Annotated in this window: 108 protein-coding genes and 1 tRNA gene (2 of these 109 running past the window's edge); 48 read left to right on the top strand and 61 right to left on the bottom strand. The window is 62.1% G+C overall.

The features are described from left to right. Positions 1-1,056 carry the 3' portion of a lytic murein transglycosylase gene (locus tag D460_RS0105665; protein WP_018897546.1) on the top strand. 234 nt of this gene lie to the left of the window's left edge, so only the last 1,056 of its 1,290 coding nucleotides appear in the window; its start codon lies off the left edge, out of view; the stop codon is at positions 1,054-1,056. A 523-nt stretch (positions 1,057-1,579) separates the two neighbouring features. Here the strand turns inward: D460_RS0105665 and metF are convergent. The 5 genes from metF to D460_RS0105640 form a co-directional block, all read right to left on the bottom strand. Further along, the gene (gene metF / locus D460_RS0105660) at positions 1,580-2,479 is read right to left on the bottom strand and encodes a methylenetetrahydrofolate reductase [NAD(P)H] (protein ID WP_018897545.1); all 900 of its coding nucleotides are present in this window, start codon (positions 2,477-2,479) and stop codon (positions 1,580-1,582) included. Between the two features lies 1 nt (position 2,480). Further along, positions 2,481-3,506 carry a metalloregulator ArsR/SmtB family transcription factor gene (locus tag D460_RS0105655; protein WP_026282821.1) on the bottom strand — a complete coding sequence of 342 codons (1,026 nt, stop codon included), beginning with the start codon at positions 3,504-3,506 and terminating at the stop codon, positions 2,481-2,483. Between the two features lie 168 nt (positions 3,507-3,674). Next, positions 3,675-5,324: an energy-dependent translational throttle protein EttA gene (gene ettA / locus D460_RS0105650; protein ID WP_018897543.1), complete on the bottom strand. Its 1,650-nt coding sequence runs from the start codon at positions 5,322-5,324 to the stop codon at positions 3,675-3,677. 134 nt (positions 5,325-5,458) lie between these two features. Then, on the bottom strand, positions 5,459-7,267 hold the full coding sequence (locus D460_RS0105645) for a hypothetical protein (RefSeq protein ID WP_155947677.1): 1,809 nt from the start codon (positions 7,265-7,267) through the stop codon (positions 5,459-5,461). Positions 7,268-7,341: 74 nt separating this feature from the next. Then, entirely contained in the window at positions 7,342-8,076 is a 735-nt protein-coding gene (locus D460_RS0105640; protein ID WP_018897541.1) for a hypothetical protein, read from the bottom strand. A gap of 154 nt (positions 8,077-8,230) precedes the next feature. Between D460_RS0105640 and D460_RS0105635 the strand changes: the two genes are divergently transcribed. The 4 genes from D460_RS0105635 to D460_RS0105620 are packed head-to-tail and all read left to right on the top strand — an operon-like array spanning position 8,231 to position 13,035. After that, positions 8,231-9,169 (top strand): alpha/beta hydrolase, encoded by a 939-nt coding sequence (locus D460_RS0105635; protein WP_018897540.1) that lies wholly within the window; start codon positions 8,231-8,233, stop codon positions 9,167-9,169. 36 nt (positions 9,170-9,205) lie between these two features. Then, a complete protein-coding gene (locus tag D460_RS0105630) occupies positions 9,206-10,165 on the top strand; it encodes a DMT family transporter (protein ID WP_018897539.1) in 960 nt (319 codons plus the stop codon). Positions 10,166-10,183: 18 nt separating this feature from the next. After that, a complete protein-coding gene (locus D460_RS0105625; RefSeq protein WP_018897538.1) occupies positions 10,184-11,380 on the top strand; it encodes a CaiB/BaiF CoA-transferase family protein in 1,197 nt (398 codons plus the stop codon). Beyond that, a complete protein-coding gene (locus D460_RS0105620) occupies positions 11,377-13,035 on the top strand; it encodes a thiamine pyrophosphate-binding protein (RefSeq protein ID WP_018897537.1) in 1,659 nt (552 codons plus the stop codon). The genes D460_RS0105625 and D460_RS0105620 overlap by 4 nt, the downstream gene beginning before the upstream one ends. Before the next feature lie 45 nt (positions 13,036-13,080). Here D460_RS0105620 and D460_RS0105615 read toward each other — a convergent pair whose 3' ends face one another. The 3 genes from D460_RS0105615 to D460_RS0105605 form a co-directional block, all read right to left on the bottom strand. Then, positions 13,081-13,422 (bottom strand): RidA family protein, encoded by a 342-nt coding sequence (locus D460_RS0105615; RefSeq protein WP_018897536.1) that lies wholly within the window; start codon positions 13,420-13,422, stop codon positions 13,081-13,083. A 76-nt stretch (positions 13,423-13,498) separates the two neighbouring features. After that, positions 13,499-13,837 (bottom strand): TIGR01244 family sulfur transferase, encoded by a 339-nt coding sequence (locus tag D460_RS0105610; RefSeq protein WP_018897535.1) that lies wholly within the window; start codon positions 13,835-13,837, stop codon positions 13,499-13,501. 96 nt (positions 13,838-13,933) lie between these two features. Next, on the bottom strand, positions 13,934-14,773 hold the full coding sequence (locus D460_RS0105605; protein ID WP_018897534.1) for a DUF4432 family protein: 840 nt from the start codon (positions 14,771-14,773) through the stop codon (positions 13,934-13,936). 242 nt (positions 14,774-15,015) lie between these two features. Here D460_RS0105605 and D460_RS0105600 point away from each other — a divergent pair, with 242 nt between their 5' ends. Beyond that, the gene (locus D460_RS0105600; RefSeq protein ID WP_018897533.1) at positions 15,016-16,386 is read left to right on the top strand and encodes a L,D-transpeptidase; all 1,371 of its coding nucleotides are present in this window, start codon (positions 15,016-15,018) and stop codon (positions 16,384-16,386) included. Positions 16,387-16,393: 7 nt separating this feature from the next. Here D460_RS0105600 and D460_RS0105595 read toward each other — a convergent pair whose 3' ends face one another. The 9 genes from D460_RS0105595 to D460_RS0105555 all read right to left on the bottom strand — a co-directional run bounded on the left by D460_RS0105595 (position 16,394) and on the right by D460_RS0105555 (position 26,148). Beyond that, entirely contained in the window at positions 16,394-17,497 is a 1,104-nt protein-coding gene (locus tag D460_RS0105595) for a helix-turn-helix transcriptional regulator (protein WP_018897532.1), read from the bottom strand. Positions 17,498-17,712: 215 nt separating this feature from the next. Then, positions 17,713-18,426 (bottom strand): ParA family protein, encoded by a 714-nt coding sequence (locus D460_RS0105590; RefSeq protein ID WP_018897531.1) that lies wholly within the window; start codon positions 18,424-18,426, stop codon positions 17,713-17,715. A gap of 241 nt (positions 18,427-18,667) precedes the next feature. Further along, entirely contained in the window at positions 18,668-19,819 is a 1,152-nt protein-coding gene (locus D460_RS0105585) for an iron-containing alcohol dehydrogenase (RefSeq protein WP_018897530.1), read from the bottom strand. Further along, on the bottom strand, positions 19,816-21,201 hold the full coding sequence (locus tag D460_RS0105580; protein ID WP_018897529.1) for an aldehyde dehydrogenase family protein: 1,386 nt from the start codon (positions 21,199-21,201) through the stop codon (positions 19,816-19,818). Before D460_RS0105580 ends, D460_RS0105585 begins: the two co-directional genes overlap by 4 nt. Positions 21,202-21,217: 16 nt before the next feature. Next, entirely contained in the window at positions 21,218-21,634 is a 417-nt protein-coding gene (locus tag D460_RS0105575; protein WP_018897528.1) for a type II toxin-antitoxin system VapC family toxin, read from the bottom strand. Next, on the bottom strand, positions 21,627-22,109 hold the full coding sequence (locus D460_RS0105570) for a helix-turn-helix transcriptional regulator (protein WP_018897527.1): 483 nt from the start codon (positions 22,107-22,109) through the stop codon (positions 21,627-21,629). The genes D460_RS0105575 and D460_RS0105570 overlap by 8 nt, the downstream gene beginning before the upstream one ends. Before the next feature lie 79 nt (positions 22,110-22,188). Further along, the gene (locus D460_RS0105565) at positions 22,189-23,556 is read right to left on the bottom strand and encodes a glutamine synthetase family protein (RefSeq protein ID WP_018897526.1); all 1,368 of its coding nucleotides are present in this window, start codon (positions 23,554-23,556) and stop codon (positions 22,189-22,191) included. Positions 23,557-23,703: 147 nt separating this feature from the next. Continuing rightward, positions 23,704-25,251, bottom strand: a complete 1,548-nt coding sequence (locus D460_RS0105560; protein WP_018897525.1) for an amino acid permease — start codon at positions 25,249-25,251, stop codon at positions 23,704-23,706. A 126-nt stretch (positions 25,252-25,377) separates the two neighbouring features. After that, on the bottom strand, positions 25,378-26,148 hold the full coding sequence (locus D460_RS0105555; RefSeq protein WP_026282820.1) for an N-formylglutamate amidohydrolase: 771 nt from the start codon (positions 26,146-26,148) through the stop codon (positions 25,378-25,380). Between the two features lie 179 nt (positions 26,149-26,327). Between D460_RS0105555 and D460_RS0105550 the strand changes: the two genes are divergently transcribed. The 9 genes from D460_RS0105550 to D460_RS0105510 all read left to right on the top strand — a co-directional run bounded on the left by D460_RS0105550 (position 26,328) and on the right by D460_RS0105510 (position 34,158). Continuing rightward, positions 26,328-27,200, top strand: a complete 873-nt coding sequence (locus tag D460_RS0105550) for a MurR/RpiR family transcriptional regulator (protein ID WP_018897523.1) — start codon at positions 26,328-26,330, stop codon at positions 27,198-27,200. A 179-nt stretch (positions 27,201-27,379) separates the two neighbouring features. Further along, complete coding sequence (locus D460_RS0105545; protein ID WP_026282819.1) at positions 27,380-28,483, top strand: ABC transporter substrate-binding protein; 1,104 nt, start codon at positions 27,380-27,382, stop codon at positions 28,481-28,483. Between the two features lie 77 nt (positions 28,484-28,560). Next, positions 28,561-29,457, top strand: coding sequence for an ABC transporter permease subunit (locus D460_RS0105540; RefSeq protein ID WP_018897521.1), 897 nt, complete (start codon positions 28,561-28,563; stop codon positions 29,455-29,457). Then, positions 29,454-30,242 (top strand): ABC transporter permease, encoded by a 789-nt coding sequence (locus D460_RS0105535; RefSeq protein ID WP_018897520.1) that lies wholly within the window; start codon positions 29,454-29,456, stop codon positions 30,240-30,242. The genes D460_RS0105540 and D460_RS0105535 overlap by 4 nt, the downstream gene beginning before the upstream one ends. Positions 30,243-30,253: 11 nt before the next feature. After that, positions 30,254-31,315, top strand: a complete 1,062-nt coding sequence (locus D460_RS0105530) for an ABC transporter ATP-binding protein (protein WP_018897519.1) — start codon at positions 30,254-30,256, stop codon at positions 31,313-31,315. Then, a complete protein-coding gene (locus tag D460_RS37060) occupies positions 31,312-31,434 on the top strand; it encodes a hypothetical protein (RefSeq protein ID WP_280741326.1) in 123 nt (40 codons plus the stop codon). Before D460_RS0105530 ends, D460_RS37060 begins: the two co-directional genes overlap by 4 nt. Positions 31,435-31,495: 61 nt before the next feature. Continuing rightward, the gene (locus D460_RS0105520) at positions 31,496-32,839 is read left to right on the top strand and encodes an MFS transporter (RefSeq protein WP_026282818.1); all 1,344 of its coding nucleotides are present in this window, start codon (positions 31,496-31,498) and stop codon (positions 32,837-32,839) included. A gap of 69 nt (positions 32,840-32,908) precedes the next feature. Next, positions 32,909-33,214, top strand: coding sequence for an NIPSNAP family protein (locus tag D460_RS0105515; RefSeq protein WP_018897517.1), 306 nt, complete (start codon positions 32,909-32,911; stop codon positions 33,212-33,214). Positions 33,215-33,288: 74 nt separating this feature from the next. Continuing rightward, positions 33,289-34,158, top strand: coding sequence for a hypothetical protein (locus tag D460_RS0105510; RefSeq protein WP_018897516.1), 870 nt, complete (start codon positions 33,289-33,291; stop codon positions 34,156-34,158). A gap of 106 nt (positions 34,159-34,264) precedes the next feature. Here D460_RS0105510 and metH read toward each other — a convergent pair whose 3' ends face one another. Beyond that, entirely contained in the window at positions 34,265-38,038 is a 3,774-nt protein-coding gene (metH, locus tag D460_RS0105505; protein ID WP_018897515.1) for a methionine synthase, read from the bottom strand. A gap of 173 nt (positions 38,039-38,211) precedes the next feature. Here metH and D460_RS0105500 point away from each other — a divergent pair, with 173 nt between their 5' ends. Further along, positions 38,212-39,471, top strand: coding sequence for an AGE family epimerase/isomerase (locus D460_RS0105500; RefSeq protein ID WP_018897514.1), 1,260 nt, complete (start codon positions 38,212-38,214; stop codon positions 39,469-39,471). Positions 39,472-39,513: 42 nt separating this feature from the next. Here the strand turns inward: D460_RS0105500 and D460_RS0105495 are convergent, their stop codons facing one another. Next, entirely contained in the window at positions 39,514-40,092 is a 579-nt protein-coding gene (locus D460_RS0105495) for a hypothetical protein (RefSeq protein ID WP_026282817.1), read from the bottom strand. 164 nt (positions 40,093-40,256) lie between these two features. Between D460_RS0105495 and D460_RS0105490 the strand changes: the two genes are divergently transcribed. After that, the gene (locus D460_RS0105490; RefSeq protein WP_018897512.1) at positions 40,257-40,526 is read left to right on the top strand and encodes an antibiotic biosynthesis monooxygenase; all 270 of its coding nucleotides are present in this window, start codon (positions 40,257-40,259) and stop codon (positions 40,524-40,526) included. An 87-nt stretch (positions 40,527-40,613) separates the two neighbouring features. Here the strand turns inward: D460_RS0105490 and D460_RS0105485 are convergent, their stop codons facing one another. Next, positions 40,614-41,603, bottom strand: coding sequence for an MBL fold metallo-hydrolase (locus tag D460_RS0105485; RefSeq protein ID WP_018897511.1), 990 nt, complete (start codon positions 41,601-41,603; stop codon positions 40,614-40,616). Positions 41,604-41,734: 131 nt separating this feature from the next. Between D460_RS0105485 and D460_RS0105480 the strand changes: the two genes are divergently transcribed. After that, the gene (locus D460_RS0105480; RefSeq protein ID WP_018897510.1) at positions 41,735-42,580 is read left to right on the top strand and encodes a LysR family transcriptional regulator; all 846 of its coding nucleotides are present in this window, start codon (positions 41,735-41,737) and stop codon (positions 42,578-42,580) included. Positions 42,581-42,588: 8 nt separating this feature from the next. Here the strand turns inward: D460_RS0105480 and D460_RS0105475 are convergent, their stop codons facing one another. From D460_RS0105475 to D460_RS0105450, 6 genes are all read right to left on the bottom strand, one after another. Further along, complete coding sequence (locus D460_RS0105475; protein ID WP_018897509.1) at positions 42,589-43,080, bottom strand: heme-degrading domain-containing protein; 492 nt, start codon at positions 43,078-43,080, stop codon at positions 42,589-42,591. Between the two features lie 109 nt (positions 43,081-43,189). After that, positions 43,190-43,930 carry an aspartate/glutamate racemase family protein gene (locus D460_RS0105470; RefSeq protein WP_018897508.1) on the bottom strand — a complete coding sequence of 247 codons (741 nt, stop codon included), beginning with the start codon at positions 43,928-43,930 and terminating at the stop codon, positions 43,190-43,192. A 4-nt stretch (positions 43,931-43,934) separates the two neighbouring features. Continuing rightward, positions 43,935-44,756 carry an ABC transporter permease gene (locus D460_RS0105465; protein WP_018897507.1) on the bottom strand — a complete coding sequence of 274 codons (822 nt, stop codon included), beginning with the start codon at positions 44,754-44,756 and terminating at the stop codon, positions 43,935-43,937. A gap of 1 nt (position 44,757) precedes the next feature. Next, positions 44,758-45,672, bottom strand: a complete 915-nt coding sequence (locus D460_RS0105460) for an ABC transporter permease (protein WP_018897506.1) — start codon at positions 45,670-45,672, stop codon at positions 44,758-44,760. 244 nt (positions 45,673-45,916) lie between these two features. Further along, on the bottom strand, positions 45,917-47,224 hold the full coding sequence (locus D460_RS0105455; protein WP_018897505.1) for a PotD/PotF family extracellular solute-binding protein: 1,308 nt from the start codon (positions 47,222-47,224) through the stop codon (positions 45,917-45,919). A 34-nt stretch (positions 47,225-47,258) separates the two neighbouring features. After that, the gene (locus tag D460_RS0105450) at positions 47,259-48,347 is read right to left on the bottom strand and encodes an ABC transporter ATP-binding protein (RefSeq protein ID WP_018897504.1); all 1,089 of its coding nucleotides are present in this window, start codon (positions 48,345-48,347) and stop codon (positions 47,259-47,261) included. Positions 48,348-48,614: 267 nt separating this feature from the next. Here D460_RS0105450 and D460_RS0105445 point away from each other — a divergent pair, with 267 nt between their 5' ends. Beyond that, positions 48,615-49,328, top strand: a complete 714-nt coding sequence (locus D460_RS0105445) for a GntR family transcriptional regulator (protein ID WP_018897503.1) — start codon at positions 48,615-48,617, stop codon at positions 49,326-49,328. A gap of 370 nt (positions 49,329-49,698) precedes the next feature. Here the strand turns inward: D460_RS0105445 and D460_RS0105440 are convergent, their stop codons facing one another. Both D460_RS0105440 and D460_RS0105435 read right to left on the bottom strand, forming a co-directional pair. Next, complete coding sequence (locus D460_RS0105440; RefSeq protein ID WP_018897502.1) at positions 49,699-50,082, bottom strand: hypothetical protein; 384 nt, start codon at positions 50,080-50,082, stop codon at positions 49,699-49,701. A gap of 250 nt (positions 50,083-50,332) precedes the next feature. After that, entirely contained in the window at positions 50,333-51,076 is a 744-nt protein-coding gene (locus D460_RS0105435; RefSeq protein ID WP_018897501.1) for an SIMPL domain-containing protein, read from the bottom strand. A gap of 152 nt (positions 51,077-51,228) precedes the next feature. Here D460_RS0105435 and D460_RS0105430 point away from each other — a divergent pair. Continuing rightward, positions 51,229-51,304, top strand: a tRNA-Ile gene (locus tag D460_RS0105430). A gap of 91 nt (positions 51,305-51,395) precedes the next feature. Here D460_RS0105430 and D460_RS0105425 read toward each other — a convergent pair. After that, positions 51,396-52,439, bottom strand: a complete 1,044-nt coding sequence (locus tag D460_RS0105425) for a hypothetical protein (protein ID WP_018897500.1) — start codon at positions 52,437-52,439, stop codon at positions 51,396-51,398. 304 nt (positions 52,440-52,743) lie between these two features. Next, entirely contained in the window at positions 52,744-53,664 is a 921-nt protein-coding gene (locus tag D460_RS0105420; RefSeq protein ID WP_026282816.1) for an MYG1 family protein, read from the bottom strand. Between the two features lie 684 nt (positions 53,665-54,348). Here D460_RS0105420 and D460_RS0105410 point away from each other — a divergent pair. Next, positions 54,349-55,152 (top strand): Ku protein, encoded by an 804-nt coding sequence (locus tag D460_RS0105410; protein ID WP_018897497.1) that lies wholly within the window; start codon positions 54,349-54,351, stop codon positions 55,150-55,152. 24 nt (positions 55,153-55,176) lie between these two features. Here D460_RS0105410 and ligD read toward each other — a convergent pair whose 3' ends face one another. The 3 genes from ligD to D460_RS0105395 are packed head-to-tail and all read right to left on the bottom strand — an operon-like array spanning position 55,177 to position 58,837. Continuing rightward, positions 55,177-57,708, bottom strand: coding sequence for a DNA ligase D (gene ligD, locus D460_RS0105405; protein WP_018897496.1), 2,532 nt, complete (start codon positions 57,706-57,708; stop codon positions 55,177-55,179). A gap of 2 nt (positions 57,709-57,710) precedes the next feature. Further along, entirely contained in the window at positions 57,711-58,568 is an 858-nt protein-coding gene (locus D460_RS0105400; RefSeq protein WP_018897495.1) for a Ku protein, read from the bottom strand. Positions 58,569-58,570: 2 nt separating this feature from the next. Further along, positions 58,571-58,837 (bottom strand): hypothetical protein, encoded by a 267-nt coding sequence (locus D460_RS0105395; RefSeq protein WP_018897494.1) that lies wholly within the window; start codon positions 58,835-58,837, stop codon positions 58,571-58,573. 230 nt (positions 58,838-59,067) lie between these two features. Here D460_RS0105395 and D460_RS0105390 point away from each other — a divergent pair, with 230 nt between their 5' ends. The 3 genes from D460_RS0105390 to D460_RS0105380 all read left to right on the top strand — a co-directional run bounded on the left by D460_RS0105390 (position 59,068) and on the right by D460_RS0105380 (position 62,344). Beyond that, positions 59,068-60,027: a helix-turn-helix domain-containing protein gene (locus tag D460_RS0105390; RefSeq protein WP_018897493.1), complete on the top strand. Its 960-nt coding sequence runs from the start codon at positions 59,068-59,070 to the stop codon at positions 60,025-60,027. A gap of 147 nt (positions 60,028-60,174) precedes the next feature. After that, on the top strand, positions 60,175-61,683 hold the full coding sequence (adh, locus tag D460_RS0105385; protein WP_018897492.1) for an aldehyde dehydrogenase: 1,509 nt from the start codon (positions 60,175-60,177) through the stop codon (positions 61,681-61,683). A gap of 271 nt (positions 61,684-61,954) precedes the next feature. Next, positions 61,955-62,344, top strand: a complete 390-nt coding sequence (locus D460_RS0105380; RefSeq protein ID WP_018897491.1) for a DUF779 domain-containing protein — start codon at positions 61,955-61,957, stop codon at positions 62,342-62,344. Here the strand turns inward: D460_RS0105380 and D460_RS0105375 are convergent. Together D460_RS0105375 and D460_RS0105370 are read right to left on the bottom strand one after the other, a co-directional pair. Further along, positions 62,341-62,706: a hypothetical protein gene (locus tag D460_RS0105375; RefSeq protein WP_018897490.1), complete on the bottom strand. Its 366-nt coding sequence runs from the start codon at positions 62,704-62,706 to the stop codon at positions 62,341-62,343. The genes D460_RS0105380 and D460_RS0105375 overlap by 4 nt on opposite strands. Before the next feature lie 359 nt (positions 62,707-63,065). After that, positions 63,066-64,082, bottom strand: a complete 1,017-nt coding sequence (locus D460_RS0105370; RefSeq protein ID WP_018897489.1) for a substrate-binding domain-containing protein — start codon at positions 64,080-64,082, stop codon at positions 63,066-63,068. Between the two features lie 317 nt (positions 64,083-64,399). On the opposite strand from D460_RS0105370, the gene D460_RS0105365 reads away from it, so the two are divergent. The 7 genes from D460_RS0105365 (at position 64,400) to D460_RS34445 (ending at position 71,673) form a co-directional block, all read left to right on the top strand. After that, a complete protein-coding gene (locus D460_RS0105365; RefSeq protein WP_018897488.1) occupies positions 64,400-65,665 on the top strand; it encodes an ABC transporter substrate-binding protein in 1,266 nt (421 codons plus the stop codon). An 84-nt stretch (positions 65,666-65,749) separates the two neighbouring features. Further along, a complete protein-coding gene (locus tag D460_RS0105360) occupies positions 65,750-66,736 on the top strand; it encodes a sugar ABC transporter permease (protein WP_018897487.1) in 987 nt (328 codons plus the stop codon). Further along, positions 66,736-67,566: a carbohydrate ABC transporter permease gene (locus tag D460_RS0105355; RefSeq protein ID WP_018897486.1), complete on the top strand. Its 831-nt coding sequence runs from the start codon at positions 66,736-66,738 to the stop codon at positions 67,564-67,566. Before D460_RS0105360 ends, D460_RS0105355 begins: the two co-directional genes overlap by 1 nt. Before the next feature lie 12 nt (positions 67,567-67,578). Continuing rightward, a complete protein-coding gene (locus D460_RS0105350) occupies positions 67,579-68,607 on the top strand; it encodes an ATP-binding cassette domain-containing protein (RefSeq protein ID WP_018897485.1) in 1,029 nt (342 codons plus the stop codon). Between the two features lie 74 nt (positions 68,608-68,681). Continuing rightward, complete coding sequence (locus D460_RS0105345) at positions 68,682-69,467, top strand: trehalose utilization protein ThuA (protein ID WP_018897484.1); 786 nt, start codon at positions 68,682-68,684, stop codon at positions 69,465-69,467. Positions 69,468-69,477: 10 nt separating this feature from the next. Continuing rightward, the gene (locus D460_RS0105340; RefSeq protein ID WP_018897483.1) at positions 69,478-70,584 is read left to right on the top strand and encodes a Gfo/Idh/MocA family oxidoreductase; all 1,107 of its coding nucleotides are present in this window, start codon (positions 69,478-69,480) and stop codon (positions 70,582-70,584) included. A gap of 285 nt (positions 70,585-70,869) precedes the next feature. Beyond that, positions 70,870-71,673, top strand: a complete 804-nt coding sequence (locus D460_RS34445) for a class I SAM-dependent methyltransferase (RefSeq protein WP_018897482.1) — start codon at positions 70,870-70,872, stop codon at positions 71,671-71,673. Positions 71,674-71,744: 71 nt separating this feature from the next. On the opposite strand, the gene D460_RS0105330 is transcribed toward D460_RS34445, so the two are convergent. Next, the gene (locus D460_RS0105330; protein WP_018897481.1) at positions 71,745-72,005 is read right to left on the bottom strand and encodes a hypothetical protein; all 261 of its coding nucleotides are present in this window, start codon (positions 72,003-72,005) and stop codon (positions 71,745-71,747) included. Positions 72,006-72,146: 141 nt separating this feature from the next. Further along, positions 72,147-73,055 (bottom strand): DUF1003 domain-containing protein, encoded by a 909-nt coding sequence (locus D460_RS0105325; protein WP_018897480.1) that lies wholly within the window; start codon positions 73,053-73,055, stop codon positions 72,147-72,149. A 202-nt stretch (positions 73,056-73,257) separates the two neighbouring features. Here D460_RS0105325 and D460_RS0105320 point away from each other — a divergent pair, with 202 nt between their 5' ends. After that, positions 73,258-74,973, top strand: coding sequence for a diguanylate cyclase (locus tag D460_RS0105320; protein WP_026282815.1), 1,716 nt, complete (start codon positions 73,258-73,260; stop codon positions 74,971-74,973). Positions 74,974-74,991: 18 nt separating this feature from the next. Here D460_RS0105320 and D460_RS0105315 read toward each other — a convergent pair whose 3' ends face one another. From D460_RS0105315 to D460_RS0105305, 3 genes are all read right to left on the bottom strand, one after another. Beyond that, complete coding sequence (locus tag D460_RS0105315) at positions 74,992-75,330, bottom strand: hypothetical protein (protein ID WP_018897478.1); 339 nt, start codon at positions 75,328-75,330, stop codon at positions 74,992-74,994. Between the two features lie 315 nt (positions 75,331-75,645). After that, a complete protein-coding gene (locus D460_RS0105310) occupies positions 75,646-76,809 on the bottom strand; it encodes an aminotransferase (protein ID WP_018897477.1) in 1,164 nt (387 codons plus the stop codon). Between the two features lie 93 nt (positions 76,810-76,902). Beyond that, positions 76,903-77,619, bottom strand: coding sequence for a Crp/Fnr family transcriptional regulator (locus D460_RS0105305; protein WP_026282814.1), 717 nt, complete (start codon positions 77,617-77,619; stop codon positions 76,903-76,905). 118 nt (positions 77,620-77,737) lie between these two features. Here D460_RS0105305 and hemN point away from each other — a divergent pair, with 118 nt between their 5' ends. From hemN to cydX, 7 genes are all read left to right on the top strand, one after another. Further along, positions 77,738-79,081, top strand: a complete 1,344-nt coding sequence (hemN, locus tag D460_RS0105300; protein WP_018897475.1) for an oxygen-independent coproporphyrinogen III oxidase — start codon at positions 77,738-77,740, stop codon at positions 79,079-79,081. A 146-nt stretch (positions 79,082-79,227) separates the two neighbouring features. Next, on the top strand, positions 79,228-79,806 hold the full coding sequence (locus D460_RS0105295; RefSeq protein WP_018897474.1) for a GbsR/MarR family transcriptional regulator: 579 nt from the start codon (positions 79,228-79,230) through the stop codon (positions 79,804-79,806). 4 nt (positions 79,807-79,810) lie between these two features. Further along, on the top strand, positions 79,811-81,499 hold the full coding sequence (gene cydD / locus D460_RS0105290) for a thiol reductant ABC exporter subunit CydD (protein WP_018897473.1): 1,689 nt from the start codon (positions 79,811-79,813) through the stop codon (positions 81,497-81,499). Further along, positions 81,496-83,187 carry a thiol reductant ABC exporter subunit CydC gene (gene cydC, locus D460_RS0105285; protein WP_018897472.1) on the top strand — a complete coding sequence of 564 codons (1,692 nt, stop codon included), beginning with the start codon at positions 81,496-81,498 and terminating at the stop codon, positions 83,185-83,187. Before cydD ends, cydC begins: the two co-directional genes overlap by 4 nt. 74 nt (positions 83,188-83,261) lie before the next feature. Continuing rightward, positions 83,262-84,842, top strand: coding sequence for a cytochrome ubiquinol oxidase subunit I (locus D460_RS0105280; protein ID WP_018897471.1), 1,581 nt, complete (start codon positions 83,262-83,264; stop codon positions 84,840-84,842). A 6-nt stretch (positions 84,843-84,848) separates the two neighbouring features. After that, positions 84,849-86,003, top strand: coding sequence for a cytochrome d ubiquinol oxidase subunit II (cydB, locus tag D460_RS0105275; protein WP_026282813.1), 1,155 nt, complete (start codon positions 84,849-84,851; stop codon positions 86,001-86,003). Positions 86,004-86,015: 12 nt separating this feature from the next. Next, a complete protein-coding gene (cydX, locus tag D460_RS34930; RefSeq protein WP_018897469.1) occupies positions 86,016-86,126 on the top strand; it encodes a cytochrome bd-I oxidase subunit CydX in 111 nt (36 codons plus the stop codon). A gap of 72 nt (positions 86,127-86,198) precedes the next feature. Here the strand turns inward: cydX and D460_RS0105265 are convergent, their stop codons facing one another. Both D460_RS0105265 and D460_RS35850 read right to left on the bottom strand, forming a co-directional pair. Then, positions 86,199-86,687 (bottom strand): GAF domain-containing protein, encoded by a 489-nt coding sequence (locus tag D460_RS0105265; RefSeq protein ID WP_018897468.1) that lies wholly within the window; start codon positions 86,685-86,687, stop codon positions 86,199-86,201. Between the two features lie 13 nt (positions 86,688-86,700). Beyond that, positions 86,701-87,045: a hypothetical protein gene (locus tag D460_RS35850; RefSeq protein ID WP_155947675.1), complete on the bottom strand. Its 345-nt coding sequence runs from the start codon at positions 87,043-87,045 to the stop codon at positions 86,701-86,703. A gap of 27 nt (positions 87,046-87,072) precedes the next feature. Here D460_RS35850 and D460_RS0105260 point away from each other — a divergent pair, with 27 nt between their 5' ends. Then, positions 87,073-87,333, top strand: a complete 261-nt coding sequence (locus D460_RS0105260; RefSeq protein WP_026282812.1) for a hypothetical protein — start codon at positions 87,073-87,075, stop codon at positions 87,331-87,333. A 193-nt stretch (positions 87,334-87,526) separates the two neighbouring features. Beyond that, the gene (locus tag D460_RS0105255) at positions 87,527-88,483 is read left to right on the top strand and encodes a DMT family transporter (protein ID WP_018897466.1); all 957 of its coding nucleotides are present in this window, start codon (positions 87,527-87,529) and stop codon (positions 88,481-88,483) included. A 107-nt stretch (positions 88,484-88,590) separates the two neighbouring features. Here the strand turns inward: D460_RS0105255 and D460_RS0105250 are convergent, their stop codons facing one another. The 5 genes from D460_RS0105250 to D460_RS0105230 all read right to left on the bottom strand — a co-directional run bounded on the left by D460_RS0105250 (position 88,591) and on the right by D460_RS0105230 (position 91,519). Then, positions 88,591-88,989 (bottom strand): hypothetical protein, encoded by a 399-nt coding sequence (locus D460_RS0105250; RefSeq protein ID WP_026282811.1) that lies wholly within the window; start codon positions 88,987-88,989, stop codon positions 88,591-88,593. A 167-nt stretch (positions 88,990-89,156) separates the two neighbouring features. Next, positions 89,157-89,471, bottom strand: coding sequence for a hypothetical protein (locus D460_RS0105245; RefSeq protein ID WP_026282810.1), 315 nt, complete (start codon positions 89,469-89,471; stop codon positions 89,157-89,159). Between the two features lie 101 nt (positions 89,472-89,572). Next, a complete protein-coding gene (locus tag D460_RS0105240) occupies positions 89,573-89,995 on the bottom strand; it encodes a secondary thiamine-phosphate synthase enzyme YjbQ (RefSeq protein ID WP_018897463.1) in 423 nt (140 codons plus the stop codon). Positions 89,996-90,075: 80 nt separating this feature from the next. Then, the gene (locus D460_RS0105235) at positions 90,076-90,429 is read right to left on the bottom strand and encodes a DUF1428 family protein (protein ID WP_018897462.1); all 354 of its coding nucleotides are present in this window, start codon (positions 90,427-90,429) and stop codon (positions 90,076-90,078) included. A gap of 124 nt (positions 90,430-90,553) precedes the next feature. After that, positions 90,554-91,519 carry a LysR substrate-binding domain-containing protein gene (locus D460_RS0105230; RefSeq protein ID WP_018897461.1) on the bottom strand — a complete coding sequence of 322 codons (966 nt, stop codon included), beginning with the start codon at positions 91,517-91,519 and terminating at the stop codon, positions 90,554-90,556. 515 nt (positions 91,520-92,034) lie between these two features. Between D460_RS0105230 and D460_RS0105225 the strand changes: the two genes are divergently transcribed. Beyond that, complete coding sequence (locus D460_RS0105225) at positions 92,035-93,054, top strand: porin (protein ID WP_018897460.1); 1,020 nt, start codon at positions 92,035-92,037, stop codon at positions 93,052-93,054. A gap of 194 nt (positions 93,055-93,248) precedes the next feature. Here D460_RS0105225 and D460_RS0105220 read toward each other — a convergent pair whose 3' ends face one another. From D460_RS0105220 to D460_RS0105205, 4 genes are all read right to left on the bottom strand, one after another. Further along, positions 93,249-93,629: a DUF427 domain-containing protein gene (locus tag D460_RS0105220; RefSeq protein ID WP_018897459.1), complete on the bottom strand. Its 381-nt coding sequence runs from the start codon at positions 93,627-93,629 to the stop codon at positions 93,249-93,251. 122 nt (positions 93,630-93,751) lie between these two features. After that, positions 93,752-94,525 (bottom strand): APH(3') family aminoglycoside O-phosphotransferase, encoded by a 774-nt coding sequence (locus D460_RS0105215; RefSeq protein WP_026282809.1) that lies wholly within the window; start codon positions 94,523-94,525, stop codon positions 93,752-93,754. 46 nt (positions 94,526-94,571) lie between these two features. Then, positions 94,572-94,733, bottom strand: coding sequence for a hypothetical protein (locus D460_RS36340; RefSeq protein WP_018897457.1), 162 nt, complete (start codon positions 94,731-94,733; stop codon positions 94,572-94,574). Between the two features lie 173 nt (positions 94,734-94,906). Further along, positions 94,907-95,800: a LysR family transcriptional regulator gene (locus D460_RS0105205; protein WP_018897456.1), complete on the bottom strand. Its 894-nt coding sequence runs from the start codon at positions 95,798-95,800 to the stop codon at positions 94,907-94,909. 106 nt (positions 95,801-95,906) lie between these two features. On the opposite strand from D460_RS0105205, the gene blaOXA reads away from it, so the two are divergent. Next, positions 95,907-96,719: a class D beta-lactamase gene (blaOXA, locus tag D460_RS0105200; RefSeq protein ID WP_018897455.1), complete on the top strand. Its 813-nt coding sequence runs from the start codon at positions 95,907-95,909 to the stop codon at positions 96,717-96,719. Positions 96,720-96,767: 48 nt separating this feature from the next. Here the strand turns inward: blaOXA and D460_RS0105195 are convergent, their stop codons facing one another. The 5 genes from D460_RS0105195 to D460_RS0105165 form a co-directional block, all read right to left on the bottom strand. After that, the gene (locus D460_RS0105195) at positions 96,768-98,063 is read right to left on the bottom strand and encodes a DUF930 domain-containing protein (protein ID WP_026282808.1); all 1,296 of its coding nucleotides are present in this window, start codon (positions 98,061-98,063) and stop codon (positions 96,768-96,770) included. A gap of 191 nt (positions 98,064-98,254) precedes the next feature. Then, positions 98,255-100,309 (bottom strand): RNA polymerase sigma factor RpoD, encoded by a 2,055-nt coding sequence (gene rpoD / locus D460_RS0105190; RefSeq protein WP_018897453.1) that lies wholly within the window; start codon positions 100,307-100,309, stop codon positions 98,255-98,257. Positions 100,310-100,784: 475 nt separating this feature from the next. Then, a complete protein-coding gene (locus D460_RS0105175; protein WP_018897451.1) occupies positions 100,785-101,132 on the bottom strand; it encodes a GFA family protein in 348 nt (115 codons plus the stop codon). A 15-nt stretch (positions 101,133-101,147) separates the two neighbouring features. Beyond that, on the bottom strand, positions 101,148-102,182 hold the full coding sequence (tdh, locus tag D460_RS0105170) for an L-threonine 3-dehydrogenase (RefSeq protein WP_018897450.1): 1,035 nt from the start codon (positions 102,180-102,182) through the stop codon (positions 101,148-101,150). A gap of 65 nt (positions 102,183-102,247) precedes the next feature. After that, a complete protein-coding gene (locus D460_RS0105165; RefSeq protein ID WP_018897449.1) occupies positions 102,248-103,435 on the bottom strand; it encodes a glycine C-acetyltransferase in 1,188 nt (395 codons plus the stop codon). A 176-nt stretch (positions 103,436-103,611) separates the two neighbouring features. On the opposite strand from D460_RS0105165, the gene D460_RS0105160 reads away from it, so the two are divergent. Both D460_RS0105160 and D460_RS0105155 read left to right on the top strand, forming a co-directional pair. Further along, the gene (locus D460_RS0105160) at positions 103,612-103,854 is read left to right on the top strand and encodes a type II toxin-antitoxin system VapB family antitoxin (RefSeq protein ID WP_018897448.1); all 243 of its coding nucleotides are present in this window, start codon (positions 103,612-103,614) and stop codon (positions 103,852-103,854) included. A gap of 2 nt (positions 103,855-103,856) precedes the next feature. Beyond that, positions 103,857-104,288 (top strand): type II toxin-antitoxin system VapC family toxin, encoded by a 432-nt coding sequence (locus D460_RS0105155; RefSeq protein ID WP_026282807.1) that lies wholly within the window; start codon positions 103,857-103,859, stop codon positions 104,286-104,288. A gap of 4 nt (positions 104,289-104,292) precedes the next feature. Here D460_RS0105155 and recQ read toward each other — a convergent pair whose 3' ends face one another. Beyond that, positions 104,293-106,149, bottom strand: a complete 1,857-nt coding sequence (gene recQ, locus D460_RS0105150; protein ID WP_018897446.1) for a DNA helicase RecQ — start codon at positions 106,147-106,149, stop codon at positions 104,293-104,295. Continuing rightward, positions 106,149-108,152, bottom strand: a complete 2,004-nt coding sequence (gene dnaG / locus D460_RS0105145) for a DNA primase (RefSeq protein ID WP_018897445.1) — start codon at positions 108,150-108,152, stop codon at positions 106,149-106,151. Before dnaG ends, recQ begins: the two co-directional genes overlap by 1 nt. Positions 108,153-108,804: 652 nt before the next feature. On the opposite strand from dnaG, the gene D460_RS0105140 reads away from it, so the two are divergent. Continuing rightward, a complete protein-coding gene (locus D460_RS0105140) occupies positions 108,805-109,683 on the top strand; it encodes a hypothetical protein (protein WP_026282806.1) in 879 nt (292 codons plus the stop codon). A 19-nt stretch (positions 109,684-109,702) separates the two neighbouring features. Here D460_RS0105140 and D460_RS0105135 read toward each other — a convergent pair whose 3' ends face one another. Then, positions 109,703-110,155 carry a GatB/YqeY domain-containing protein gene (locus D460_RS0105135; RefSeq protein ID WP_026282805.1) on the bottom strand — a complete coding sequence of 151 codons (453 nt, stop codon included), beginning with the start codon at positions 110,153-110,155 and terminating at the stop codon, positions 109,703-109,705. Positions 110,156-110,428: 273 nt separating this feature from the next. Here D460_RS0105135 and carA point away from each other — a divergent pair, with 273 nt between their 5' ends. Beyond that, positions 110,429-111,634: a glutamine-hydrolyzing carbamoyl-phosphate synthase small subunit gene (gene carA / locus D460_RS0105130; RefSeq protein ID WP_026282804.1), complete on the top strand. Its 1,206-nt coding sequence runs from the start codon at positions 110,429-110,431 to the stop codon at positions 111,632-111,634. Between the two features lie 156 nt (positions 111,635-111,790). Then, positions 111,791-112,846 carry an acyltransferase gene (locus tag D460_RS32595; RefSeq protein ID WP_018897441.1) on the top strand — a complete coding sequence of 352 codons (1,056 nt, stop codon included), beginning with the start codon at positions 111,791-111,793 and terminating at the stop codon, positions 112,844-112,846. Here the strand turns inward: D460_RS32595 and D460_RS0105120 are convergent. Together D460_RS0105120 and D460_RS0105115 are read right to left on the bottom strand one after the other, a co-directional pair. Then, the gene (locus D460_RS0105120; protein WP_018897440.1) at positions 112,843-114,231 is read right to left on the bottom strand and encodes an MATE family efflux transporter; all 1,389 of its coding nucleotides are present in this window, start codon (positions 114,229-114,231) and stop codon (positions 112,843-112,845) included. The genes D460_RS32595 and D460_RS0105120 overlap by 4 nt on opposite strands. A gap of 139 nt (positions 114,232-114,370) precedes the next feature. After that, positions 114,371-114,787, bottom strand: partial view of a tetracycline resistance MFS efflux pump gene (locus D460_RS0105115; RefSeq protein WP_018897439.1) — the 3' end only. 831 nt of this gene lie beyond the right edge of the window; only the last 417 of its 1,248 coding nucleotides appear in the window; its start codon lies off the right edge, out of view — the gene reads right to left on this strand; it ends in the stop codon at positions 114,371-114,373.

Below are 114,787 nucleotides of genomic sequence, written 5' to 3'. Positions count from 1 at the left end.
GCCGGCGCTTCCGCCGAAGCAGCCGACAAGGCGCTTGCCGGTGCCCAGATCGACCCGAAGGTGCTGAGCCGCGACCGCGCCCAGGGCGTGTTCAAGCAGACCTTCCTCGAATTCTCGCAGCGCACCGTCAGCCAGGCCCGCCTCGACATTGGCCGCCAGAAGATGAAGCAGTTCGCCGACGTCTTTTCCCGCGCCGAACAGGAATACGGCGTGCCTCCTGGTGTCATCACCGCCTTCTGGGCGATGGAAACCGATTTCGGCGCCGTACAGGGCGATTTCAACACCCGCAACGCGCTCGTGACGCTCGCTCATGATTGCCGCCGTCCGGAGCTCTTCCGCCCGCAGCTGATCGCGCTGATCGAGATGGTCCAGCATGGCGACCTCGACCCCGAGACCAACACCGGCGCCTGGGCGGGCGAAATCGGCCAGGTGCAGATGCTGCCGCGCGATATCATCGCCTACGGCATGGACGGCGACGGCGACGGGCATGTGCGCCTGAAGCAGAGCGGCCCGGACGCCATCCTGACCGCTGCCAAGTTCATCCAGCACCTCGGCTTCCAGAAGGGCCAGCCCTGGCTGCAGGAAGTCACCATCCCGCAGGACCTGCCCTTCGAAAAGTCGGGCCTCGGCGGCACGATGACGGCGGGTGAATGGTTCGCGCTCGGCGTCAAGCCGCGCAACGGCGACGTAAGCTTCGGCACGCTGCGCGGCGATCTCGTCCTGCCGCAGGGCCGCCTCGGACCGGCCTTCATCGCCTATCCGAACTTCGGCATCTATCTCGAATGGAACAAGTCCTTCATCTACACGACCTCGGCCGCCTATTTCGCGACCCGCCTCTCCGGCGCCGAGCCCTATCTGAAGGGCACGCCTGAGCAGGGCCTGACCAACGACCAGATGAAGGAACTGCAGACCAAGCTCGACACGATGGGCCACGATGTCGGCGCCATCGACGGCATCCTCGGCTCCGGCACCCGCGTCGCCATCCAGAAGCAGCAGCAGCGGCTCGGCATGCCGGCCGACGGCTGGGCGACGCCCGCCCTCCTCAACGCGCTCTGAGCGCCCGCGAAAAAGCTGAAAACGACGACAACAGCCGGGCCAAGCGCCCGGCTTTTTCGTTTTCCGTTTTCGTGAGCGTTTTCAGCGGCCTGTACCGCGCCTGCAATCCGCCACAGGCGTAAATGGCGGGTCGCCCTTTTTTACGCTCCGTTAAAATGTGTGAATATTTTTCCGACCGATTTTGTCGTGAAGATTCAGGCAAGTAGCTTTTGTCACCGGTGAGGGATGTGACATTTTCGCCGCATCGCAGCAAAAAAAGCGCTTTCCAACTGCCACAGTCCCGACATATTATCAGCTCGTTAACGCGAGGAGACAGACATGGGACTGACACGATCCTTGAATGTCCTTTTGATCGGTGCGGCGTTTCTTTTCGTGCTGTCGATGCTTTTCATCTGACACAGGATGCCGCTTCAAACGGACTATGCCGACACTCCTAGATAGCGCAGAGTTCATGAAACAGAAAAAGCGCAGGCCATCGCGGTCTGCGCTTTTTCAGTTCTATTGCCTGCGAACGTCGCCCTGATCAGGCGGCAGCACCGGCGCTCTTGGCGGCATTGCGCTTGAAGCCGAGGTTCGTCAGAACCGCCGAGACCAGCGGAGAGCGGTTCATCGTATAGAGATGGAAATCCGAGATACCGCGACGGGCGAGATCCTCTATCTGCTCGGCGGCGACATCGGCCGCGACCTTGGCGCGCTCTTCCGGCTTGTCGTCATACCCCTCGAAGCGCTCGTCTAGAAACGCCGGAATGACCGTGCCGCAGGCGCCGGCAAAGCGCTTCAGCTGCGTGAGGTTCATGATCGGCATGATGCCGGGAACGACGGGAATGGTGATCCCGGCCGCACGCACCTTCTCCAGGTAGCGCTCGAAATTGTCGTTGTCGAAGAAGAACTGCGTCAGCGCCCGGTTGGCGCCGTTATCGGCCTTGCGCTTCAGCATGTCGATATCGGCGGCGACATCGCGGCTTTCAGGATGCTTTTCCGGATAGGCCGAGACGGAAATCTCGAAATCGCCAAGCTCGCGCAGGCCGGCGACCAGCTCGGAGGCGTTGGCGTAGCCACCCGGATGCGGCGTGTAGGGCGCGCCGACGCCATCGGGCGTATCGCCACGCAGCGCCACGAAGTGCTTCACGCCAGCCTTGCGGAAGCTATCGACGACGCTGTGCGTCTCTTCCTTGGTGGCGCCCACGCAGGTGAGGTGCGAGGCGGTGGCAAGCGGCGTGGAGCTGATGAACCGCGACACGGTCGCCAGCGTCGGCGCCTTGGTCGTGCCGCCGGCACCGTAGGTCACCGACACGAAGTCGGGGTTCCAGTCCTGCAACTCGCTGACCGTCTTCCAGAGCTGGCCCTCGGCCTCTTCCGACTTCGGCGGAAAGAACTCGAACGAGATGCCGATCCTGTTGCGCGCGTCGTGGTTCAAAGCCATGTCAGTCTCTCCCGGCAAATGTGGGTGCGGCGTGATCGCTCTCGGCGGAGGCCATCAGGCGCCTGGGGTCGCGCGCGAGCCAGATGGTGACCGTAAGTCCCTGCCCGCTCTCGTGCCCCGGATGAAGATCGACGACCTGCTCGATATCGAGCCCCGCCTTGCGCAGCCAGTCGGTCATCGACTGGTGCGAGAAGCCGAGACGCACATGCGCGTGGTCGTCACGAAGATATTCCAGCGTGTGAGGCGCCAGATCGATGATGACGAGCCGTCCGCCCGGGCGCAGCATGCGCGCCGCTTCCCCGATGGCGATTTCCGGCTGGTCGAAGAAGTGCAGCACCTGATGGATCGTGACCAGATCGAAATCCTGCGCCTCGAAAGGCAGGTTCAGGATATCGGCATGGCGTACCGAGGCCTTGGTGATGCCCGTCCGGTCGAGATTGGCGCGGGCGACGCTCAGCATGTCGCGGCTGGCATCGACGCCGATCGCGCGGCGGTAGAGCCCCGAGAGAAGCTCCAGGATGCGGCCGGTGCCGGTGCCGAGATCGAGCAGCGAATCGATCGGCTGGCTGCCGAGCAGCCGGATAACGGCGGCATCGACCTCCTCGTCGGCCGCGTGCAGGCGGCGAAGCTCGTCCCACTCGGCGGCGTTGCGGCTGAAATAGGCCTGCGCCCGCTCCGAGCGCTGGCGCTTCACGGCATCGAGCCGTTCGCCGTCGCGCAGGATGACAGGATCGTTGTCGGAGGCATGCGCCAGAAGATTGCGCACGAAGCTCGCTGCCTTCCCTTCCTGCCGCAGCCGGAAATAGGCCCAGGCGCCTTCCTGGTAGCGATCGATGAGATCGGCTTCGCCAAGCAGCTTGAGATGGCGCGAGATACGCGGTTGGGATTGTCCGAGAATTTCGGTAAGATCGGTCACGGTCACGTCGCCGGCGGCCAGCAGCGCCAGAAGACGCAGGCGCGTCGGCTCGCCCGCCGCCCGCAGCACGTCCACCAACGCATCTAAACCTAGCCTGACGGGTTCACCCATATCCGATCCAATCAACATATAAAGATATCTTTATGTGAAATGATTTGGTCGTGCAAGCGGGATTTCGATCGGTTCACGAAATTCCCTGCGCAAATCGCGACATCTCTCCTCACAAAAAAGCCCCGGCGAACCGGGGCTTTTTCTATAGTTGCTCTTCCGAGCGAAGACTTATCGCGTCAGGCGCTTGTAGGCCTGGCTGCCCGGGTTCAGCGCGTCGGGACCGAGGCGGCGAACCTTGTCTTCTTCGTAGTCCTCGAAGTTGCCTTCGAACCATTCGACATGGCCGTCGCCTTCAAAGGCGAGGATGTGCGTCGCCAGGCGGTCGAGGAACATGCGATCGTGGCTGATGATGATGGCGCAGCCGGCGAAGGCTTCGAGCGCGCTTTCAAGCGCACCGAGCGTTTCCGTATCGAGGTCGTTGGTCGGTTCGTCGAGGAGGAGAACGTTGCCGCCGGCCTTCAGCATCTTGGCGAGGTGAACGCGGTTGCGCTGACCACCCGAGAGATTGCCGACCTTCTGCTGCTGATCGCCGCCCTTGAAGTTGAAGGCGCCGCAATAGGCGCGCGAGTTCATGTCGAACTTGCCGAGCTTGATGACTTCGGCACCGCCCGAGATTTCTTCCCAGACGGTCTTGTTGCCGTCGAGCGCATCGCGGCTCTGGTCGACATAACCGAGATGAACGGTGTCACCGATGCGGATCGAGCCGGCATCCGGCTTTTCCTGGCCGGTGATCATCTTGAACAGCGTCGACTTGCCGGCGCCGTTGGGGCCGATGATGCCGACGATACCGCCAGGCGGCAGCTTGATCGACAGATCGTTGATCAGCGTGCGGCCTTCGAAGCCCTTGTTGATGCCTTCGAGCTCGATGACCACCTGGCCGAGACGCTCGGAAACCGGGATGATGATCTGCGCATCGCCGGGCCGGATGTTTTCGGCGGCATCGACCAGCTGTTCGTAGGCCTTGATACGAGCCTTCGACTTGGCCTGACGGGCCTTCGGGCTGGAAGCGATCCACTCCTGTTCACGCGACAGCGCCTTCTGGCGGCCGGCTTCTTCGCGGGCTTCCTGCTGCATGCGCTTGGCCTTCGCCTGCAGGTAAGCGGAGTAGTTGCCTTCGTAAGGAATGCCGCGGCCGCGGTCGAGCTCGAGAATCCAGCCCGTGACGTTATCGAGGAAGTAGCGATCGTGGGTAATCATCATCACGGCGCCAGGATAGTCGCGCAGGTGCTTTTCAAGCCAGGCGATCGTCTCGGCGTCGAGGTGGTTGGTCGGTTCGTCGAGGAGGAGCAGGTCCGGCTGCGACAGCAGCAGGCGGCAGAGCGCGATACGGCGACGCTCACCACCCGAAAGCAGCGTGACGTCGGCGTCCTTCGGCGGGCAGCGCAGCGCTTCCATCGCCATCTCGACCTGCTGTTCGAGGTCCCAGAGGTTCTGGCTGTCGATGATGTCCTGGAGCTTGGCGCCTTCATCGGCGGTCTCATCGGAATAGTTCATCATCAGTTCGTTGTAGCGGTCGAGCACGGCCTGCTTGTCGGCCACGCCTTCCATGACGTTTTCGAAGGCGTTCTTGGCCGGATCGAGATGCGGCTCCTGCTCGAGGTAACCGACGGTCGCACCTTCGGCGAGCCAGGCTTCACCGGTGAATTCCTTGTCCTGGCCGGCGATAATGCGCAGCACCGTCGACTTACCGGCGCCGTTCGGGCCGAGGATACCGATCTTGGCATCCGGGTAGAACGACAGGTTGACGTTTTCGAGGATCTTCTTGGCGCCGTAGGACTTGTTCAGTCCCGACATGTGGTAGATGAACTGACGTGCCATCGGTAATTCTGCTCCGGGGGAAATTGGTTTGCCGCTATGTAGGCGAATTGGCGCCCGGGGGCAACGCGCCAGCGGCAAAATCCACCCGCTTTGTCGCAGATCACCCGCAGTTTGCGGCTGAAAGTCAGCCCACTCTACCGCAGCGCGGCATGATCGATCCGGAAAAGCTGGAAATCGCTGCGTGTGGGCGGATTGACCCGTTCCAGCCCCGGCCAGCCATCCCCACGCGCCAATGCGGCGTAAAGCGGCGCCTGCGCCGGATCGGCTTCGAGAGGAAAGCGGCAGACGGCGACATAATCGAAAGGCGCCAGCGCCTCACGGCGCAGCTGCGGATCCGGGGTCATGAATGCCTCGAACATCCGCTTCATGCCGGGCGACGCACGATGAAACGGCATGGCGCCGACCGAGAAGCCCGTCGGCGCCGCCATGATGAGCGGCAGCGCGACCCCCTGCGGCACGGCCACTCGTCCGGGTGGGACGGCGCCAAGCACGGAGAAATCCTGCCCCGCGCATTCGCTCGCCGTCATGTAGTCGACCTCGTCGAATGTGTGCTCGGACGACCGGAGCAGTACGAGGGACAAGCAAAGCGCTACGGCAATAGCAGCAGCGGCGGCTCCGCAAAGCCGGTAAGCCCTGTCGAAAGCCGGTGATTTCATCGTCATCGTCGCAATGACGGCGGGCAGGAAGACCGGCATCAGCGCGATCGGAAAGCGAATGTTGCGGGTCACGAAGACGGTCAGGATCAGCGCGCCCAGCGCCATGAGATAGGCAATGGCCGGTCCAAACGACCGCTCCCGCATTCTGAATCGGACAAGCGGCGCGACAAAGGCGGCAATGGCGGCCGTCAATGCAAGGAGCACCAACAGATCACGTCGGTCGTTTTCATAGAAGTACAGGATGCTCTTCTCTTGCCAGATCCGGTCGAACCACAGCTCGCGCGAGAGCGGATCGATGATGCCGTATGGTCCCGACATGCAGGATGGAAAGAAGAACGCGGCGGCGATCAGCAGAGCGCCAGCCGGAATTGCCAGCGCCAGCAGCCGCTGAAGCGGACCGGAGCGATCGCGCTGGATCGCTGCGCATGCACCAAGAATGGCGGCAAATCCACACAGCAGAAAGATATAGGGAGCCGAGAAGGCATCGCATTGCGTCGAAACCGCGCCAGCGGGGCCGATGAACGCCATGGCGGACACAAGCGTCACGCTCGCCATCGAAACGGATGAAGCAACGAGGACGGTGCGAACTCCGGCGACGTTGCAAATGTAGCAGAGAACGAGCCCGCCATAGGCGATGACGACGAACGGCAGGCATTCCAGGCCGATCACCGTCGAGATCGCCGCTCCCGCACCGATCATCAGCCCGCCTGCCCGATCCCATCGCACGAGCCCCGCGACTATCATCAGAAGGGCAACGATCTGCACGTTATGGTGATCGATGCGACCGGGCGAAAACTCGGCCACGCCTATGCTCATCAGCACAGTCGCGATCATGAGCGACAGCGTGAGCGCCGTCTCACTCAGCACGAACTCCGCAAGCAGGCGGCGTGCGGTCGCCGCAACCAGCAGGCAGCAGAGCGACAGCATCATCGGCGGCCAGACGTGGAAGGCAACGGAAAGCCCATGCGCGGTCGGCATGAAGGGCTGCAGCAACCAGGCAATCGCCACGTAAGGAAGATCGACCAGCCGGGACCATGGCGAGACGTAGATCGCCGGCATCGAGATGAAGGGCAGCGAAAGATCGAACCAATGCCCCTGCGGGGACATCAGGTGACGGATCTGAAGTTCCCGCAACTGATCGTCGATATCGCCAACGAACAGTATGCCATCGGCGGCATCGAACAACACCATCGCGAGCGCGGTCGCATAGACGACCAGAAACATTCGCCACAGTCGCATATCGCTTGCGGCGGCCTGATCGCTTTCAGATGCAACTATGTCGGACATCGGTCGTCACTCGAGCTGTTGGTCACCGCCAGCCCAGGACGATAGACGTCAAAAATTGAGATTATCCTACGACTTCAAAAACCAGCCGCGTCGACGATCCCCTCGTTGCAGCCGAAGGCTGTCCGACCCGCGCCCTGGATGAGATCGCCGAGATCCTTGCCTTTGCGATCCGTCGCATCGGCGGAGAGACCAATCGTCAGTTCGCTGATCACGCGGCTGTTGCCGGCGCGGCGGCAGCTCATCTTTACCCGGTCGCCGGCGCCCGGGCCGAAGCTCTTGTCGAAGGCCGCCTTGATCGCGTCTCCAGTTAGTGACTTGCCGATATTGGCGGCGAACAGTTCCTGGACGGCGGATCCGTTCAGGTCCTCGATCAGCCTTACGGCATCGGCGAAGTAGGCGTCGGCGCTCATGCCCGTGCAGGTGCCGTGCTTGATCCATTCATGCCGCTCGAGCGCCGATTGGGTGCCTGGCATGACCTTGTCGAGCGATGCCTTCGTCTCGGCCGAGAGTTTTACCTCCGGCAGGTCTCTCCAGTCGCCGCCCTTGTCTGCGGAGCGATCAGCATCGGAAACGCCGCAATAATCCTTGCGCATCGGCCAGAGCCCGTGCAGCGAGAAGTTCTTGGCGTCGTAGCGGTCGCTGCCCTGGCTGGCGCATTCGGCCTTGCGCTGGTTGGTCTGGCAGAAGGCCGGTTGCCAGCTGGCCGCGAGAATGAAGCGCGTGCGCCCGCCGCCCTCCTGCGCAAAGGCCGGGACGGCCATGATCGACAACAGGAACAATGCGATGACGCGAAAACCGAGATTGCCCATACCCATCCCCACAAAGAACAATTCATGAACATGAAAGCACGCGACGCATCGGCAGGCAAGCGGCAAAACGCGCCAAGCGAAAATCTCCGGCACAACCTATCCCGCCTGTTGCATTTGGCGGATGTTCTGGTCTTCTCCCGCCACGGAGGAAATCATGTTCTCAGAAACCCGGCGCCTCGACCATGCAGGCGCTTCACTGGCCTATCACTATCAGCAGCCCGAAGGCACTGAGCGCGGCATCCTGCTGATCAGCCACGGATTGGCCGAGCACTCGAAACGCTACCAGCGCTTCGCGGAGATGATGGCCGCACGCGGCTATCACGTCTACGCCCACGACCATCGCGGTCACGGCGAGACCACGGCGCCGGACGCGCCGATCGGTCGCTTCGCAAGGCGTAATGGCGCGAGCCTTGTCATCGACGATATCGAGGCGATCCGCGACGAAGCGGCGACCGAGCATCCGGGCCTGCCGATCATCCTCTTCGGCCACTCCATGGGCGGGCTGATCGCGCTCAACGCGGCCGTCACCTATCCGCGAAAATTCGACGCTGTCGCTGTCTGGAACTCGAACTTCAATCCCGGCATCGCCGGACGCGCCGCGCAGGCGATCCTTTTGATCGAGCGCGCGCTGAAAGGCTCCGACGTCCCGAGCGACCTGCTGCCGAGGCTCACCTTCGGCACCTGGGCGAAATCGGTCGCCAACCGCCGCACGGATTTCGACTGGCTGTCGCGCGACCCCGCTGAAGTCGACAAGTATGTCGCCGATCCGCTCTGCGGCTTCGGTGCCTCCGTCTCGCTCTGGCTCGACCTCTTCGAACTGACCTTCCGGGCGCCGCAAAAAGAACATCTCGCCCGCCTGCCGACCGAGACGCCGATCCACTTGGTCGGTGGCGGCCAGGATCCAGCGACGGAGAATGGAAAAGCCATCCTCTGGCTGTCAAACCATTTGAAAACGCATGGTTTCTCCCGTATTAGCACTGAGATATATCAGGATATGCGCCACGAGACCTTGAACGAGATCGGCGCCGACGCCGCCATATCGGCATTCGCCGATTGGTGCGATCAGGCAACCGCGCGTCCCGTGGGCGGCTGATCCCGCTCCTCTACCCCAAAATCAGAGAATTCCGTCATGAGCAGCAACGCGGCAACCGGCACCAGCAACACCCCATCGGAAGTGATGTTGGGACTGGTCCTGATGTTCGTCTCGGTGCTGCTGTCGCCCATCATCGACATTTTCTCCAAGCTTGCCATCACCACGGTCCCCTCAGCCCAGATCACCGCGGCGCGCTTCGGCGTGCAGGCGCTCTGCATGCTGCCCATCGTGCTCTGGCGTCACAACCTCACCGACATCACCTGGAAGCAGAGCTTCTTCCACGCCATCCGCGGCGCCATCATCACCGTCTCGATGATCTCCTTCGTCACCACGCTGAAATACATGGCGGTTGCCGATGCCATCGCCATCTTCTTCGTCGAGCCGATCATCCTGACGATCCTGAGCAGCATCTTCCTCAAGGAAAAGATCGGCTGGCGCCGCTACACCGCCTGCGGCGTCGGCTTCTTCGGGGCAATCCTCATCATCCAGCCGAGCTTCCAGGAAGTCGGTTATGTCGCACTGCTGCCTGTCGTCAGTGCAATCTGCATCGCCATCTCCGCGATGATGAACCGGGCGCTGGCGCAGCGCGAGGATCCCTGGGTCATGCAGTTCCACATGGGCCTCTGGGGCCTGCTCATCTGCGCCATCCTGCTCTATCTCGGCCAGGGCAGCGGCTCCGACGTGCTCGACCCTGTAATCCCCGACACCCGCGCCTGGCTCTATCTGCTGGGCGTCGGCGTCTCCGCCGCGATCGCCGGCATCTTCGGCGTCTATGCCTATCGCTCGGCGCCGGCCTCGACGCTGGCACCGCTGCAATATTTCGAGATCGTCTCCGCCACGGCCTTCGCCTGGCTGGTGTTCGGCGATTTCCCGGATGCGCTGAAATGGCTGGGCATATTCATCATCATGGGCTCCGGCTTCTACATCATCTGGCGCGAGCGGCGCTTTGCATCGAAGCCCGTATCCGATACATCTGAGGAGACGCGGGCACCCTGATCTGATCGTGGGAGGAACATGACGGAGACCCAGCCTAACAAAGCGCCGCTCGCAGGCATTCGTGTCATTGAGCTCGCGCGTGTCCTGGCTGGCCCCTGGGCCGGCCAGATGCTGGCCGATCTTGGCGCCGATGTGATCAAGGTCGAGAACCCCGATGGTGGCGACGATACGAGGCACTGGGGTCCCCCCTTCGTCGAGGGTGCCGATGGCGAGAACCTTTCGGCCGCCTACTACCACGCCGCCAATCGCGGCAAGCGCTCGATAACGGCCGATCTCCGCAGCGAGGAAGGCCAGGCGCTGGTCCGCCGGCTGGTCGCCACCGCCGATGTCGTCATCGAGAACTTCAAGCTCGGCGGCCTCGTCAAATACGGGCTGGACTACGAGAGCCTGCGCAAGATCAATCCCAAGCTCGTCTATTGCTCGATAACAGGCTTCGGCCAGACAGGCCCATATGCCGGCCTCGCAGGCTACGATTACATCGTCCAGGGCATGTCGGGCTTCATGTCGATAACAGGCGAACCCGATGGACAGCCGATGAAGGCGGGCGTCGCCATCGCCGATATCTTCACCGGCACCTACGCGGTCTCGGCGATCGAGGCAGCCCTCATCCACGCGCTGAAGACGGGCGAAGGCCAGCTGGTCGACATGGCGCTGCTCGATGTCCAGTCGGCGGTGCTCGCCAACCAGAACATGAACTACCTCGTATCCGGCCGCCCGCCGACGCGCCTCGGCAACGCCCATCCCAACATCTCGCCCTACGAGGTCGTCCCCACATCAGACGGCTACCTCATCCTCGCCATCGGCAACGACGGCCAGTTCCGCCGCCTATGCACCATCCTCGGCCTCGAAGGGGTCGCCGGCGACGAACGCTTCGCCACCAACAAGGCCCGCGTCGCCAATCGCGACGAAGTGAGACGCTTGGTCTCGACCGAAACGCTGAAGTGGGCGAAGGCAGATCTTCTTGCCGCCTGCGAGGCGAACGCCGTCCCCTCGGGCGCGATCAACACTATCGAGGACATGTTCAACGATCCGCAGATCGTCGCGCGCGGCCTGCGCATCGATCTCGAGGATAGCGCCGGCACTGTCATTCCGGGTGTCCGGACACCCGTCGTCCTGTCGCGGACGCCGCTCAGTTATGAAAGGCCCAGTCCACGACTGGGAGAGCACCAGGAGGAGGTGCTGGCCGAACTCATCCAATGGGAGGGGAACAAATGAAAAGGACAGGCGGAGAACTGATCGTCGAGGCATTGAAGGCAAATGGGGTGAAACGCCTCTCCTGCGTTCCCGGCGAGAGTTTCCTCGCCGTCCTCGACGCGCTTTACGATAGCGACATCGAGGTCATCGTCTGCCGCCAGGAGGGTGGCGCCGCGATGATGGCCGACACGTGGGGCCGCCTCACCGGCGAACCCGGCATCTGCATGGTCACCCGCGGCCCCGGCGCCACCAACGCGACCGCGGGCCTGCACATCGCCAGGCAGGATTCCATCCCGATGATCCTCTTCATCGGCCAGGTCCAGCGCGATGCCCGCGAGCGTGAGGCCTTCCAAGAGGTCGAGTTTCGCCGCGCGCTGACCGAATACGCCAAGTGGGTGGGCGAAATCGACGACGCGGCCCGCATCCCCGAATTCGTCACCCGTGCCTTCGCGCTCGCCACCTCCGGCCGTCCCGGCCCCGTCGTATTGTCACTGCCCGAGGACATGTTGCGCGACACGGTCGAGGCGCCCCGCGCCAGGCGCTACGCCCGCGTCGAAGCCCATCCCGGCCGCAGCCAGGTCGACGACTTCTATCTGCGCCTGCTGAAGGCTGAGCGCCCCATGGTCATCCTCGGCGGCTCGCGCTGGGATGCCGATGCGGTAGCCGACTTCAAGACCTTCGCCGAGCGCTTCAGTCTCCCCGTCGGCTGCTCCTTCCGCCGCCAGATGCTGTTCGATCATCTGCATCCCGGCTATGCCGGCGATATCGGCGTCGGCATCAATCCCGAGCTGGCGCGGGAGATCAAGGAGAGCGATCTGCTGATCCTGCTCGGCGGCCGCATGTCGGAAATGCCGTCTTCCGGCTATACGCTGATCGACATCCCCTACCCACAGCAACAACTCGTCCACATCCACCCCGACCAGTCCGAACTCGGCCGTGTCTATCGCCCGGATCTCGCCATCGCAGCCAGCCCACAGGACTTCGTTGCAGCCCTTGCCGACCTCGAGGCGCCCACGCAGGCGCGATGGGCGGACCGCACCGAGCGCATGCATCAAGCCTATCTCGCCTGGTCTACACCGCGCCAGACTGGACCCGGCGACGTCCACATGGGCCCGATCATGGCATGGATCGAAGAGAACACGCGGCCCGACGCCATCTTCACCAACGGCGCCGGCAATTATGCGACATGGCAGCACCGCTACCACCGCTTCCGGCAGTTCAACACGCAGGCGGCCCCGACGTCAGGCTCCATGGGCTACAGCGTCCCCTCAGCAGTCGCCGCCAAGGCGCTGTTTCCGGATCGCGAAGTGATCTGCTTTGCCGGCGACGGCTGCTTCCTCATGCACGGCCAGGAATTCGCCACCGCCATCCGCTACAAGCTGCCCTTCATCACGCTTCTGATCAACAACGGCATGTACGGCACGATCCGCATGCATCAGGAGCGCGAATATCCCGGACGTGTCAGCGGCACCGGCCTCACCAATCCCGATTTCGCAGCCCTTGCCCGCGCCTATGGCGGCCATGGCGAGACGGTGGAAAAGACCGAGGACTTCGCCCCCGCCTTCGAGCGCGCTCGCGAAAGCGGCCTGCCCGCGATCATCGATATCAAGCTCGACCCCGAGGCGATCACACCGACACGCACGCTCTCGGAAATCGCGCAAACAAAAAGCCGGTGAACAGACGAACTGTTCACCGGCTCTCAAGTCGCAATGGAAACGATCTTAGATCGCAGCCGTGACGATGAACTCGACCTTGTACTTCGGAGCGGCCAGCTTGGCTTCGCTGGTGGCGCGAGCCGGCGTGTTGGCCGGGTCGACCCAGGCTTCCCAGGCAGCGTTCATTTCAGCGAAGTCCGAGATGTCGGAGAGGTAGATCAGCGTCTGCAGGATCTTCGACTTGTCGGAGCCGGCAGCGGCCAGCAGGCGATCGACTTCAGCAAGCGCGTCCTTGCACTGGTCGGTCACGGTTGCGCCTTCGCCAACCTGGCCGGCGAGGTAAACGGTGTTGCCGTGGATGACCGCGCCGCTCATGCGGGCGCCAACGTCGATACGCTTGATGCTCATGGTATTCTCCTTGTCATGATATGAAAGAGGCGCCGCACCTAAGCGCAGCGCCGGACTTTACAGCCCGCGCCCTTAATCAGGTGCGGATGTGATGGGTTTTCTGGTAGATCGCCGTCGAGCGGGCGCCGGAGCGGCAATAGCCGAGCATCGGGCGCGGGAATTCGTCGAGCGCATCGACCATGCCGGCGACAGCCTCTTCCGTCACGCCCATCGGGCCGACGGGAACGTGAGCGATCTCGAGACCCAGCTCCTTGGCTCGCGCCGCGATATCGGCGAACGGGGTCTGGTCCATGCTTTCCTGGTCCGGACGATGGCAGACGATGGACTTGAAGCCCATGGCCTTGATCTCGTCGAGCTCATCGACCGTGATCTGGCCGGAAACCGAATATTCGTCGTCGATCTGGCGGATGTCCATCGCAAATACTCCTGAAATTATGGGCTGAATGACTACGCCGCCCGATCAAAGCCGTCAACCGCACAACACGGTTGAATCGGCCTGTTGAATTGCCTGTCAAACGAAAGCAAAGCTGAGCCCGTACTCGCGGCTTTCGCCGGGCTTGAGCATGTTGAATTCACCGGCTTCCTGAAGCTCCGCGCGCTGCACCCAGCGATGCGAGACCGGCTCGATGCCGAGCACATCGGCCGGCGCCGTCTGGTTGCGCCAGACCTGCAGATGCGGCAGCGTATCGGCCTTCACCCGCACCCGCAGCGTCTTGCCTGATATTGCAGCCATCGGCCCGAGACGCACTTCCGCCAGGCCATCGCGCGTCGCCGGCGCTTCCACGCAGAAGATATCGCCGCCATCCTTGCCGAAACGCCAGGGGAAGCCGCCATTCTCAAGCATCGCGCCTTCGAGCCGCGTGCGCTCGTCGAACCATTTGCCGCCGATGTTCATATGATACATCAGAAACGTCGGCACGGTCTGGTCGCTGGTGTTGATCACCTTGTCATTCAGATGCGCCTCGCCGGTCTTGCCGTCGATAAACCAGTGGCGCTCGATCCGGGCAGGCAACCCCTCGACGGTGACGATATCGATATCGGCGCGGCATTCCGCATTGCCGTTTTCGAACTTTGTCCAGAGCACCTTGGCGGCATGACCGGCGGCCGAGCCGTGCAGCGGAAAGACCTTGTTGTCGGAGCGGCCGGGGATCGGTTCGCGATGGCGGATGTGGTCGGGCCCGCAGGTAAACAGGAAACCCTGAACCGAATGCGATATGCGCGCATCGCCGTCATCGGGAACGGCCTCCTTCGGCGCGATATCGATGCCCTCGACCATGCAGCCGCCAATATCCATCAGCGACGTCTCGTCGAGCATCAGCTTCGGCCCCGTCGCGGCTGCGAATTCCATCATGATCTCGTCTCCCCCTCAAAATGAACTTCCGTAGGGTTAGGCGGCACCCGCTGTTTCGTCAATCCAAGGTGCCGCCACCGCCAACGAGATTTTGATTGGAACCAGCTGGCCCTCTCAAATGTTTATGAGTAAAGGGAAATTTATTGGTTTTTTCATTTTTTGTTCAGCACGATTTCATAAATTCCACACTAGCGTCAAAATTCGCGGGTGTGTGTCGCCAAGTCACTGAAGGATACGAAGACGTGAATCGCTTTCTGAAATCGGCATTATCTGGGACCGTTATCGTGCTGGCCTTGTCGGCAGCGGTTCAAGACGCGTCGGCGCAACAATATCGCCGCCAGGGCAGCGTCGTCTTCGTCACGCCGAACGGCGAGATCCTCGATTACATGCCGGAAGGCAGCGGCTACACGCGCGATCGCAGCGGCAACCGTGTGCTGGTCGATGGCTACGGCAACATCATCGCCACCGAAGCGCGTTCGCGCGGCTACTATCCGCCGCCACCATCGCGCCGGGTCTACGGCCGAGAGGTCTACAACAACGATCCTTACTACAGCGAAGACCAGTACGGCGACACGCGCTATTCCGAGCGCGGCGCGGTTACCGGCGCCATCCCGCGCGATGCGTCAATCGATCGCCAGCAGCTGGATCAGCCCTATCCGCAAAATCCGCAGAACGATGGCGACTACGCATCGATCGATCCAGACCAGCAGCAGCCGCAGGTCACCCAGCCGACCCGTCCGGCCGATCCCGTCATCACGCTGAAGAACAAGTCGAAATCCGAGATCGTCGCCCTGCAGGTCTTCCTCGACCGCGCTGGCGTTTCGCCTGGCGCCATCGATGGCCACATGGGCGCCAACGTCACCAAGGCGGTCTATGCCTACGAGCAGATGACCGGTGAGACGCTCGATCCGAACAACACGGATGCGATCCTCGAGCAGCTGCGCATGTCCGGCGGCCTGCCTGTCGTCAGCTACACCATCACGCCCGCGGACGCGGCCGGCCCTTATGTCGCCGAGATCCCCGAGGACTACGCCCACAAGTCGCAGATGACCTCGCTTGCCTTCACCTCGGTAACCGAGGCTTTGGCTGAACGTTTCCACATGGACGAAGGCTTCCTGAAGGAACTGAACGCCGGCGCCGACTTCACCGTCCCCGGCACCATCATCAAGGTCGTCAACCCCGGCGAAGTGAAGACCGGCAGCGTCGCGCGCATCATTGCCGACAAGGGCAAGAAGCAGGTCTTCGCCTATGACGCCTCCGGCAACCTGATCTCCGCCTACCCGGCCTCGATCGGCTCCACCGACACCCCCTCGCCTTCGGGCACGGTGACGGTCGAGCGCGTCGCCTTCAATCCCGGCTATACCTACAATCCGAAGATCAACTTCCAGCAAGGCGCCAACGACAAGATCCTCAACATCCCGCCGGGCCCGAATGGCCCTGTCGGCACCGTGTGGATGGCGCTGTCTAAGCCGACCTATGGCATTCACGGCACGCCGGAGCCCTCGAAGATCGGCCGCACCCAGAGCCACGGCTGTATCCGCCTGACCAACTGGGACGCCACCGAACTCGCCAAGATGGTCAAGCCCGGCGTCACCGTCGAGTTCGTCGACTGATTGATGGCTAGTTGTTGCGGCGCGCCTGCTCGCTGAAATAGACGAGCCGCAACAATTCAGACTGCGAATTGACCCCTGTCTTCGCAAACACCGACTTCAGCTGACTGCGGATCGTCTCGCGCGACCGATTGCTCTCGATGGCGATATCGGTGATCGAGGATCCGTGCAGCAGCCCCTGCATGATCTTGATCTCCGCCCTGGTCAGACCGAACTTGCCTCCAAGCCCCGGCACATCCATCGCTACGGGCTTGGCTGATGGCTCGATGATGATCGCGATGCTCGGCGCATCGAAGAACTGGATGCGCGCACTCTTCTGCAGACGGACGAGGGTAAGCTTGACGCCGTTCACATCAAGCACCTGCTGCCGCTCGCCGTCACGCCATTGCGACAGCAATCGGCCGAGGCACGCATTGGCGTCGGCATCGGCAAGCCAGACCTTTCCCTGCAGGTCCAGCCGAACGGACCGCCCCTCGGTCAGTGCCTGCTCACCGACCGTGCTGGCCGACAGCAGCTTGCCGCCGTCCCCAACCAATAGAACGCCGACGCCGATCGCGTCGAACAGTCGGCCACCGAGCTCATCGGCGCTCTTCTCGCCCTTTCCAGCCTCGAAATAGCGCACCGCCCGGTGCAGATGCGGCGCAAGCCGGGTGAACGTATCGGCGTAAACCCTGTTGTCCTCAGGCCCGCCGTTTGCGATCGAACTGGAGATGTTGAACATCCGGCCGTCTCGCTTCACCAGCGCCATGCCGATGGCGGTCTCGCCGCATTGTTTCCAGAAGTCGTTGTAGAACTCCGTCTTCACGAACGCTTCGCGCGGCAGCAACTCTTCGGACAGGAAGCCGCGCCACATCGGCATCACGCTCATGGCCGGCGCCCAGGGATTTATGCTCGCGAAATGATCGGAATAACTTTCGACCCATTCGTCGCTGAAACCCTTGTCGATATGAGACGCGCCCTCCGCCCGCATCGGGTCGTGGTAGAACAACGTTGTCTTGCCGCCGGGAACGATCTCGTTCCATCGGCCAAGAAACATGTCCCAGGTGGCGTCGCCGAAAATTACACCGTAGATGGTGTCGACCAGACTGTCATAGGTATCTTCAGCGACGATCATTGTTCCCCCGGCAAGCGCCCGCATCGCAGGCGAGGATACCAGTGTAAAGCTTCTGGAAACAACGAAAATTACCCTTTTCGGGTGATACCCACCCGAGGGAAAAGCAGGCAGTGATGCAGAGATACATGGTCGCGTCGAAACGAGGAGACCGACCTTGCATCAATGAAAATGCGCCCCAGCGGACCGGGGCGCATTTTCAATCACAGAATGAATGATCAGGCAGCCGAACGGATCAGCGGGCCGGTCATGCGCGCCGCGGCCGGCAGTCTCACCGGCAGCTTGCGCATGATCTCCTCGGCAAAACAGAGCGCGTTTTCGCGCGCCTTGTCGAGGTTGCTGGCCCGGGCCGGATCGAGCGTATGCAGCGTGCCGCCGCAATCGAAGATATCGCGGAAGGCCGAACGCTCGATGATCGCGGTATCGAGCACCGGCACTTGCCGCTGGTTGAGCAGCGTCTTCACGATGGCGAGCGCCCGTGTCGTCACCATCGAGTTGACGCGCGTCAGCACCACGGAGTGACCGATGCGGATACCCGCCTTCTCGTCGAGATACTGCAGTAGTTCCAGAACCTGAGCTCCGCCGCGCGCATCCATGGCGCAGCCCTGGATCGGGATCAGCACGTGGTCGGAGAGACCGATCGCCGTGGCCAGCATCGGATTGCGGGCGCCCGGCAGGTCGATGATGAAGTAATCGGTATTGTGCTTGTTTTCGGAGATATGCTGCGGCAGCGACGCCGAGGTCACGAAATCGATCACGGAGACGTTCGGCACGTGGCCGGAGATTTCATGCCAGCGGGAAATCCAGTGCTGCGGATCGGCATCAAGGATGGTGACCCGGTAGCCCTTGCGGGCAAGCTCGGTGGCCAGCAACAGAACAGCGGTGGTCTTCCCGGCGCCGCCCTTGGTGTTTGCAAATGTGATGACTGCCATGTTCGTTCCTCGGGGGAAATGTCGCGAGCCGGGATCGCTCTGTTGCGCACATCGGGATGCATCGTGCGGTTACTGCATCCTTTCCAAACATGGTTAACAATATCTAAACAAGGCATCCGAAATCGCGGCCTGCATTTCTTGCGGCAGCTTTCTCCAGTTCGCCTGAACGCCCTGCGCCACAACGAAAAAGACCCGGAAAGTGCAGTGCTTTCCGGGCCAAATCTCAGGTCCGCATTTTGTATCAGAAGCAGTCCTTGAACAGCGCCTTGGTGTTCTCGAGCGTCATCGCGACAGGGTTTCCGCCCGCGCTCGGATCCTCGATCGCCATCGCCGAGAGTTCATCGATTCGATCCGGCTTGATTCCCATCGCCGAAAGGCTCTCGGGAACGCCGAGTTCGGAGCGCAGCTTCAGCACGTAATCGTAGAACCCATCGAAGCCGCCGGAGATGCCGAGATAGGCGGCAGCGCGTGCGATCTTGTCTTCGATGACGGCGCGGTTGAAGCGCAGCACGGCCGGCATCACGACCGCATTGGTCATGCCGTGGTGCGTGTTGTAAACGGCGCCGATCGGATGCGACAGCGCATGGATGGCGCCGAGCCCCTTTTGGAACGCAACCGCGCCCATGGCGGCGGCCGACATCATGTTGGCGCGGGCTTCGAGATCCGTGCCTTCCTTATAGGCGCGCGGCAGGAACTCCTTGACCAGCCGCATTCCCTCAAGCGCGATGCCGGCGGACATCGGGTGGTAGAAGGGCGAGGAATAGGCTTCCAGGCAGTGCGCGAAGGCATCCATGCCGGTGCCGGCGGTGATGATCTTCGGCATACCAACAGTCAATTCCGGATCGGCGATGACGACGCCGGGCAGGAACTTCGGATGGAAGATGATCTTCTTCACATGCGTTTCGGAATTGGTGATGACGCTGGCGCGGCCAACCTCCGAGCCGGTGCCGGCGGTGGTTGGCACCGCCACGATCGGCGCAATGCCTTCGACCGAAGCGCGCGTCCACCAGTCGCCGATATCCTCGAAATCCCACACGGGGCGCGTCTGGCCGGCCATGAAGGCCACGCACTTGCCGAGATCGAGGCCCGATCCGCCGCCGAAGGCGATGACGCCGTCATGGCCGCCATCCTTGAACGCCTTGACGCCGGCCGCAAGGTTCTTCTCGTTCGGGTTCGGATCGACATCGGCGAAGATCGCCCGGCCAAGCCCGGCTGCTTCGAGAATGTCGAGCGCATTCGTTGTGATCGCCATCGACGCCAGGCCGCGATCGGTGATCAGCAACGGCTTCTTCATGCCGAGGCTCTTGGCGGCGTCTGCCAGTTCCTTGATCCGGCCGCGGCCGAGCTTGAATGACGTCGGGTAGCTCCAGTTGGCTGTGATATGCGCGCTCATGCTGTCACTTTCTTCAGATGGTAGGATTTCGGACGCGTCAGGTTCTGGAAGCCGATGATCGACAGCGACCCGCCGCGACCGGTTTCCTTGACGCCGGTCCAGCACAATGCCGGATCGAGATAGTCGGCGCGGTTCATGAACACGGTGCCGGTTTCGATCTCGCGGCCAAGCCGCCCTGCCCGCTCGGCATCCTTGGTCCAGAGCGAGGCCGTCAGGCCGTACTGGCTATCGTTCATCAACGCCAGCGCCTCGTCGTCGCTCTTCACCTTCATGATGCCGACGGCGGGACCGAAGGTCTCCTCGCGCATGAAGGCCATGGAGTGATCGACATTGACGAGAATCTGCGGCGCGAGATAGGCGCCGCCATCATCGGCTGGGAACAGCTTGGGATCGACCAGAGCCTTGGCGCCCTTCCCGACCGCATCGGCGATCTGCTCGCGCACGACCTTGGCGAAACGCTTGTTCGCCATCGGACCGAGCGACGTCTCGGGATCAAGGGGATTGCCGAGCTTGTAGTTCGACACCCATGCGACCGACTTCTCGACGAAGCTGTCATAGAGCGATTCATGCACATAGATGCGCTCGATCCCGCAGCAGCACTGCCCGGAATTATAGGTCGCGCCATCCATCAGCGTATCGACGGCCGCATCGAGATCGGCGTCTTCCATGACGTAACCCGGATCCTTGCCGCCGAGCTCAAGGCCAAGCCCGGTGAAGGTGCCTGCCGCCGCCCGCTCCATCGAGCGTCCGCCTTCGACCGAACCGGTGAAGTTCACGAAATTGAAGCTTCCGGCGGCAATCAGCGCCGAAGTCGTCTCATGGTCGAGAACGATATTCTGGAACACATCCTCTGGAACGCCGGCTTCGACAAAGGCCTGCACCAGCCGCTCGCCGACGAGAAGCGTCTGCGACGCGTGTTTCAAGACAACCGTATTGCCCGCCATCAGCGCCGGCGCGATCGTATTGATCGCCGTCATGTAGGGATAATTCCACGGCGCCACGACGAAGACGACGCCATGCGCCTCGCGCTCGATGCGGCGCTCGAACTTGTCGCTTTCTTCCACGACCAGCGGCGCCAGCGCATCGGCCGCGATCGAGGCGACGTAGTTGGAGCGCTCGTTGAAGCCCTTGTACTCGCCGCCATAGCGGATCGGCCGGCCCATCTGCCAGGCGAGCTCGGGAACGACGACGTCGGACATCTCGTTCAGCCGCGCAGCACCTTTCAGCACCAGCTGGACACGATCTTCCAGCGGCCGCCGCGCCCAGGCCTTCTGCGCCTTGCGCGCCCGCGCCACGACCTCCTTGGCCGCCTCAAGCGGCAGCGCCGGACGCTCGGCGTAAACCGATCCATCGATCGGCGATATGCATTGAATTACAGTCATTTCCAAACTCCAGTCATTAACAGGCCAGCGTGCGGACATGCCCCGCGACGCCATAGGAAAGGATCGCGCGGTCGCGCGTGATGATGGTCAGGTCTTTCTCCCGCGCCGTGGCGATGAGGATGCGGTCGATAGGGTCTTTGTGAGCGAGTTGCGGCAAGGAACAGGACGCCATGAAGATATTCGCGGTCACCGGTTGTTCGTCAACATCAGCTTCGAGCCTGAAGTCGTGATACCACCTCTGCGCGGTCTTCGTTTCGCTAATGCGCCCTCGTGCCAAAAGCATCGCCATCTCCCAAGCCGTCACAGCCGAAACGAAAACCGGTCTCCCGGCAGCCTTTGCACCCGCGAGCGCGGTCAGCGCTCCTTCCGCCAGGGGCTCTCTCTTCGCCATCCAGATCGCGGCGCAGGTATCGAGCAGAAAAGCGCTATTCATTGTAAAGCTTCTCGCCCCACTCCTCGTCCCAATCCATCGGCGCGGTCAGATCGACCCCCGGCATGATGGTCAGCGTTCCCTTCATGCATCCCCAAGCCGGGTGCACTTCGATCAGCGTCCCATCCTCCAGCTCCATCCAGCGCTTGCCATCCTTGTAGATGACGTCGTCCTCCGTAAACATCTTGACGGGCGGCTCGTCGGGCAAAACCGGTGCGGTGCCGCCGCCCTCATAGCCCGCCTGCTTCTTCTCGGCGAAACCGGCGGCATCGCCACGGCGATGCGCTGCCACCTCCTCCAGCGGCACGGCCAGATAGTCCGCGATCTGGTCCTGCTCGTCGGCGCTCATCTTCCGCTCGCCGCTCAGCATGCGCGACACCGCACTCGGATCAAGCCCCATGAACCGGGCCATGTCTCGAAGCGAAGCATCGCGCTGTGAGAGCTTTTCGTAGAACCATGCGCTGTCGATCACACCCATGTCGATCTCCTCTGGAAACGCCGGAGCACATTAGCACAATGCGACCAACGCAACAATCAGAGCGAGTGTTGCGATTATCTCATGCTCGCTCGAAACCGCGCGCCACCTCCCAGTCCGTGATCCTGCGATCATACTCCTCCTGCTCCCACTCCGCCGCGCGCGTGTAGTGATCGATGACATCGTCGCCGAAAGCATTGCGCAGCATCTTGGACTTTGTCATGGCCGTGGTTGCGGCCCGGAGCGTACGTGGGATCTCGCGCACCTTTCGCGCACCATAGGCGTCGCCGACGAAGGGCGCTTCCAGCTCCATCTTGTTCTCGATCCCGTCGATCCCCGCGGCCAGCAGTGCGGCGAAAGCGAGATAGGGGTTGAGGTCGGAGCCGCCGACGCGGCATTCGATGCGGATCGCCTTGGTGCCGTCACCGCACAGGCGATAGCCGGCCGTGCGGTTGTCCTTGCTCCAGATCGCCTTGGTCGGCGCGAATGTGCCGGCCATGAAGCGCTTGTAGGAGTTGATGTAGGGCGCCAGGAAATAGGTGATCTCGCTGGCATGCGCGAGTAGGCCGGCAATGTAGTTTTCCATCAGCGGCGACATCCCGTACTTGCCCTTGTCGTCGGCAAACAGCGGCGTCTTGCCATCAGCACTCCACAGCGACTGGTGGATATGCGAGGAGCTGCCGGCGGCGTTGTAGTGCCACTTGGCGAGGAAGGTGATCGCCTTGCCCTTGGCCCAGGCGATTTCCTTGCAGCCGTTCTTGATGATCGAGTGACGATCGGCCATGGCGAGCGCATCGGCGTAGCGCACATTGATCTCCTCCTGGCCGGCCGAAGCCTCGCCCTTGGAGTTCTCGACGGGAATGCCGGCGCCCTGCAGCCCGGTGCGGATCGCCCGCATCACCTCTTCCTCCTTGGTGGTCTGGAAGATGTGGTAGTCCTCGTTATAGGCGCTGGCGAGCTTGAGATTGCGATAGCCGGATGCCTGCGCGGATTCGTAGGTCTGGTCGAACAGGAAGAACTCGAGCTCCGAGGCCATGAAGGCCTTCATGCCCATGTCTTCCAGCCGCTTGACCTGCTTCTTCAGGATCGCGCGCGGCGAATGCGGCACTTCCTCATGGGTGTGGTGATCGAGCAGGTCGCAGAGCACAAGTGCTGTCCCCTCGAGCCAGGGAATGCGCCGGAGCGTCGAGAGATCCGGCTTCATCGTGTAGTCGCCGTAGCCCTTTTCCCAGCTGGTCGCCTTGTAGCCGGAGACCGTCTCCATCTCCATGTCGGTGGCAACGAGATAGTTGCAGCTATGTGTTTCCTTCCAGGCGCTTTCGACGAAGTATTCGGCCTGGAAACGCTTGCCCATAAGCCGCCCCTGCATGTCGACCTGGCATGCCAGCACGGTATCGATGCGTCCGTCGGCAACGTCCTGCTTCAGATCGTCGAGAGTATAGATGCTCATATGGACCTCCCCATAAATTTAAACTGAAATCGGGCCAACGAAACGGCATGCTCCGTGCGGCGATGCCGCGCCGGACTGCGCAGTCTAATGTCGGTCAACCGCAATGCAGGGCCGCCGGACGCGGCCCCGCTGTCTTGGAAGAATATGTCAGCCTTCGCCGACAGCCTTTTCGGCAGCCGCGATCTCGGCCTGGCGGCGCGCGACCTCCTCGCCGATCGGCGGGCCCTTGAAGCGGCGGCTCTCGAAGCCGAACCACACGATTGCGGTCAGCACCAGGAAGCCGACAGTCACATAGAGCGCCGGGCCGTTCGGCGGCTGCACGCCGAGAACGAAGATCAGGATCATCGCCAGGATCGTCAGCACCGAGAACAGCTTGTACATGCCCTCGCCGATGTTCCACGGACCCATCTTGTCCCACTTCGAAGTCCCCCAGGCGAAGAGGCCGAGCGTGATCGGGATCGCGAAGGAGAAGAACAGGAAGATGACCGTGCACGAGACGACGATCGTGTAAACCGGCGTGTCACCGATCGAAACGAGCGACGAGCCCCAGACGAAGAGAACCGAGAGGATCGATCCGGTCCAGATGGCCGAGACCGGCGTGCGGTACTTCGGGCTGACCTTGGCGAGCGCCTTGGAGGCCGGCAGGCCACCGTCGCGCGAGAAGGCGAAGATCATGCGCGAGACGGAGGTGACGGTCGCAAGGCCGCACAGCCACTGGCACACGAGGATCGCGAAGTAGAGGATATCCTTGACGGTCGAATTGACCTGCGTGTCCATCGCCCAGAAGAACACGTTCCAGCCCTGCTTGGCGGCGTCATCCATGTTCGGCAGCATCAGCACGAAGGAGCAAAGCATGATGTAGCCGAACAGCGCCGACCAGAGCACGGAGGAGACCATACCGCGCGGAACGGAATGGGCGGCCTTGACCGTTTCTTCCGAAGTATGCGCCGAGGCGTCATAGCCGGTGATCGTGTAGATCGGTAGCAGCAGGCCGAGCAGGAAGACCCAGGTGCCCGACGTTGCCGGCCAGACATTGCCGCCCGCTTCGCCGGAGTAGTTGGCGAAGGTGAACAGGCGGCCGATCTCGTAGGACGGCGCGAAGTACAGGCACACGGCCGACAGCGCGATCGCCGATGCGAAGATCAGGTAGCCCGAGAAGTCGGTGAGCTTGGCGGTCAGGCCGATACCCATGTGGTTCACGAGCGCCTGCGCGCCGGTGATGATCACGAGGAACAGGATGCGCACCGTGGTCGTATCGGTTAGGCCGAAATAGGTCGTGCCGAACGAGCCCATGAAGAAGTAATAGGTGCCGACGTTGATGGCGCCGAGAACCGTGACGAGGCCGAGCAGGTTGAACCATGCCGTCAGCCAGCCGGTGAAGCGGTTGCCGAGGATCGAACCCCAGTGATAGAGGCCGCCGGCCGTCGGATAGGCCGAGCTGATCTGCGCCATGGCGACGGCGAACACCAGCGAAACGAAGCAACCGATCGGCCAGCCGATGCCGATCGCGGCACCGCCCGCGCCGGCCGTTGCCTGCGCCAGCGAATTGATACCACCGGAAAGAATGCAAATAATCGAGAATGAAACGGCAAAATTCGAAAACGAGCTCATGCGCCGTTCGAGTTCCTGGGCATAGCCCATGGAATGCAGGATGTGCACATCCTGCTTCTTGTCGAGTTCCGAATAATCGGACATGACGTCCCCCTGTTTAGCCATCAACCGCGGAATTGCGGCTGATTATCCAGTGCCAAAGTGCCCGCGACGTGTTCGCCTGCGGGCGGATCGCAGTTAGACTGCTCCCTGGGGTCTTATCTTTCGTCGTCAGGCGTCCAGACTCTGCTGGAGCAGCCTTGTCAGATAGCTGGCCATGACCCCTTGGCCAGCCGGGTCTGCGATGAGGTCGTTGCGGACCTCGATCATTACATTGCGCAATCCGTTCGACAGCCCGTGCAGGATCAGCGTATGCGTCACGCCGTCCGAGGGGCCATAAGGCTCGTTGCGCTCAACTCTATAGTGCGTCGTCTCACCCGCAGCGGCAAGCATCGCATCCGCCAGCCGGCTGTCCTCGTCGTGCAGCACGCCCACCTCGACCGCGCGCGTCTTTCCGTGAAAGACAGGCGTAAAGCTGTGGACGGTGACGATAACGGTCTCATGCCCCCGCGCCTTGCGTTCACGAATGAGTGCGCGAATGGCGTCATGAAACGGGATGTACAGGGCCTCGGTGCGCGCAATCTTTTCTTCCGCGCTCAGGCCTGCATTTCCCGGGATGTCATAGACCTCGCTTTTCTCAGGCATGGCGCCGGCCGATTCCGGCGGCCTGTTGCAGTCGTAAATCAGGCGTGAAAAACGCTGGTGAACCAACGTGGCATCGAGCGCCTCGGACATGCCCCTGGCGACCGCAAGAGCGCCGGGATCCCAGGCAATGTGACTGTTGAGCGCCTCCTCGGAAAGGCCAAGCGTTCCGAAGCTGGCAGGTAGAACCCGCGATGCATGTTCGCAGACGATAAGCACCGGGCTGGTGCCGTCTGGCCTTTCGACCGCGACGCACTCCCCTTCCCCTTTGCCGAGCACTTCCAACCGAGCAAGCACCACAGTCGCTCCACCACAACTGTTAATAAAATACTTATAAGAAAAGAATTCTTCAGCTTTCCACAAGTGTCAAGCGCACACTGAAAAAATCTTTTCATGACAGTGGTTGACATGGATTGTGACAGCGTTGTTAACTTTGAGTGGGAAAGTGGCACAAGACCAATCCCGGGGAGCAAGATCGCGTGACCGTTGCGTCGAAGACAGTTTCAGACGTAATCCACTCGCATTTTGGCGTGCTCACGCGCGCCGAAAAGCAGCTGGCTGAAAGTCTGTTGGACAACTACCCGGTCTCAGGACTGGGGAGCATCACGACGATTGCCGAAAACGCCGGCGTATCGACCCCGACTGTTGTCCGCATGGTCCAGAAGCTCGGCTACAAGGGCTATCCCGACTTCCAGGCGCATCTGCATCAGGAGGTCGAGGCGACGATCTCCAATCCGATCGCCAAGCATGACCGCTGGGCGTCCAACGCGCCGGGAACCCATATTCTCAACCGCTTCGCCGATGCCATCATCGACAATCTGCGCCAGACGCTGACCGGTCTCGATACCGCGACCTTCGACAGCGTCGCGACCCTTTTGTCGGACCGCAAGCGCAACCTCTATTTCGTCGGCGGCCGCATCACCGGCGCTCTGGCCGAATATTTCTTCACGCATATGCAGGTCATTCGCCCCAATACGGCGCTTCTCTCGGCCAATTCGAGCAGCTGGCCGCAATATGTCCTGAACATGAACCCCGGCGACCTGCTGATCATCTTCGACATCAGGCGCTACGAGCAGGAGCTCGTCAGCCTCGCCACTGCCGCCAAGAACAGCGGCGCCGAGATCATCATCTTCACCGACCAATGGGCCTCCCCCGCGACCAAGCTGGCACGCCATACGTTTCGCGTGCAGATCGAGGCGCCGTCGGCATGGGACAGTTCCGTCGTCACCCTTTTCATCGTCGAGGCGCTTATAGAGGCGGTTCAGAACTCGACATGGGACGAGACGAAGGAGCGCATGAAAACGCTGGAAGGCCTTTTCGAACAGACGCGGCTCTTCCGCAAACTTGGTTAGGAGGGACAATTACGACAGCGAAGATGTAACGGGCAGAAAACAAGGACGTGTCGCAATCGAAACATCCTCGCCAAACGCCCGCGATACAAAGAAAAAATAGCGTCATCCAACTGTCACACAAGCTTCACGTAACGTCAGTAACAGCATCGTCGGACACTGAAACCCGAAGGAGAACAACAGTGATCTCTAATCTTTCTCGACTGCTCTCGCTCTCTACAGCAATTGTTGTGGCTTCAACCGCAATTGCTGCCGCAGAGCCAAGCGCTGAACTCATCGCCGCCGCCAAGAAGGAAGGCACGCTGACCACGATCGCTCTCCCGCACGACTGGTGCGGCTATGGCGACGTCATTGCCGGCTTCAAGGCGAAGTATGGTCTGGAAGTGAACGAACTGAACCCGGACGCTGGTTCGGGCGACGAAATCGAAGCCATCAAGGCCAACAAGGGCAACACCGGCCCGCAGGCTCCTGACGTCATCGACGTCGGCCTCTCCTTCGGCCCGACTGCAAAGGCTGACGGCCTGATCCAGGCTTACAAGGTTTCGACCTGGGATTCGATCCCTGATAGCGCCAAGGATGCTGACGGCTTCTGGTACGGCGATTACTACGGCGTTCTCTCCTTCGTCGTGAACACCGACATCGTCAAGAACGTCCCGAAGGACTGGGCCGACCTGAAGAAGTCGGACTACGCCAACAGCGTTGCTCTCGCCGGTGACCCGCGCGCTTCCAACCAGGCTGTCCAGGCTGTTTACGCTGCCGGCATCGCTGCTGGTGAAAAGGACGCGACCAAGGCTGGTGAAGCCGGTCTCGCCTTCTTCGGCGAACTCAACAAGGCAGGCAACCTCGTTCCGGTCATCGGCAAGTCCGCTTCGCTGGCACAGGGCTCGACCCCGATCGTCATCGCATGGGACTACAACGGCCTGTCCTGGCGCGATACGCTCAAGGGCAACCCGCCGGTTGAAGTCGTCGTTCCGGCATCGGGCGTCAACGCCGGCGTTTACGTCCAGGCGATCTCCGCTTTTGCTCCGCACCCGAACGCTGCCAAGCTCTGGATGGAATACCTCTATTCGGACGAAGGTCAGCTCGGCTGGCTGAAGGGCTATTGCCACCCGATCCGCTTCAACGATCTGGCCAAGAACAAGAAGATCCCGCAGGAACTTCTCGACAAGCTGCCGCCGGCAGCGGCCTATGAAAAGGCTGTCTTCCCGACGCTCGACGAGCAGGCTGCTGGCAAGACCGCCATCACCGGCAAGTGGGACAGCGTCGTCGGCGCCAACGTCCAGTAATATTGCATGAAACCGGCCTCCCCGCCTTATCGCGGGGAGGCTTTTGCCCCTCCGACGCCGCAAGAAGAGCTTTTTCAATGAGCACTGTTTCGACGACGCCCGTGGTGAGCACGGCCCCGCTGATCACCAAGGACCGCGTGATCGACTGGCTGGGCATTACTCCCTTCATTATTTTCGCCCTGCTTTTTCTCATTATTCCCACGCTCTACCTTGTGGTCGGTGCCTTTTTGACGCCCGAAGGTAATTTCACGCTGAAGAACATCGGTGATCTCTTCACCCCGTCGATCCTCAGCGCCTACTGGATCAGTATCCGCGTCTCGGTCGCCTCGGCACTCGGTGGCGCGCTGATCGGCTTCTTCCTCGCCTGGGCTGTCGTGCTCGGCGGCCTGCCCACCTCGGTGCGCTCGACGCTGTTGACCTTCTCCGGCGTCGCTTCCAATTTCGCGGGCATCCCGCTCGCCTTCTCGTTCCTGGCAACCCTTGGCCGCACCGGCCTCGTGACGGTTTTCCTGAGGGACTGGTTCGGCTTCAACCTCTACGGCACCGGCTTCAACCTGCTCTCTTTCTTCGGCCTCACGATCACTTACATGTACTTCCAGATCCCGCTGATGGTGCTGATCCTGACGCCGGCGCTCGACGGCATGAAGAAGGAATGGCGCGAAGCAGCAGAAATCCTCGGCGCCAGCAATGTCCAGTATTGGACCAAGGTCGCCCTGCCGATCCTCTGGCCGAGCCTTCTCGGCACCACGCTGCTGCTCTTCGCAAACGCCTTCGGCGCGATCGCGACGGCCTATGCGCTGACCGGTTCCTCGCTCAACATCGTCCCGATCCTGCTCTATGCGCAGATCCGCGGCGACGTCCTTCACAATGCGAACCTCGGCTATGCGATCGCGCTCGGCATGATCGTCATCACCGGCGTGTCCAACATCCTCTATCTCATGCTGCGCATGCGCGCTGAACGGTGGCAGAAATGAAGGCTCAAAAACTCGGCGCCTGGATCGCCATCGCCATCGGCGCGACCTATTTCATCGTGCCTCTGCTCGGAACCATCGAGTTCTCGCTGCGCATGCGCCGCGATGCCTATAGTTTCGATGCCTACCTCTCGGTCTTCTCCGATGAGCGCTTCCGCGCGACCTTCGGCTATTCGATGATGATGGCGCTTCTGACCATCGTCTTCGGCATGCTCTTGATCGTGCCGACCGCCTATTGGGTACGCCTGCGCATGCCGCAGATGCGCCAGGTGGTCGAGTTCATCACCCTGCTGCCGCTGGTCATCCCGGCCATCGTCATCGTCTTCGGTTATTTGAGGATGTACAACTCCTCCTCCTACCTGCCGATGACCGGCTCGACGACCGGCACCAACATCCTGCTCGTCTTCTCCTACATCACGCTGTCGCTGCCCTACATGTACCGCTCCGTCGATACCGCCATGCGCGCCATCGACGTCAGAACGCTGACCGAAGCCGCCCAGAGCCTCGGCGCCAGCTGGTGGACGATCATGTTCAAGTGCATCTTCCCGAACGTGATGAGCGGCATCCTCTCCGGCGCCTTCATCACACTGGCAATCGTCATGGGCGAGTTCACCTTCGCGGCACTGCTGAGCCGCCCGGCCTTCGGCCCCTACCTGCAGCTGGTCGGCGCCAACAGGGCCTACGAGCCCTCGGCGCTCGCCGTGATCGCATTCTCCATCACCTGGCTCAGCATGGGCCTGCTCAATCTCGTCTCGCGCATCGGCAGATCCCGTCCGGCCAAGGCTTAAGGTATTTCGACATGTCATTTCTCTCGCTGACCAACATTCAGAAATCCTTCGGCCAGGTTCAGGTCGTGAAGAACTTCAACATGAACATCGAGAAGGGAGAATTCGTCTCCTTCCTCGGCCCGTCGGGCTGCGGCAAGACCACGGTCCTGCGCATGATCGCCGGCTTCGAGAACCCCACCGGCGGCAATCTCAGCATCGCCGGCAAGGACATCGCGCCGCTGAAGCCCAACCAGCGCAACATCGGCATGGTGTTCCAGGCCTACGCGCTCTTCCCGAACATGACGGTGCATGACAACGTCGCCTTCGGCCTGAAGATCGCCGGCAAGCCGAAGGCCGAGATCGACGCCCGCGTCAAGGAGATGCTGGCGCTGATCCACCTCGGCCACCTCGCCGACCGCTACCCCTACCAGATGTCGGGCGGCCAGCAGCAGCGCGTCGCGCTCGCCCGCGCCCTTGCCGCCAAGCCACAGGTGCTGCTGCTCGACGAGCCGCTGTCGGCCCTCGACGCCAAGATCCGCGTCTCGCTGCGCGAGGAAATCCGCCAGATCCAGCAGTCGCTGGGCATCACCACCATCTTCGTCACCCACGACCAGGAAGAGGCGCTGTCGATCTCCGACCGCATCGTCGTCATGAACGGCGGCCGCGCCGACCAGATCGGCACCCCCTTCGAGATCTACAACACGCCGGCCACGCGCTTCGTCGCATCCTTCGTCGGCACGTTGAACATCATCGAGGCCAAGGTCGTCGACCCCTCGGTCAACCGCATCCAGATCGGCGACCAGGGCGTGACGCTCCGCGAAAACATCTCCACCTACAAGGCCGGCGACACCGTCTCGCTGGCACTGCGCCCGGAAGCCGGATCGCTCGCCGAAAGCACACCGAGCGACACCAAGCTCACCGGCGAAGTCGTCTCCGCCCACTTCCTCGGCTCCGTCATCCGCACCCGCATGAACGTCGGCGGCAACGTCATCTCCTTCGACATGTTCAACAGCCCCGGCGTCAAGCCGCCGGCCACCGGCGAAACGGTGACCCTGCGCTTCATGGCGGCGGATCTGCTGGTTATCCGGGATTGATCACCGGACTTTCCAATCTCGAAGGCGTCGCCAATGGCGGCGCCTTTTCCATTTGCGGCTTTGCCACAGCGGGCGCGCCGACGCCGCAACATGACGCGAAAACACCAGAAAACGCTTGAAATCCCCATCCCATTGCGCGACGACGGCACAACCGAAGTCATACCGCAAGAAGCCCGCATCATGTCCCCCACCACGACGCCCGCAGCCGCCCCTCGCCGCCTCACCGCCCAGGATTTCAAGACGCTCGGCCTCTCCGCCCTCGGCGGCGCGCTGGAGTTCTATGATTTCATCATCTTCGTCTTCTTCGCTGGTGTGATCGGCCACCTGTTCTTCCCGCCCGACATGCCCGACTGGCTGGTAACCATCCAGACCTTCGGCATCTTCGCCGCCGGCTATCTGGTGCGCCCGATCGGCGGCATCATCCTGGCCCATTTCGGCGACATGTTCGGCCGCAAGCGCGTCTTCGCCTTCTCGATCATGTTGATGGCGCTGTCGACGCTCGGCATGGCCGCGATGCCGACCTATGCCACGATCGGCATCGCGGCACCGATCCTTCTGATCCTGATGCGCGTCCTGCAGGGTGCGGCCATCGGTGGCGAGGTGCCCGGCGCCTGGACCTTTGTCGCCGAACACGTCCCCTTCCGCCGCGTCGGCTTTGCCTGCGGCTTCCTCTGCTCGGGCCTGACGCTCGGCATCCTGCTCGGCTCCTTCATCGCCACCATCATCAACTCCGCCTTCACGCCTGAGGATGTCGCGGCCTACGCCTGGCGCATTCCCTTCTTCCTCGGCGGCATCTTCGGCCTCGTCGCCGTCTATCTTCGCCGCTGGCTGCAGGAAACGCCGATCTTCGCCGAAATGAAACAGAGCCGCTCGCTGATGCGCGAACTGCCGCTAAAGGCCGTGCTGCGCGATTATCCGCGCGGCGTCATCATCTCGATGCTGCTCACCTGGATTCTCTCGGCCGGCATCGTCGTCACCACGCTGATGACCGCGACCTTCCTGCAGAAACTCTACGGCTACAGCGCGCAGCAATCGCTGGCCGCCACCAGCTTCGGCACGCTGTTCCTGATCTTCGGCACGGCGGCCGCGGGTGCGATCGTCGATCGCGTCGGCTCCGGCCGCTTCTTCATCGTCGCCAGCATCTTCTTCGGCGCCGCGACCTTCGCCTTCTACACCTACGCCGCGACATCGCTGACCGTGCTCTTCGTGCTCTATGCGATCATGGGCCTCTCCGTTGGCCTCGTCGGCGCGGTGCCCTACGTGATGGTCCGCGCCTTCCCGGCCCGCGTCCGCTTCACCGGCCTCTCCTTCTCCTACAACGTCTCCTACGCCATCTTCGGCGGCCTGACGCCGCTGGCGGTTGCCTCGCTACTGCCGCTGAACCCGATGGCGCATGCCTATTACCTGCTGTTCATCGCAGCCCTTGCCTTCGCGCTCGGCGTCTACCTGCTCGTCAAGGGCGACACGGTGGAGGCCGATGTCGGCATCGAGGAACTCAACCAGCGGCTTGCCGCCGGCGCCTGAGGACAGCACATTAAGCCAATAGCGGGCCGGCAGGCATTTCAGCCGGCTCGATCAACGAGAGATATTTCAATGATTACCTGCCATCTGCGTTATGTCATCGATCCCTACAAGCTCGCCGAATTCGAGGAATACGCCAGGCTTTGGATCCCCATCGTCAACCGCATGGGCGGCAACCATCACGGCTATTTCCTGCCCTCCGAAGGCGCCAACAACATCGCGGTCGCCTTGTTCTCCTTCCCGAGCCTTGCCGCATACGAAGACTACCGCACGCGCATGGCCGTCGATCCCGAGTGCCAGGCGGCATTCGATCTGGACAAGCGCAACCGCAGCATCATCAGCTATGAGCGCAGCTTCATGCGCCCGGTTCTCGGCTGACCGAGACGTCACCACATCCGCGACGGCCGACCTGCTCGGCCTTCCATTCCAACATGACGAGGAACTGAAGAACGATGCCGGCACCTCAGATCAAGATCCTCGACGCGCTCTCCGTACCGGGAAACCCGGCCAAGCCGAACGACGACCGCTTCGGCTATAACGAGGCCTGCGCCTTCGTGATCGATGGCGCAACCGGCCTTGGCGATCGCCAATACATGGACGCATCAGGCAGCGACGCCGCCTGGGTCGCGGCACGCTTCGCGGATGGTTTCAGGCAGCAGATCACGCGTGAGACGCCGGTCTCGGATGTCGCGCGCGCCGTCTCGCAGGAGGCCAGGGCAACATTCCTTGGCGGCAACCCCGACGCCCCACGCTACGCCTGGCCGCTCTCGGCCTTCTCGATGATCCACGCCACCGACGATCGCCTGACCTTCTATGGCCTCGGCGATTCCTGCGTCTTCCTCTTGCAGGAAGACGGATCGGTAAGCTTTCACATGGCCCTTCCCGACGCCTATGCCAGGGAGCAGGCCCATGCGAAAAGCCATATCGCCCGCACCGGCGGCATCACCAAGGATGGCGGCGCGCTCGGCAATACGGAGACGCTGGCGGCTCTGCGCCGTCACCGTGAAAGCCAGAACACCGCGGGCGGCATCTGGACGCTGGGCCTCGTGCCGGAATCGGCCGATCATCTCGTGTCGGAAGAATTGAAGATCAAGGGCCGCGCCCACGCCATCATCTGCAGCGATGGCTTCGCCGACCTTGTCGTGCTCTACGAAGCCTATGACACCGCAAGCCTGGTGCGCGCGGCACTCGACAAGGGCCTCGCCCCGATGATCGAGGAACTCCGGCGCTTCGAACGCGAGACCGATCCCGAGGGACTGCGCTATCCACGCTTCAAGCAGAGCGACGACACGACCGCGATCCTGGTCGAACTCACCGCCTGACATCGGACCGACGAAACGACAATTTCCGATTCAGGATCAGGCCCTTGGCCGATGATCCTGAATCATTTTCTCCGGCAATTGAATCAGTTCCTGAAGACGCGCCCGATCAGGCCGCATCTTCCACGTCTTCGCGCGGCTTCGAAGGCACGTAGTTGAGCACCGGCCCGAGCCAGCGCTCGACCTCGGAGATCTCCATGCCCTTGCGGCCGGCATAATCCTCGACCTGATCCCGCTCCACCTTGGCAACGCCGAAGTAGTAGGCGTCGGGATGGCCGATATAGATGCCCGACACGGACGAACCCGGCCACATGGCGTAGCTCTCGGTGAGCTTCACGCCGGCGGCGTTTTCGGCATCGAGAAGCGCGAACAGCGTCTTCTTCTCGGTGTGATCGGGCTGCGCCGGGTAGCCGGGCGCCGGGCGGATACCGGCATATTCCTCGGTGATCAGCTGATCCTTGCTGAACGCCTCTCCCTTGGCATAGCCCCAATATTCGCGGCGAACCTCTTCGTGCATCCGCTCGGCGAAGGCTTCCGCGAAGCGGTCGGCCAACGCCTTGACGAGGATCGACGAATAGTCGTCGTTGGCGCGTTCGAAGCGCTCGGCGATCGCCACTTCCTCGATACCGGCGGTGACGACGAAGCCGCCGACATAATCCTGCACACCGCTGTCGACAGGCGCCACGAAGTCCGACAGCGCCACATTCGGCCGCCCATCGCGCTTCGAAAGCTGCTGACGCAGCGTGTAGAAGGTCGCGAGGTCTTCCTTGCGGCTGTCATCCTTGAACAGGCGGATATCGTCGCCGACGGTGCCGGCCGGCCAGAAGCCGATGACGGCGCGCGGACGGAACCACTTCTCGTCGATGATCTTCTTCAGCATCCCCTGCGCATCCGCCCAGAGCGCGCGCGCCGCCTCGCCCTGCTTCTCATCCTCGAGAATGGAGGGATAGCGACCCTTCAGCTCCCACGTCTGGAAGAACGGCGTCCAGTCGATGTATTCGGCGAGCGTCGCCAGATCGTAATCCTCGAACACCTTGGTGCCCAGGAAGCTCGGCTTGGCGGGCGCGTAAGCGGCCCAATCGACCTTCTGCGCGTTCTCGCGAGCACGAGACAATGGCAGGCGGACCTTCTCGGCCTCGCTGCGGGCGTGAGCCGCGGCGACCTTCGCGTATTCGGCGCGGATATCGGTGATGTAGCCATCGCGGTTCTCGGGCGAGAGCAGCGACGAGACCACGCCGACCGCGCGGCTGGCGTCGGTCACATAGACGGTCTGGCCCTTGCTATAGCCGGGATGGATCTTCACGGCCGTGTGGACACGGCTGGTCGTGGCGCCGCCGATCAGGAGCGGCAGGTCCAGACCCTGGCGCTCCATTTCGGCCGCCACATGCACCATCTCGTCGAGCGACGGCGTGATCAGGCCCGACAGGCCGATGACATCGACCTTTTCGGCCACCGCCGTCTCCAGAATCTTCGTCGCCGGCACCATGACGCCGAGGTCGATGATCTCGTAATTGTTGCAGGCGAGCACGACGCCGACGATGTTCTTTCCGATATCGTGGACGTCGCCCTTCACGGTCGCCATCAGGATCTTGCCGGCCGACTTGCGGTCGTCGCCGCCGTTCAGCCGCTTCTCCTCTTCCATGTACGGAAGGAGCACGGCCACGGCCTGCTTCATCACGCGCGCCGACTTGACGACCTGCGGCAGGAACATCTTGCCCGAGCCGAACAGATCGCCAACCACGTTCATGCCGGCCATCAGCGGACCTTCGATGACGTGAAGCGGACGAGCCGCGGCAAGGCGCGCCTCCTCAGTATCGGCATCGATATATTCGGTAATGCCGTTGACCAAAGCGTGCTCGAGACGCTTCTCGACCGACCATTCGCGCCAGGAGAGGTCCTGCACGCGTCCCTCGCGGGCGGCACCGCCACGGAACTTCTCGGCCACTTCGAGCAGCCGCTCGGTCGCGTCGTTGCGGCGGTTCAGCACCACGTCCTCGCAGGCCTCGCGCAGCTCCGCGTCGATCTGGTCGTAGACCGCGAGCTGGCCGGCGTTCACGATGCCCATGTCCATGCCCGCCTGGATGGCGTGGTAGAGGAACACGGCGTGCATCGCCTCGCGCACCGGCTCGTTGCCGCGGAACGAGAAGGACAGGTTCGAAACACCGCCCGAAATATGCACCAGCGGCATCGTCTTGCGGATCGTGCGCGTCGCCTCGATGAAATCGACGCCGTAATTGTTATGCTCTTCGATGCCTGTCGCGACAGCAAAGACGTTCGGGTCGAAGATGATGTCTTCGGGCGGGAAACCGGCCTTTTCGGTCAACAGCTTATAGGCACGCGTGCAGATCTCGACCTTGCGGTCATAGGTATCCGCCTGGCCAGTCTCGTCGAACGCCATGACGACGACAGCCGCGCCATAGGCATGCAGCAACCTCGCCTGCGCGAGGAAGTTCTCCTCGCCCTCTTTCAGCGAGATCGAGTTGACGATCGGCTTGCCCTGAACCCGCTTCAGGCCGGATTCGATGATCGAGAACTTAGAGCTGTCGATCATGACGGGCACGCGAGCGATATCCGGCTCGGCGGCGATCAGGTTCAGGAACTCGACCATCGCCTTTTCAGAATCGATCAGGCCTTCGTCCATGTTGATGTCGATGATCTGCGCGCCGTTCTCCACCTGATCGCGCGCGACATCGAGCGCCGCGGTGTAATCGGCATTGGTGATCAGCTTGCGGAAGCGAGCCGAACCGGTGACGTTGGTGCGCTCGCCGACGTTGACGAAGGGGATGTCCTTGGTGAGCTCGAAAGGCTCGAGGCCCGACAGCGACATGAACGGACGGTGCTCGGGGATCGGACGCGGCTTGTACTTGGCGACAACCTCGGCGATCGCCTTGATATGCTCCGGCGTCGAGCCGCAGCAGCCGCCGACCATGTTGACGAGACCCTCGCGGGCGAACTCGTCGATCTGCGCCGCCATCAGTTCGGGTGTCTCGTCATACTGGCCGAACTCGTTGGGCAGGCCCGCATTCGGATAGGCGCAGATGAAGGTATCGGCAACACCAGACAGCTCCTGCAGGTGCGGACGCATGGCGTTGGCGCCGAGCGCGCAGTTGAGGCCGATCGTGAACGGGTTGGCGTGGCGCACCGAGTTCCAGAAGGCCGACGGCGTCTGGCCCGACAGCGTGCGGCCGGAGAGGTCGGTGATCGTACCCGAGATCATCACAGGAAGGCGGATGCCCTTGGCCTCGAAGCGCTCCTCGCAGGCGAAGATCGCAGCCTTGGCGTTCAGCGTGTCGAAGATCGTCTCGATCAGGATGATATCGGCGCCACCATCGATCAGGCCGTCGATCTGCTCGGCATAGGCGATGCGCAGGTCGTCGAAGGTGACGGCGCGGAAGCCTGGATTGTTGACGTCAGGCGAGATCGAGGCCGTGCGGTTGGTCGGGCCGATGGCGCCGGCCACGAAACGGCGGCGGCCATCCTCGCGCTCGGCGCGGATGCAGGCGCGGCGAACGACTTCGGCACCCTCCTTGTTCAGCGCATAGACCTCGCCTTCCATCGCGTAATCCGCCTGCGCGATGCGGGTCGAGGAGAAGGTGTTGGTCTCGAGAATATCGGCGCCGGCCTTGGCGTATTTGTAATGGATTTCCTCGATCGCATCCGGCTGCGAGAGGATGAGAAGGTCGTTGTTGCCCTTCTGGTGGCAGGCGCAGCCGATGAAGCGATCGCCGCGGAAATGATCCTCGTCGAAACCCAGCCCCTGGATCTGCGTGCCCATGGCGCCGTCAAGGACGAGAATGCGTTCGCTGGCGGCTTTCCTGAGCGCTGCAAACACTTCACTGCCGTCGCGCTTTTCCCCTTCGGGGCCAAACAGATTGTTGAACACGGGCGGACTCCTTGACGTCATTATAAAGACAAGCCGCCCAAATCACATAAAGATATCTTTATGTCAATATATCAGCGACAATTTCGCCATTGCCGGCGCACGGCGGATGACAGACTCGAACGCCCCCTATATAGGCAATTTCAAAGCATTGTGTATGAAATCGGAGGAGTATCATGGCACCTGCAATCGGCGACGCCGCGCTCGGCAACTGGACCACACGTACATACCACCGCGACTGGCTCGTCGCCCAGGCGAACGGCCTGTTCGATTTCTTCCAGCATGATTCCATCAATCCCAAGGGCGGCTTCTACGATCTCGACGATACCGGCAAGCCGCTCGATGCCGAGGGCCAGGTGCGCGGCATCCACATCGCCGCCCGCGCCGTCCATTGCTTCTCGATCGGCACCCTGCTTGGCCGCCCCGGCGCCTCCGATGTCGTCGATCACGGCATGCAGTACATCTGGAACCACCATAGGGACCAGAAGAACGGCGGCTATTTTTGGTCGCTGAACAATGACGGCCCCGTCGACACCAACAAGCAGGGCTACGGCCACGCCTTCGTGCTGCTCGCCGCCTCCTCCGCCAAGACCATCGGCCACCCGCTCGCCGACGGCATGTTGGCCGATATCACCGATGTCCTGAACACCCGCTTCTGGGAAGAAAAGCACGGCGCTATCGCCGAGGAATTCACCGCCGACTGGCAGCCGCTCGACTGCGGCACCTATCGCGGCCAGAACTCCAACATGCACCTGACCGAAGCCCTGATGGCCGCCTTCGAGGCAACAGGAAACCGCGATTACCTCACCAAGGCCGAAAGCATCGCCGACCTCGTGATCCGTCGCGCCGCCGGCTCCGTCGACTGGCGCGTCGCCGAGCACTTCGACACAGAGTGGAAGCTCGACAAGAACTACTATCATCCGGACGAGATGTTCCGCCCCGCGGGCACCACGCCCGGCCACTCGCTGGAATGGGCGCGCCTGCTGCTGCAGCTCTGGGCGCTCGGCGGCAAGAAGCTGGAATGGCTGCCTGATGCCGCCAAGGGCCTGTTCTCGCAGGCAATGGCGCTCGGCTGGGACGACGAGAACGGCAGCTTCTTCTACACACTCGACTGGGAGGACCGCCCGGACAAGCGCCAGAAGATGTGGTGGCCGGCTTGCGAGGGTGCGGCCGCTGCCCACTATCTCAACGAACACCTGCCGAGCGACTACCACGAAGAGAGCTACCGCAAGATCTGGAACGTCATCGAGCGCCGCTTCATCGACCACAAAAACGGCGGCTGGCATGAAGAACTGACGGAAGACATGGTCCCCGCCCACACCATCTTCCCCGGCAAGGGCGACATCTACCACGCCCTGCAAGCCTGCCTCATCCCCCTCTTCCCGGCGACCGGCAGCCTGACCAAGGTCATCCCCGAAGCTGGCGGCAAGATCTGACAGTGAAAAAAGGCGGCGCCGCATCCATGGCGCCGTCTTCATTCATGACGAAGGAATGCGGGGCTCCTCGACCAGATAGAACTCCGGGACCGGCGTGACATCGGAAACGAAGAAGCCAAACCTCGATTGCTCGCCGGGATCGAGATGCCCCTCATCGAAATTCAGCCGGTCGAAGCTCTCGAAGCGGCTTTCGAAATGCATGAAACGGCTGGACGAGATCAGCGACGGATTGGGATCGGCCTGCCCGAAGGATAGCCCGTCATAGAAATCGCTGGGCTTGCCGCGAATTTCCTGAAGCTCGAAGCCAAAGCCGATCCACGCCAGCCCGCTCCGGTTCACCGCCACCACGCGCAGATGAAACGAGCCGGGCACCGTCGTCTTCAGGTCGGAGGGTTTGGCGAAGCGGATCGCTAGCGTCACCGGCGCAAGGCTGTCGAACGCCTCGCGGATCTCGATCGGATCCTCCCGCGTACCAGCGCCTGATATGGACAGGATGCGGAAGCCGCCAAGTTCGTCGGAGAACGAGTAGCTTCCCGCATACCACCGCCCATCATCGGCCGGCCCGGCGCTGATCAGCGCCAGGGAGAGCAACGCCGCGAGAATGCGCAAACGACGCGTCATCGATCCTGTTCCCTGATCGAGATGTGCCAGCATACATGCAATTTCAGCGGTGTGCGATGCGCAATGCCCTTGAGCCGATTTCCACGCGCGCGAACCCCTCATCGGTGGTACGCTGACGCCTGGGCATCCCAACGAAACATGTGAATGCAACGCAGGAGCGGAACATGACGACAGTGTTCGTACGGCATGAGGTTTCGGACTATACGGCCTGGCGCAAGGTGTATGACGGCTTCCGCTCGGTGCAGGCGGCAAACGGCGTGATAGCAGAGACGGTCTACCAATCCGCCGACAACCCCAACGACATCACCGTCACCCACGAATTCGCGACATCAGAGGCCGCAAAGGCCTTCATGCAACTCGAGGGGCTCCGCTCGGCCATGCGCACCGGCGGCATCCTCGGCGCCCCGACCGTCTGGGTCGTGGAGAAGGCGTAGAACCGTTTCCTGCGCGAGATACCTTCCGCGCGCAGGGAGTTTCACCTGACATGGCCGGCGTGCAGCCCCACCGGCCAATCGCCTAGATCAGAGATCGAACTGCCAGCGCGACTGTTCGAACGCATAGGCTTTCCCGCGGGTCACGACATGGCCGACCGCCGGGAAGGCCAGGTGCATGCCCGAAACGCCGATCCGGTCGGTCGCCGCCATATCCAGCATCGTCTTGCGCGCCTTGCCGGCAAGGTCAGGGTCGACGTCGAAGCCGACGCCCCATTCCGGCCGTGCGAACTGCAGATGCGGGAAGTGAACGATATCGGCCCAGATCAGGTGCTCCTGATTTCCATCCGACAGATGCAGCCCGCTATGGCCGGGCGTATGGCCGAACAGCTCGAGCACCCGGACGCCGCTGACGATCTCCTGGTCGTTGCGGTCAAAGAGCGTCGTCCGCTTGGCATAGGCCGCAGCCGACGTCCTGAACAGATCGAACCAGCCCTTCTGGAAATCCGGCGCCTTCGACTGTGCCGCGTCGTCGGTCCAGTAGGCATGCTCGCGCGCGTGGACGAAGAGCTCGGCATTGGGGAAAGCGGCCTTCCCCTCCTTCGTCAGCATGCCGGCAATATGGTCGGGATGACCGTGAGTCAGCACCAGCGCATCGATCTCCGATGGCGCAATGCCGGCAGCGGTAAGGTTCTCCCAGATCTTGCCGGTGTGCAGTCCCGGCCCGGGGCCAAAGCCGGTATCGACGAGAAGACGCTTCGATGGCGTGTCGATGACGAAGGTGTTGACGATGCAAGGCAGGTCGCCTGTGGGCAGAAAAGCCTCGCGCGCCAGCGCATCGGCCGCTTCGGGCGTAGCGCCTGGGACGATGGCGAGCGGCAGCGTGCTGTAGCCATCCGCGATCGCCGTCACGGTAATGGCGCCGACCGTCCAGCGGTAGACGCCGGGCACCTGGCCGGGCGCCTTGGATGTGTGCTGGGCCTGAGCGGCGGATGCGGGCACGGTGGCGCCCAGCGCTGCGGCGCCGGCGGTGGTGACGGCAACGGCGGATAGAAAGTCTCGACGGGAAGTATGGGTCAAATCGCACCTCTAGGCGTTGAATTCGTCGCGACTATCGCACCGATCAAAAATATGCGTAATTCGACAAATCAGTGCATCACCCGTTCAAATTTGTTAGCCTACAGTCCGCTGACAGCCCCCGGAGCCTCCTCATGGATTGGAATGACGTCCGCATCTTTCTTGCGATCACGCGGACCGGCACGCTTGGCGCCGCCGCCCGATCGCTCAAGCTCAGCCATCCCACGATCGGCCGGCGGCTGCAGGCGCTCGAGGATGCGCTGGGCCAGAAGCTCTTCCTGCGCACCAATGAAGGCTTGCTGCTGACCGACGAGGGAAAATCGATCCTGCCGCTGGCGGAGCAGATCGAGGAAAACGCGTTGACCATGGCGCGCCGGCTTGCCGGTAAGGACCAGCCGCTCGACGGCACCCTGAAGATTTCCTCCTCCGACTGGCTCGGCACATGGATCCTGCCGCCAGTCCTCGAAGCCTTCGCCAGCGCCCACCCGATGGTTGGAGTCGAACTCTTGACGGAAACGAGACTCTTCAGCCTGACGCACCGGGAAGCAGATCTCGCCTTCCGCGTCGTGCCATTCGACGAACCCGATGTCGTCCAGCGCCGCATCGCGACACAGCACTTCTCCGTCTATGGCGCCGAGGGCAGCGACCTCCTGGGAAATGATGGCGAGATCACCGGCATCATCGAGGATCCCTCCGCGCAGACCACTGCGCAGCAAAGCTGGCTGAGGCAGAGGTTGCCAAACGCCAACGTGGTGCTTCGCTCCAACAGCCGCACCATCCAGGCAACCATGTGCGCCCGCGGCATCGGTGTCGCCGTTCTGCCGCAAGCGATCGGCGATGCGATGCCGGGGCTGCGCCGGATCAATCTCGGCGAAGCTCCGCCCAGCCGGCAGCTATGGATGGGATACCACCGAGACCTGCGCACGCTCGGGCGTCTCAGGGCTTTCGTCGATCTCGCGATCGCGCACCTGGCCGATTGACCGTCCGATTAGGCCAGACGCAGCGCGTCCAGATCCTTGGCCAGCATCAGTGCCAGCGCCTCGACGACGAGATTGTGGTCGTCGCGCTGCGGCAGGCCGGAGACGGTCACCGAGCCGATGCAGCCCGTGCCCTTGACGTTGATCGGGAAGCTGCCGCCGTGCGGCGCGTAGTCGGCGTCCGACAGGCCGTTATCCGCAACCGTCTTCCCCTTGGCCTTCAGGTCGAGGCCGATGGCATAGCTGCTGCGGAAATAGCGCAGCACCAGATTGCGCTTGCGGCGCACCCATTGGACGTTGTCGGGCGTCACGCCGGGAAGTGCCACATAGAAGACCGGCATCGAATGCAGGTTGATATCGATCGCGATACCCAGGCCACGCTCCGAACCCAGCTCCTGCAGCAGCTTGCCCAGTTGCCACGCGGTCGACAGATCGAAACTGTCGAAGCTCAGCACCTTTTCCTGTTCGGCAATGCGCGCAAGGTCGTCGTCCGGCATGGTCATGTCTACTTCCTCTCCTTAAATGCTTTTTGCTGAGCATCGTCAGGAGAGCGAAAAAGTAAAGCGGAATCGTGGTGATACGCTGTGTGAGGCGGCGGTTTAAGGACAGGCCTCAGCCCGCTGCCTGCATCGGTGCGAAACGGCTCATCTCGCCGAGAAACGGCTTGGCAAGCGGCGCCGCATAGGAGCCGCGCTTGCTGGTCGAGAGGCCCAGCGACACCAGCGCCTCGGCTTGCTTGACCGCCGCCGCCACGCCATCGACGACGGGCACGCCGTAGATCTCCTGCAGCTCTCGCGCCAGATCGGTCATCCCCGCACAGCCGAGCACGATAGCCTCGGCGCCATCCTCCTCAAGCGCCCGCTCGATCTCGGCCCGCAGCTTGCCGATCGCGCCCGACGCCTCGTCCTCAAGCTCCAGCACCGGAATGTCAGAAGCGCGGACCTTCGCCCGGTCGCCCATGCCATAGCGGCGCACGAGATTGTCGATCAGCACCCGCGAGCGCTCCAGCGTCGTCACCACGGTGAAGCGCTGCGCCAGAAAGCCGGCGGTGGCGACGGCGGATTCGCAAAGCCCGAGCACCGGCACGTCGGCGAAACTGCGGGCCGCCTCCAGCCCCGTATCATCGAAGCAGGCGATGACGGCCGCGTCATAGGTCCCTGCCCGCTCCTTCAGTTCCGTCAGCAGGCCGGGAATGGCGAGCGCCCCATCATAATGCCCCTCGATCGATACCGGCCCCATTCGCGAGGTGGCGGCGATGATCTCGGTGCCGGTGGCGGCAACGAGCCGTGCGGCGGTCGCTGCCTTCTCGGTCATGCTTGATGTCGTGTTCGGATTGACGATCAGAATGCGCATGAGATCAGCTTGTCTTTGCCTGGCGTCCGCGCAGCATCATCATGATGCCGAGCGCGACGAGAATGATGGTGAAGGAAAACAGCGTCGTCACCGTACCGAGCGCGTAGAGCACCGGCGTCGTCACGTTGGTCGTCATCCCGTAGATCTCCAGCGGCAGCGTGTTGTAGCTGCCTGATGTCATCAGTGTGCGGGCGAATTCGTCATAGGAGAGCGTGAAGCCGAACAGGCCGACGCCGATCAGGCTGGGCGCGATCATCGGCAGCACGACATGCAAGAAGGTCTGCCACGACGTCGCCCCGAGATCGCGTGCCGCCTCTTCGTAAGCAGGCGAGAAGCGGTTGAAGACGGCGAACATGATCAGCACGCCGAAGGGCAGCGTCCATGTCAAATGGGCGCCGAAGGCCGACGAATACCATGCCGGCTTCAAGCCGCCCTGCTGGAACACCACGCCGATGCCGAGCGAGATGATGATCGACGGCACCACGAGGCTGGCGACCGTCGCGTAAAACAGCAAGGTGGCGCCACGGAAGCGGCGGCGGAAGGCAAGGCCCGCGAGCAGCGACACCACGACGGTGACGACCATGACCATCAGGCCGAGCGAGAAGGACCGGCGGAACGAGGCTCCGAAGTCACCCACCGCCTGCTTTTCGAACAGGTTGAAGAACCAGTGGACCGAGACGCCATTGAGCGGGAACGTCAGGCCGCCATCCGGCCCCTGGAAGGAGAGGATGAGGATCGCCGACAGCGGGCCGTAGAGGAACAGCACGAAGACGATGAAGAAGGCGGCGAGGACGTAGAATTCGAGGGTGCGCTTTTCGTGGCTCATCTCAAAGCTCCTTGCGGATATCGACGACGCGCAGGATGGCGGCGACCATCATCAGCACGACGATCAGAAGCACGACGGCATTGGCGGCGGCGGCCGGATACTGCAGCAGCGACATCTGGTTCTTCATCATCAGCGCCACCGAGGCGCTCTGCCCGCCGGACATGACCTGCACCGTCGAGAAGTCGGCCATGACCAGCGTGACGACGAAGATCGAGCCGATGGCGATGCCGGGCTTGGCGAGCGGAATGACGACATTCCAGAGGATCTGCCAGCCGCTGGCGCCGGCATCGCGCGCGGCCTCGAACAGCGAGCGATCGATGCGCATCAGCGTATTGAAGATCGGCGTCACCATGAACAGCGTGTAGAGGTGCACCATGGCAAGCACCACGGCGAAATCGGAATAAAGCAGCCACTCGATCGGCTGTGGGATGATCCCCATCTCGATCAGCGCCGAATTGACCAGGCCGTTGCGGCCGAGCACCGGGATCCAGGATATCATGCGGATGATGTTCGAGGTCATGAACGGCACGGTGCAGACCAGAAACAGGATCATCTGCGTCGACGTGCGGCGGATGTGGAAGGCAAGGAAATAGGCGACCCAGAAACCGATGAAGACGGTGAGCGCCCAGACGATGACGGTGAATTTCAGCGTGTTCAGATAGGTCTTCCACGTGACCCACGAGCCGAGCGTCTCGGCGTAGTTCATCGTCAGGAAATCGGGATAGAGACCTGCGAAGTCGTAATCCCAGAAGCTGACCACCGCGATCATCAAAATCGGCAGGATGAAGAAAAAGCCGAGGATCAGGATGAGCGGCGTCGCCTGGAGATAGGAGGCCGCCCATGGCGCCAGCCGAAAGCCCGGGCTGCGCACCCGCTCGGTCGTCTCGTTTGTCTCTGCTGAAGCGATCGTCGCCATCACTGATCCCTTTTCCAGTTGGCATTGCGTTGCGTGGTGCCCCCCTCTGCCCTGCCGGGCATCTCTCCCACAGGTGGGGAGATTGGCTGGGCGCAACCGCTCGCTCCACGCTCGTTGCTTGGGTGGGGAGCAGGCCACGAGCCGATCTCCCTCCTTGTGGGGGAGATGGCAGGCAGGACAGAGGGGGGGTAACCCACGGCAGAACCTCCCCTCCCGCAACGGAAGGGGAGATCCCAGATCGCCTTTAAGCCGCGATGAACTCGTTCCAGCGGCGAACCATGTAGCGGTCCTCGTCCATGACGGAGTTCCAGCACGCGACGTGGCCCATGCGCTCTTCGAACGAACCGCCGTCGCGAACCGCACCGGCCTTCTCCATGACCTTGCCCTCTGGCGACAGGATATCGCCCTTGGCGGCCTTGCCTTCGATCCAGTAGCCCCACTCGTCCTCGGTCATGAAGCCCTTGGCGGTGTCCATGCAGGCCGAGTAGTAGCCCTGGCGGTTGAGGTAGCCGCCGACCCAGCCCGAGGTGTACCAATTGATGTACTCATAGGCCGCATCGAGCTCGGCACCCTTGAGGTGAGAGGCAAGGCCGAGACCGCCGCCCCACGAACGGTAGCCTTCCTTGAGCGGCTGATACTTGCAGGCGATGCCCTTGGAGCGGACGGCGGCGACAGCCGGCGACCACATGGACTGGATCACGACTTCGCCCGATGCCATCAGGTTGACCGACTCGTCGAACGATTTCCAGAAGGCGCGGAACTGGCCGTCCTGCTTGGCCTTGATCAGGAATTCGATCGTCTTGTCGATCTCTTCCTTGGTCATGTTGCCCTTGTCGGCGTATTTGATGTTGCCGAGCGCTTCCATGATCATCGCGGCATCCATGATGCCGATCGACGGGATGTTGAGGATCGAGGTCTTGCCCTTGAACTTCGGGTCCATGATATCGGCCCAGCTGCCGATCTCGCGGCCGACGAGGTCGGGGCGGATGCCGAGCGTATCGGCATTGTAGATCGTCGGCATCATGGTGAAGAGTTCGGTCTCGCCCTTGGCAAACGTCTTGGCATCCGCGCTCTCGACATAACCGACCGTGTGCGGCGCGGTGCCCTGCGCGATCACGCTATCCGGCTTCAGCTTGCCGTTCTTGAAGAGCGGAACGACCTTGTCGTAGTACTTCAGCTTCTTCACATCCATCGGCTGGATGACGCCGGTCGGATAGACCTTCTTCAGGATCCAGTATTCGATGTCGGCGATGTCGTAGCTATCGGGCTGCGTCACAGCGCGCTGGGCGGCGGCGTCGGAATCGGTCGCCGTCATCTCGAGCGTGATGCCGAGGTCCTTCTTGCACTGCTCGGCAATGGCGTTGATGTTGGAGACGCCGGTGCCGAACTGGCGAAGCGTGATGTTGGACTGCGCCCAGATGGTCGGGAAACCGGTGATGAGACCGGAGCCTGCGGCCGCACCAAGGGCGGCGGCACCCGTCTTCAGCAGGCCACGGCGCGACACGCCCTTGTCGAGCAGACCCTTCTTGGTGGTTTTCGTTGTATCAGTCATGTCAGTTCCCTCTGGTTTTTGTGGTAATTGAGATTCATGCCGAAACGCGGCCAAGGAGAACGGCGTCCTCTAGGGCCCAACTCAGGGACACCGCATCGCCGACCGATGCGGGGTTGGCGAAATAATCGCCGTCGGACGCAATGACGGTGAAGTCATCGCTGCCCGCGCCGACCACGGTGATCTTCACCGAGGCGCCGCGATATTCGATATTGGAGACGATGCCGTTGAAGCCGAGCGTCTTGTCGGTGGCGCTGGCGAGACGCACCCGGTCGGTGCGGATGCCAATGTCGATGACCTCGCCGACCTCCCTGCCCGCGCCGCGCACCGTGAAGCTCTGCCCCTCCGGAACCTCGAGCGTGATCACGCCGTCCTTGGCGGATGTCACGCGGCCGGTCAGAACGTTGTGATCGCCCATGAAGCGCGCCACGAAGGCGGTCGCCGGCTCCTCGAACACCTTGCGTGGGGTGGCGGCCTGCTCGATCTTGCCGTCGTTCATGATGACGATGATATCGGCGAGCGCCATCGCCTCTTCCTGGCTGTGCGTCACATGCACGAAGGTGATGCCGAGCGTCTTCTGCAGCTTCTTGAGCTCGGCGCGCATGCGGATTTTCAGGAACGGATCGAGCGCCGACAGCGGCTCGTCGAGCAACAGCGCCTCGGGATCGGTAATCAGCGCGCGCGCAAGCGCCACGCGCTGCTGCTGGCCGCCGGAAAGCTGCGCCGGACGCCTGTTGGCATAGGCCTCCATCTGCATCAGCTTCAGCATCTCCAGCGCCTTGGCGCGCCGCTCCTCCTTCTCGACGCCCTTCATCTTCAGGCTGAAGGCGACGTTGTCGATCAGGTCGAGATGCGGGAACAGCGCGTAGGATTGGAACATCATCGCCGTGCCGCGCTTGGCCGGAGGGAAATCGGTGACGACGGTATTGCCGAGGCGGATATCGCCCGACGAAATGCTCTCGTGCCCGGCAATCATCCGAAGCGTCGACGTCTTGCCGCAGCCAGATGGCCCCAGGAAGCAGCAATAGGAACCAGCCGGTATCTTAAGGCTGATTGCGTGCACGGCGGTAGTGGCGCCATACACCTTCGAAACGGATGCTATATCGATCTCTGCCGCTTTCGACATCGTGTCTTCCCCTGTTCGAGGAATACGATGCATTCGCCGTGCCAGTTTCTGCTGCAACGCATCAAGTCATTACGAATATTAAATTTTCCCGGAAAAATACAAATGACTAAAATTCAAGCCTCGGATATGTTTGCACATGAAATAGGCTTTCGTCTGCAATTTGCGCAAATAATCGTATACAATTTGACCGCTGCATTGCTCGCAAATTCCGTTTAACTTTTCGGCTGAATATGGCTATCATCGGCCGATCACAGGACATCCCGCTTCATGAACTCCGCAGCCAACGCGCTTCTGACGACCGACGAGCCCGCCGAAACCGGCGCGCAGCAGATCCGCGATGCCATTCGCGACGCGATCGTCGAACGTCGCCTGTCGCCGGGAACCAAGCTGTCGGAAAGCGATGTCGGCAATCTCTTCAACGTCAGCCGCACGCTGGCGCGCGCGGCCCTGCAGGCGCTCTCCTATGAGGGGCTTGTCAGCGTCGAGAAAAACCGCGGCGCCTTCGTGGCCTACCCCTCGCCCGATGAGGCCCGCCAGATCTTCGCCGCCCGCCGGCTGATCGAGCCCGGCATCCTGCGCGAGGCGGCGGCCAGGATTACGACGTCGGAAATTCAGCACCTGCGGCAACTGCTGCTCGAAGAAAGCCGCCTGATAAGCGAGCGCGGCCAGACGGCCCGTCGCGCCGAGATCAAGGCATCCGGCGACTTTCACCTGACACTCGCCGCCATTTCCGGCAATACGATCATGCAGCGCTTCATGGAAGAACTCGTCGCCCGCTCCTCGCTTGTCATCGCGCTCTACGGCCAGTCGACCATATCCAGCTGCGGCCACAACGAGCATGGCGACATCGTGTCGGCCATCGAAGCCAAGGATCTCGACCACGCCTGCCATCTCATGCTGCATCACATCGCGCATATCGAGGCCGACCTCGATCTGCGCGAGCGCAAGGGACAGGGACTGAAGGAAGCGTTCGACCTCTAGAGCCTTTCCTGGTTAGCTTGAAGCATTCTGCCGGAGCAGGTTTTCGTCAGGACAAAGGCGATTGGCGAAGGGCATACCACTAGGTACGGTCGAGCCGATCGCCTTTGATCCTGGCGGAAAGATGCCCGGCCCCTGCGGGGTTGGCTGAAACGGGCCGCCTGATCGCCCGGCCGGCTTGGCCGTATGCGTTGGCTACGACGCGCGCCTGCCGGACGACCATCCGACTCCGTTTGAGCCAACAGAATGTTTCAATCTAACCAGGAAAGGCTCTAGGTCGCGTATGGCGCATCAGTGAAGCGCCAAAAGAGCCCCAATTCTTCAGGACTCAAGTGCGAGACGCGGCCGCCGAAGCGACCGCGGCATCGAAAAATCAACCGCGCGAGCGGCGTTCGTCCGGAACGGCGGCAACGGCCACGATATCGGGCGTTCCCGTCGCATGCAGGCGCTTGCGCACCAGCACGCCCATGACGCGAGCGGCGGTCGAAAACGTCATCTGGTCCAGCGGGCCTTCGCCCTCCCAGGGTTTCGTCAGTCGCTCGGTAACGGCGCCGACGATATTCATCGGCACGATGTCGTCGCATTGGCGCATGGCCTCGAAGACGCTGCTGATCGGAACGACCCGGCCTCCGAACGTGACGATCGGTTCGGTCAGTTCCGCATCCCACTCTTCAAACGCATAAAGAGCGTCGCGAAAGAGCTCTTGAAGGGTGAACGGGGCGTGCCCATTGTGAAGTGGCGGCAAGGCATTCGACATGTCTGTCTCCTCTTTGCAGGGATAAAGCCAATTCCTCCTCATCGGTCCGCATTAACGCCGAAAGCAGAACTCAAGTTCCCGGCCGGACCGAATAACACGATCGATGTTATCGTGTAATATACGCGTGATAAAGCGCTTTTCTGCCGCAGCCTCGCCACAGCTGTGTCCACAAAAAGATAAGCCGTTGATATCCAAGCGAATATCAACGGCAATCTTTTGGTAACTTAGATTAACGAAGGGGCGGATCGCGCTACTGGGCGATCGCGAATGTAACGTTCACCTGGATGTTATAGCTGCTTTCACCGCCCTGGATCGGCACGGCTGAATCGGCCTCCGACTTCATCATAGCCGCCCGCATGACCGGCATCGGCTGCGGCCGCGGACCGTTTTCGTTGATCTCGATGACATTGCCGAGCTTGACGCCGGCGGCGGACGCAAGCGTCTTCGCCCGCGCGATGGCATCGGCCACCGCATTCTTGCGCGCCTCTTCGACGGCGCTGTCGGGCTTGTCGTTGGTGAACTGGATATCGCCGCCCTGATTGACGCCAAGCGTCACCGACTGATCGATGATCCCACCGAGCTTCGAGAGATCGCGCACCCGCACCGTCAGCGCATTGGAAACCTGGTAACCGATGAGCTCCGGCGGCAGCTGCTGGCCGTCGGTCCCCTGCGGATATCGATATTGCGGCTGCACGGAAAAGCCCGAGGTCTGCAGATCGCGCTCGGCAATGCCGGCCTTCTTCAGCGCCGCGAGCACGTCGCTCATCGCCTTGTTGTTATTGTCGAGCGCCTCGCGCGCGGTCTTCTCTTGCTTGACGACGGAGAAGGTCAGAACCGCCATATCCGGCGCCATCGTCGCCCGCCCCTCGCCGATCACGGTAATGACCGCCTGACGCGGCGCATCGGCCGCGAATGCCGGCATGGAGGCTGCGGCAAGCACCGGCAGGCTGAGAAAGAGACCGGCGGCAAAGCTTTTGGTATTTGGAAATGGCATTGTTTCACTCCCCGATTGTGACTTACCGATCCCTCTTGCCGTTTGATTGTGAAGCTATTGCGGCAATGACTTGTGACCGCTCTGAAATTGCGTTAGACGCAACGAGCACCGGCGAACCATTGCGCCGCTGCAAGGCGCCATAGCGGCCGCCAGGGCCTGTAGCTCAATGGTTAGAGCCGGCGGCTCATAACCGCTTGGTTGGGGGTTCGAGTCCCTCCGGGCCCACCATTTTTATTTATTGTCAATAGATTGACTGACACCCTAGCAACCAAGCTCCAGCCGTCCGCAAAAATCCGCGGCTCCGACGCCGGCCTCCTCCCTACCCCCGCATGATCGGCTTGCCATAGCTTCTCAGGAACTCCGCGCATGTCAGATCATCATAATAGGCGCGGTTCACGGTCGCCACGTCCACGCCGCCCATCGAAACTAGCACATCCGTCTCGATGATCTTCTTGTTGGGAGCGGCGATTCCCAAGGTCGTTCCGAAAACGGTTCTAAGCCCAGCCTCCTTGACGGTCATCAGCTGCATGTTCATTTCGCCGTAGGAGAAGCCCAGATAGACGACGACTTCGGCCTCTGCGATTTGCCGGTGCAGTCGGTCCATCATGTCGTCATCGTCGACCCGTTCGGTAAAGGTCCGGATCTGCTCTGCCAGATGCGGCAGGTCGGCTCCGTGAAAATCATGGCCGAAATCCATCATCGAGGATGTCGAGGCCGGTTGCCAGGGAAGCCTGCCGACCTGTCCGTAGGGATGCTCGATCTGCAGGGATTGCGCGATGATCCCCTCCGCCTCGGACAAGGGAATGCGATAGTAGTTGCTGATGGCATGGGCGAGATAGTGCTCGATGCACCGGTCGTAGTTGAAGGTGATGAAGGACACGTTCTTGAAAATGCCGGCGAGCTTCTCTCTTTGCACGCCTTCATGAAGCATCTGGAAAAAGACGCTGAACCATGTGTGCTTGATCGGTTCGAAGCTGAACGCCTCGTTCTTCGATCCGTCGGCCTTCAGAAGACAGCTCGCCTCCGCCTCCAGAATGCTGGCGGCGATGCCCAGCTTGCCCATCTGAACCACCAGACGATCACTCGAGTGCGTATGAAGATAGTTGTCGATCGAGATCGCCTGCGACATCGCGCCCGAAATGGCTCTTCCGGCTGCATAGTGCGGGTTGGAATCCGCCCCATCTCCCACAATCGTTTTCACCGCCGCCGATATGCGCTTGTCGCCTTTGGACATCGTCCAGCCGTCGTCAAACCGGATGTCGAGTTTCCTGGCGATGTTGACCATCAAGTCCGTACCGACGGGAAAGTTCACTTCCCGGCTGGCGCCCGCACCGACGATGAAAACTGTTCGACGTGTGAACATTCAGAGCTTCTCCCACAATGCGGTAAGAACTGATGAGATGACACGCTATGCTGAGTGTGGTCGCGAGACCGGACTGCCCTGCAAGGTCGTCCAGCTATTCCAGGCCGCGATGGTCGCGGCCACGCCTTGAACTTCAACCGAAAGCCTGTTGCTGCAGATTGCTACATCCCCAACCGGAGATAGGCCACAGATTACCCAATCGCGCCGGCCTCGCCAAGTCGCGATGCGGCGATTTCTACCTTCACGCGTAGTGAGACGCGACCGAATATCGATCGCGCCGCCCACCTTGGTCCTGCTGCCGACCTTACGCGTCCGCTACCGCCTCAGCCACCGCAATCTCCGCCATCTTCAGCGCCGCTTCGCGGCTCTTGGCGGCGGCGATGAAGCGGCCGTTGTGGCAGAAGCTGGCGCCTTTAACGCCGGAGGCGGCTTCGAGGTCGCCGTTGGTGAGGCCAGCCCATGCGGCCGGCAGGTCGGCGCGCAGCGCAAAGCCCTCTTCCTCGCGGCGAATGCCGGTCACGCACCAATCCTTGTCGCGTGGGTGGACGACGAAGAGCAGGTGGTCGGCGCCGGCCTTGATGATCGCGGGGCGGAAGGGCATGCCCATCGGCAGTTCCAGCACACGGTTCTCGCCGGCGGCGACGATCGCCTTGTGCACCAGCGCCTCGGCCCTGCGCTTCGCAGCACTCTTGCCGATCCGCGCCTCGACAAAGCTGCGGGCAATGGCGAGTGCGGCGTGAAATGCGCGGTCGTCAGCATCAGGATCGGTCTCGTCGAAGACCGGCTTCAGCGTTTCCAGAAGCGCCGGCAGCGTCAGCCCGGCCAGCGGGCCGGAGGGGCTGAGCGCGCCATTGTCGGTGAGATCGATCGGCAGGACGAAGCTGCCGTCGAAGGAGGCGTGGATATCCTCGATGTCAGCCTCTGGAACACCCGATGCGGCGAGATAGTCGCGCCCGAAATGCTTCCAGATCAGCCCGAACGAGCTGTAGGGCTGGCCGTCGTCACGCAGCGGCGCGCCGCGCTGGTGATGGTCGAAGATACCAGCGTCCGCGTCATAGGCGCCGCCGACATCATAGATGATCCGGTCGGGACCGGGCGTGATCCATTCCGGCGCACGGCTGCGCGTGATGCGCGCCTCGGGAAAAAGCCGGGTCAGAACGACGGTGGAGAGCAGTTCGTCGGCATGGAAGCCACCGGAATGCGTGACGAGAAATTCTGGAATCATGTAGCGGCGCCCTCTTGTCTGCGGATCATCCGCACATGCAGGCACCAGATAGCTGTTGGCGCAAATCACCTCAACCCGCAGGCGCAGCATTTTCTCCCACTGATGCTGCACCGCATCATCCAATTGGGTGTATTACCAGCAGCCACCGGCTATGTGCTTGAACATAGTTGAAGGTTAACGTTTGCTTTCATACGAAGTTTCTGAATATGACAAACCCGTGAATTTTAGGCTTGCCATCGAGGAAAAGCCGCGCAACTATTCGTGTCGGGAGCATGATAGTGACGGGAACCACACATGCCTAAGACTGGAATAATCGCAGTATCCGGGACATCCATGTCTCGCCAGTGCATCTTCACAGCCGATGATGGCGGCGGAAAAATCCGCGGCTGTCCACGCTTTCTCGGAATGATTTTCGGGAAACCGAGCGTCCGTCTCGCCGACACATCGAACGGACGATGGGTCTCCATCGAGCTCGGCAAGGTAGATAAGCGCGGCAACGCGACCTTCCGCTGGATCTGAAAGCTCACGGCGCGCTTAGAGCTGATCCGCTGACCTTCGTATGATGTTCGACGCCCCAGGGAGATGGGACGCCTGACAGCATCGAGGGAACAAAATCCGCATTCCGACCGTTGAAGCGGCATCGCCGCGTTGCGGCTTGGAGGGGCGCCAAGGCGCCGGCATCGGATGGCGCGTCAGACCTATTGGAAGGGTTATCTCAAGCTGTCGCTCGTGACCGCGTCGGTATCGCTGACGCCGGCGACCACGGACAGTAACCAGCTGCGGTTTCATGTGCTGAACCGCAAGACCAAAAATCGCGTCGAAAGCCGATATGTCGATAGCGTCACACACAAGCCGATATCGGACAAGGACCAGGTCAAGGGCTATCCACGTGGCGAGGACGACTACGTCATCCTGGAGGATGACGAGATCAGCGAGGTCGGGCTGGAGAGCACCCGCACCATCGAAATATCGAGCTTCGTGCCGCGCGGCTCCATCGATTGGATCTGGTACGACAAGCCGCATTTCCTGGCGCCGGAAGACAAGGTCGGCGTCGAGGCCTTCTGCGTCATCCGCGAGGCGATGAAGGCAAACGATGTCGTCGGCATCGCACGCCTCGTGCTCTACCGCCGCGAACGCGCCGTGCTGCTCGAGCCGCAGGGAAAGGGCATCGTGCTCTGGACGCTGCATTTCGGCGACGAAGTCCGCGAGCCGGCGGGGACTGTCGATCTTGCTGCCAAGACGGATCAGAAGGTGATGGCGCTGATGAGCAAGCTGGTGAAGGACCGCACCGAGGAATGGAAACCCTCGATGGTCACCGATCCCGTGCAGAAGCGTATCCGGGCCATGATCCGCGCCAAGCAGAAGAGCCTTCCGAAGCCCGTGGCGGCAACAAAGCGCACGCCGGTCAAATCCACCGGCAACGTCGTCAATATCATGGACGCGCTGAAGAAGAGCATCGCCAAGGATGGCGGGCGGCCGAAGCACTAGCTCTCGGCCAACCTCTGGCAATCCTCACTTGCGCTTTTCAAGCGGCGCGGCGGCCTTGAAGAAATCCGCCCAGGGATCGCTTGCCAGTGAATTCATCCGCGACGGCGTGTTGTCGACCGTGAAATAGGCCGGGCCGATCTCCTCCGTCAGCTCGCTCCAGTCGAGCGGCATCGATACAGCGGCGCCCGGCCGCGCGCGGGTCGAATAGGCGGCGACGGCGGTGTTGCCGCGGCCGTTGCGGAGATAATCGATGAAGATCTTGCCGTTGCGTTTCGCCTTGGTGGCGGTCGCCAGATATTTGTCCGGCTGATCTTTCGTCATCCCGTCCGCCAGCGCCTTCGCGAAAGCCTTTACCTGCACCCACCCGGCCTCCGGCTTCAGCGGCGTCACCACATGGAGACCCTTGCCGCCGGAGGTCTTGACGAAGGCCGCAAGTCCCACCGCCTCCAGCCGCTGTTTAAGCTCTTCAGCCGCCGCGATCACCTCGGCCCAGGCGACATCGTCGGCCGGATCGAGGTCCATGGTGATCATGTCTGGCTTCTCGAAGCTCGCGGTCGTCGCCCCCCAGGGGTGGATCTCCAGGACAGCCGATTGCACGAGCGCGACGAGCCCATCGAAATCGCTGATACGCAGCAGCTTTTCGCCACCCCTGTCCTTTGGGTCTGATATCTCCTCGATATGGGCGTTCATCCCCTTCCAGGCATGCTTCTGGAAGAAGCGCTGGTGCCCGGCAATGCCATCGGGGCAGCGCAGCAGCGCCAGCGGGCGGTTGATCACGAATGGCTCCATAAAGCGCCAGACCTGCGCGTAATAATCCGCAAGTCCCTGCTTGGTGACACCCTCGTCCGGCCAGTAGATGCGGTCGGGATGGGTGAGCGTGACGCTCGATTGCGGCGCCGGCTCGGCCTTGCTTTTCTCGGTCTCGCGCATCACATCCCCCGCCGCCTTGTCCTCGCGCAGCCCGCGAAATGCCGCATGCCGCAGATTTCCGTCCGCCGACCATGCCTGAAACTCCACATCGGCCACAAGTTTCGGCTTGACGTGGACAAGCCCGCGCCGGGCCTCGGCCGAAAGCGCATCGTCGAAGGCGGCCTTCGTCTGCCGGTCCTCGGAAAGACGTTCGTGCAGCATCTTGGCGGTCGCGACCGAAAATCCGGTGCCGACCCGTCCGACATAATGAAGCTTGCCGCCCTTGTAATAGCCCATGGCCAGCGAACCGATCGCGTCCTTCGTCGCCGTCGAGGGCACGAAGCCGCCGATCACGAACTCCTGCCGTTTCGAGCATTTGGACTTCACCCACTCGCCCGTGCGCCCCGAGCTGTAGGCGCTGTCGCCGCGCTTGGAGATCACGCCCTCCAGCCCCAGCCCGCAGGCGTGGTCGAGCACCAGAGAGCCCTTCTCCGTGAAATGGCTGCTGTAGCGCAGCGTCGGATCGTCGGGCGAGAGAAGCGTTTCCAGCAGCGCCTTGCGCGAGAGCAGCGACACTTCACGCATGTCATGCCCATCGAGATGCAGCAGGTCGAAGGCGTAGAACACGAAGCGGTCCTTGCGGCCTTCGCTGAGATCGCTCTGCAGCGCGGAGAAATCCGAAGCACCATTGTCGCGCTCGACCACCACTTCGCCATCGATCAAGGCCGATTGCACCGGGAGCGCTGAAAATGCCCTCGCAAGGGTCTCACCAAACCGCTCCGTCCAGTCCAGGCCCGTGCGGGTCAGCATCGTTACCTTGCCGTGGTCGATCCTGATTTGCAGCCTGTAGCCGTCGAACTTGATCTCGTGCACCCACTCCTCGCCGGCAGGCGGTTTCGGCTTCAGCTTGGCAAGCGCCGGCTCGATGAAATCAGGCAGAGCACCCTTGACCGCGCCATCCGGCCATTGACGAGAAGCCGCCTTGGCTTTCGCTGCCCGCGGCTTGGGAGCAGACGCCTTGGCGCCATTTGCGCTCCCCGCCCCCTTGGGCCGTGCGTGCCAAGCGGCATCCGGATTCTTGGCCACCTCTTCAATCTTCCGGCCGGTCTCAGCTGATTCAGGCCGCAGCTTCAGAATATCGCCCTTGGCGCGCGCCTCCTCGTCCTCGGCCTTGATCAGCAGCCAGTTCTCGCGGGTTTCACCGGGCTTGCCATGCATCCGCACCAGGTGCCAGCGCCCCTTCAGCTTGTCGCCATCAAGGTCGAATTCCATGTGGCCCTTCTTGTAGGCCTTGTGCATGTCGCCATGCGGCGCCCATGTGCCGCGATCCCAGACGATGACGGTGCCACCGCCATACTCGCCCATTGGAATGATGCCCTCGAAGTCGCCATAGTCGATCGGGTGGTCCTCCACATGCACCGCCAGGCGCTTGTCGTCGGGATTGAGGCTCGGCCCGCGCGTCACCGCCCAGCTTTTCAGCACGCCGTCCATCTCCAGCCGGAAGTCGTAGTGCAGCCGCGTCGCGTCGTGTTTCTGGATCACGAAGCTCAGCGCGTTGCTTTCGCGCGCCGCACTGGCGCGTTTGCCGCCGCGCGGCTCCGGCGTCCGCTTGAAATCGCGTTTGGCGTGATAGGTCTCGAGCGCCATCGTCAGCTCGCCTTCTTCGATCCGCCGTTACCGCGCGCAGCACTCTTGGCAGCGGTCTTGCCCGTCGCTTTCCCGCTCGTCTTGCCGCTCATCTTCGCGCTTTCACGCAGCGCCTCCATCAGGTCGATCACCTTGCCCTTCGACTCGGCCTTGCGCTTGGGCAGCGCCCTGCCCTCGATCTTCGCCTGGACGAGTTCGGCAAGTGCTGCCTCATAGCGATCCTCGTAATCCCGGGGATTGAAGCTGCCTTTCTTGGTGCCGATGATATGGCCGGCGAGCTCGATCATTTCCTTGTCGAACTTGATGTCGGGAATATCTTTGAACACCGTCTCGGCGTTGCGCACCTCGTAATCGTAGTTCAGCGTGGTCGCGACGATGCAGTCGTCCTGCGGCCTGATCAGCACCGTGCGCGTCTTGCGAAACAGAACCGCCTCCCCCAGTGCGGCGACCTTCTGATCGCGCATCGCCCGCGCGATCAGCGCCAGCGCCTCTTCGTCGTCCTCACTGACCGGCGCCAGATAATAGGGCCGGTCGAAATAGAGCTTGTTGATCTCGTCATAGGGAACGAAGCCCTGCACGGTGAGAAGCTTGTCGCTGTCGGGCGCAAACGCCGCAAGCTCCTCGCCCTCGATCATGACATAATCCCCGCTATCCAGCCGATAGCCCTTCACCTGGTCGTCGCGCTCCACCGGCTTTCCCGTCTCGCTGTCGACGAACTGACGCTCGACGCGATGGCCGGTCTTGCGATTGATGATGTTGAAGGAGATGCGGTCGGCGACCGATACCGCGGTGTAGAGCCCCACCGCGCAGACAATATCGCCCACCTTCAGATGCCCCTTCCAGCTTGCCCGCGCTGCCATCTCTATTCCTCCCGCCCCTTGTTGCGCCGGCGCTGATCAAGCGCCACGATCTTCTCCACCGAGGCGATATCCTCGCTGGTGACGACAGGAACCGGATCTCCGGCGATCGCCTCCAGCACCTCGCTCGACAGCGCGCCGTGGCGGATCACCCACTCCAGCGTCTCGCGGGTCTCGCGCTCGGCCTTCAGCTGCGCGTAGAGCGCGATGATCAGCCTGTCGCGCGCATCGAAATGGCTGCGTTTCTGCTCGGTCTTGCGGACATGCGTCATCGAAACCTGCCTCCCTTGCCGATTGGAGCAGAAACCGGCGAGCGACCGGAAAGTTCCGCGCATGGCTGACATGGCCAACTGTCGCAAATCTGAGACAGGTCCGATGAGCGCCGTGAAAGCCCCGCGAACGCTCACATTGCCGCGAGTTGCCAAGAACATTAGTTTTCGTCACACTCCTGTCTATGATCTGTGGTGGTAGGAGCTGCAGCTCTTTGATGGGAGGAACCCCGATGCACGAACACTCTGCCCATGCGGAGCATGTCTATACGTGCACGCAGCGCGATTCAGCCGCGGCAAGTTCTTCGGTGGTCGCCTCGTGGCGCCGCTGCATCGCCATGCACCAGCTGGCGCCCGAAGAGCGGCGCACGCCGCTCCGCCTCATGGACCAGGAGTTCAAGCAGGCGCGCGAACAGTCCGAGCAGCTGATCGCCAACGCCACCGACGAACTCGACCGCCTGTTCACCACCGCTGGAAAAGCCGGCTGCTGCCTGCTTTTGACCGACCGCGACGGCATCGCTCTGGAGCGCCGCGGCGCGATCGGTGACGACAAGGAGTTTCACGATCTCGGTCTCTGGACCGGTTCGGTCTGGACGGAAGCGAGCATCGGCACCAACGGCATCGGCACGGCGCTGGCCGACGAACGCTCGGTCTCGATTTTCCGCGACCAGCACTTCTTCTGCTCCAACATCAAGCTCAGCTGCACGACATCACCGATCCGCGATCATCGCGGGCAGCTCGCCGCCGCACTCGACATCTCCACCTGCCGCGACGACGTCAACGAGATGACGCTCGGCATTCTCGCGCAGATGGTGCGCGATGCCGCCATGCGCATCGAGATCAATCTCTTCCGCAGCGCCTATGCCGGCGCGCGCTTCGTGATGGTGCCCGCAGGCGCCAACCCTGCGGCCGCCCTCCTCGCCGTCGATCGCCACGACCTCGTGCTCGGCGCCACCCGCGCCGCGCGCCTGGCGCTGAAGCTCGACGACCGCAGCATCGCTGCCGGCATTCCGGCCGCCGATGCCCTGCACGAGACCCGCATGTCCGACGACGAGGATCTCATCGAGGCCGAACGCGCGGCATTGTTGAGGGCTCTGACGCGCTCCAGCGGCAACGTCTCGCAGGCCGCGATCGCGCTCGGCATGAGCCGCGCCACGCTGCATCGCAAGATGAAGAAGCTCAATCTGCACTGATCCTGTTGTAGGCGGCACTGATGTAGCAGCGATGCGACACTGTGCGCTGCGGTATCGCTCGGTGCCGCTGTATCTCGACACAAAAGGCGCGCAGATTTCCTCCCACGGGTTCACGTCCGAACCTGGCTCATCTCAAGGGAGGATGACATGCTACATCAGAAAATCGTCGAGTCGCCGTTCAAGCTGAAATACGGGAACTATATCGGCGGCGAATGGCGCGAGCCGATCGAAGGCAAGTATTTCGACAACATCACCCCCGTCACCGGCGGCAAGCTCTGCGAAATTCCCCGCTCCAGCGAAAAGGACATCAACGCAGCGCTTGATGCCGCCCATGCCGCCAAGGACAAGTGGGCCCGCACCTCGGTCACCGAGCGCGCCAATATCCTGATGAAGATCGCCCAGCGGATGGAGGACAAGCTGGAAGTTCTGGCGCAGGCCGAGACCTGGGACAACGGCAAGCCGATCCGCGAGACCATGGCCGCCGACATTCCGCTCGCCATCGACCACTTCCGCTACTTCGCCTCCTGCGTGCGCGCCCAGGAAGGCTCGATCGGCGAGATTGACAACGACACCGTCGCCTATCACTTCCATGAACCGCTCGGCGTCGTCGGCCAGATCATTCCCTGGAACTTCCCGATCCTGATGGCCGCCTGGAAGCTGGCGCCCGCTCTTGCCGCCGGCAACTGCGTCGTCATCAAACCCGCCGAACAGACGCCCGCCTCGCTGCTCGTTTGGGCCGAGATCATCGGCGACCTGCTACCACCAGGCGTTCTCAACATCGTCAACGGTTTCGGCCTCGAAGCCGGCAAACCGCTGGCATCCAGCCCGCGCATCGCCAAGATCGCCTTTACCGGCGAAACCACGACGGGCCGGCTGATCATGCAATATGCAAGCCAGAACCTGATCCCCGTCACGCTCGAACTCGGCGGCAAGTCGCCGAACATCTTCTTTGCCGACGTGGCCGACGAGGACGACGACTTCTTCGACAAGGCGCTGGAAGGCTTTGCGATGTTCGCGCTGAACCAGGGCGAAGTCTGCACATGCCCGAGCCGCGCGCTGGTGCATGAAAAGATCTACGACCGCTTCATGGAACGCGCCGTCAAGCGCGTTGAAGCCATCGTCCAGGGCAACCCGCTCGATTCGGCCACGATGATCGGCGCCCAGGCCTCCAACGAGCAGATGGAAAAGATCCTCGCCTATCTCGACATCGGCAAGCAGGAAGGCGCAAAAGTGCTGACCGGCGGCTCGCGCAACGACCTCGGCGGCGAACTGGCGAGCGGCTATTACATCAAGCCGACGATCTTCGCCGGCCACAACAAGATGCGCGTGTTCCAGGAAGAGATCTTCGGCCCGGTCGTGTCTGTCACCACCTTCAAGGACGAAGCCGAAGCATTGTCGATCGCCAACGACACGCTCTATGGCCTCGGCGCCGGTGTCTGGACCCGCAATGGCAACCGCGCCTATCGCTTCGGCCGTGAAATCCAGGCCGGCCGCGTCTGGACCAATTGCTACCACGCCTACCCGGCCCACGCGGCCTTCGGCGGCTACAAGCAATCCGGCATCGGCCGCGAGACCCACAAGATGATGCTCGACCACTATCAGCAGACCAAAAACATGCTGGTCAGCTACAGCGAAAAGAAGCTCGGTTTCTTCTGAGCCTTTTCGACAGCAGGGAGGGCATCCGCAACACCCCTCCCTGCCTCTTTCTCCACAAGTCTTCCACGAGCGAAAATGGGCTCTATTTGAAGTCGTGCGTGTGGCCCCCTCATCCGCCTGCCGGCACCTTCTCCCCGCTGGGGAGAAGAGACTCGTGGCCGGCGCGGCATTCCCCTTCTCCCCTCGGGGAGAAGGTGGCGGCAGCCGGATGAGGGGGCCACGAACGCATCTGGAGGAGAGAAACACACCGCAGCATACGTAGGAGGAAACAATGGACACCACAGTCAACGGAGAACCCCGCGTTCTCGCAACAGACGCCGCCGTCGCCCTGATCGACGAGATCAGGCGTGATTATCCCGACATCCTCTTCCATCAGTCCGGCGGCTGCTGCGACGGGTCTTCGCCAATGTGCTACCCCGCCGATGATTTCATCGTCGGCGACCATGACGTGAAGCTTGGAGAGATATCAGGCGTGCCTGTTTACATCAGCGCCAGCCAGTTCGAAGCCTGGAAGCACACGCAGCTGATCATCGACGTGGTGGCCGGTCGCGGCGGTATGTTCTCGCTGGATAATGGCCGGGAAAAGCGATTCCTCACACGCTCGCGCATGTTCGGCGGCGGCGAGGCCTGCGCGATCCCGGGCACGCAGCAGGCAATCTAGTGCTTGCGCACCTTGCCCGTCGGAATGGCGGATGAAGTAACCGAGACAGGATCGCTTGCCGGAAAGCTGTCCTCCAGTCCCTGCGCCAGCTGATCCTCCATCTCGTCCACATCGCCGGCTGCCCGGGCGCTCGGCTGCGCCGCGCCCGTTTCCACGCTCGAAAGCGCGGCGGTCTCATCGAACGACGCCAACTCGCCCATCACGGCCTTGGCTCGATCGATCGCATTGTTCGACGTCAGCGTCCGATCCATGTCCTTGCGCAACAGCACGGACACGACCTCGCCGCCCTTGCCGACGAACTCGACCGTGAACCCGCGTCTACCACCTTGCTCTGGAATGACCTGCGTGCCGATGACCTGCATGAACTGTCTCCTTTGCACATCTGAGGAGACAACGGTGGCCATCGGACAAAGTTCCGCTAACGGCCAGCGCCAACGCGCGGGCAAAAAAAAGCCACCGCTCGTGACGGTGGCCGTAGTCATGAAGGTCTTCAAAACCTCCAGAGGGGAACAGTTGCGTCATCGACCAGCGGACCGGCCGACTGCATAAGCAACTATAGGTAATATTAGTCCCCTATCGTAAAAATTCAATCAATTGGCGGCTGAATTTATCGAGGGACGTAAATCAAATTTCCAGATCCGCCCAGAAACGAGGGATAATTTACCACTTTCAGGTTGCAACCCGGCAAACGGACGCTCGGCGCCTGCGTCGCCCGTGAAAATCAGCGCTGCACCGGCGCCGTTGATTCGCGCAGGATGAGCTCGACCGGCCATAGCTCGTGGATGTCGAGCGGCGAGCGGCCGGATACCAGCTGCAGCACCAGATCCGCGCACCGCGTGCCCGCCGCGCGCATTGATGACCGCGTCGCTGAGAGCGAGGGCGCCATGTTGTCGGCCGTCAGATAGGGAAACACGTCGTCATGGGCGATGACGGAAACCTCGCGACCAACCTGCAACCCAAGCGAGCGAACCGCACGATAGACACCAAGCGCCGTCATCATCGAGCCGGCGACGATCGCGGTCGGCGGATTGGACTGCTCAAGCAGTGAGCGGGCAAAACGGAAGCCGAGCTCGTCGGTGAAATTGCCGCTGGCGATCAACTGGGGATCGAGTTCGATGCCGCGGCTCTGCAGCGCCTCGCGATATCCCTTGTCACGATGCAGCGCATAGGTCGCGCCTGGGCGGCCGTTGATCATGGCGATCCTAGTATGGCCGAGATCGATGAGATGCGAGGTCGCGCGGCGCACGGCACCCTCGTTGTCGATGTCGAGCCACGCATGCGGCACGTCGATATCCGAGCGGCCGTGGACCAGAAACGGCATGCCGAGCTTGTGGAGCAGCGCGATGCGCTCGTCGTTCGGCCGCGGCGAATGCACGATGATCGCATCGACCCGCTGGCTTTCCACTAGACGCCGATAGAGCTGCATCTCGTCATTGTGATCGGGATCGGCCATCGGAATGACGAGAATGTCGGTGTCCTCGGTCAACAGCCTCTCGGCCATCCCCGCCATGAACTCGGCGAAGTGAAACTCGCCCGCCCGCCCCATCACCACGCCGATCGCGCCTGCCCGGCCGGTCTTCAATCTGACGGCATTGACGTTCGGCCGGTAGCCGAGCCGAACGGCCTCCTCCGCCACGCGCGCGCGGGTTACTTCGCTCACTTCCGGATAGCCGCTCAGCGCGCGGCTGACCGTCGTCGGCGACAATCCCAGCTGTTTTGCGAACTCTCTAAGCTTCATGTACCGACACGTCTTTCATCGCCCGCTATTGGACCCCTCACACACCCTATAAGCCAATCCGTCGATATTTGGCACAAAAACCGCTAATCAGCCAAACCGATTTCAATGTTCAATCACAATCGACGCGTAGCGCCCGATGTTCTCCACATGCGCGCAACGTTGCACCCCATTGTTTTCACGGGAAAAATCGCCACTCTCCGCAAGTTAAAGCCATCACCAAACTACCCGCTTGACTTGATATCGCGCTTCTGACAATTTTTTCCAACCAAATCGTTTTCAAATTTGAGGACGCAATGGTTCTTTTTGGGAGGAAGATCATGAAGTTTCGTTTCACGACGGCCGTCATTGCGGCCGCGCTCATCGGCGTGGCCATGCCGTCCTACGCCGCCAACATCAGCATCTCTGCAAGCTCCACCGGTAAAAACCTCGACCTGTTCCGCAAGCAGCTCGACGCCTTCGAAAAGGCGACCGGCAACAAGGTCAGCATCGTCACCATGCCGTCCTCGTCCACCGAGCAGTTCTCGCAGTACCGCCTGTGGCTCGCCGCCGGCAACAAGGACGTCGACGTCTACCAGACCGACGTGATCTGGGCGCCGCAGCTGGCCGACCAGTTCCTCGATCTGAAGGATGCCGCCAAGGACGTCGTGGGCGATTTCTTCCCCTCGATCATCCAGTCGCAGACCGTCAACGGCCGCCTCGTCGCCATGCCGCTCTACACCGACGCACCCGCCCTCTTCTACCGCAAGGACCTGCTAGACAAATACGGTAAGCAGCCGCCGAAGACCTGGGACGAGATGGCGGCGACCGCCAAGGAAATCCAGGACAAGGAACGCGAAGCCGGCCAGAAGGACCTCTGGGGCTACGTCTTCCAGGGCAACGCCTATGAAGGCCTGACCTGCAACGCGCTGGAATGGATCAAATCCTCCGGCGGCGGCCAGATCATCGAAACCGACGGCACCATCTCGATCAACAACGAGAAGGCCGCGGCCGCCATCGAGCGCGCCAAGGGCTGGGTCGGCACGATCTCGCCGGGCGGCGTGCTCGCCTATCAGGAGGAAGAATCGCGCGGCGTCTGGCAGACCGGCAACGCCGTCTTCATGCGCAACTGGCCCTACGCCTACGCGCTCGGCAACGGCCCCGACAGCGCCGTCAAGGGCAAGTTCGACGTTGTACCGCTCCCGGCAGCCACCGAAGGTGACAAGCCCTCGTCCGCGCTCGGCGGCTGGAACCTCGCCGTTTCCAAATATTCGCAGAACCCCGAGGTCGCGATCGAACTCGTGAAGTTCCTGACCTCAAAGGAAAGCCAGAAACAGCGCGCCATAGAGCTCTCCAACCTGCCGACGCTGTCCGCGCTTTACGACGACAAGGACATCGCTGCCGCGGCTCCCTTCATGCCGGCCTGGAAGCCGATCTTCGAAAGCGCCGTTCCGCGTCCCTCGGCTTCGGCCAAGGTCAAGTACAACGAGGTCTCCGCCAAGTTCTGGACCGCCGTCCACAACACGCTGTCGGGCAATGGTACGGCCGCTGAAAACCTCGAGCTTCTCGAAGCCGACCTGACGTCGCTCAAGGGCGACAACTGGTAATCCATCGATGCGCCGGCGGCGGGCTATCCGCTGCCGGCGCTCCGAAGGACGCCACCGTCAATCGTCTCAGGAAGCGGGTATCTCATGAGTGAAGTTGCAGTTTCTGAAGGCCTGAAAGCGCAGACGCGCGCCAGGGCCACCTCGTCGGACCTGAAGGCCGACCGCGTCCGTTCCGCCTGGATGTTCCTGGCGCCGACGCTGTTCATCCTCGCCGTCGTCGCCGGCTGGCCGCTGTTTCGCACCATCTATTTCAGCTTCACCAACGCCTCGCTCACCAGTCTCGGCGACGCCAAGTTCGTCGGCTTCGACAACTACCTCACCTGGATCACGCTGAAGAGCGGCCGCACCGTCTACAAGGGCCTGCTCGCCGATCCGGCCTGGTGGAACGCGGTGTGGAACACGATGAAATTCACCGTGCTTTCCGTGCTGATCGAAACGGCCCTCGGCCTTATCGTTGCTCTTGTCCTAAACGCCCAGTTCGTCGGCCGCGGCATCGTGCGCGCCGCAATCCTCATCCCCTGGGCGATCCCGACTATCGTCTCTGCCAAGATGTGGGCCTGGATGCTCAACGACCAGTTCGGCATCCTGAACGACCTCTTCATGGCGCTCGGCCTGATCAGCCAGAAGATCGCCTGGACCGCCAATCCTGAAACCGCGATGATCGCCGTCCTGATTGTCGATGTCTGGAAGACCACGCCCTTCATGGCGCTCCTCATCCTCGCCGGCCTGCAGATGGTGCCGGGCGATATCTACGAGGCCGCCAAGATCGACGGCATCAACCCGATCAAGGTCTTCTGGCGGCTGACGCTGCCGCTGATCCGCCCGGCAATCATGGTCGCCGTCATCTTCCGCATGCTCGACGCCATGCGCATCTTCGACCTGATCTACGTGCTGACGCCGAACAATGCGCAGACCAAAACCATGTCGGTCATGGCGAGAGAGAACCTCTTCGACTTCGACAAGTTCGCCTATGGCGCAACCGCCTCGACGGTTCTCTTCCTGCTCATTGCCACCGTCACCGTGCTCTACATGTGGCTCGGCCGCGTCAACCTCGGCGGGAGTGAACGCTGATGCTTCTCACAGCCACCAAGAACACCCTCTTCTATCTCCTCGTCGGCGTCATCGTCATCATCGCGGTCTTCCCCTTCTACTACGCGATCCTGACCAGCTTCAAATCCGGCACGGCGCTGTTCGCAATCGAATACTGGCCGACCTCGATCTCGTTTGCGAACTACGCCAACGTGCTGACGACGGGCAGCTTCATCCATAGCCTCGGCAATTCGCTGCTGGTCGCCGTCTGCGTCGTCGCCGCCTCGTTGCTGCTCGCCGTCACCGCATCCTATGCTCTCGCCCGGGTGCATTTCCGCGGCCGCGCGCTTCTGATGCTGACGATCCTGTCGGTCTCGATGTTCCCCCAGATCGCCGTTCTCGCCGGCCTGTTCGAGCTGATCCGCTGGATCGGCATCTTCAACACGCCGTTTGCGCTGATCTTCTCCTACATGATCTTCACCCTGCCCTTCACGGTCTGGGTTCTGACCACCTTCATGCGCGACCTTCCCATAGAAATCGAGGAAGCGGCGATCGTCGATGGCGCCTCTCCATGGGTCATCATCACGCAGGTTTTCATGCCGCTGATGTGGCCGGCTTTGGTCACGACCGGGCTGCTGGCTTTCATTACGGCCTGGAACGAATTCCTTTTCGCCCTAACCTTTACGTCTTCGGACGCGCAGCGAACCGTGCCGGTCGCAATCGCCCTTCTATCGGGCGGGAGCCAGTTCGAGATTCCGTGGGGCAACATCATGGCGGCATCCGTCATCGTCACGGTCCCTGTCGTTGTCCTGGTGCTCATTTTCCAGCGCCGGATCATTTCCGGCCTCACCGCCGGCGGCGTCAAAGGTTGAAGAAAGCACGATATGGCACAGATTAGACTCGACAATATCCGCAAGAGCTTCGGCGCTCTCGAAGTCATCAAGGGCGTCACCATGGATATCCGCAAGGGTGAATTCATGGTCTTCGTCGGCCCGTCCGGCTGCGGCAAGTCCACGCTTCTGCGGCTGATCTCCGGCCTGGAGGACATCTCGGAGGGCACGCTCTCCTTCGATGGCCAAGCGGTAAACCAGCTTTCGCCCTCCAAGCGTGGCATCGCCATGGTCTTCCAGTCCTATGCGCTCTATCCGCACATGACCGTCTTCGACAACATGGCCTTCGGCATGAAACTCTCCGGCCGCACCAAGGAAGAGTGCGAGGCGCGCGTCGAACAGGCAGCCGGCATGCTGCAGCTCTCACCCTATCTGGAGCGCCTGCCCCGCCAGCTCTCCGGCGGCCAGCGCCAGCGCGTCGCGATCGGCCGCGCAATCGTCCGCGATCCCAAGGTCTTCCTCTTCGACGAGCCGCTGTCGAACCTCGACGCCGCCCTTCGCGTCGCCACACGGCTTGAGATCGCCAAGCTTCACCGCAGCATGCACGACACGACGATGATCTACGTCACCCACGACCAGGTCGAGGCGATGACGCTCGCCGACCGCATCTGCGTGCTGCGCGATGGCGTCGTCGAGCAGATCGGCACGCCGCTCGAGCTCTACGAAACACCGAATTCCATCTTCGTCGCCGGCTTCATCGGCTCGCCGAAGATGAACTTCCTGACTGGTGAATTTTCCGCGCCCTACAACGCCCACACCATCGGGGTGCGCGCCGAACACATCGAGATCACCAACCGGGAGCCCGCCTGGAAGGGCACGGTGATCCACTCCGAAATCCTCGGTTCCGACAGCTTCGTCTATCTCGACATCGGCACGCCGGAACCGCTGGTCGTTCGCGAAACCGGCGTTTCGCGCCACCAGCCCGGCGACAATCTCGGCGTCTCGCCTGTCGCCGGTGCCATCCACCGTTTCGATCCATCCGGACGCGCGCTCGAAAGGATCCCCTTGAAGGGCGCCGCCTGAAACCAACCCAAACAACCGGATCCCGGCCGCTTCCCAACGGTTTCGATCCACCACGCGCATGAAGGAGCATGACTTTGGCTATTCGCACCATCGTATGGGGTGAAAACATCCATGAAAACACCAACGAGATCGTCCGCGGCATCTATCCCGATGGCATGCACACGACGATCGCTAACGCGCTGAACACCGATCCAGCGATCAGCGCCACGACCGCCACGCTGCAGGAACCGGAACACGGCCTCACCGAAGCGCGCCTCGCCGAGACAGACGTGCTGACCTGGTGGGGCCACAAGGACCACGGCGCCGTCTCCGACGTCGTCGTCGAGCGCGTCGCCAAGCGCGTCTGGGAAGGCATGGGCCTGCTCGTCCTGCATTCCGGCCACTTCTCGAAGATCTTCAAGCGCCTGATGGGCACGCCGTGCGCGCTGAAATGGCGCGAGGCCGGCGAGCGCGAGCGCCTGTGGACGATCAACCAGCGCCACCCGATCGCAGCCGGCATCGGCGAGAACTTCGTGCTCGAGAATGAAGAAATGTACGGCGAGCAGTTCTCCGTTCCGGAGCCACTCGAGACCGTCTTCATCTCCTGGTTCCAGGGCGGCGAAGTCTTCCGCTCGGGGCTGACCTGGCGCCGCGGCGCCGGCAACATCTTCTACTTCCGCCCGGGCCACGAGACCTATCCGACCTACCACGACGCCAACGTCCAGAAGGTGCTGATCAACGGCGTCAAATGGGCTTATAATCCGCAAGGTGACCTGAAGAGCATCACCGATGCCCCGAATGTCCCGGTCGACAAGGCACTGGAGCCGATCGTCGAACGCGGCCCGAGACTGCACCAGGCCGGCGAAGCCGGTTACCGCTGAGGAGCACAGCATGCGACTACTCGTTCTTGGTACAGGCGTCATGGCCAAAAACCAGGTTGCCAACTTCCTCGCCATCGATGGCGTGGAAGTGGTGGGCGCGGTCGATACCGATCACGACCGGCTGACCGAATTCGCTGATCACTTCCACATCGAAAAGCGCTTCCGCACCCTGGAAGAGGCGCTGGAATGGGGCGAATTCGACAGCGCCACCAACGTCACGCCTGATCGCATCCACTATGCGACCAGCCTGGCGCTGATCGCGGCCGGCAAGCATGTTTTCTGCGAAAAGCCGCTGGCCGAGCATTACGACCATGCGCTGGAAATGACCGAAGCGGCGGAAGCCGCCGGCGTCATCAACATGGTCAACCTGACATATCGCAACGTCGCGCCCCTGCAGCGCGCCCGCGAGATGGTCTTGGCCGGCGAGCTCGGCACCATCAGGCACGTCGAGGCCTCCTATCTCCAGAGCTGGCTCGTCTCCCGCGCCTGGGGCGACTGGCGCACGGAATCACGCTGGCTGTGGCGTCTTTCGACCGGCCACGGCTCCAACGGCGTGCTCGGTGACGTCGGCATCCACATCCTCGACTTCGCGGCCTATGGCGCCGCGACCGATATCGACCACGTCTTCGCCCGCCTGAAGACCTTCAACAAGGCGCCGGGCGGCCAGATCGGCGAATATCTCTTGGATGCCAACGACAGCTTCACCATGTCTGTCGACTTCACCAACGGCGCGCTTGGCGTCATCCACGCCACGCGCTGGGCGACCGGCCACCTCAACGAGCTGAAGCTGCGCATCTACGGCGAAAAAGGCAGCCTCGAGGTCACCCATCGCCCCGATGGCTCGGACCTCCGCGGCTGCTTCGGCGACGACATCGAAAGCGCGACCTGGCGCGACATCGAGGTGCCGCCGGTGCTGACCAACTACCAGCGCTTTGCCGAAGCCGTGCGCACTGGCAAGCAGGACGCCCCCACCTTCCGCCACGCCGCCAACCTGCAAAAGGTCATCGACCTCGCGATCGTTTCCGAACGCGAACGCCGCGAGCTCAACCTCCTTGCCGCGCAAGAGCAGGACAGCGCCCCCGACAAGCGCATCCCGCCGCTGACGGTGGTGGTGTAAGGGTAGATTGAGGATGCAGGGCCCGCGAAAGCGGGCCTTGCTGCTTGAGTGGCTGGCTAAGGAATAGTTCGTCGTTACCAAGCTGCTTCGATAGCAGCGAATTCGTATCTGAAAATTCGGTCTTGCCGTGTGGCCCCCTCACCCTACCCTCTCCCCGCTGGGGAGAGGGGAAGATGGCGCAGCGGGTGCCGCTTTTCCCTTCTCCCCAGCAGGGAGAAGGTGCCCGAAGGGCGGATGAGGGGGCTCCGAGCGCAGGTGTTGTATCCCCAATGCGGAGGATCAAACGTGGCGATCTACGACGAACAGACCGATGCCGAAAAGGCGCGCTGGTATTCCAACGGCGCGAGGTTCTATGTCGAAGGTCGCCCCCGCTATCCGGCCGCCCTGATAGCAGCGTCGGCAGCGGCCGCGGAATGGCGGCGGCATAGCCGTGTGCTGGAAATCGGCAGCGGCCCCGGCACGGCCACGGAGGACTTTGCCGCCTTGGGCGGCCGATTTACCTGTGTCGAACCGAACGCCGACTTCGTCGCCATCGCCCGTGACATTCTGGCCCCTTTCTCGGATATCACCTTCCAGACGAGCACGCTGGAACAGGCTGATCTCTCCGGCCCATTCGACATCATTCTCGCGGCATCATCATTTCACTGGATCGATCAGAAACGCGGTGTCCAGCGGATCGAGGAATTGCTTGCGCCGAACGGATTTGTCGTGCTGCTGTGGAACAAGGAACCCCAGCCCGTCGCGCATCAGGCCGTGGACGAGGCATTCGAGCGCTCCGGCTATCCGCAACCGATCGAGAGGCAGTCCCGAGACGACATCGCCCAGGTGTTCTGGGGACTTTCCAAGCCGCTACAGACGGCCGCTTTTACCGAGAGGCTCTTCTGCCATGTCGAGGTCGCCGACGACTACAGCGTAGAGCGTTTCGTCGCCCTTCATCGCAGCCTCTCGCCCTTTCTGGCCCTGCCTCCGGAAAGGCAGACAGTTGTCGCCAAAGCGCTGATCGAAAACCTCAGCGCCTTGGTCGGCCCGACGATCCGCACGACCCGCATATCCGCGGCCCACATCTTTCAGCGGTCGGAGCGACGCTAGAAAACGTCGCGCGATGACCTGATTGGCTGAGCGTCGGCGGCCGATAGTGGTCGTGCTTGTGTCAGACAGCTTCAGCCGCCGACGGCATCGCTCACGCATTTCTTGGTGTAGGCGGTCTTTGCGGCACCTGCCAGCGCCTTGCCGTTCTTGTCCTTGGCGGACATGTCGCAAGCGGCGGCGGCATCCTTCTGGCACTTGTTCATCGACGACGTGAGAGCAGCGCCTGCCAGCGGCTTGCCGTTCTTGTCGACCGCCTTGGAAGCGCATGTGTCGGCGGCATGCGCCGTTGCGGCCGACAGGATCAAGGCTGCTGCAATGAGAACCGTTTTCATCGTCTATTCCTCCCACAATTTGCCGTTATCGGCATCGAAAACGCTACCTGATGTTGAACCATCAGGAGCAGCTATCTAGCGGAATCTTATAGGCTATTTTGGGGCACTTGTACAATGAGGATGAGCCGGCAGCACTGCGATTTAGCCGTCCGTCTCATCCGCCTTCGGCGCGGCGCTAAAGAGGTTTTTCAAGGCACTGGTCTTGGTCTTCTGCGCCTTGCTGAGCTTCAGCGCACGGTTGGCGGCCTTGGCCTGTTCCAGCATCATCTCGATCTGGATTTGCTGGATTTCGGTGAGCCGCTCCCACTGCCGATTCAGCAAATGGTCGACCTTTTCGTGCAGATGGCGGATTTCCAGTTCGGCCTTGAGGTTGACCTTGTAGTCGTTCAGCGCGCGCAGCCGATCCTTCGATTCCTGGCGACGCTGGCTCATCATGATGATCGGCGCTTGCAGGGCGGCGATGGTCGAGAGGATGAGGTTGAGCAGAATGAAGGGATAGGCGTCGAAGGCCTGCCGCTCGCCCATCAGGAGGTTGATGCCCATCCAGACGGCCAGGAATAGGCAGAAGGAGATGATGAAGGTCCAGCTGCCCCCGAAGGTCGCGACGACATCGGCCACGCGGTCGCCGATCGAGCGGTGCTCCTCGTAATCCTCTTCGATGTTTTCGGCCAGCGTATCGTGGCTCCTGAGGCTCTCCACGACCTCGTCCTCGAGGTTGGAGAGTTCGCCGCGTTCGTCGCGCAACAATTCGGCGATATACTGGCCGCGATAATCATCGACCACCTTACGATTGATATAGTCGTCCGAGTGCAGCCCCGGATGCTTCTGCCGCATGAACTCGGCCAGCGCAGGGCGCAGATCGTCGAAGTGGATGGCGTCTTTCTTCTTGAGCGCAGCGCCGGTGATCGCATCGACGAGCCGCACGGACTTGGCCTTGGCGCGCTCCAGACTGTCGCTATAGTCCTTCATCTCGACGGTGGCGGCCTCGCCATGCCCGGCATCGAAATCCACGATCCCACCCGCGAACTCAAGCGACTTCTCTTCTGCCATCCGACGATCCTCTGTGCCGATTCCTGCGCTCTAAACATCAAATCGAACAGGATTGTGACATTGCTAAGCGATACGGGCGAGGCCATTTGTGGGGCGGTGTTAATGACTGATTGCACGCCCTCCCGATAACGTGATCGACCGCTGCGCCAAGCCGATGGCCCCGATTAACGGCATCAAAAGCTTTCCGCCCTAGCCTAGAGCCATGACTTCGAGTGGATTTCGAAATAGCCTTCCGGCGGCCCTTCTTTTCCTGGTGATGCTGCTGCAATTCAGCGCCGCATCGGCTGCGCCGGCGGATTCTTTCGAGACACGCAGTTCCTGCTGGGCATCCACCAGCCTGTCGGAAGACGTGGTCGCGGTCGCCAGGAACCAGGATCGATGGTCCTGCCGCGACCAGGCCCCCTCCATCGATGCCGAGCGCGTGCTGCTTCGCTTCGACATCAAAGCCGGTGAACCCCTTCCCCGGTATATGCTCTCCAGGCGCGCGGCACTTCAGGCGATCCATCTGCTCGCAATCGACCGCGATGGCACGGTGCGCCAGGACACTATTCCCGCCGCAGCCCTCCAAAGCTCCATGGCCGGCGGCTACTTCAAGGCGCTCCTGCCCGACGTGACCAGCGAAACCCGGCAGATCATCGCCGCGATCGACCTGCCGAGCCACCGGATGACGCTGGAGCGTGCCTATCTGTCACCAACGGACGCAGCCGGCGGCATCGGCGACATGCGCTTGATGCTTGTGCTGGCAGGCCTTGCCGGCATGCTCGTCATGCCCCTGATCTTCAATGCGGCCTTCTACCGGGCGCTGCGCGAACCTTTCGTTCTCTGGCACTCGGCGCTCACAATCTCGTTGCTGATGACCATTCTCGTGACATCCGGCCTGTCGGTTATGCTCTTCGATCCAGCGGCAATGACCTTGAGCTGGATGACGACGGTGATCTTCGGGATGACCATCGCGGCAGGAGCGATGTTCACGCAAAGCTTCGTCGAACCCGGCCTGATGCATCCGGTTCTGCGCCGCGCGCTCCCCTATTGCGCGGCATGGGCGATAGCGCTGAGCGTCCTTCACGCCGCCTTCCCCTTCGTCGCCCGCCCCATCCAGTCGAGCGCCTATACGGCCGCCTTCGCGCCGGTACTTGCCATCTTCATCCTGTCGATGATCGATGCGCTGCGTCGCGGAAGCCGCGCCGCGCGGTTCCAGGCGGTAGGCTACGCGCCGATGGTCGTGGTCGGCCTGATCCGTCTGGTGACGGGTATCGTTCCCTGGCTGCACAGCACCGACGCCACCCTGCTCTTCTATATCGGCTGCATGTGCGAGGTCGTGTTCACGACACTCGGCGTAGCCGAGCGCTTCGTCACCATGAAACGCGAGCGCGACGGCGCCCGCAATGACGCCGAGCTGCTCGAACGCCTGTCTGAAACGGACCCGCTGACGGGATTGCTGAACCGGCGTGCGATCGAGCTGCAATTCGAGCAGCTTCGCACCGAAGGCTTCGAAGCCCTTGCCGTCATCGATATCGATCATTTCAAGGCGATCAACGACATCAACGGCCACAGCGTCGGCGACGAGGTCCTGAAGGCCGTGGCCAAGGCGCTCCAGCCGGGCGCGAGCGTTCGCGCCTACCGTCTCGGCGGCGAGGAATTCGTGCTTCTCCTGCGCGGCGACGACGCCGACACCCAGGCGGAACTGCGCCGCCAGGCCATTCCCGCCATCGTCGCCCGCACTGTGCCGGGCCTCAAACGCCCGGTGACCGCGAGCATGGGCGTGACTGGCATCGTCGGCGATAAGGATTTCGCAACGCTCTATGAACGGGCCGACAAGCTGCTCTACGAAGCCAAGAGCGCGGGCCGCAATCGCACTCGCGGCGCGATCAATAAGGCGCCGCGTGACGTTCTGGATGACCGGGCGATGATCGCCTAGATCAACACACCAACGACATCACGTCACGAACGGCATGATATCCACGCCATCGCCAGGAAAGACGGTGATATGGGGATGATCGAGGAAAAGCCGTGCCGCGGCCTCGGCATTCTCTGCCTCGACCACCAGATAGCCGCAGAGCGCATTGGAAGCCTCCGCAATCCCGTCCTTGTTGACCCGCATCGTCTTCCCCACCATGCCGCCGCGATCGAGAATAGCCGCAGCGTTTCTATCCTCCCAGGCCATCCACTGCGGCACACCTTTGGCATCGATGGCGTCTTGCTCGGCTTTCGGAAGGCGCCGAAACGCGTCGAAATCCTCGTGTTTCATGGTGTAGACGGCAAGAAATCGGGGCATGGGAGACCTCTGTGATGGCGCGTCGAGTGCTGGAATATAGCATACGGTTGTGAGGTGCCTAAAGGGAGGTTTTGCCGTGGGATACCCCCCTCTGCCCTGCCGGGCATCTCCCCCACAAGGAGGGAGATCGACTCGTGGCCTGCTCCGCAACCAAACAATGAGCTCTGAGCGAGCGGCTGCCCCCAGCCAATCTCCCCACTTGTGGGGGAGATGCCCGGCAGGGCAGAGGGGGGTATCACACGGCACCGCGTCCAATCTGCTGCGCACCACCCCGGCATCACACCCATCACCGCACCCGCCCCATCCCAAGCAACCCTAGCGCAACCGCTCCACCAACCGCCCGATCGACACCGCATCCGCATTGGCGAACGCCAACCGCAGATACCGCTCCTGCCCTACTCCGAAATAGCTCCCCGGCAGGCAAACCACGCCAGCCTCCTTGGCCAGCCGCTCGGCAACCTCGGACGAACTCAAATCCGCAAACGGATGGCGAATAAACGCGAAGTACGCGCCAAGCGCACCGATCTCCCAGCCGGGCAGTTCCGCCATCACCGCCCGCAGCGCATCGGCCCGCCGCGCGATCTCCAGCCGGTTCGCGGCCCGCCAGTCGGCCAAAATCGGCATCGCCTCGGCAACCGCCACCTGCGCGGCCCTCGGCGCGCAGATCTGCATGTTGTCCATCACCTTGACGATCTCGGTGATGACACGCTCCCCGGCGGTGATCGCGCCCAGCCGATGGCCGGGAATGCAGAAGGATTTGGAGAAGCTGTAGAGCAGGATCAGCGTCTCCTCCCAGCCGGGGATAGCAAGCAGCGGATGCGGCGCGCCGTAGCCCTCCGGCAGGAAGTCGCGGTAGGTCTCGTCGACGATCAGCCACGCCCCATGGCTGCGGCAGAGATCGAACAGTGCGCGCAACAACTCCGGCGGATAGATCGCGCCCGTCGGATTGTTCGGCGTCACGATCGCCAGCACCTTGGCGCCCGAGGCGAGCGCCTTCTCGGCCGAAGCGATATCGGGCAGGAAGCCGTTATCGGCATCGCATTCGACCAACACCCTGTTGATGCCAAGCATCGACAGCGTCGTTTCCTGATTGAAGTAAAAGGGATTGGTCAGCGCCACGCTGTCTCCGGCGCCGGCAAGCGCGATGGCCGCCGCCATAAAGGCCTGGTTGCAGCCGGCGCTGATCTGGACGTTATGGGCAGCGACTGGCGCGCCGTAGACCTCGGACATCTGCCGGGCATAGGCCTCGCGCAGCACCTCCTCGCCTTCGATCGGCCCGTAGCCTGTTGTGGCGGGCGACGACGCCGCCTCACCCAGCAGCCGCAGCATCTCGGGATGCGCGGGATAGCCCGGAACAGCCTGCGAGAGATCGACCAGCGGCCCCTTGGCTCCCTTGTATTCGCGTGCCCATGCGAGCACCGAGGGGATGGGCGGAGGAGACAGGCGGGAGACGAGGAGATTGGCTTTCGCGGCGGGCATGGAGGCTCTCAAATCAATGATGGAAACCATCACTCCTGCACAAAACACCCCGCCTCGGCAACACGCATTCTCTCGACGCGAGGGGCATCGCCCTCAGGCGCCGCAGCAGGCCTTGAGCTTGGAGAGCTTGGCCACCTCGATATGCCTGTTAGCGACGATAGAAATGACGCCTTCGCTCTTCAGCTTCGACATTTGCCGAGACACGGTCTCGATCGTCAGCCCGAGAAAATCGGCGATATCGGCGCGCGACAGCGGCAGGTCGAAGCGGCGGCTATCGCCTTTCGCTTCGGGATCGAGATGCGTCGCGATCAGAAACAGGAAGCTCGCCACCTTCTCCGCCGCCGTCTTGCGCCCCAGCGTCACCATCCAGTCGCGCGCCTCGTCGAGCTCGCGCATTGTCTGGTCCATCAACCTTTCGGCGAGCGCCGGTGTGCTCTTGACCAGCCGCTCCATCGCGGCCTTAGGGACCCGGCAGAGGTGAACGTCGGACGCGGCCTCAGCAGAGACGCCGTTCTCGTTGGCATGCAACCTGCCGAGGAAATCGGGAGCAAACTGCAGACCGACGATCTGCTGGCGCCCATCTTCGAGCGTCTTCGTCAGCTTCACCACGCCGCTGATAACGGTGGCGTAGGATTCGACGGGCATCTTTTCGCCGGCGAGCTCCTCGCCGGCATCATGCGTGACAAGCCGCGTATGGGAGGACAGAGCCAAGAGCTCGTCAGATGTCAGCGCCCCGCACATCCCCTTGTGGCGGACCTCGCAACTGACGCAACGTACTGGAATATTAGAATTATGTATATCTTTTCGCATACACCCGGCTCCGCCTGAAGCATAGCCAAGGCCGTCGTCGGAGAACAGCGTTTTCTTGATCGAGATCAAGGCCGTCATCGAAAACCCCCACTATTTCGGTCCTTGAAAGGACACGCTCATGAACGCTGATCTCATCGCCCGCTATTCCGCCCCCGTCCCCCGCTACACCAGCTACCCGACCGCGCCGCACTTCCACGAGGGCGTCGGCGAGAGGGATTACCGGCAATGGCTCGAAGCAAATTCACAAGGCGCACTATCGCTTTACGTGCATATTCCGTTCTGCGACCGGCTCTGTTTCTACTGCGGTTGCCATACCAAGCAGGTGCGCCGCTACGACCCCATCGCGACCTACCTGGAAGCCTTGAATAGCGAGATCGCGCTCGTTGCGACATATCTCCCGCTACGGCGAAAGGTCGCAGCCATCCATTTCGGCGGCGGTTCGCCGACGATCGTCAGTCCCGACGACCTCGCGCGCCTGCGCACCACGCTCGACGCCAATTTCGACATCGGTCCCGATTGCGAGATCAGCGTCGAGATCGACCCGACTCATGTCGATGCCGAAAAGCTGAGGGCATGGCGCGATTTCGGTATGACGCGGGCAAGCGTCGGCGTGCAGGATTTCGAACCCATCGTCCAGACGGCCATCAACCGGCCGCAGAGCTTCGAGCAGACGGCCATGGTCGTGAAGACCTTGCGCGAGCTCGGCATCGGCTCGATCAATCTCGACATCGTCTACGGCCTGCCGCATCAGGACCGCGACATGCTGCTGCGCACGATCGACCTGTCGCTGTCGATGCAGCCCGATCGCATCGCCATGTTCGGCTATGCCCACGTTCCCTGGGTCAAGAAGCACCAGTCGGTGATCGATACGGCAACGCTTGCCGGCCCCGCCGACCGCTTCGCGATGGCCGCGGCGGGCGCTAGCGCCATCCTTGCGGCAGGCTATGATGCCGTCGGCATCGATCACTTCGCAAAGCCCGATGACAGCATGGCCCGCCAGCTGCGCGACGGCGCGCTCCGACGCAACTTTCAGGGCTACACGACCGATGGCGCCGATACGCTGATCGGCCTCGGCGCCTCCTCGATCGGCAAGCTTCAGCAGGGCTATGTCCAGAACATCGTCGCGACGGGACAATATTGCCGCGCGATCTCGGAAGGCCGCCTTCCCGTGGCCCGGGGCTTTACGCTCTCGGATGCCGACCGCGCCAGCGCGCAGGCGATCGAGGAGCTGATGTGCCAATACGCCTTCTCGGTCACCGAGCTGCGCGCCCGGTTCGGCAAGGCCGCCGACGATGCTTGCAACGACGCCCTGCATGCAAGCTTCAACGAGGATGGTTTTGTTAGCTTCGACGGCGACAGGTTCGTGGTTACCGACGAAGGCCGCCCCTTCGTGCGCACCATCGCCGCCAAGTTCGATCGCTACCTCGCGCAGGGCAAGGCCAAACATTCCTCGGCCATTTGATCTGAATCAATAAACCCAAGCGAAAAGCTGACTATCGTCAAATCCAGCGCCAATTGCAGCAACCCCGGCCTGCCGATTGTCAGCCATGCACTGCGCACTGTGATTTCAGAAATTTCTGAAATCACAGTCATAACGGAAACCTGACCATGAACCTTGCGCCGCTCGTCCAATCCTTCGTCCTGCACTTCGGTGAGATGGGCTCGCGCTGGGGCATCAACAGGACGGTGAGCCAGATCTACGCGCTGCTCTACGTCTCCCCTCAGCCGCTCTGCGCCGAGGAGATCGCCGACGCGCTCGGCATTTCGCGCTCCAACGTCTCGATGAGCCTGCGCGAGCTGCAGACCTGGAACCTCGTGCTGCTCAGGCACCGGCCGGACGACCGCCGCGACTTCTTCACCACGCCTGACGATGTCTGGCTGATCCTGCGCACGCTGGCCGAAGAGCGCAAGAAGCGCGAGGTCGATCCGACGCTCTCGGTGCTGCGCGAAATCCTGATGCAACGACCCGCCAGCGAAGCCGAACGCCACGCCCAGGAGCGCATGAGCGAAATGCATGCACTGATTGAACAGCTGACACATTGGTATGACGATGTGAAACAACTTGAAACAGAAAGGCTTGCAACGCTACTCTCGCTAGGCGCGAAAGTGACGAAGCTGCTTGAGGCCAAGGACCGGGTCATATCCCTCGGCCGTGGCCGCCGTCTCAATCCTGCGAACAAGAGTTAGCGCCATGACCAGTGCCTTTCTCGATGCCAAGCAAGATAAGGCCCGCGACGGACGGCGCAAGCGCGCCCGCCAGCCCTCGGCCTTGCGCAACGCCGCGCTGGTCCAGACACTCGCCGCCCTCCTCTGGATCCCGCAGGCCGGTCTCCTCTCGGTCGCTATCGGCCGCATCGCCGATGGCGGCGGGGTCGAGGCCGTCATCTGGCCGGCGATCGTCATCGCCATGCTCGGCATCGCGAAAAGCTGTCTCGACGCGGCTGGCGGCCGCCTCGCCTTTCGCGCCGCCCGCGCCGAACTCACCCTAAGGCGCGCTCGCGCCGTCGAAACCCTTGCGCGCCGGTCGCCGGTCGACAGCACCCGCCACACATCGGGCGAGGCCGCCAGCATCGTCGGCGAACAGGCGGAACTCATCGTCCCCTATCTCGCACGCTTCCAGCCGGCCCGCTTCAAGGCCAGCGCCGTGCCTCTGGTCATCCTCGCCTGCGTCTTCCCGATCTCCTGGATCGCCGCTCTCGTGCTGCTCTTCGCCATGCCCCTCATCCCCGTCTCCATGGCGCTGATCGGCTGGCGTGCGCAGGCCGCAAGCGAAAAGCAGCTGGCCGCGACCGGTGGCCTCAACGGCTTCCTGCTCGATCGCCTGCGCGGCCTCGCCACCATTCGCGCGCTTGATGCCGTCGATGCCACGGCAACGCGGCTTCGTGCCGATGCCGAGGACCTGAAGACCCGCACCATGGCCGTGCTGCGCATCGCCTTCCTGTCGTCGGCGGTTCTCGAACTCTTCGCCGCGCTCGGCGTCGCCATGGTCGCCGTCTATGTCGGCTTCTCGCTGCTCGGCGAAATCCGCTTCGGCGCCTGGACAAATGGCCTCAATCTCACATCGGGCCTCTTCGTGCTGCTGCTCGCCCCAGCCTTCTTCGAGCCGTTGCGCGAACTCTCGGCTGTCTGGCACGACCGGGCCTCGGGCGAAGCGGCGATGAAAGCCCTCGATGCGCTGAGCGAAGACGGGATGCTGCTGCCGCACGGAGAAGCCGATCAAAGCCCTCTTGGCGCCGATATCCGCTTCCACGCCGTCGGCTTCCGCTATCCCGGCAGCGGTACCTCAGCCATCGAAGACTTCGATCTCCATATCCGAGCCGGCGAACACGTCGCGCTGCTTGGCCCAAGCGGCTCGGGCAAGTCGACCCTGCTGGCACTCGCCGCCGGCCTTGCGCCCTGTGAAAGCGGCCGCGTCGAGATCGGCGGGCAACCGGCCGGTCAATCGTCGCGGACGCGGATCGCCTGGATCGGTCAGAAGCCGCATATCTTCGCCGGCAGCATTACGCGCAACGTCGCGCTCGGCCGGCCGCAGGTATCCAGCCAACAGGCAGCCGCCGCACTCGACGCCGCCCGGCTCGGAAGGCTCGCCAGCGCCTACCGCAACCGTCCGCTCGGCGATGGCGGAGCTGGCCTCTCGGGTGGCGAGGCGCTGCGGCTTGCCATCGCCCGCGCCGCTGTGGCCCCCGAGACGCTGATCGTCCTCGCCGACGAACCTACCGCCCACCTCGACAGCGCAACGGCCGACGACATCACCGAGAGCCTGCTTGCGCTTGCAAAGGGCAAGACGCTGCTCGTCGCCACTCACGATCCCCGTCTTGCCGCCCGCATGGGCAGGACGATCCATCTCTGTCAGGAACCTGCACGGGAGGCCGCCGAATGAGCGCGTCGCTGACCGATCTGAAACCCATCCTCAAGCTCTTCATGAAGGAGAAGAAGCGCGGCCTGCTGCTGGGCGCCGTCATGTCCGCTGCGACGGCAGGCGCCGGCATCGCGCTGCTCGGCCTCTCCGGCTGGTTCATCACAGCAACAGCGATCGCCGGCGCCTCGGTGGCAACCGCCATAACCTTCGACGTCTTCGCCCCCTCGGCAGGCATCCGCCTGCTGGCGATCGGCCGCACCGCCTCGCGCTATGGCGAGCGGCTGACGACGCATGACGCCACGCTCGCCGTGCTCGCCGCCCTGCGCGAACGCCTGTTTCGCGGCTGGGCGCAGGCCGGCGCTGCCCGTGATCTCGCAAGACGACCGGCCCGCCTGCTGTTTCGGCTGACGGGCGATATCGATGCGCTCGATTCTCTCTATCTCCGCGTGCTGGTGCCCGCAGGCGTCGCGATCCTCGCCGCCATCGCGACAGGCATCGCGCTCGGCCTGATGCATCCCCTGTTCGGCCTATCGGCGGCACTCCTCCTCATCGTCGCCGGCCTCGGCATCCCCTTTTGCGCCGGCCGCCTCGCCGCCGCCCATGCCCGGCGCCGCGCCTATGGCATCGAGGCGGTGCGGGCCCGTACCATCGACCTCGTCGCCGGCCAGTCGGACCTGTTGATGTCAGGCAGGATCGAGGCGCAGGCGGCAGCCATATCCGCCGCCGACCGCTATACCGAAGATGCCGACAACAGGCTGAACCGCATCGAAAGCACAGTGACGTTCGGCTTCGGCATCGCCTCGACACTCCTGCTCACCGGTGCGCTGCTGGCCGTCGCGGCCCTCGCCGGTGCCGGCACGATCACCGCGCCCGTCGCAGCCCTCGGCATCCTGATCGCCTTCGCCGCTGTCGAACCCTTCGGCGCGCTGCGTCGCGGGGCGCTCGAACTAGGGCGCACGCTGCTGGCGGCAAAGCGCCTCGGCCCTCGCCTGGCCGACAAGACATCCGCGCGCCAACACCCGGCCCCCGCCGCCGGACAGGCAGTCCAACTCGCCGGTGTCAGCGCCGCTTATGACGCAGCCGCAGCGCCTGTTCTCGCCGACATCAACCTCGCCCTGAAACCGGGCGAAAGGCTTGCGCTCGTCGGCGCCAGCAGTACCGGGAAGTCGACGCTGCTGGCCCTGCTCGCCGGCGAGATCGAGCCGCTCAAGGGCACGGTCGCCAACGACACGGCAACCCTTCTGACCCAACGCACCGAGCTCTTCCAGGACACGGTCGCCGGCAACCTGCGCCTGGCCTGTCCCAATGCGACTGAAAGCGACCTCAAGTCCGCACTCGCCGCCGCCGGCCTGCTCGCCGATATCGCCACCCTGTCCGATGGCCTCGACACCCGTCTCGGCGAAGGCGGCATGGGCCTGTCGGGCGGCCAGTCGCGCCGCCTGGCGCTCGCCCGCCTCTTCCTGCGCGATACGCCGCTCTGGCTGCTCGACGAGCCGACGGAAGGCCTCGACCGCGCCACGGCACTCGATCTCATGGCCCGCCTGTCCGAGAAGGCGAACGGTCGGTCGCTCCTTATCGCCACCCATATCCGCCGCGAGGCGGAGATCGCTGATGTGATCGCCACGCTCGATGACGGCCGCATCGCCAGCATTTCGCGCCGCGGAGAGACGGCGTTCGAAGAAGCTCTGAATCGGCTGAGACCGGACTGAGCGCGTGCATGACCGCCAGGCAATCCGGCCCGGCGGAAAATCTTCGTACCCCCATGGGGCGTGGGAGAAAGACTATGGAACTAGACATTGTCGACTTATCGCGTTTTCAATTCGCGCTGACAGCGCTCTATCACTTCCTGTTCGTACCGCTGACACTCGGCCTCGCCGTGCTGCTCGCCATCATGGAGACCGTCTACGTCATGACCGGTCGCCAGATCTGGCGGCAGATGACGAAGTTCTGGGGCGTGCTCTTCGGCATCAACTTCGCCATCGGCGTCGCCACCGGCATCGTCATGGAATTCCAGTTCGGCATGAACTGGAGCTACTACAGCTACTATGTCGGCGACATCTTCGGCGCGCCTCTGGCGATCGAAGGGCTGATGGCTTTTTTCCTCGAGGCCACCTTCGTCGGCCTGTTCTTCTTCGGCTGGGACAAGCTCTCCAAGGTCGGTCACCTCGTGGCGACATGGTGCGTGGCACTCGGCTCGAACTTCTCCGCGCTTTGGATTCTCGTTGCCAACGGCTGGATGCAGAACCCGGTGGGATCAGCGCTCAATCCGCAGACCATGCGCATGGAAGTGACAAGCTTCTTCGACGTGGTCTTCAATCCGGTCGCCCAGGCGAAGTTCGTCCACACCGTATCGGCCGGCTACGTCTGTGCCTCCATCTTCGTGCTCGGCGTCTCTGCCTGGTATCTGCTGAAGGGCAGGCACATCGAGATCGCCAAGCGCTCGATGACGGTCGCCGCCTCCTTCGGCCTCGCTTCCGCGCTCTCGGTCGTCGTGCTCGGTGACGAAAGCGGCTATCTCGCAACCGAAAACCAGAAGATGAAGCTCGCCGCCATCGAGGCCATGTGGGAAACGGAGCCGGCACCGGCCCCCTTCACCGCCATCGGCTTTCCTGATCAACAGGCGCGCGAGACCCACTTCGCCGTCCATATCCCCTGGGTCATGGGCCTGATCGGCACCCGCTCGCTGGATACCGTCATCCCCGGGATCAACGAGCTCGAGGAACACGCAAAGACCCGCATCCGCGAGGGCATCAAGGCCTATGACGCGCTGACGCAGATCCGCGCCGCCGGCTCGCCCGAAAAGATCACCGCGGAAACCAAGAGCGCCTTCGAGGATCTCGGCCACCAGCTCGGCTATGCCCTTCTCCTGAAGCGCTATGTCGACGATCCCCGCACCGCCACCGATCAGCAGATCGACCAGGCCGCCCGCGACACCATCCCGCACGTGCCGACCCTCTTCTGGTCGTTTCGCATCATGGTCGGGCTCGGCGTGTTCTTCATCCTGTTGACCGCGACCTTCTTCTGGCTCTCGGCCCGCCGCCGCCTCGACGCCCATCCCTGGCTGCTGCGCGTCGCTGTCCTGGCGATCCCGTTGCCGTTCATCGCCATCGAGTTCGGCTGGGTGGTTGCCGAGGTCGGACGCCAGCCCTGGATCATCGAAGGCGTGCTGCCGACGGCCGCCGCTGTCTCCAGCCTCGGCGCCAGCACCGTACTGCTGACCATCCTCGGCTTCGCGGCGCTCTACACGGTGCTCATCATCATCGAGATGACGCTGATGGTGAAGGCCATCAAGAAGGGCCCGGAACCGGACAACGAGCCGGAAGCCGAGCTGATTTCCGAAACCCTCGTTCCTGCCGCGGAGTGATTGATCATGATCCTGCACGAACTCATCGACTATGAAACCCTGCGCCTCATCTGGTGGCTGCTCCTCGGCGTCCTCCTCATCGGCTTCGCCGTCACCGATGGCTTCGACCTCGGCGTTGGCATGTTGCTCCCCTTCGTCGCCAGGACGGATACGGAGCGGCGCGTCGCCATCAACACGATCGGCCCGGTCTGGGAAGGAAACCAGGTCTGGCTGATCCTCGGCGGTGGCGCCGTCTTCGCCGCCTGGCCGCCGCTATACGCGGTCTCTTTCTCCGGCTTCTATCTGGCGATGTTCGCCATCCTGCTTGCGCTCATCCTGCGGCCGGTCGCCTTCAAATACCGTTCGAAGCGTGAGAGCGCCCGCTGGCGCGGCAATTGGGACCTCGCGCTCTTCATTGGCGGCTTCGTTCCATCGCTGATCTTCGGCGTCGCCGTCGGCAACGTGCTGCAGGGCGTGCCCTTCCGCTTCGATCCGGCCGACATGCGCATCTTCTACGAGGGTTCGTTCATCGGCCTGCTCAACCCCTATGCCCTGCTCTGTGGTCTGCTCTCCGTCGCGATGCTCAGCATGCACGGCGCCGCCTGGCTGGTGCTGAAGTCGAGCGGCCCTGTGGCGGAACGCGCGCGTGGCTATGGCAGCATCGCCGCCATCCTCGTCATCGTGCTCTTCGCGCTCGGCGGCGTCTTCCTGGCGCTTGGCGTCAACGGCTACACGATCTCGAGCACGGTCGTCACAGACGGCCCCTCGAACCCGCTTCTGAAAACTGCGGCGCATGAGGGCTCGTGGCTCGCCAATTACGGCACCTATCCCTGGATGATGATTGCCCCGATCGCCGGCTTCGCCGGTGCGGTTGCCACCCTGATCGCCATGCGCGCCAGGCTGGAGATCGGCACGCTGCTCTTCAGCAAGCTGTCGATCTTCGGCATCATCTCGACCGTTGGCGTCTCGATGTTCCCCTTCATCCTGCCCTCCTCGCTCGATCCGAAGTCGAGCCTGACGGTCTGGGATGCATCATCGAGCCACCTGACGCTGTTCATCATGCTCGTCGTCACTTTGATCTTCTTGCCGATCATCCTCGCCTACACGGCCTGGGTCTACAAAGTGCTGTGGGGGAAGGTCGACGAGAAACAGATCACCGACAAAAGCGGTCACGCATACTGAAGGAGAAATAGGATGTGGTATTTCGCATGGATCCTTGGCCTGCCGCTCGCGGCCGCCTTCGCCGTCCTCAACGCCATGTGGTACGAGCTGATCGACGATGAGGCCAAGAAGAAGAAGTCCTGAGTGACAGGATAACAAAAGAGGCTGCGCTCAATCCGGGCGCAGCCTCATCTCGTTCATGCAATGAATTTGACGTCAGTAACTGGCCGCAACGAAAATCTCGGCCAGCGCCTCGATCCCCGCCTGATCGTCCGCATCGAAGCGCGACGTCACGGGGCTGTCTAGATCGATGACGCCGAGGATCTCGCCATTGTGGCTGAGCGGCACGACAAGCTCCGAGCGCGAGGCCGCGTCGCAGGCGATATGGCCGGGAAACGCATGCACGTCCTCGACGAGTATCGACTGGCCCTTTGCGACAGCGGTCCCGCAGACGCCGCGCCCGACGGCGATCCTCACGCAGGCGGTGCGCCCCTGAAACGGCCCGAGCACCAGCTCGTCCTTCGATTTCAGGAAATAGAAACCGGCCCAGTTGAGCTCCGGCATCATCTCGAACATCAGCGCCGATGTGTTGGCCGCGTTGGCGATCACATCGCGCTCGCCGTGAAGCAGCCCGGTCAGCTGCTGCGCAAGCTGGCGATAGAACTCCTTCTTGTCGGCCTGATCGATCTTTGCCGTTTGAAACATGTCGGTTCACCTTTCAGCCGATGCTTGCACGTGTGGGGCCTGATATAGCGATCCCGATAGCACTTGCCAATTCGCCGCCGTGTAGCCTTGCCCGGCAATCACCGCGCGAATTCACGCCGGCTCCTTTTAAATTCACAGGGGATTGAAGGAAGCGATCTTGTCCGACGGCGATCGGGCCATATGTCCATAATATGTCGATCGGATATCCGACGCTGGCGGCCGCCGGCGGCATCCGGTCGATGAATACAGACGCGAAAAGGCCGTGCTCGCGCACGTCTGCCTGCCATCGAGCCCGTAAGGCGATGGCATCGCGCGACCGTCGGCGCAGTTTTTGGCCGGCAACGATAGAACCATCCATTTTCAGTTTCAGTTCGAGGTAAAGGCAATGACACCGGAAGACAGACAGGCAGTTTTCAGCCACCGCGAGATTGCCGCAGTCATAAAGGGAATAACGCTCGACGATGGCACCGATGCGCCAATAACAGGCAAATCACTCGGCGAAGCCATCCTCTTCGTATCCGAGGAAGCGTCCACCAATGCATCGAGCGCGCATGTGATCTACGGCGCCAACGAATCGCTGAGCTATACCGATTGCCTCAGCATCTACCGCGACTATGGCCCAGCGCTCAGACGCGGCACCAACTAAAAACGCAGTAGACAATGCGTGGTGGCGGATCGCCGCCACGTAAGGCGCGGCGTGGCGTTGCAATCACACCAGGCCCTTTAAGGCTGGCGCGTCCTTTTGCGCAATTGTGCAGGGCAGCATTCTCAACTATACCGCCTCTTGTCGGCAACGATGCTCCGGCGCCCGAAGCTCTCTTCAAATTGAAACTGCTCCCATGACTGCTCCCCATTCGCCTGCGCGCGGCGTTCTCATCGCGTTTGCCGCCTATGCCGTGTTCGCGTTCAGCGACGCTTCGATCAAGATCCTCCACGGCAGCATCCCATCCTACGAGATCGCCTTCATAGGCGCCCTGTTCGGCACCGCCGCCCTGCCTTTCATCAAGGCCAAGGAAGACTCCTGGCTGGATGTCGTGCGCACCACGAACCGCACATTGTGGCTGCTACGCTTCGTCTGCGGCGCGATCGGCGCGATTGCCTCGATCATCACCTTCACGCTGCTTCCCATGGCGGAAGCCTTCTGCCTGCTCTTCCTGCTGCCCTCCTTCGTGACAATCTTGTCCGTCATCTTCCTCAAGGAAGATGTGCGCTGGCAGCGCTGGGCGGCCGTTATCGTCGGCTTTCTCGGCGTTCTGGTGGTGCTGCGCCCCGGCTTCCGCGAACTCTCGATCGGCCATCTCGCGGCAGCGATCGGCGGCCTGACGGCGGCGATCTCGATCGTTGTTCTGAGAAAGATGGGGCCGGCCGAAAAGCGCCTGTCGCTATACGGCGCCGCACTGCTCGGCACCATCATCGTCAGCGGCATCCTGATGGCCTCGCAATTCGTTATGCCGACACCACGGCAGTGGCTGTTCATCGCAAGCTACGGCCTGCTCGGCGCCGCCGGCAACGTGCTCCTGATGACCGCAGCGCGCATCGCGCCCGCCAACCTCGTGGCGCCGCCGCAATACAGCCAGATGCTCTGGGCGATCGCGTTCGGCTACCTGATTTTCGACGACTCGGTCGATCTGCCGATGGCCGGCGGCATCTTGCTGATCATCTGCTCCGGTCTGCTGACGCTGGCGCGCGAACGCAAGCGCGGCACGCCGCTGCCGACCTCGGTCGTCTCCTCAGACAGCCAGGCGCCGCTTGCCACTTCGGCCGCCGGCGAAGGTCCGAGCGCGCCCAAGGCCTGACCGCCGCAACAGCGGCCGAAACATCACCCCAAAACGAAAACCACCCCTGTCCGCGTTTCCACGCAGGCGGGGGTGGTTTCATTTCAAACTTATCGGAAACCGGCCTCTCAGCGCAGGACCGGGCAACCGCGAACGTTGCCGAAGGTGATCTCGTCGGGCCCACGACGCGTGAAGCCCTGCACGATCACCCGGCGCGGCGTGATATCGACAACGCGCGCGCGGCGGAAACCGTAATCGCTCGCCTTGTCTTCAGCCAAGCGCGGATCGCAACCACGCGGCCGGCCGCCATAATACGGAGGTGGCGGCGGTGGGCGGCCATAAACCGGCGGCGGTGGCGGCCGGCCATAGCCTGGGGGCGGTGGTGGGCGCCCGTAGCCCGGAGGCGGTGGCGGACGACCGCCGTCTATATAGATGTCCACCTGAGCGGAGGCCGGAACCGTAGCGCCGGCAAGCGTGCCGGCGCCCAGTACCAGGGCAATCCCCGCCTTGGTCAGAAACTGCATCATCGAAATCTCCATATCACGCGGTTGCGACCGCGCTCCTTTTTCGATTCTCTCTCGGCCGGTCGGAAGAACGGCCCTCCCGGATAAACGCATTGTTATGCGATTCGCACAAAGCAGCCTGAAAATGGCGCGGCCAAGGCGATGCAGTCTCTATAGTTCTCTAGGCCCGATCAGCGGCGGATCTCAGGGCAACCGCGAACGTTCGCGAAGAACATCCGGTCCCAATGGCCGCGATAGCCACGGCCGGAAACGACGACGCGGCGCGGCGTGATATCGGTGACGCGCGCATTGCGCAGGCCTGCATAACGGGCCTTTTCGACAGCCCGGATCGGCGAGCATGCGCGCGGCGGAGCGGGACGATGATACTGAATCTCGACGACCGATGCACGCTCAGGGCTGGCGGCTGACGCAACCGAGAACGTCGCGGGAATGGACGCAATGGCAAGGATGGCGGCGAACGAAGCTTTGGCGATAAAATGGGTCATGTTCATGCTTTCATTTGTTATCGATGGTCTCCCTTGCGGGATTGGACAAACGATAAACGCCTGAAAATGAACGATGTTCGAACCGCCCGTTCACATTTGGTTCAGTTGCCGAGATGCAGCACGACCTCGCGCCGGTGCGGAGTTTCGCGGTGTTCGAACAGATAAATTCCCTGCCATGTACCGAGAACAAGCCGCCCGTCCATGACGGGAATCCCGATCGAAACCTGCGTCAGCGCCGCCTTGATATGGGCAGGCATGTCATCCGGCCCCTCCATCGTATGAACGATCCAGCGCATCGACGGATCGGACGATGGCGGCACCAGACGGCGAAAGAATCCATTGAGATCGGTGCGCACATCCGGATCGGCATTCTCCTGAATGAGCAGCGAGCAGGACGTATGCCGCACGAAAACGGTGAGCAGTCCGGATTCGACATCTGCGGAACGCACGAAGGCAGCGATCTGATCGGTAAACTCATAAAGGCCCTGCCCGCGGGTCTGCAGGCTGAGAATCTTATGTGGCATGGGGGCACCTCCGGACGATGAAACTCAGCCCAGAGGTCGCGCGCACCCGCCGCCATGTCAATGCCGGTGATCGGTCCGCGTCAAAGCCAAAGCAGCGGAACGAAGCCGCCGTAGATCATCCGCTTTGCATCGAAGATATCAAGGCATTCGGTGACTTGCAGTTCAGGATCCGCCATGACCTTCGCATTGATCTCATCGCGCTGCTCGCGCGAATCATAAGTGATCCACGAGAACACCACGACTTCGTCATCGGTTGCCTGAACCGCACGCGGAAACGACGTCAACTCGCCATAGGGCACGTCGTCCGCGACGCATTCGACATAATCCTTCGCGCCATGTGACTTCCAGACAGCGCCGGCCTTGGCTGAAAGCGCCTTGTATGCCTCGATATTCTTCTTCGGCACAGCAACGATAAAACCGTCGACATAGGACATGATTCTTCTCCCTTGAACGTTGGCATCGCTTCAAGGACGAACAAGGCGCACCCGAACCGACACCTCTTTCAAGATAGGCGCCATGTCTGCTGGACAAGATGTCGATGCGCCGGGCAGAAACGACTCACGCCGCGCCCGCGCGATCACCCTCAATCGCGACATTGAACGTCCGGAAGCGCTCGACGAGGAAGTCGACGAGCGTGCGCACCGCCGTCGGCAGGCCGCGCGATGCCGTGAACACCAGATAGATGGTCGCTTGGGACATCTGATAATCGGGCAGCAGGCGGACCAGTGTTCCGTGCCGCAAGCCTTCGGCGCAGACAATATCCGGAAGCAGCCCGACGCCGACGCCCGCATGAATCGCTTCCAGCACGGCGGGCACGCTGCGACAGCTCATGCGCGGTCGATGCTCGTGCCTGTGAAGCGCACCATCCGGGCCGGTGAAATCCCAGACGTCGACCTCGCGCCACTCGGCCATGCCGCTGGTGAACGAGACGGTCGGCACGCCATCAAGCGATTCGATTCCCTCCCCCGTGGGCAGCCGTGCCGCCATGTCCTTGTTGGCGACAAGGATGAGATCGACCTTGCTCAAGACCCTCATCGTCAACTCGGCGTCGGTCTCTTCGGTCAACTGCGCCCGGATCGCGAGATCGAGTCGGTCGTTAATGATGTCGACCCGCTGGTCGGTGGCGAGAATCTGCAGCTGGATCTTCGGATGAAGCAACAGGAACTCGGGAAAGATCGCCCCGAGCGACCCCTCGAGCAGCCCCGTCGGAACACTTAGTCTGATCGTTCCCTGCGGTTCGTCGTTTGCGTCGTGGACGGCCTTGGTGGCTCTTTCCGCTTCACGCAGCATGTTCTCACAGTAAACATATAGTGATTGACCAATCTCGGTCACGCGGAACCGATGCACCGTTCTTTCGATTAATCGAACGCCCAAACGATCCTCAAGCGCGGTGATGTGGCGGCTGAGTTTCGACTTCGGCAAACCCAACACACGACCGGCCGCGGAGAAGCCGCCATAGCGTACAACCGCTGCAAAATAAGCAAAGTCGTTCATATCCGGAAAATTGGTTTCGGCCGCTGGCATAAGCCACCTCTTCTAAAAAAGGGCCCTAAGATATCCCTGGAACCTGTCGCATACGCCTGCGAACGAAATATGCCAACTCCTGCCTAAAAAACTTTCATTCGCCTGCCCGGAAGGCTTCGTTCCAAATTTGGAACATAGCGTTCCAGCGAAGCCCCTTCATTTTGCTGCAACGCGATATTATCTCGCGGACATTGCGCTCGGTGTGTATTCGCCGGCACCTCTATACGCTCCTCGGAGCACATGAATTTCACTGTATTCCGTTGCTCCGCAGCTGTCGGGGCACTGCGTCAATTTGTCTAAGTAGCTGATATTGTGGCAAATTCGTCACATTTCGAACATAACAAGTTTCACAATCAACGATTTCGCCGTCATCCGAATTGATAGATTTACTGAGGGATGAGAGAAGAGTGTCAGCGGTTCGCTGATCCGCGTGCCGAAAGGCTGTTTACCGGAACGGTTGCCTATCACCTCCCAGTGTGTGGCAACGGTCTCTTCTAAAAGGAAATGGATTTCAAATGAACATTCGGATGGTTATGCTGACGTCCGCAGCAGCTCTCGCTGCCGCCGCGTCCCCCGTCTTCGCTGCCGACGCTATCGTTGCAGCTGAGCCTGAAGCAGTAGAATACGTTCGCGTCTGCGACGCTTACGGCACCGGCTACTTCTACATCCCGGGCACCGAAACCTGCCTCAAGGTTGGCGGTTACCTGCGTTTTGAAGTATACGGCGGCCCGAACCAGAAGGGTTCGTCTGACTGGAACGCTCGTACGCGCGCTCAGGTTTCGTTCACTGCAAAGAGCGACACCGAGTACGGCCCGCTCACCGGCGTTATCGTTCTGCGTAACAACGGCGACAACGCTTCCACGACCTCGACCCTCGACTCCGCTTACATCGACATCGCTGGCCTGCGCGCCGGTCTGTTCTACAGCTGGTGGGATGACGATTTGAGCGGCGAGCCGGACGTTCTGTCCAGCTACCAGACCCTGCACAACTCCATTCGTTACCAGTACGAATCCGGCGACTTCTACGCTGGCGTTTCGGTTGACGAACTGGAAGACGGCGCAGGCGCAGAGCGTGGCACCAACTCCGGCAACGCCGTTGGTATCGCTGCTGCAATCGGCGGCAAGGCTGGCGTAGTATCCTACCAGCTCATCGGCGGCTACGACACGGACACCGAAGAAGGTGCGATCCGTGGCATGCTCTTCGCTGACATCGGACCTGGCACCCTCGGCCTGGCTGCTGCCTACGCGACCGGCATCAACAGCTACTACGACGAATCCGAGTGGACCGTTGCTGCTGAATACGCAGCCAAGGTTACCGACAAGTGGACCATCACCCCGATGGCTCAGTACTTCGGCAACTACGGCCACAACGCAACGGACACCGACTTCTCGTCTAACGACGCTTGGAAGGTCGGCGTAACCGTTGACTACCAGATCGTAGACAACCTCTACGCCAAGGCTACCGTCGACTACACCGACGTTGACCACGAAGACAGCGTAACCAAGGGCTTCTTCCGCCTGCAGCGCGCTTTCTAATCTGACTATCGGCGCCCCGGTCTAGGCCGGGGCACCTTTCACAAGTTTGCCTTTTCTGATCCGATTGACCTCCGATCAGTTACGGGGATTGGTCCGGTTTCCCTGCCGGACCGATCCTTGATTTTTCAGAGACAGGTTTGCCGCGACCGATCGCCGAACCCACGTCTCCCTAAGCCGTCGGCGTCTCGCCTCCCCTAAGTCGTCAACTCTTCGATAGAGTCGACACGATCAGGGTAGAAGGCGACATAGCCTTTGATCTCGCTGACGGCATCCGAGGGATCTTCATAGCTCCAGATCGCGCTTTCCGAACGCTCGCCGTCCGACGCGATGCTGTAATAGGACGCCTCGCCCTTGTAGGGGCAAAAGCTGTTGTGCGCGCTGTGGGCCAGCAACGCCATGTCCACATCGCTACGAGGGATATAGAAGACGGCGGGATAGCTCGCCTCTTTCAACGTCAACGCCTTGCGGCTATCGGCAATCACGCGGTCGTTCCAAGTGACCATCACACGCTTAGGATTGGGCGTAATCGCAATCGGATGATCCGGACCGGGTATCTTCATCGGCTGGGCGGACATCGGCGGCTCCCTGGATGCTCATGATATCCATATAGGGAGGCCCTCACTCGTTTACAGGCAAGACGGCATAACGTTGCGGTGATCGAAACGTGCGGGCGTCGTGACCAGCTTGAATCAGTCGGTCAGAAGAACTCATCAAGCATCTGATATCGCAGCATTTTGCCAGCATCCAACGACACGATGCCGTAGTTCCGGCAAAACGGCCCAACGAACGCCTCACCGAAATTCGCGGCGATGCTGCGGCAGGCGAGCGCGATGTCCTGGTAGCGATCGGCAACGCCAAGACGGCCGCAATCGATATAGCCGGCGAAGGCATCACCTGATGCCACGAAGTTCGGCAGGCAGGCGTCGCCATGGGTGACAACCAAATCCTCGTCGCCGGCAGCCATCCGGCAAAGCTCTGAATAGAGATCGGCGGCGCTCAGCCCAAGCCGCGTCTCGTCGAAATCCTCTTCGTCGACCAAGCCGGCCCGCATGCGCCGCTCGGCAACGGCAAGCCGCTTCGACCACCGGTGATCGAAGGAGCACGAGGCAATGTCGAGAGAATGAAGCGCGCGTAATGCGGAGGCCAGCATGACCACCCTCGCCTCGGCATCAACAGCCGAATCCGAAGCGAGATCGCGGCCCGGCAAGGCGCTCATCAGCAGCCAATCATAGTCATCATCGGTGGTGAGAGCGATGACATCGGGACACGGCATCCCCTGGCCGGAAAGCCACCGCAAGCGCGCAGCCTCATCGGCCAACTCGCCATAGCCACTCCGCGCTTCGCGCTTGAGATAGAGCACAGGCGCATCTGCGCGTTGCAGGCGAAACACCTCGGAAGGCGATCGCCCCACTGGATCACGATCCCAGGAATAGCCCGCGATAAAGCTGTCCAATGCAACAGGATGAGCCAAGCAAGGCCTCAGACAGTTGTGCCCGCCTCGATCGAGGCGGCGGCGATCAGTGCAATGTTTCGGGCTGCATCTCGCCGTGGAGGATGGAAAGCGCATCTTCGAGCGCGGATACCAGCATGTCGGTCAACTCGTCGCCACGGCTTTCGATGATCGCCACCTTGGTGGCTTCGTCCTGCTGTTCGAAAAAGCGCTCGATTTCGTTCGACATGTCATTGTCCCCTCTTGTGCCGCTAACATCCGGCGATGGGACAAAGCTAGGCGGTCATGCTTGTGTCGGACTGGAGCGGAGAACGATTAACGATTCCGTTTCACTTCGACACACCCAACTTAGCGCATTTCGAAAACGCTTCCAGACCGTTCAGCAAAACTTCTGTTATTTCCCTAACATCCTGCCTCATCACTTTGTGCAATCACCGACGTGATCCACTGCGAGAACGCCGCCATCGCGGGCGTCACCGGGCGCGAATGCAGCCGCGTCAGCCAGTAGCTGCCCATCGACACAGTGATGGAAAACGGCCGCGCCACCAGGCCGGACGCCAGCTGGCGCTCGAACATCTTCGGCGGCGCAAGCCCGACGCCGATCCCCTGCTGGATCGCTTCCATCATCGCCAGCGAGGTGTCGAAGACGATGCTCTTCTGCATCGGCCCCGGATGCGAAACGCCGGCAGCCTCGAACCACCGCGTCCACTCGTCCGGCCGATAAGAGCGCAGGAGTGTCTGCCCCACGAGATCTTCCGGCCGCTTCAGCCCGTCCGCGAGATCGGGCCTGCAGAGCACCGACAGTGGCGCCTCGAAGAGCCGTGTCGCCTCCGTCGCGTGCCACGCCCCGCCGCCGAAGCGGATGGCGAGATCGAGCCCTTCGGCCGCCAGGTCCACCCGGTTGTTGTTGGTGGAAAGCCTGAGGTCGACATAGGGATAGCGCTCCTGAAAAGACGGCAAGCGCGGCAGCAGCCAGCCGACCGCGAAGGTTCCGACCGCCCCAACCGTCAGCACTTCGCGCACATGCCCGTCGCGAAGCCGCTCGACAGCATCAGCCATGCGATCGAAGCTGTCGCGCAGCACCGGCAGCAGACTGTCGCCCTCCGCCGTGATCATCAGCCCGCGCGGCAGCCGCCGAAACAGCGTCACCCCGAGCTGCGCCTCGAGAGCGATCACTTGGTGGCTGACGGCCGCCTGCGTGACGTTGAGCTCGATCGCCGCCTTGGTGAAGCTCAGGTGCCGCGCAGACGCCTCGAAAGCCCTGAAGGCGTTCAGCGGTAGATATGGCCGAACCATGATGAAGCCCCAATTTTTCTAATGGCTTCATCTAGTATTGGTCCTTTGTCGCGGGGTCAAACGACTGGTAGCTATCCCTAGAAAGCCACCAAGAAAGGGCCATTCCATGCATCTCCGCCCCACCCTGCTTGCCGCCGCAGCGATCGCCACAATGGGTACGACGGCGCAAGCCAAGACTATTTGTACTGTCGTGGCCGACGCCAAGACCGGAGAGACGATTGTCCAAGAGGGCGATTGCGAAGGCCGCGTCACGCCGGCCTCGACCTTCAAGGTGGCGCTGAGCGTCATCGGCTATGACAGCGGCTTCCTGAAGGACGAGCACACCCCGACCCTCAACTTTCGCAAGGGCGATCCCGATTGGGGCGGCGAGAACTGGAAGAAGCCGACGGATGCCGTTCGCTGGCTGAAATACTCGGTCGTCTGGTTCTCCCAGCGCATCACCCACGCGCTCGGCGAAAAGGCGCTGCACGACTACGCGACGAAGCTGAACTACGGCAATGCCGATTTCTCCGGCGACAAGGGCAAGAACAACGGCCTCGACCGGGCATGGATCGCCTCATCGCTCAAGATATCGCCACTGGAACAGGTGGCGTTCCTGCGCAAGCTGGTGAACCGCCAGCTTCCCGTCAACGCCCACGCGACAGAGATGACGCTGAAGGTCGTCGAGAAGACCGAGCTGCCGGATGGCTGGTCGGTGCAGGGCAAGACCGGCATGGCCTATCCGAGGCTGCCCGACTACACGTTCGATGAGGAGCACCCCTGGGGCTGGTTCGTCGGCTGGGCGACGAAGGGGGACCGGACCGTGGTGTTCGCCCGCCTGATCCAGGACGACAAGAAGACGGAAGGCACGGCAGGCGTTCGCGCCCGTGACGCCCTCTTCGCCGAACTGCCGTCGCTGACTGCGGGCAGCAGCAAATAGGCCTCGATCAAGGCTCGCGGGCGCTACAACGGCGCCCGCATCCGCCCATCAGAAATCGGGGAACCCGCGGCTGCGCCACTGCGACCTCGGGATAGCAGCACCGACGTCATAGGCGAAATTTAGCACCTTGGTTCCGTCGGTATCGACCTCGCAGCGGAAGCTCATATCGTACCAGCGCGCACTGGCACGAAAGGCGCCACGCTTGATCTCCAGCACATTGCCCTGCTGCAGGCGATAGGACGGCAAGAGCTCCGGCCGGAACCCCTGCGGCGAGTGCCTGAGCTGTTCGCGCAGTTCCGTCGTGCAGAGTTCGGCAACGCGCATGCCGCGCGGCATGCCGTCGATCGCCGTCCGCGCCACGTCGCCGCCCGTGTCGTTCTGCGAATAGAGCTTCTTCACCTTGGTCAGCGGATCGGCCGCCGGAGCAGCACTGGCGGCGGGGTCAGCCTTGGCGATCTCCTTCGGCTTGGCCTGCGTGATCTCGGTCGTCACCACACCGGTCGCCTCGGCGGCCGGCCCGTTGTTTTCCTGATGCGCGTCGGCGACATCGACCTGCGGCAGGTTGATATCATCAGGCATGGGCTTGGCCGGCGGCTTGTCGTCGGCGTTGGGTTTTCCAGCCGACGCGGGATCATCCGTGGGCTTTTCCGCGTCAGGCGCGCCCGAAGGCTTATCCGCCTCGGTGGAAGCATCGCCATCCTCGGCCTTCCTCGGGCCGCTCGCCTTGTCGCCGAACTCGAAGACGGGGCGCAGCGGCTGGATCGGCTGTGGCTTGCCATCAGGTCCCTTCGGCTGCTGGTCGGCCTTTGCCTGTTCGGCGGGATCCGGCTTCGGCGGCTCCTCGGACTTCTTCTCCTCAGCCTTCTTTTCCTCTGTCGGCTTTTCTTCCGGAGGTTTTTCAGGCGGCGGCGGCTCGGGCGGCTTCTCTTCAGGCGGCTTGGGCGCTTCCGGCGGTTTCTCCTCCGGCGGCTTTGGCGGCGGCGGTGGCGGTTCTGCCTTGGCTTCTTCCTGCTTGGGCTCCGGCGGCTTTTGCTCGGCCTTCTTTTCTTCCGGCTTCTGTTCGTCGGCAGGCTTTTCGGCCGCAGCCGGCTGCTCGGGCTTCTTCTCCTCGGGCTTCGGCTCTTCCGGCACCTTCAGCGCAGCCTGCTCCTCCGGCTTCTTCTCTTCGGGCTTCTTCTCTTCCGGTGGCGGCACCATCTCGACATTGACCGTCTCCTCCTGGGGAGGCGGCGTCGGCTGCGGCAGCTTGATCAGAAAGCCGGCAACGACGACAATATGAAGCAGCACCGAGGCGATGACGCCCCAGCCGAACAACCCCAATTGCTTTTCCGTTGCCTTGGCCATACCCACGCAATGCTGAACGACAAGTTGTCGATGTGGCCTTTTAAGAAGGCATCATCAAGCCTTAAAGGCAAAAAACACGCACACCTGACAAGGGCGTGAACGCCAAGGCGGATAATCCCCAGCTAAGCACCGTCAGAAACGAGAAAAGCCGGACACAAGGCCCGGCTTTTCGAATGACATATGTCCGCGACTTAGCTGTCGAGGAACGAGCGGAGCTTACGCGAGCGGCTCGGATGCTTCAGCTTGCGCAGCGCTTTCGCTTCGATCTGACGGATACGTTCGCGGGTAACCGAGAACTGCTGGCCGACTTCTTCGAGCGTATGGTCGGTATTCATGCCGATGCCGAAACGCATGCGCAGCACGCGCTCTTCGCGCGGCGTGAGCGATGCGAGAACACGCGTCGTCGTTTCGCGCAGGTTCGCCTGGATAGCGGCGTCGATCGGCAGAAGCGCGTTCTTGTCCTCGATGAAATCGCCGAGGTGCGAATCTTCTTCGTCACCGACAGGCGTTTCAAGCGAGATCGGCTCCTTGGCGATCTTCAGGACCTTGCGGACCTTTTCGAGCGGCATGGCCAGCTTTTCAGCCAGCTCTTCCGGCGTCGGCTCGCGGCCGATCTCGTGCAGCATCTGGCGCGAGGTACGAACGATCTTGTTGATCGTTTCGATCATGTGCACAGGAATACGGATCGTGCGGGCCTGGTCGGCGATCGAGCGGGTGATCGCCTGACGAATCCACCACGTCGCATAGGTCGAGAACTTGTAACCACGGCGGTATTCGAACTTGTCGACCGCCTTCATCAGGCCGATATTGCCTTCCTGAATGAGGTCGAGGAACTGCAGGCCGCGGTTCGTGTACTTCTTGGCGATGGAGATGACGAGGCGAAGGTTCGCTTCGACCATTTCCTTCTTGGCGATACGCGCTTCGCGCTCGCCCTTCTGCACCATCGACACGATGCGACGGAATTCGGCGATCGAGATGCCGGTTTCCGTTGCCAGATTCTGGATCTCCTGGCGGATGTCGCGGATCGTGGTGTTTTCGCCCTTGGCGAATTCCTTCCAGCCGCGTGCGGCCAGATTGGCGATCGACTTCATCCAGTTCGGATCGAGCTCGGCGCCCTGGTACTGTTCCAGGAACGAGTCACGCTTGACGCCGTAGGACTCGGCCAGGCGCAGCAGACGGCCTTCGTTCTGCATCAGTCGCTTGGAGATGTCGTAGAGCTGCTCGACAAGGGCGTCGACGCGGTTCTGGTTCAGCGACAGAGACTTCACCGCCTTGATGAGCTCATCCTTGAGCTCCTTGTAGCGGCGCTCCTGAGCGGAAGACAGCGTGCCGGTCGCAGCCAGCCGCTGCTCGACCTGCTGGTCCTGCAGCTTGCGGAGCTTCTTGTAGGTCTCGGCGATGATGTCGAGCGTTTCCATGACCTGCGGACGCAGTTCCGCTTCCATGGCGGCCAGCGACAGGTTGGATTCGTCCTCGTCCTCTTCTTCCTCTTCCGGAGGCAGGCCCTCGCCGCCGACATTGGTGATGTCGTCGTCGCCCGAACGGGTACGGCGGGTCTTTTCCTTCTCTTCGGCAGCCTTGCGGTCAGCCTCGATCTTCTCGGGGCTCTGGAACTGCGGAGCAGCCTTGGCCTCGGGACCGGAATAGGTCGTTTCGAGATCGATGATCTCACGCAGCAGCGTCGTGCCTTCGTTGAGTTCGTCGCGCCAGATGATGATCGCCTGGAAGGTCAGCGGGCTCTCACAGAGACCACCGATCATCGTTTCGCGGCCGGCCTCGATGCGCTTTGCAATGGCGATTTCGCCTTCGCGCGACAGAAGCTCCACCGAACCCATTTCGCGCAGATACATGCGCACGGGGTCGTCGGTGCGGTCGGTCGGCTCTTTCTTCTTGGCGGTCGCAAGTGCGGTACCGCCGGAGGGAGCAAGCTCGCCGCCTTCGCTTTCGTCGTCGGAGCTGGAATCGTCGTCGCCGCCGTCGTTGCCGCCGGCTTCTTCGGCTTCTTCATCTTCGATGACGTTGATGCCCATATCCGACAGCATCGACATCGTGTCTTCGATCTGTTCGGATGTCACTTCCTCGGACGGAAGAACGGCATTGAGCTCGTCCATCGTCACATAGCCGCGCTTCTTGGCGGCCTTGATCATTTTCTTGACCGCGTCATCGGAAAGATCGAGAAGAGGGCCGTCGGTACCGCCGTCGCGTTCGACTTCCGCTTCTTCGTTCTCTTTGACCTTCGTTGCCATGTATATCGTCGCCTTCCTGACGCTATTCAAACTCGCTGCGGTAAAACGGCCCTATCAAAGCCGGCGCGCCGCAAACGGCCGTCTCGAATCACCTGATCCCAAATAACGGGATGACATTTAATGCCTGATTAACCACGATTGCCGGCGCCGGACGACAGAGTTCATATGTCACCAAATGTCCGGCCATGGTTGTGCGATCTGCCCTTGACCCAGTTCACCGCTATTCAAGTCGAACGGTGATTCCCACAATTTTAGTTCTCGTCAAGCTTTTCCAGCAAAAAAGCGCGAGAAAACTTGGAAAAGGCCTTATCCACAGGCCACAAGCCGCCGAAGCGGTTGCCAAGCATAGATAGGATGTCACCACGGGAAGACAAGAGCGTGCCGCATTCTTCTGAAACGACCAGTTGTCGCACATATCCCGCACACCGTCCCGGCCCGACCTCCGTTCACGCCGAGGCTCCAGCCAACCGACAGACTAATGCGACTTGCCGTCCCAAGGCTGGATCTCGATCGTCGTAAGATCGACGGCGGGCACGCAGCGCAGATTGATGCAGGCCATCTCGGTGCCATCCGGCATCTTGCCCTCGCTGAACGGGCCGACGCCGCAATTGCTGCAGAAGTGATGCTGGATCACATGGGTGTTGAATGTGTAGGTCGATAGTGCCTCGCGCGGCGTCTTCAGGCTGAACTTGTCGCGCGGCACGAAAGCGAGCAGCCCGCCGCGGCGCCGGCAGAGCGAACAGTTGCAGTCGATCGCCGATGTGAAATCACCCTCGACATCGAAAGCGATCTGGCCGCAGTGGCAGCTTCCTTCATAGTTCATGTCATTCTCCTCCCATTACCAGTCCATCACCACCTTGCCTGAGTTGCCCGACCGCATCGCCTCGAAGCCCTCGCGGAAATCGTCGATGCCGATGCGGTGGGTAATCACCGGCGCAAGGTCCAGCCCGCCCTGCACAAAGGCGATCATCTTGTACCAGGTCTCGAACATCTCGCGTCCGTAGATGCCCTTCAAATTGAGCATCTTGAAGATCACCTTGTTCCAGTCGATCTCGAAACCGGCGGGCGCGATGCCGAGAATGGCGATCTTGCCGCCATTGTTCATCTTGTCGATCATGTCGCGAAAGGCAGGTGCGGCCCCCGACATCTCGAGCCCGACATCAAAGCCCTCGGTCATCCCGATCGAGGTCATCACGTCGGAGAGGTTCTCCTTCGACGCATCGACGACATGATCGATACCGAGCTTGCGGGCGAGATCGAGCCGATGCGGATTGATATCGGTGATCACGACCTTGCGCGCGCCCGACCGCTTTGCGACCAGCGCCCCCATGATGCCGATCGGACCCGCGCCGGTGACAAGAACGTCCTCGCCGACGAGATCGAAAGAGAGTGCCGTATGCACCGCATTGCCGAACGGATCGAAGATCGCCGCGATCTCATCGGGAATATCGTCGGGGATCGGCACGACATTGGCTTCAGGAATGCAGACGAACTCACCAAAGGAGCCCGGACGATTGACGCCGACCCCCAGCGTATTGCGGCAGAGATGACCGCGCCCGGCGCGACAGTTGCGGCATTTGCCGCAGACGATATGCCCCTCGCCCGAGACCCGCTCGCCGACATGATATTTGGTGACCGCCGAGCCCACCTCGGCGATCACGCCGCAGAACTCGTGCCCCACCACCATCGGCACCGGAATGGTCTTCTGCGCCCACTGGTCCCAGTTCCAGATATGCACGTCCGTGCCGCAGATCGCCGACTTCCTGACCTTGATCAGCACATCGTTCGGCCCGACCTCGGGCACCGGCACCTGCTCCATCCACAGCCCGACCTCGGCCTTCGACTTCACCAGTGCCTTCATCATGTTCGACATTCAATTCCTCCCAATTGCCGCTTTCCCCCTTCTCCCGACCGGGGAGAAGAGGAGCAACCACGGCGCTAAATCACACCCAACTCCCGCCCAGCCTCGGCAAACGCCTCAATCGCCCGCTCGACATCCTCGACCGAATGCGCCGCCGACATCTGTGTACGGATGCGCGCCTTCCCCTTCGGCACCACGGGGAAGGAAAAGCCGATGACGTAAACACCCTTCTTCAGCATCAACGCCGCCATATCCTGCGCCAGCTTCGCATCCCCCAGCATGACGGGAATGATCGGATGCCCCTCGCCCGCAAGCGTGAAGCCAAGCTTCGTCATCTCCGAACGAAACAGATCCGCATTGGCGGACAACCGCGCCCGTAGCGCATCGCCATGATCGATCAGGTCGAAGACCTTCAGCGACGCAGCCGCAATCACCGGCGCCAGCGTATTGGAAAACAGATAGGGCCGCGACCGCTGCCGCAGCCACTCCACCACCTCCGCCTTCGCCGACGTATAGCCGCCTGACGCACCGCCCAACGCCTTGCCGAGCGTACCGGTGATGATATCGACCCGCCCCTCGACGCCGCAATGCTCGGCCGAACCGCGCCCATGCTTGCCGACGAACCCGACCGCATGACTGTCGTCAACCATGACCATCGCGCCATACTTTTCGGCAAGATCGCAGACACCCTGGAGATTGGCGATGATCCCGTCCATCGAAAACACGCCATCGGTCGCGATCAGCTTGAACCGGCTGCCCTCGGCCTTCTTCAACTCCTCCTCAAGCGCCGCCATGTCGTTATTGGCGTAGCGGAAACGCTTGGCCTTGGAGAGCCGCACGCCGTCGATGATCGAGGCGTGGTTCAGCGCATCGGAGATGATCGCATCCTCTTCGCCAAGCAGCGTCTCGAACAAGCCGCCATTGGCATCGAAGCAGGAGGAATAAAGGATCGTGTCTTCCATCCCAAGAAACGACGAAATCCTGGCCTCAAGCTGCTTGTGCTCCTCCTGCGTACCGCAGATGAAACGCACCGAGGCCATCCCGTAACCATAGCGATCAAGCGCCTTCTTGCCGGCTTCGGCGAGTTCCGCGTTGTCGGCAAGGCCGAGGTAATTGTTGGCACAGAAATTCAGCACTCGCTCGCCGGTGGCAATCGCGATCTCACCCGCCTGTTTCGAGGTGATGACACGCTCCGCCTTGTAAAGCCCGGCCTCCTTCAGGCCGGCAAGCTCGGTGCGCAAATGGGAGAGGAAAGCCGTATTCATGAGACAATGTCGCCTGTTCGAGAGTTTCCAGTTGCCGCAGGTACCATATCACCGCGCGTCTTGTCGCAAAGAGCCTATCGCAAATGATGGCGCTTCAGTGATGGCTTTCGCATAAAACACACCAATGGCAGAGCTTTTCGGAAGATGATAAACAGTTGCATGAAGGGAGAGCAGCAATGGCTCTTTATATCAGCGATGAAGACGTCGACCGGCTCGCAGCCGAGATCCAGGAACTGACGAAAGCTCCGACAAAGACGGAAGCGGTTCGCCGCGCGCTGGAAAACGAGCTTGCCCGAGCTCGAAAGACCGTACCAATCGAAGTGAGGCTGGCGAAGGCAAAGGCGATCGCCGACGCCATGGGCAAGGGCGATCCTGATTTCGACATGAAACGCTTCACTGATGAAATGTGGGGCGATTGACCTTGTTTATCGACGCGTCGGCAATTGTCGCCGTTCTGGCGCGGGAAGCAGGTTACGAGGACATTGAGAAGGCGCTTTCCGACGCCGGGCAAGACGTTCTTTATGTGTCTCCGCTGGTGAAATTCGAAGCCGTTCTGGCCCTTGCGCGCCAGAAGGCGCACACCGCCGGCTCCCAGGCTAAGCCATCGGCACGGATGGTGGACGAGGCGACAAAGGCGATCGACGCTTTCATCGAAGGCCTCGATATCAAGGAAGTCGTCATCTCCGCCGAGATCGGGAACGCCGCCATCAACGCTGCGGCGATCTACGGCAAGGTCGTTGGCCACGTCGCAAGCCTGAATTTCGGCGACTGTTACGCCTACGCCTGCGCCAAGACGCTTGGCGTCAGATTGCTCTACAAGGGCAACGATTTCGTTCACACCGACGTCGCCTGAGCCCTCACCCATCAAACCCCAAAATCACCTCGAGAAACGCATCCCCATAGCGCTCGAGCTTCGACTGTCCGACGCCGGAAATGCCGAGCAGCTCCTTGTGCGTGCGCGGCCGCTCGGTGGCGAAGGCGATCAGCGTCGTGTCGGGGAAGACGACGTAGGGTGGGACGCTGAGCGAGCGGGCGATCGCGGTGCGCTCGGCGCGCAGCGCCTCGAACAGCGCGTCGTCGGAGCCTGACAGAACCGAGCGCCGCTCGGCTTGCGCCGCCCTCTTCGGCCGCCGTTCGGAGGCCGGGCGGTCCTTGCGGAAGAACACCTCGCGCTCGCGCTTGAACACGGCGCGCGCGCCCTCCTCCAGCTTCAGCGCGCCGAAAGCCCCGTGGTCGACGCGCACCAGGCCCATCGCCAGAAGCTGGCGGAACACGGATTGCCAGGTGCGCGCCGCGATATCCTTGCCGGCGCCGAAAACCGGCATTTCGGTGTGGCCGAAGCGCTCGGTCTTTTCATTGACATTGCCGATGAGGACATCGACCACGTGCCCCGTGCCGAAACGCTCGCCCGTGCGATAGATCGCCGCCAGCGCCTTGATCGCCGCATCCGTCCCATCCCAGGTCTCGACCGGCTTCAGGCAGGTGTCGCAGCCGCCGCAATTGCCGGCATGGCTTTCGCCAAAATGCGACAGGATCGCCTGCCGCCGGCACGACGCCGTCTCGCAGATGGCAAGCAGCGCGTTGAGCTTGGAGCGTTCCACCCGCTTGATCTCGTCGGCCGCACCGCCCTCGTCGATCATCCGTCCGCGCTGGATCACATCGGCCATGCCATAGGCCATCCATACCTCGGAAGGCAGACCGTCGCGCCCGGCGCGGCCGGTCTCCTGATAATAAGCCTCGACGGAACCCGGAAGATCGAGATGCGCGACATAGCGCACGTTCGGCTTGTCGATCCCCATGCCGAAGGCAACTGTCGCGACGAGGCAGAGATCCTCTTCCTTGAGGAAGGCATCCTGGTTGGCGTCGCGCACGGCACGATCCATGCCGGCGTGATAGGCAAGCGCGCGGATGCCCTGGCCGTTCAGCCACTCCGCCGTATCCTCGACCTTGGCGCGCGACAGGCAGTAGACGATTCCGCTATTGCCCTTGTGGCCGGCGAGAAACCGCAACAACTGCTGGCGCGGCTGGTCGCGCTCGACGATTTCGTAGCTGATATTCGGCCGGTCGAAGCTGGTGGTGAAGATCTTTGCGCCATTGAGCCCAAGGCGGGCGGCGATATCGTCACGCGTATGCGGATCGGCCGTCGCCGTCAGCGCGACGCGGGGAACGCCGGGATAAAGCTCACCGAGCTTGCCGAGTTCGCGATATTCGGGCCGGAAGTCGTGGCCCCACTGAGAAACGCAGTGCGCCTCGTCAATAGCGAACAAAGCGATCCTGGCATTGCCGATGATATCGCGGAACCCGTCCATCAGGATGCGTTCCGGCGTCACGTAAAGCAGGTCGAGATTTCCCGACGAGATCGCCCGGCGAACCTCGACATATTCCTCGCGCGTCAGCGACGAGTTGAGCGCGGCCGCGCGAATGCCGAGCTGCTTCATCGCCTCCACCTGGTCGCGCATCAGCGCGATCAGCGGCGAGACGACGATGCCGACGCCATCGCGGCAGAGTGCGGGGATCTGGAAGCAGAGCGACTTGCCGGCGCCCGTCGGAAACAGCACCAGCGCATCGCCGCCATCAACCACATGCTCGACGACCGCCTGCTGCTTGCCGCGAAAGGCCGGATAGCCGTAGACGTGGTTGAGAATGCCGAGCGGCGTGCGCTCGGCGCCAAACAGCGCGTCACCCGCTGAAAACCGTGTATCCGCCGCGTCCATCAATGGCTCGCAGCCCCTTTGACGCGACCCGAGAGCACGCCGAAGCCATCGATGATCGCTTCCTGGTTCTCAAGCCGCAGGCCCTCGAAATGAACCTCCTGCAGCGCCCGCATCAACTGGTCGATCACCTCTTCATTGCCGCTTTCGGTGGCCTCGGCGATCTCTTTCTCCAGCTCGATCTTCTGCCAGCGCAGCGCCTTGGAGCGCTTGTGGAAGGCGAGCGCCTGGCGATAGCCCTCGCGCGCATCTTCCATCGCAGCCTGCTCGGTGGCGATCCATAGCCGCGCATTGCGGATCTGCTGCTCCAGCGTCTGGATCAGCCCGCCAAAACCCTGCTCTTCCAGCCGCTCGATCAGATAATCGCGTGTCAGATGCGGACCGGCGACAGCCGCCGCGGCCCCGAGCATGCCCGACCAGAGCCGCTGCAGCTCTCGGCTGTCGTAATCGATCGAGGCGATCTCGTCATACTCGTCCTGCATCAGCGCCGGATGGTTGACGACGGTCAGCGCCAATACGCTCTCGCGCAGCGCCGGCGTCTCCTGGTGGCCGCGCACCAGCCCGGAGCGGGCCAGCCGATCGGAAATACCGCCGCCGGAAACACGCGCACCGCGCGGGCCATCGTTTCCGCGTCCGCGCCCCTGGCCACCGCCACGCTCGAAACCGCCGCGATCGAAGTTGCGCCGTTCGCCGCCGTCGCGGTTCTGGAACTGCGGCCGGAAGAAGCCATTCAGCCGGTCGCGCATGTCCTGCTGGTAGTGCCGGCGCACATCCTCGTCGGCGATGACGGCCACCAGCTGCCTCAGGCGCGCCTCGAGCTCGGCCTTCGCCTCCGGCGTCTCGAACGAGCCGGTCTTCAACTCGCGGCCCCAGATCATCTCGGCAAGCGGCTTGGCCTGGCTCATCACCTTGTCGAACGGCGCCCGCCCCTCGTTGCGCACGAGATCGTCGGGGTCCTTGCCGTCAGGCAGAAGCGCGAAACGCACGGTGCGTCCCGGCTTGATATGCGGCAGCGCCAGATCGGCCGCTCGGTTGGCGGCACGGATACCGGCGCCGTCACCGTCGAAGCACAACACCGGCTGCGGCGTCATCTTCCAGAGCAGCTCCAGCTGGTTTTCGGTGAGCGCCGTGCCGAGTGGAGCGACAGCGTTCTCGACACCCGCCTGATAGAGCGCGATCACGTCCATATAGCCTTCAACGGCAATGATCGTGCCTTCGCCGTTGGCGCCCTGCGTCGCGCGCCGCGCGCGGGCGAAATTGTAGAGCACGTTGCCCTTGTGGAAGAGCTCCGTCTCGTTGGAATTGAGATACTTGGCCGGCGCGTCCGGCGACATGGCGCGACCACCGAACGCGATCACCTTCTCGCGCGACGACAGGATCGGGAACATGATGCGGTCGCGGAAGCGATCGTAGGAAACGGGAATCTCCGGCCCGTGCACGACCAGCCCGCAGGCCTCGATCTGCTCCTTGGACGCCCCCTTGCCTGCCAGATGCTCCTTCAACGCATTGCGGCTGTCGGGGGCAAAGCCGAGACGGAAGGTCTCGATCGTCCGCCCCGTCAGCCCACGGTCGCGCAGATAGGCGCGTGCGCGTGCGCCGTTCGCCGTCTGCAGCTGGTCCTGGAAGAACTGTGTCGCCATCTCCATCACGTCGAGGAGCGTCGTGCGCTCCTTCTCGCGCTTCTCCATGGCGGGATCGGCGACCGGCATCGCGACGCCAGCCATATCGGCGATCGTCTGCACAGCCTCGGGAAAACTCAAGCCTTCGAGCTCGGTCAGGAAGCGGAAATGGTCGCCGGTCACGCCGCAGCCGAAGCAGTGATAGCGGCCCTTGCGGTCCTCGCAGTGGAAGCTCGGCGACTTCTCGCCGTGAAACGGGCAGCATGCCCAGTAATCAGCGCGCGAGACGTTGGTCTTGCGCTTGTCCCAACTCACACGGCGACCGATCACGTCCGAAATCAGGACGCGGTCGCGTATCTCGTCGAGAAAGGAGTTTGAAAAGCGCATTTCTACCTCTTGGCTATCCTCCATATAAGCAAGTTCCCGGGCGCATGCCACGAACTTTGGCCGATAGCCACGCTATACACAGGTTGCTTCGACGACCGGCGCCCTACAACGCGGCCGCCTGAAACTTTCAACAAAGCGTGACTGTCAGAGCCGCTCGTCCACCGGTCGCCACCGGGTTTGCAGGAAAGCCGACACAAACCGCGACGTGGCGCCCGCGCTCCCCACAAATAAAACAAGGGCTTACGACCGAGACTCGAATCCGACTGAGAGCCGGACACGGTAACTGGTGTTCGCTTTAAGGCGGCAATTCCCGCCAATTATTATTTTTTTGTAATTTGAATCCGATGCCGCATCGCAATAACGTCAGTCTCAACAAAGCGATCCCCTCGCAAGGCACCATCCCTACCCCCGGCGCCGCCTTGCAAGGGTGCCTTTGCAAATACCCGCTGATGAGGACCCAGGTCCTGCGTCGTCAGCCGGAGCAAAGAGCAAGAAGGCAGGAACGCCCCCAGTTCCTGCCTTCTTTAATTTCTACCTAACGTTTCATATTGTGGATTGTGGCTGCCTATCACAGGCAGATTCCACCAGCAATTGATTGACAGTCGTTGGTCGCAAGTCCAATGAAGGCGGCAACTTCGGATGGTTGCCAAGCATGCCACATAAGGTTGAAGAATTTTTAGAGAGTGACGCATTTTTCGCGTTGGTTCTGGAATTCGCGCGCGAAATGCTCGCGATCTACCGCGAAAGCCCACGCATCGCGTCGATATTCGCCGCCCAGCAACGCTGGTTGATGGCGCAACTTGGATTCGCGCTTTATTTCGGCTACCCCGATGATCCCAAGGGTGGCCTCTATTCCGGCCGTTTCATTTCATTCGCCATCGAAAAGAAGATCGCCAGCCGCAACACGGCCGCCGCCTTCATGCAGGAAATGCTTGCCTATCGTTTCCTGCGCCCAGTCGAAAGCCCGTCCGACAAGCGTACGCGCCTGCTGGAGCCGACCGAAACGGCGCTCGAGCATTTCCACAAATGGCTCGCCGCCCACCTGATGATCCTCGACAACCTCGATGGCGGCCACCGTCTCGAGGCGGCGATGAAGGATCCGTTGGTCTTTGCCCGCATGCAGCCGCTGATCGCCAAGGGCATCATCGACAGCAACGCGGTGCGCGATCCCGGCGCGACCTACAATCTTTTCAACTGGGCGAATTCCGGCGGCCTCGTCATGGACTTGCTGATGACGCGGATAACCTCGTTCGACAAGTCGATGGAGCGCGTCGCGATCGGAAGGCTGTCGCTGAAGGAGATCCGCGACCAGTTCATGATCTCCAACACACATCTGAAGCGACTGCTGTCGCAAGCAGCCGAGATGGGCAGCATCGGCTGGTCCGAAGCCTCGTTCAAGGGCGAGACCTGGATGTCTAAGAAGTTCGTGCGGGAATATTGGGGCTATCAGGCCGCGAAGTTCGCCGTCATCGACGCGGCAGCCGCAAGCGTGCTCGGGCCCGCGGTCCCGAAGACCGCGCGCCTCGCCTGAGTGGGAATGACTTGATCGATCAGTTCAAGAGTTCCTTGACGGCGCCGGACGCCTTGGAGAAATCCATCTGCCCGGCATAGCGCTCCTTGAGCACCGCCATCACCTTGCCCATGTCCTTCGGACCAGCGGCACCCGTCTCGGCGATGATCGCCGCGATGTTGGCGCGCACATCCGAATCGGAGAGCTGCTTCGGCATGAAATCCTGCACCACCTTGATTTCGGCACGCTCCTTGGCGGCGAGCTCCGGGCGGGCGTTCTCGTCGTAGATCTTCGCCGATTCGTCGCGCTGCTTCACCATCTTGGCCAGGATCTGCAGGATTTCGTCGTCGCTGGCCTCTTCCTTGCCGGCACCGCGATTGGCGATATCGCGGTCCTTGATCGCGGCCTGGATCAGGCGAACGGTCGAAAGACGCTCGGCATTCTTGGATTTCATCGCATCCTTGAGGGCGGCGGCGAGTTGATCGCGCAACATCATAAACACTCCTGTTTGAATGCCGCTTCATAAACCAGACGAATGCGTGGGATCAAATAAATTGCGAAACGCGCGACATAAAGCGGCAGAAAACCCTTAGAATCTGCGGTACAAAGATTGACCTCAGGAAATAGCGTGGCTATTTACCGCCACCTGCACCAAAATTCGTGATCAGGCCTGAGAGCGCGCGCTTTGCCGCGCGTACACGCTTGCGAACCAAAATGGCCGGCCAACGTTGCCCAAGGACGTCTGGCGGCCGGAAACGGGATGAAGATGACCGCGACAGCACCCTGGACAACCGAAAAGCCGACCGCCCTGCTCGTTCTGGCGGATGGCACAGTGATCGAAGGCAAGGGCATCGGCGCGACCGGCAAGGTCCAGGCCGAAGTGGTCTTCAACACCGCGCTGACCGGTTATGAAGAGATCATGACCGATCCCTCCTACCTCGGCCAGATCGTCACCTTCACCTTCCCGCATATCGGCAACATCGGCACCAATAAAGAAGACATCGAAGACCTGACGCCGGCGGCACGCCACGGCGCGGTCGGCGTCATCTTCAAGGCCGACATGACCGACCCGTCCAACTACCGCGCCGCCAAGCACCTCGACGCCTGGCTGAAGGCCCGCGGCGTCATCGGCCTCTGCGGCATCGATACCCGCGCGCTCACCGCCTGGATCCGCGAGAACGGCGCACCGAACGCCGTCATCGCCCACGACCCGAACGGCGTCTTCGACGTCGACACGCTGAAGGCCGAAGCCAAGGCCTGGAGCGGCCTCGAAGGCCTCGACCTCGCCAAGATCGCCTCCTCCGGCCAGTCCTCGCAATGGTCGCAGACCCCATGGATCTGGAACGAAGGCTACGGCGAACTGAAGGCCGAGGACGCCAAGTACCACGTCGTCTGCCTCGACTACGGCGTCAAGCGCAACATCCTGCGCCTGTTTGCCGGCCTCGACTGCAAGGTCACCGTCATGCCGGCAACGACGAGCGCCGAGGAAGTGCTTGCCATGCAGCCCGACGGCATCTTCCTGTCGAACGGCCCGGGCGACCCGGCAGCAACAGGCGAATACGCCGTTCCGGTCATCCAGTCGCTGATCAAGACGGATATCCCGCTCTTCGGCATCTGCCTCGGCCACCAGATGCTGGGCCTGGCACTCGGCGCCAAGACCGAGAAGATGCACCAGGGCCATCACGGCGCCAACCATCCGGTCAAGGACCACACGACGGGCAAGGTCGAGATCGTCTCGATGAACCACGGCTTCGCGGTCGACACGAAGTCGCTGCCCGAAGGTGTTGAGGAGACTCACGTTTCGCTCTTCGACGGCACGAACTGCGGCCTGCGTGTTTCCGGCAAGCAGATCTTCTCCGTCCAGCATCACCCGGAAGCCTCCCCCGGCCCACAGGACAGCCACTACCTCTTCCGCCGCTTCATCAACATGGTGCGCGAGAAGAAGGGCGAAGCGGCACTGGCCGAACGCTGAGCGAATAAAAAACGACAAAGAGAGCGGCGCCACGGCGCCGCTCTTTTCATATTAGGCCTTAGGCATGGTCTTGCCCTCATTTGTTAACAGCAATTTAAGGCCGGCATTTCATGATCCGCACCCAGGCGCGCGCAACGTCGGCCGAAGGTGCCATCGATGCAGGAAAAGAAGCACATAGCCAGTCTCGACGGCTTGCGCGGCATGGCCGCCGCGGCAGTGGTCTTCTCGCATCTCGACCTGATCTTCCCCTCGCTGGCGCCCTTCATGATCACAGGTGTCGGCGGCCGGGCGGTCGCCATCTTCTTCGCCCTCAGCGGCTTCCTGATGGCCTATCTCTATGGAGACCGGCCGATCAGCCGCAAGGCGGTAGCCGACTTCCTGGTCAGCCGCTTCTCGCGCATCTATCCGGTCTATCTGGTGGCCGTGCTTGTCGTCGCGGTTCTATCGAGCATCCCGGGCTTCGACTTCATCAACCCGATCCACGGCAGCAAGGAAATCCTGCGCCATATCCTGCTCTTCGGCTCCACCGGCGTCTTGTGGTCGGTCCCGCCGGAGATCCAGTTCTATCTGCTCTTTCCGCTAATCTGGCTATTTTTCAGCAATACCAGGCGATACCAGGCAATCGGCGTCCTGCTTGCGGGCTTCCTCGCTGTCGACGCGCTAGACGGCTTCTCAGGCCCCGGCATCCTGCTGGTCTCGAAGCTCGCGTTCTTCCTTCTCGGCGCCACTGTCGGCCGGCTCCAACCGCTATTGAACGACCGGTTGGATGGCATCACCACGGGCATATTGGCGCTGACGCTGCCCTTCTTCATCCTGATATCGAACCACCTGTTTCCCAATGCTGACAACGCCTGGGGACTGGCGCCCGCCTTCGCCGCCGCGCTCGCCGTTCTATTGGTGGCGCAGGAACATCGGATTTCAGCAGCCGTCTTCGCCGCTGCCCCGATGCGCTTTCTCGGCAAGATCAGCTTTTCGCTCTATCTCTTTCATGAGCCGGTGATGTTCCTGATGCGCAATGTGCTGTCATCGGCACTGCCGCTTGCGATCGTCGTCCCGGCGGCACTCGCCGCGGCCCTCCTGATCGCCTGGATCAGCTACGAATGCATCGAAACACCGGCCCGCCGGGCGCTGGTATCGCGCTGGCATGAACGCGGATCGAAGGCCCTCGCCAATCCGCAGCCGATACCCGCTGCTGAGCGACGCCAGGTTTAAACCTCGCGCCGCATCAGGATGTAGAACCGCGCACAGAGCATCAGCGCAGCCGTGAACAATCCGATCAGGAAGCCGAGCCAGATGCCGATACCGCCGAGCCCCAGCGGAAACGCCAGCGCCCACGCAAGGAAGAAGCCGATCGGCCAATAGGCGATCAACGCCAGGATCATTGGCACGCGCGCATCCTTCAGCCCGCGCAGCAAGCCGTTCGCGATCGCCTGCAAGCCATCGACCAGCTGGAACAGCCCGGCGATCACGATCAGCGGCCCGGCATATTCAAGCACCTGCGGTGCCTCGGCCGAGTGCGTGTCGAGGAACCAGCCCGCGAAGAAACCGGGCATGATCGCAAACAGCAACCCGCCGACCGCCGAGATGACGCAGGCAAGCGCCGATACGGACACGGCCGCGCGCACCAGTGCCACGCGATCCCCCTGCCCGTGCGCGACGCCGACCCGGACGGTCGCCGCCTGCGACAGGCCGAGCGGGATCATGAAGGCGATCGATGCCCACTGCAGCGCGATACCGTGCGCGGCAAGCTCGATGGTGCCGATCCGGCCCATCAACAGCGACGCCATCGTGAACAGGCTGACTTCCGCAAGGATGGTGACGCTGATCGGCAACCCGAGGCGCACAACCTCGAAGAAGGCCTTCCAGTCCGGGCGCCAGAAGCGAACCAGGATCTCGTAGCGCCGGGTTTCCGGCCGGCTCTGGACGTAAGCGAGGATGAAGAAGAAGCCCGCCGTCTGCACCAGAACCGACACGATCGCCGCACCGCGCAGCCCCATGGCCGGCAGGCCGAAATGGCCGAGCACAAGCACATAAGCAAAGACGGCGTTCAGCACCAGCATGGCGATGGTGACATTGAGGATCACCGCCGCCTTGCCGATGGCGCTGACAAGCGAGCGCAGCACGTTGTAGAGCAACCCCGGCAGCACCGCGAATTGGCCGATGACGATATAGCTATGCGCCAGCGCCGCCACCTCGGGCTTCTGCCCGGCCGCAAGCAAGATGTGCTCGGAATTGAAGAAGGCCGGCAGCATAAGCACCCAATAGGCCATGACCACCCACAAGCCCATGCGCAGCGATCGGCGCACGCTGACGACGTCGCCGCGACCATAGGCCTGCGCCACCATTGGGATGACGGCTATCGAAAAGCCAGAGCCGAAGACGAGGATCGTGAACAGGAATTGGCCGGCGAGCACCATGGCCGCCAGATGCTCGGCGCCGAGCCGCCCGACGATCATCACGTCGGTGGTGTTGATACCGAGCTGAGCCAGCTGCGCACCGATCAGCGGCACGCCGAGCGCCAGCGTCGCGCGGATATGCGCGCTCCAACGGTTATCGGTTACCGGCGCCAGCTTTCGCGCGTCGATCGGCGTATCCATGACGGTGTCCTGTGAGTTGATGCAAATGGCCGCAAATCGCGACAATATGACCAAGGCTCTAGCCGAAATCCCGAGGAAACGACACCCAAAAACATGCAGGTGATGAAATATTCATCATCACATCATCGATTCTGATCGATCACTCGGCCGCCTGACCAAGCGCCTTGTCTGTCTTTGATATACGCACCCTGAGAAGAAACACCAGCGTGGCGATCAGGATGAAGAATGCGGCCATCAGGAACGGCGCGCCGGCGAAGGTAACCGGCGCATCCGGCTTGGTGAAATAGCCGAACATCTGCGTGAAGATCAGCGGACCGATGATCGTCGTGATGCTGGAAAGGCTTGTCAACGCCCCCTGCAGCTCGCCTTGCGCCGAGGGCGGCACCTTGCCGGCGGCAATGCTGCGAAGCGGCGGATCGGCGATGTTTTCCATCACGGTCAGCACGATGACCGCATAGACCACCCATCCCTCCCAGGCAAAGGCATAGCCCGTGAGACCGACCACCGAGAAGCAGAGCCCGACCACCGCCGTCTTCCACTCGCCGAGAACGGGCAC

Source organism: Rhizobium sp. 2MFCol3.1 (genome assembly GCF_000377565.1).
In the GTDB taxonomy this organism is placed as follows: domain Bacteria; phylum Pseudomonadota; class Alphaproteobacteria; order Rhizobiales; family Rhizobiaceae; genus Rhizobium.
Note: the sequence above shows the minus strand (reverse complement) of the source record. Positions and strands in the feature narration are given on the sequence as shown.

Bases quoted from the DNA above. Each gene is read 5' to 3' on its own strand.
- metF (WP_018897545.1), bottom strand. From the start codon at position 2,479: ATGGCTTTGAACCACGACGCGCGCAACAGGATCGGCATCTCGTTCGAG.
- D460_RS0105655 (WP_026282821.1), bottom strand. From the start codon at position 3,506: ATGGGTGAACCCGTCAGGCTAGGTTTAGATGCGTTGGTGGACGTGCTG.
- ettA (WP_018897543.1), bottom strand. From the start codon at position 5,324: ATGGCACGTCAGTTCATCTACCACATGTCGGGACTGAACAAGTCCTAC.
- D460_RS0105645 (WP_155947677.1), bottom strand. From the start codon at position 7,267: ATGTCCGACATAGTTGCATCTGAAAGCGATCAGGCCGCCGCAAGCGAT.
- D460_RS0105640 (WP_018897541.1), bottom strand. From the start codon at position 8,076: ATGGGCAATCTCGGTTTTCGCGTCATCGCATTGTTCCTGTTGTCGATC.
- D460_RS0105635 (WP_018897540.1), top strand. From the start codon at position 8,231: ATGTTCTCAGAAACCCGGCGCCTCGACCATGCAGGCGCTTCACTGGCC.
- D460_RS0105630 (WP_018897539.1), top strand. From the start codon at position 9,206: ATGAGCAGCAACGCGGCAACCGGCACCAGCAACACCCCATCGGAAGTG.
- D460_RS0105625 (WP_018897538.1), top strand. From the start codon at position 10,184: ATGACGGAGACCCAGCCTAACAAAGCGCCGCTCGCAGGCATTCGTGTC.
- D460_RS0105620 (WP_018897537.1), top strand. From the start codon at position 11,377: ATGAAAAGGACAGGCGGAGAACTGATCGTCGAGGCATTGAAGGCAAAT.
- D460_RS0105615 (WP_018897536.1), bottom strand. From the start codon at position 13,422: ATGAGCATCAAGCGTATCGACGTTGGCGCCCGCATGAGCGGCGCGGTC.
- D460_RS0105610 (WP_018897535.1), bottom strand. From the start codon at position 13,837: ATGGACATCCGCCAGATCGACGACGAATATTCGGTTTCCGGCCAGATC.
- D460_RS0105605 (WP_018897534.1), bottom strand. From the start codon at position 14,773: ATGATGGAATTCGCAGCCGCGACGGGGCCGAAGCTGATGCTCGACGAG.
- D460_RS0105595 (WP_018897532.1), bottom strand. From the start codon at position 17,497: ATGATCGTCGCTGAAGATACCTATGACAGTCTGGTCGACACCATCTAC.
- D460_RS0105590 (WP_018897531.1), bottom strand. From the start codon at position 18,426: ATGGCAGTCATCACATTTGCAAACACCAAGGGCGGCGCCGGGAAGACC.
- D460_RS0105585 (WP_018897530.1), bottom strand. From the start codon at position 19,819: ATGAGCGCGCATATCACAGCCAACTGGAGCTACCCGACGTCATTCAAG.
- D460_RS0105580 (WP_018897529.1), bottom strand. From the start codon at position 21,201: ATGACTGTAATTCAATGCATATCGCCGATCGATGGATCGGTTTACGCC.
- D460_RS0105575 (WP_018897528.1), bottom strand. From the start codon at position 21,634: ATGAATAGCGCTTTTCTGCTCGATACCTGCGCCGCGATCTGGATGGCG.
- D460_RS0105570 (WP_018897527.1), bottom strand. From the start codon at position 22,109: ATGGGTGTGATCGACAGCGCATGGTTCTACGAAAAGCTCTCACAGCGC.
- D460_RS0105565 (WP_018897526.1), bottom strand. From the start codon at position 23,556: ATGAGCATCTATACTCTCGACGATCTGAAGCAGGACGTTGCCGACGGA.
- D460_RS0105560 (WP_018897525.1), bottom strand. From the start codon at position 25,251: ATGTCCGATTATTCGGAACTCGACAAGAAGCAGGATGTGCACATCCTG.
- D460_RS0105540 (WP_018897521.1), top strand. From the start codon at position 28,561: ATGAGCACTGTTTCGACGACGCCCGTGGTGAGCACGGCCCCGCTGATC.
- D460_RS0105535 (WP_018897520.1), top strand. From the start codon at position 29,454: ATGAAGGCTCAAAAACTCGGCGCCTGGATCGCCATCGCCATCGGCGCG.
- D460_RS0105530 (WP_018897519.1), top strand. From the start codon at position 30,254: ATGTCATTTCTCTCGCTGACCAACATTCAGAAATCCTTCGGCCAGGTT.
- D460_RS0105520 (WP_026282818.1), top strand. From the start codon at position 31,496: ATGTCCCCCACCACGACGCCCGCAGCCGCCCCTCGCCGCCTCACCGCC.
- D460_RS0105515 (WP_018897517.1), top strand. From the start codon at position 32,909: ATGATTACCTGCCATCTGCGTTATGTCATCGATCCCTACAAGCTCGCC.
- D460_RS0105510 (WP_018897516.1), top strand. From the start codon at position 33,289: ATGCCGGCACCTCAGATCAAGATCCTCGACGCGCTCTCCGTACCGGGA.
- D460_RS0105500 (WP_018897514.1), top strand. From the start codon at position 38,212: ATGGCACCTGCAATCGGCGACGCCGCGCTCGGCAACTGGACCACACGT.
- D460_RS0105495 (WP_026282817.1), bottom strand. From the start codon at position 40,092: ATGACGCGTCGTTTGCGCATTCTCGCGGCGTTGCTCTCCCTGGCGCTG.
- D460_RS0105490 (WP_018897512.1), top strand. From the start codon at position 40,257: ATGACGACAGTGTTCGTACGGCATGAGGTTTCGGACTATACGGCCTGG.
- D460_RS0105480 (WP_018897510.1), top strand. From the start codon at position 41,735: ATGGATTGGAATGACGTCCGCATCTTTCTTGCGATCACGCGGACCGGC.
- D460_RS0105475 (WP_018897509.1), bottom strand. From the start codon at position 43,080: ATGACCATGCCGGACGACGACCTTGCGCGCATTGCCGAACAGGAAAAG.
- D460_RS0105470 (WP_018897508.1), bottom strand. From the start codon at position 43,930: ATGCGCATTCTGATCGTCAATCCGAACACGACATCAAGCATGACCGAG.
- D460_RS0105465 (WP_018897507.1), bottom strand. From the start codon at position 44,756: ATGAGCCACGAAAAGCGCACCCTCGAATTCTACGTCCTCGCCGCCTTC.
- D460_RS0105460 (WP_018897506.1), bottom strand. From the start codon at position 45,672: ATGGCGACGATCGCTTCAGCAGAGACAAACGAGACGACCGAGCGGGTG.
- D460_RS0105455 (WP_018897505.1), bottom strand. From the start codon at position 47,224: ATGACTGATACAACGAAAACCACCAAGAAGGGTCTGCTCGACAAGGGC.
- D460_RS0105450 (WP_018897504.1), bottom strand. From the start codon at position 48,347: ATGTCGAAAGCGGCAGAGATCGATATAGCATCCGTTTCGAAGGTGTAT.
- D460_RS0105445 (WP_018897503.1), top strand. From the start codon at position 48,615: ATGAACTCCGCAGCCAACGCGCTTCTGACGACCGACGAGCCCGCCGAA.
- D460_RS0105440 (WP_018897502.1), bottom strand. From the start codon at position 50,082: ATGTCGAATGCCTTGCCGCCACTTCACAATGGGCACGCCCCGTTCACC.
- D460_RS0105435 (WP_018897501.1), bottom strand. From the start codon at position 51,076: ATGCCATTTCCAAATACCAAAAGCTTTGCCGCCGGTCTCTTTCTCAGC.
- D460_RS0105425 (WP_018897500.1), bottom strand. From the start codon at position 52,439: ATGTTCACACGTCGAACAGTTTTCATCGTCGGTGCGGGCGCCAGCCGG.
- D460_RS0105420 (WP_026282816.1), bottom strand. From the start codon at position 53,664: ATGATTCCAGAATTTCTCGTCACGCATTCCGGTGGCTTCCATGCCGAC.
- D460_RS0105410 (WP_018897497.1), top strand. From the start codon at position 54,349: ATGGCGCGTCAGACCTATTGGAAGGGTTATCTCAAGCTGTCGCTCGTG.
- ligD (WP_018897496.1), bottom strand. From the start codon at position 57,708: ATGGCGCTCGAGACCTATCACGCCAAACGCGATTTCAAGCGGACGCCG.
- D460_RS0105400 (WP_018897495.1), bottom strand. From the start codon at position 58,568: ATGGCAGCGCGGGCAAGCTGGAAGGGGCATCTGAAGGTGGGCGATATT.
- D460_RS0105395 (WP_018897494.1), bottom strand. From the start codon at position 58,837: ATGACGCATGTCCGCAAGACCGAGCAGAAACGCAGCCATTTCGATGCG.
- D460_RS0105390 (WP_018897493.1), top strand. From the start codon at position 59,068: ATGCACGAACACTCTGCCCATGCGGAGCATGTCTATACGTGCACGCAG.
- adh (WP_018897492.1), top strand. From the start codon at position 60,175: ATGCTACATCAGAAAATCGTCGAGTCGCCGTTCAAGCTGAAATACGGG.
- D460_RS0105380 (WP_018897491.1), top strand. From the start codon at position 61,955: ATGGACACCACAGTCAACGGAGAACCCCGCGTTCTCGCAACAGACGCC.
- D460_RS0105375 (WP_018897490.1), bottom strand. From the start codon at position 62,706: ATGCAGGTCATCGGCACGCAGGTCATTCCAGAGCAAGGTGGTAGACGC.
- D460_RS0105370 (WP_018897489.1), bottom strand. From the start codon at position 64,082: ATGAAGCTTAGAGAGTTCGCAAAACAGCTGGGATTGTCGCCGACGACG.
- D460_RS0105365 (WP_018897488.1), top strand. From the start codon at position 64,400: ATGAAGTTTCGTTTCACGACGGCCGTCATTGCGGCCGCGCTCATCGGC.
- D460_RS0105360 (WP_018897487.1), top strand. From the start codon at position 65,750: ATGAGTGAAGTTGCAGTTTCTGAAGGCCTGAAAGCGCAGACGCGCGCC.
- D460_RS0105355 (WP_018897486.1), top strand. From the start codon at position 66,736: ATGCTTCTCACAGCCACCAAGAACACCCTCTTCTATCTCCTCGTCGGC.
- D460_RS0105350 (WP_018897485.1), top strand. From the start codon at position 67,579: ATGGCACAGATTAGACTCGACAATATCCGCAAGAGCTTCGGCGCTCTC.
- D460_RS0105340 (WP_018897483.1), top strand. From the start codon at position 69,478: ATGCGACTACTCGTTCTTGGTACAGGCGTCATGGCCAAAAACCAGGTT.
- D460_RS0105330 (WP_018897481.1), bottom strand. From the start codon at position 72,005: ATGAAAACGGTTCTCATTGCAGCAGCCTTGATCCTGTCGGCCGCAACG.
- D460_RS0105325 (WP_018897480.1), bottom strand. From the start codon at position 73,055: ATGGCAGAAGAGAAGTCGCTTGAGTTCGCGGGTGGGATCGTGGATTTC.
- D460_RS0105320 (WP_026282815.1), top strand. From the start codon at position 73,258: ATGACTTCGAGTGGATTTCGAAATAGCCTTCCGGCGGCCCTTCTTTTC.
- D460_RS0105315 (WP_018897478.1), bottom strand. From the start codon at position 75,330: ATGCCCCGATTTCTTGCCGTCTACACCATGAAACACGAGGATTTCGAC.
- D460_RS0105310 (WP_018897477.1), bottom strand. From the start codon at position 76,809: ATGCCCGCCGCGAAAGCCAATCTCCTCGTCTCCCGCCTGTCTCCTCCG.
- D460_RS0105305 (WP_026282814.1), bottom strand. From the start codon at position 77,619: ATGCGAAAAGATATACATAATTCTAATATTCCAGTACGTTGCGTCAGT.
- hemN (WP_018897475.1), top strand. From the start codon at position 77,738: ATGAACGCTGATCTCATCGCCCGCTATTCCGCCCCCGTCCCCCGCTAC.
- D460_RS0105295 (WP_018897474.1), top strand. From the start codon at position 79,228: ATGAACCTTGCGCCGCTCGTCCAATCCTTCGTCCTGCACTTCGGTGAG.
- cydD (WP_018897473.1), top strand. From the start codon at position 79,811: ATGACCAGTGCCTTTCTCGATGCCAAGCAAGATAAGGCCCGCGACGGA.
- cydC (WP_018897472.1), top strand. From the start codon at position 81,496: ATGAGCGCGTCGCTGACCGATCTGAAACCCATCCTCAAGCTCTTCATG.
- D460_RS0105280 (WP_018897471.1), top strand. From the start codon at position 83,262: ATGGAACTAGACATTGTCGACTTATCGCGTTTTCAATTCGCGCTGACA.
- cydB (WP_026282813.1), top strand. From the start codon at position 84,849: ATGATCCTGCACGAACTCATCGACTATGAAACCCTGCGCCTCATCTGG.
- cydX (WP_018897469.1), top strand. From the start codon at position 86,016: ATGTGGTATTTCGCATGGATCCTTGGCCTGCCGCTCGCGGCCGCCTTC.
- D460_RS0105265 (WP_018897468.1), bottom strand. From the start codon at position 86,687: ATGTTTCAAACGGCAAAGATCGATCAGGCCGACAAGAAGGAGTTCTAT.
- D460_RS35850 (WP_155947675.1), bottom strand. From the start codon at position 87,045: ATGGATGGTTCTATCGTTGCCGGCCAAAAACTGCGCCGACGGTCGCGC.
- D460_RS0105260 (WP_026282812.1), top strand. From the start codon at position 87,073: ATGACACCGGAAGACAGACAGGCAGTTTTCAGCCACCGCGAGATTGCC.
- D460_RS0105255 (WP_018897466.1), top strand. From the start codon at position 87,527: ATGACTGCTCCCCATTCGCCTGCGCGCGGCGTTCTCATCGCGTTTGCC.
- D460_RS0105250 (WP_026282811.1), bottom strand. From the start codon at position 88,989: ATGATGCAGTTTCTGACCAAGGCGGGGATTGCCCTGGTACTGGGCGCC.
- D460_RS0105245 (WP_026282810.1), bottom strand. From the start codon at position 89,471: ATGACCCATTTTATCGCCAAAGCTTCGTTCGCCGCCATCCTTGCCATT.
- D460_RS0105240 (WP_018897463.1), bottom strand. From the start codon at position 89,995: ATGCCACATAAGATTCTCAGCCTGCAGACCCGCGGGCAGGGCCTTTAT.
- D460_RS0105235 (WP_018897462.1), bottom strand. From the start codon at position 90,429: ATGTCCTATGTCGACGGTTTTATCGTTGCTGTGCCGAAGAAGAATATC.
- D460_RS0105230 (WP_018897461.1), bottom strand. From the start codon at position 91,519: ATGCCAGCGGCCGAAACCAATTTTCCGGATATGAACGACTTTGCTTAT.
- D460_RS0105225 (WP_018897460.1), top strand. From the start codon at position 92,035: ATGAACATTCGGATGGTTATGCTGACGTCCGCAGCAGCTCTCGCTGCC.
- D460_RS0105220 (WP_018897459.1), bottom strand. From the start codon at position 93,629: ATGTCCGCCCAGCCGATGAAGATACCCGGTCCGGATCATCCGATTGCG.
- D460_RS36340 (WP_018897457.1), bottom strand. From the start codon at position 94,733: ATGTCGAACGAAATCGAGCGCTTTTTCGAACAGCAGGACGAAGCCACC.
- D460_RS0105205 (WP_018897456.1), bottom strand. From the start codon at position 95,800: ATGGTTCGGCCATATCTACCGCTGAACGCCTTCAGGGCTTTCGAGGCG.
- blaOXA (WP_018897455.1), top strand. From the start codon at position 95,907: ATGCATCTCCGCCCCACCCTGCTTGCCGCCGCAGCGATCGCCACAATG.
- D460_RS0105195 (WP_026282808.1), bottom strand. From the start codon at position 98,063: ATGGCCAAGGCAACGGAAAAGCAATTGGGGTTGTTCGGCTGGGGCGTC.
- rpoD (WP_018897453.1), bottom strand. From the start codon at position 100,309: ATGGCAACGAAGGTCAAAGAGAACGAAGAAGCGGAAGTCGAACGCGAC.
- D460_RS0105175 (WP_018897451.1), bottom strand. From the start codon at position 101,132: ATGAACTATGAAGGAAGCTGCCACTGCGGCCAGATCGCTTTCGATGTC.
- tdh (WP_018897450.1), bottom strand. From the start codon at position 102,182: ATGTCGAACATGATGAAGGCACTGGTGAAGTCGAAGGCCGAGGTCGGG.
- D460_RS0105165 (WP_018897449.1), bottom strand. From the start codon at position 103,435: ATGAATACGGCTTTCCTCTCCCATTTGCGCACCGAGCTTGCCGGCCTG.
- D460_RS0105160 (WP_018897448.1), top strand. From the start codon at position 103,612: ATGGCTCTTTATATCAGCGATGAAGACGTCGACCGGCTCGCAGCCGAG.
- recQ (WP_018897446.1), bottom strand. From the start codon at position 106,149: ATGGACGCGGCGGATACACGGTTTTCAGCGGGTGACGCGCTGTTTGGC.
- dnaG (WP_018897445.1), bottom strand. From the start codon at position 108,152: ATGCGCTTTTCAAACTCCTTTCTCGACGAGATACGCGACCGCGTCCTG.
- D460_RS0105140 (WP_026282806.1), top strand. From the start codon at position 108,805: ATGCCACATAAGGTTGAAGAATTTTTAGAGAGTGACGCATTTTTCGCG.
- D460_RS0105135 (WP_026282805.1), bottom strand. From the start codon at position 110,155: ATGTTGCGCGATCAACTCGCCGCCGCCCTCAAGGATGCGATGAAATCC.
- carA (WP_026282804.1), top strand. From the start codon at position 110,429: ATGACCGCGACAGCACCCTGGACAACCGAAAAGCCGACCGCCCTGCTC.
- D460_RS32595 (WP_018897441.1), top strand. From the start codon at position 111,791: ATGCAGGAAAAGAAGCACATAGCCAGTCTCGACGGCTTGCGCGGCATG.
- D460_RS0105120 (WP_018897440.1), bottom strand. From the start codon at position 114,231: ATGGATACGCCGATCGACGCGCGAAAGCTGGCGCCGGTAACCGATAAC.